The following is a 113,006-nucleotide window of genomic DNA, read 5'->3' on the forward strand; positions in this document are numbered from 1 at the left end:
GGGTCGTAGAGCGCGTCGAAGAGCACCGTCTCCGGCCGCCAGGCCACCGCGCCGGCGAGCGGGTCGGCGACCCCCTTCGGCACGGTGGAGACCACCACGTCGGCGCGGCACCGGTCCGCCGCGTCGGCCCAGGGCGCGCCGGTCAGCTCCACGCCGACCGCGCGCGCCACGGGGCGCAACTCCCCGACCGCCTCCGGTCGGCGGGCCACCACGGTCACGGCGCGGGCGGCCAGCCGCCCGGCCGCCGCCACCGCCGCGCGCGCGGTGCCGCCCGCGCCCAGCACCGACACCGTCGCGCCGGGGCGCACCCCGGCCTCGGCGAGCACCTCGACCATGCCGACGACGTCGGTGTTGTCGGCGTACCAGGAGCCGTCCGGTCGGCGTACCAGCGTGTTGGCGGCGCCGACCGCGGCGGCGACCGGCGAGACCGCGGCGGCCACCGCGAGCGCCGCCTCCTTGCCCGGCATGGTCACCGACAGCCCGGCCCACTCCGGGCCGAGGCCGGCGACCACGTCCGGCAGCTCCGCCGCCGCGCACTCGATCCGGGTGTACGACCATCCGGTCAGCCCCGCCGCCGCGTAGCCGGCGTGGTGGATCACCGGGGAGAGGGAGTGCGCGATCGGCTTGCCGAGCACCCCCGCCCGCCGTGCGGCCGTCATCAGATGACGCCGTTCTCCCGGGCCTTCGCCTCGTTCTTCTTCTGTTCGTCGTAGGTCTCGGCGAACTCCGTGGTCCCCTTCTTGTCGACCGCCACGAACCAGAGCCACTTCCCCACGGGCGGGTCCATGGCTCCCGCCATGGCGTCCCTGCCCGGGTTGTTGATCGGAGTGGGGATCATCCCCCGCAGCTTGCGGCTGTACGGGTTCTTGGTGTCGAGGAGCTCTTCCCTGGTCATCTCGGCGGAGGTCTTGGTGTCCTGGCCGGTCAACTCCAGGTAGTAGTTGACCGTGACGTCCATCTCCAGGCAGTTGCACGGGAACTCGCCGTATGCCCGGTTGTAGGCGACCCGGGCGACCTTGCCCAGGTCCTCCTTGCGGCCCGCCTCGGCCTGGGCCAGCGACGCGACGATCAGCGCCTCGTACGGAGTGATGCCGCCGCGCTCCTTCTGCACCCGGTCGGCGAACTTCATCTCGCCGGTGACGCTGAGGAAGTTCTCCACCATCAACTCGATGATCGTCTCGGCGGTCGCCTTCGGCGGAATCTCGTAGGTGTCCGGGTAGAGGAAGCCCTCGATCGACGGCTTGACCTTCTTGCCGTCGCTGCGCTTGAACCACCAGTCCGGCACGCCCCGCGCGATCGGGTCCTTCGCCGCCGCCTCGAACTCCTTGACCGGGATCTTGGTCTTTTCCGAGAGCAGCTTGTAGACGCTCTTCGCCGTCCGGCCCTCCGGGATGGTGACCCCGTTGACGATCCGGTTCTTCGGGTCGAGCATCGCGGTGACCGCGCTCTCCCCGCTCATCTGCTTGCGCAGCTTGTAGGTGCCCGGCTGGATGTTCTTGCTGCGCGAGTTGGCCTCGGCCGCCTCGACGAACGCCTTGGCGCTCTTGACCACGCCGGCGGCGACGAGGGCGTCGGCCATGTCGGCGATCAGCGCGCCCTGCTTGATCGCGACCGTCACCTCGCCGGTGCCGCTGCCGTCGTAGTCGGGCGTGACGAAGTAGTTCTGGATCCGGTCGAAGCCGTAGAAGGCCCCGCCCCCAATCCCGCCCAGCAGGACCAGGGCGAGCAGCAGGGCCAGCACGGTCCTGCCCCGGCCGCCGCCGGAGCCACCGTTGCGCTTACGCATCGCGCTGCGCCGGTGTTTCCCCTTCTCCCCTCGCTCCTGCTCGTCGAACCCGAGGTCCAGATCGTCGATCATCGCGTCCGCCTCCGCTGCGCGTCCAGCCAGCTCTGCAGAATCTCCACCGCGGCAGCCTGGTCGACCACCGCCCGTTGCCGTTTTCCTCGGACACCACGCTCGGCCAGCCTACGAGACGCCACGACGGTGGACATCCTCTCGTCGGTGAGCGCCACCGGAACGGGCGCTATCACATCGGCCAGTCGGTCAGCGTACGCCTTCACGTGCACGGCCGCCGGACCGTGCCTGCCGGCGAGATTGACCGGCAGGCCGACGACGACCTCGACCGCCTCGTGCTCGGCCACCAGCGCGGCGAGTTCGGCGATGTCGCTCGGCACCTCGTCGGGGCCGGCCGTGAGGTCGCGGGCGAGGGTGACCAGCGGGGTGGCCAGCACCCCGTGCGGGTCGGAGCGGGACACCCCGACCCGCACCTGCCCGACGTCCACCCCGAGCCGGACGCCGCGGGACAACTCGCTCACTGTCGGTGACTCCCCCCGAAACGGCGAACCAGGGCGGACCGCCCCGGTCCGCCCTGGTCGCTGCGGTCTGGCCTCACGCCTCGGCGATCGCCTTCTCGACCGTGAGCAGCAGGTTCGGCGCTTCCGCCGCCGGCAGGCCGCCGCCCTGGGCGAGGTCGGGGCTGCCGCCGCCGCGCCCGGAGAAGGCCGCCTTCACCAGGTCCGCGGCGGACAGGCCCCGGCTGCGGGCGGCCGGGTTGACCGCGACCACCAGAGAGGCCTTGCCTCCTGCCCGGGCCGCCACCGCGACCACCGCCGGCCGCGCCGGGTCGATCCTGCCCCGGATCTCCTGGGCCAGGGTCCGCACGTCGTTGCCGGCCGCGCCCTCCGGCGCCTCGGTGCCCACGTACGCGACCCCGCGCACGTCCCTGGCCTGCGCGGCGAGCGCCGCCGCGCCGCCCAGCACCAGCTGGGCCCGCAGCTTCTCCAGCTCCTTCTCCGCGTCGCGCAGCTGGGTCACGGTCTGCTCGACCCGGTCGGCGACCTGGTCGTTGGGCACCCGGTACAGCTCGGCGAGGCGGGACACCAGCAGGTGTTCCCGGGCCAGGAAGTTGAACGCGTCCATGCCGACCAGCGCCTCGACCCGGCGCACGCCGGAACCGATCGACGACTCGGAGAGGATCTTGACCAGGCCGAGCTGGCCGGAGCGGGCGACGTGCGTGCCGCCGCACAACTCCCGGGCGTAGTCGCCGACCTCGACGACCCGCACCTCCTCGCCGTACTTCTCGCCGAACAGCGCCATCGCGCCGATCCGCCGCGCCTCCTCCAGCGAGGTGACGAACGCGTGCACCTCCAGGTCGGCGAGGAGCACCTCGTTTACCTGCTGCTCCACGTCGCGCAGCACGCTCGGCGCCACCCCGGTCGGGGTGTTGAAGTCGAACCGCAGCCGGCCCGGGGCGTTCAGCGAGCCGGCCTGGGTGGCGGACTCGCCGAGGAAGTTGCGCATGGTCTGGTGCACCAGGTGCGTGGCGGTGTGCGAGCGGGAGATCGCCCGCCGACGGGTGGTGTCGATCTCGGCGAAGCCGGTCTCCCCCGCCCGCACCTCGCCCCGGACCACCCGGGCGCGGTGCACGATCAGGCCGGGCACCGGCTGCTGCACGTCGAGCACCTCGACCTGGCCGCCGCCGACGGTGATCATGCCCAGGTCGGGCTGCTGACCGCCGCCCTCGGCGTAGAACGGGGTGGCGTCGAGCACCAGCTCGACCGTGTCGCCCTCGACCGCCGCCTGGCGGGGGCCGTCGACGCCGAGCACCGCCCGCACCGTCGACTCCCGGGACACCTCGCTGTAGCCGGTGAACGTCACCGGGCCGCCCGAGTCGAGCACCGACCGGTACGCCGACAGGTCGGTGTGCCCGGTCTTGCGCGCCTGCGCGTCGGCCTTGGCGCGGGCCCGCTGGTCGGCCATCAGCCGGCGGAAGCCCTCCGCGTCGACCGCCAGCCCCTGCTCGGCCGCGATCTCCAGGGTCAGGTCGATCGGGAAGCCGTACGTGTCGTGCAGCTGGAACGCCTTCTCGCCCGACAGCGCCTGCCTGCCGGCGGTGCGGGTCTCGGCGATCGCCATGTCCAGGATCGTGGTGCCGGCGCGCAGGGTGGACAGGAAGGCGTCCTCCTCCGCGTACGCGTAGTCGGCGATCCGGTCGAAGTCGGCGGCCAGCTCCGGGTACGACGGGGACATGCAGTCGCGGGCCACGGGCAGCAGCTCGGGCAGCGCCCGCTCCTGCCAGCCGAGCAGCCGCACGGCGCGGATCGCCCGGCGCATGATGCGACGCAGCACGTAGCCGCGCCCCTCGTTGCTCGGGGTGACTCCGTCGCCGATCAGCATCAGCGCGGTGCGCACGTGGTCGGCGACCACCCGCAGCCGCACGTCGTCCGGGTGCGACTCGCTCGCGACATGACCCGAGTGGGCGCCGTAGCGCTTGCCGGTCAGCTCGGCGGCCCGGTCGAGGATCGGCCGGACCTCGTCGATCTCGTAGAGGTTGTCGACGCCCTGGAGGATGGAGGCCATCCGCTCCAGGCCCATGCCGGTGTCGATGTTCTTCGCCGGCAGGTCCCCGAGGATCGGGTAGTCCTCCTTGCCGGTGCCCGGGCCCCGCTCGAACTGCATGAAGACGAGGTTCCAGAACTCCATGTAGCGGTCCTCGTCGACCGCCGGACCGCCCTCGCGGCCGTACTCCGGGCCACGGTCGTAGAACAGCTCCGAGCACGGGCCGCACGGGCCGGGGATGCCCATCGACCAGAAGTTGTCCGCCTTGCCCCGGCGCACGATCCGCTCGGCGGGCACGCCGACCGACCGCCAGATCTCGAACGCCTCGTCGTCGTCCAGGTAGACCGTCGGCCAGATCCGCTCCGGGTCGAGGCCGAAGCCGCCCTGCTCCTGTGACTTCGTGGCCAGGTCCCAGGCGAGCGGGATCGCCCCGTCCTTGAAGTAGTCACCGAAGGAGAAGTTGCCGTTCATCTGGAAGAACGTGCCGTGCCGGCTGGTCTTGCCGACCTCGTCGATGTCGGGCGTGCGGATGCACTTCTGCACACTCACCGCCCGCCGGTACGGCGCGCTCTGCTGCCCCAGGAAGTAGGGGACGAACTGCACCATGCCGGCGTTGACGAACAGCAGGTTCGGGTCGCTGATGGCGGGCAGCGGAGCGGACGGCACCACGGCGTGGCCGTTCGCCTCGAAGTGGGCGAGGTACCGCCGCTTGATCTCCGCCGTCTTCATCGCTGGTGTTCCTCCGGAAAGATCTCTCGGTCGCCGATACGCGGGTCTTCCCGCAGCTCGGCGAACTGGTCGTCGAACGCCTCGCCCTGGGCGAACGCCTCGTGGATCTCCTGCTCGCGCTCGGCCATCGCGACCCGGACGTCCTCCACGAAGCTACGCAGCGACTCCGCCAGGCCGCCAGCGGATTCGGTCACGCTGCTGGCGATGCCGGCCGGGGTGTACGCCTGCGCGGTGCGGGTCGCCTTGCGGACCACGACCACGCCGACGGCCAGCCCGATGCCGAGCCAGAACAAGCGCCTCATACTTCCAGCTCCTCCTGGTGGTGGCCGTCAGCGGTTGCCGCGCTTGGCGGCCCGCCGCTGCTGCTTGATGGTGTCGCGCACCTCGCGCTCGGTCTCGGCGTGCCGCCGGGCGGCGGCGGCCTTGCGGACGCCGTAGCCGAAGGCCGCCACCTTGACCAACGGGTTGGCCGCGGCGGCGGAGACGACGGTCGCCAGGTTGGCGACGTTGGCGGTGACGTTCTGCGCGTGGCTGGTCATGGTGTCGACCTTGGCGAGTTGCAGATTCACCCCGTCCAGGGAGGTCTGCACCTGCTCCAGGGCGGTGTTCACGTTCTTCACCGTGGTGTTCACGTCGCCCAGCAGCGGCGCGGTCCGGTCGTTGAGGTCGTTGATCATCCGGGTGGTGGCGTCCACGGTGTGCCGCAGCCGCAGGATGGGCAGCGTCAGGATCAACACCAGCATCGCGAACGCGATCGCCGCGATCAGTGCCGCGACCTCTCCAAAGTCCACGCCTGTCCTCCTCAAGCAGGGTTCCGGGGACGGGACGTCCCCGGAACGCGCGACCGTCTTGCCCACACCGCCGCTCGGCGACCGCACGGGTCAGCGGGAGCTGGCGGATCCGCCAGCCCCAGACCCTACCGTCCGTGATGGAAACCGGCTCAGGACGGTGAGGGTGTCGGTTCGCCGAGCGGATCCTCGCTGAGCGTCGGGAACGGGTCCTCACCGGTGAGCGACGGATCGGTGCTCGGCTGCGGCCGGGTCCGGTCGTCGTCGATCGCGTTGCGGACCTTCACCGACACCAACGATCCGGTGCACTGCTGCGCAGCGGTCGAGGGGTCGGGCGACGGCACGAGGGCCGGCTCCCCGTCCACCGGCGGCGGCACGCAGGCCGGCTCGCGTACCCAGAGGTCGAGGGTCAGCTCGTCCCGGCGCCAGCAGGTGTAGCGGCCCTTCGACTGCTGCTCGGGGCAGCGGGTCACCTGCCACGGCCGCCAGCCGTCCTCGGTCAGCGCCCGCTCGTAGACCTGCGCGGTCTCCTCCGGGGACCGCTCGGAGGTGACGGTGCGTTCGCGCAGCCGGCAGTCGAGCAGGCACCAGCGGCTTCCGCTGACGTCGTCCACCGTCTTCACCGCCGCCCAGCCCGGCACGTCGAGCTCGTCGAGCGTGTCGAAGACCGGGTCCCGGCTGAGGGTGCGGATGCCGAAGAAGACCGGGATCGCGCCGAGGAGCACCACGCTGACCAGCGCCAGGACGCCCATCCGTAGCCGTCGCCGCTCGCGCATCTGTCGCCGCAGCTCCGACCGCGCGCCGCGCAGCCCGCCGGTGGCGGGCGCGTCGTCGTCGGGCGACTCCGGCTCCGCGGCCCGGCGCAGCGCCGGACCGTCCGCGGGGCCCGGTCGGGTGGCGGCCGGATCGGCCGACGGTACGACGGCGGCGGCCCGGGCCACCGCCGGCTCACCGGCGGGACCCGGCGGCGGCACCGGCGGTACCGGCGACGGTTCCGGTCGACCCGGCTCGCGGTGCGGCGGAAGGGCGCGCCCGGCGGCGCGGTCGTCCGGTCCGGGGCGGGGCGCCGGGGTCGCCGCCCTGGCCACGCCGGCCGTGCCTGGGCGGGCGCCCGCGCCGGAGGTCGGCTCCGAGCGGTCCCGCCCGGGGCCGGGCGGCCGGGCGGGACCGGCCGGGGTGCCGGGGCGGGCGCGGTCGGTCGCCGCCGGCCGGTCCGGGCCGGGTGGCGCGGCGCCGAGCCTGCGCGGACCCGCCGGCGCGTCCGGCCGGTCCGCACCTCGGGGCGTCGCGGTGGCCGGCGTTCCGCCGGCGTCCGGGGCTCCGTCCGGCGGAACGGCGGCGCCGGTCCCGGCCGGCGGCACGGCTCCGGCCGGCGGCACGGCTCCGGCTGGCGGCACGGCTCCGGCTGGCGGCACGGCTCCGCGCACGGCTCCGGCCGGCGGCACGGCTCCGCGCACGGCCCCGGCCGGCGGCACGGCTCCGTGGGCGGTCCCGGCCGGCGGCACGGCCCGGCCGGGCGGGGCGTCGGGACGGGCGGGCGGGGCGTCGGGACGGGCGGCGCCCCGAGCCGGTCGGCCCTGGGTCGCGTCCGGACGGGCCCGCCCGGCGGGACGCGGCTCGCCCCCGTCCGGCCCGGCGTGCGCAGGCGGCGGTCCGGCCGGTGCCGGTCGCGCAGCGCCCCGGGCGGGCGGCGGACCAGCGTGGGCGACGCCGGTCGGGCCTGGCACGGCGGTGGGCGTGCCGTCGGTCGGGCGGGACGGTTCGCCGCCCGCCCGGGCCCGGCCGGTCACCTGTCCGGTGTCGTCGCCCGGGTGCGGCGGCGGGGTGCCGGGCCGCGCGCGGCCCGCGGGAGGGCGGCCCGTCCCGGCGCCGCGCTGCTCCGCCCCGGGCGCCGGTGGCGGGCCCCCGGGTGCGGGCGGCGCCGCTGCCGTTCGGTTGACGGTCGGCAGCGCGGGATCGGTGTGGTGCGTCCGTCCGGCCTGCCGGAGCCAGTCGGCCGGGCGTTCCGGTCGACCGCCCCGGGACTCCGCCGGGCCCGGCTGCCGCCGGTCCGGCGCCCCGTCGCCGGGCGCCACGCGGCGCCCCGCTGCGGGGTCCTGCCCCTCGACGGGCGCCGTTCGGCGCCCCCGGGCCGGTCCGGTCTCTGCGTCGGGGCGACGGGCGGGCGCGGGAACGCCCGCCGCGGCACGCCGGCCCCGGGCGGACGGGTCGGCGTCCTCGGCCGCCGGCCGACCCCGGCCCGGCGCCTCGGTCTCGTCGGACGCGGCCCGCCGGCCGCGGGGGGCGGGGCCGGGATGCGCGGGCGCCGGCCCGGCATCCGGCGCGGAGAACGCGCCGGGCACCGCCGGGGCGTTGCCGGAGCGGGGCACGGACGGCTCGTCCGGTTCGGCGGCACGGCGGCGGCCGGCCCCCGCGCCGGGGCGTCGACCGTCGACGGCCTCTCCGGCCGACGCGCCGGCCGGGCCGGTTGTCGGGGCGGCCGACGCCGCACGTCCGCGGCCGCCGGTGGGGGCTGCCGAGGGCGCGAGCCCGGGACCACCGGCCTGGGCCGGCCCGGCCGGGTCGATCGGGCCGCGTCGCAGCCGGCCGGACCGGGGGTCACGTTCGTCGGACGGGCCGGCGGGCGGCTCGCCGACGGGCGGCTGGGCGACGCCAGCCGGCGGGACGCCGACCCGGGCGGCGCCGACGGGCCCACCCGGCCGGCCGGACGCGCCCGGGGTCGGCGCGACAGCTCGACCCGGCCGCCGACCCGGCGGTTCCATCGGTGCTGCCGCGTGCGGTGCTCCCGCGTCGCCCATCGACGGGCCGGCGGGCTGTCCGGAGCGCGGGCTCGCCGGCGGACCGGAGTGCGGGCGGACCAGCGGGCCGGCGGAGGGCCCGGACGGCGGGGCCGCCGGCGGACCCGGTTGCGGGCGGACCGGCGGGCCGGCGGGCGGCCGGCCGGCCGGCGACGCGGCAGCGGCCGGCGGACCGGCCGGCGGGCGCGGACCGGCCGACGCGCTGCCCTGAGGACCGGCCGGTGGGCCGGATACGGGTTGGGGGCGTCGGTCGGTCCCGTCCGGGCCGGGCTGCGGTCGGCCCGCCGGGGCCCGGCGTCCGGGCTGTGGCGCGGGGGCGACACCGGGCGCGGAAGCGACACCGGGCGCGGGAGCCGCCGGGCCGGCCGGTCGGGACCCGGGCCAGGGCCCGTCCGTCGGGCCGGCCGGTCGGGGCTCCGCCGCGCCGGGCCAGGGCCCGTCCGCCGGGCGAGCACGCGGAGGCTCCGCGGCACCGCGTCGCACCGGGGGCGCGGCGGCCGGACCGGAGGCGCGGTGGGGCGGCCCGGCCGGCCCCGGCGGCGTCGGGGCGCCCGGGGGCGGCGGGGGCTCCGCCCCGCCCGGCCCCAGTTCCGTCCGCTGCTGCTTGGCCGAGCGCAGGTCGTCGATCCAGCCGAACTCCTCGCCGCTGATCGGCTCCTCGGGCTCGGCCTCGGCCTTGCCCCGCCCCCAGCGGCGACCCTTGGCGCGGGAGTCGCGCCGCTCGTCCGGGCCGTCCTCCGGTCGCTCCGAACCACGCGATCTCACTGCTGCTGCTCCTCCTCGGCGGCGTCACTGCCGCCCTCTCTGGCCGCGCCGGCGCCGACCGTGTCCGCCGGCCGGCGGCCGTCGCCCGCCGGCCCACCCGTCACCGTGACCGGCGTCTCCGCCGGGGTGACCGGGGCCGGCAGCCCCCGGACGATGCGGCGCAGCAGCGGCAGCCGGGTGGCCACGGCCCGCTCCGCGCCGTGCTGGCTGGGCCGGTAGTAGTCGGTGCCGACGAGGTCGTCGGGAGCGTACTGCTGGGTGACCACGCCGCGCTGGTCCTTGTGGGGGGTGCGGTAGCCGGTGCCGTGCCCGAGGCCCTTGGCGCCCGAATAGTGCGCGTCACGCAGCCCGCGCGGCACCGGCCCGCCCCGGCCGGCCCGCACGTCGGTGATGGCCGCGCCGATCGCGGCGGTGGCCGAGTTGGACTTCGGGGCGGTGGCCAGGTGGATCACGGCCTGGGCGAGGTTGAGCTGCGCCTCGGGCAGCCCCACGAACTCCACCGCGTGGGCGGCGGCGGTGGCCACGCTCAGCGCCGTCGGGTCGGCCATGCCGACGTCCTCGCTGGCGAAGATGACCAGGCGGCGGGCGATGAAGCGGGCGTCCTCGCCGGCGACCAGCATCCGGGCCAGCCAGTGCAGCGCCGCGTCCACGTCCGAGCCGCGCATGCTCTTGATGAAGGCGCTCGTCACGTCGTAGTGGGCGTCGCCGGCGCGGTCGTAGCGCACGGCCGCCACGTCCACCGCCTGCTCGGCGGTGGCAAGGTCGATCCGTTCGGCGCCGAGGGCCGTGGCGGAGGCCGCCGCCGCCTCCAGCGCGGTGAGCGCCTTGCGTACGTCGCCGGCCGCGAGGCGGACCAGGTGGTCCTCTGCCTCGGTCTCCAGCTTCAGCGCGCCACCGAGGCCGCGCTCGTCGGTCACCGCGCGGCGCAGCAGGTCACGCACCGCCGCGTCGTCGAGCGGCTGGAGGGTGAGCAGCACGCACCGCGACAGCAGCGGTGAGATCACCGAGAAGTACGGGTTCTCGGTGGTCGCCGCGAGCAGCGTGACGGTGCGGTCCTCGACGGCGGCGAGCAGCGAATCCTGCTGGGTCTTGCTGAACCGGTGCACCTCGTCGATGAAGAGCACGGTCTGGGGGCCGCCCGAGCGGCGCTGCCGGCGGGCCGTCTCGATCACCGCGCGCACGTCCTTGACCCCGGCGGTGAGCGCCGACATCGCGACGAAGCGGCGGTCGGTGGCCCGGGCGACCAGGTGCGCGATGGTCGTCTTGCCGCTGCCCGGCGGCCCCCACAGGATGACCGACATCGGCGCGCTGGCGGAGACGAGCTGGCGCAGCGGGGCACCCGGCGCGAGCAGGTGGTCCTGCCCGACCAGCTCGTCGATGCTGCGCGGACGCATCCGGACCGGCAGGGGCGAATCCTCCCCCACCGCCGTGAAGCTGTCCACACCGACGGAACCCGCGGGCGCGGGGGGCGCTCCGGCGGGCTCACCGAGGGAGAAGAGGGCGTCGGACTCCATCACGAGAACAGTACCGGTCCCGTCCCACGGCTCCGGAAGCGCGCCGCGGGACGGGACCGACGATGATCGTTCGCGGTCAGCCCCGGCCCGGACGCCGACCCCGGTACCAGCGACCGCCGCCCCCACCGCGCGGGCCGCTGCCGACGCCGGCCAGGTAGAGCGAGAGCAGCAGCAGGCCCAGCATCAGCAGGGTGGTCGGGTTCAGCAGGTCCGGTGCACCGAGGCGGGTGTCGAAGAGGTCGAGCAGCAGGGCGAAACCGAAAACGATGGCCGCGAGAATGGCGAGCATGTCGTTCCTCCGGTGGGGGTTCCCAGTAGGTCGGCGCGGGATGTACCCGATCGGTCCGCTCGCCAATCTCCACCGTGGAGCCCTCCGCTCCGGAGGCCGCCCGCTTTGACCGGTACGCCGAAAATGGCGACCCGGACGGGCCGCGCGCGCCGCCGACGCCCGGTGACGGCCCGCCGAGGGCGCGGAGGCGGCCGGCGTGTCACCTCACGGTCGCGCCGATCTCGGCAGGGTGAGCACCTCGGCCCCGTCGTCGGTGATGGCGATCGTGTGCTCGCTGTGCGCCGTCCGGCAGCCGGTCGCGCTGCGGAGCGTCCAGCCGTCGGCATCGGTCACCAGCTTTGCGGTGTCCGCCATGACCCAGGGCTCCAGTGCCAGCAGCAGCCCGGGACGCAGCCGGTAGCCACGACCGGGCCGCCCCGTGTTCGACACGTGCGGGTCCTGGTGCATCGTCGAGCCGACGCCGTGACCGCCGAACTCGGTGTTGATCGGGTATCCCGCCTCGCTGAGGACCGAGCCGATGGCGTGGGAGACGTCGCCGACGCGGGCTCCGGGGCCGGCCGCGGCTATCCCCGCGCTCAACGCGCGCTCGGTCGCGTCGATCAGCGCGAGGCTCTCCGGGGGCCTCGCGTCGCCCACGACGAAGCTGATGGCGGAGTCGGCGACGACCCCGTCCGTGGAGACGGCGAGGTCGAGCGTCAGCAGGTCGCCGTCGGCGAGCGGGTAGTCGTGCGGCAGTCCGTGGAGCACGGCGTCGTTGACCGACGTGCAGATGTAGTGGCCGAACGGCCCGCGCCCGAAGGACGGCTCGTAGTCGACGTAGCAGGACTGCGCCCCGGCCTCGGTGATCATGGCCTGCGCCCACCGGTCGATGTCCAGCAGGTTCGTGCCGACCGTGCTGCGGCTCTTCAGCGTCTGCAGGACGTCGGCGACCAGGGCGCCGGCGTCCCTCGCGCGCAGCAGTTGGGCGGGGGTCAGGATCTCGATCATGCAGCGCCTTCCGCGGGGCCGATAATTATCCCGGCCATATTATCCCGGTACTAGAATCGGGCCATGGTCAGGTTGCCGCTCACTCCCGCGGAGGTCGAGCGCGGTCAACGCCTCGGCGCCCTCCTGCGACGCGCCAGGGGGGAGCGTTCGATGCTCGTCACCGCGCTGGCCGCAGGCGTCTCCCCGGAGACCCTTCGGAAGATCGAGTCCGGTCGGGTGGCCACCCCCGCCTTCCCGACCATCGCCGCGGTCGCCGACGTCCTCGGCCTCTCCCTCGACGCGGTGTGGTCGGAGATCAACCGGTCGGACGGCGGGGCCGAACTCGGGGCGTCGGATCGCCACCCGGCCGAGCGGCTGGCCTCGTAGGTCCCATCCCGCGACCCCTCGCCGGTCGCCGACGACGCAGGGCGGGCGTCGCACGCCGGGCCCCGACTCGCCAGGTGGGCGCGCACCGGGACTCCGCTTCCCCGCCGGCGCGAGCCGAGGACGTGCCCGCCGGAGGCCGCCGACGCCCCGCCCCCCGGGCCGGTGCATCTAGGCTGACAACATGATCGTCGCCGACCAGGTCCTGGAGGGGCGGGACGCCATCCTGACTGCCGCCGGCCACCACCCGTACGCCCGGCACTCGCTCCGGCGCGGCGAGCGACCGCGCGGCTGGCGGCGCGACGACGCGGTGGGCTGGCTGCTCCCTGCGGAGCACGGCCCGGCCGGCGGCGCGATCGGCGCTCCCGGGCCGGCGGTCGACGTCTTCGCCGGTCTCCTGGCGGAGGGCGTGCTGCTCCCCGGCCAGTGGCTGCACCTGCCGCGGCTCGACCCGGCGGCGCTGACCGGCCGGTTGGCCGTGGCGCGGCACGACGAGTGGGACTTCCTCTGGGCCACGACCGCCCCGCCGCGCCAGCCCGAGGAGGATCGGGTGGTCCGGCTCACCGAGGCCGACCATCCGGCGCTGGCCGAGCTGATCGACGAGTCCTTCCCGACCACCACCTCCCGGCCGGGCGACCCCCGGGTCGTCGACTGGTACGGCATCCGCGACGGCGACCGGATCGTCGCCTGCGGCGCGGACCGCAGCCGGGGCGACGTCGGCTTCCTCGCCGGACTGACCGTCGCTGCCGGACTGCGCGGCCGAGGGCTGGGCGCGGCGCTGACCGCCGGGATGACCCGGGCGCTGTTCGCCCGGCACGACACCGTGGCGCTCGGCGTCTACACCGTCAACGTCGGCGCGATCCGGCTCTACCGGCGGCTCGGCTTCACCAACGCGCTGGCCCGCAGCTCGGTGCACCTGGCCTGAGCGCGCCGGCGGCCCTCTCCGGGGCCGACGGCACGCCGGACGTTCAGCCGCCCTGCGCCGGCGCGTCCACCGCCGACCGTCCACCCGCCGGCTCGACGGGCCCGGTCCCCGATGTCTCCGGAGCGGGGAGCGGGCCGGCGGCCTCCGGCCCCGGGAGCGGGCCGGCGACGGGGCCCGCCTCCGACGCGGACACGAGGTCGGGGCCGTCCGGCGTGCCGCGGCCGGCGCGCCAGGCGGGCAGGTAGAGCGGGGCCGCGACGGCCAGCACGACCGCGCCGAGCAGCATGGCGGCGCTGACGCTGACGGCGTCGGCGAGCGCGGTGAGCACGACGGCGCCGACGGCGAACCCGGGCTGGCCCATCATCGAGTTGAGCGAGATCACGCTGGTCCGGTAAGGGCCGTCGACCTGCCGGTGCAGCAGCCCCGTGTGCAACGGGTTGGACGCCCCGTGCACGGCGTAGCAGGCGAGGTAGGCGACCAGCACCCCGGTCGGGCCGGCGAGCAGGCCCATCCCGACCACCGTCGCACCCTGCAGGATCCGCAGCAGGGCGGCGCTCGGCGCGGCGCCCAGCCGGCGCAGCAGCAGCGGGGTGAGCGCGGCGCCGGCCGCCCCGGCCAGCCAGGCCGCCGAACTGGCCGGTCCCAGCAGGGCCGCCGCCCGGTCCGGGTCGCCCACCACCTCGGCGAGCCGGACGGGAAGCAGCGACTCGAAGGTGACCATGCCGAAACCCCAGAACAACTCGACGCAGACCAGGGCGAGCAGCACCCGGGAGCGGCGGAGCAGCCCGACCGCCTGCCCGACCATCCGCGGCGCCTCGGCCACCGACGCCCGCAGCGCCCCGGCGCCCTTCGCGGGGCGGGCCTCCACCAGCAGCACCAGCAGTGCGACCAGGGCCGCCGCCTGCGACACGAACGCGACCAGCACCGGCAGGGTGAGGGCGCTGACCGGCCCGATCGGGCCGAGCGCGACGAGACCGCCGCCGAGCAGCGCGCCGGCGCTGATGGTGACGCCGATGACGGTGCCGGCGTAGCCGAGGCCCGGCTCGTAGTCGGCCTCCGGGTCGGCGGCGAGGGTGGCGTCGACGTACCAGGACTCCAGGGGGCCGCTGTCCAAGGCCCGGAAGACACCCTGCAACGCCCAGATCAGGAAGAACAGCGCGAACGAGTCGGCGACGGCGAACAGCGCCAGCGAGACGAGGTTGACCAGCCAGGCCGCGATCAGGACCGGGCGGCGCCCGAGGGCGTCGGCGAACCCGCCGGTGGGCAGTTCCAGCGCCAGCACGACCAGCCCTTGGGCGACGGAGACCAGGCCGATCTGGGACAGCGTCAACCCCCGCTCCTGCATGAGCAGGATCATCACGGGGACCATCAGGCCGGTGGGCAGCCAGCGCAGGCCGTGCAGCACGAGGAAGCGGCGCCGCACCTGGCGTACGGACAGCGCGCTCACCGCTTCCCCTCCGACCGGGGAAAGGCGGCGTGGAAGACGTGCACCGACCGGGCGTCAGGCTCGTCGGGCGGCGTCTCGTCCCGGTAGCGCATCAGCAGCGCCCACAGCTCGTCGTTCAGCGCCCGGAGCCGGTCCGGACCCAGCTCCAGCACCAGGTCTCCCATGCCGGCGGCGTCCCGCCACTGCGGGGACTGGTGCGGCGCGTCGGCCATCCAGCGCTCGGCCAACTCGGCCATCAGCCGCACCTGGTCGCCCTGGATCCACTCGACCGCCGCCCGGGCGTCCGGGTCGTCGTCGAAGTCGGTCGGCTCGAAGTTGCTGATGTCGTGCGCCGCCCGCCACCACCGCTGCCGGCCGGCGCCGCGGTCGAGATCCTCGGTCACCAGCCCCACCTCGGCGAGCTGCCGCAGGTGGTAGCTGGTCGCCCCGGAGTTGGTGTCCAGCTTCTCGGCCAGCATGGTCGCGGTCGCCGGGCCGTCCAGGCGAAGCGTGCCGAGCAGCCGCATCCGCAGCGGATGGGCCAGGACGCGGACCTGCCGGTGGTCGAGGTGGACGGCGCGCGGCGCGTCCGGGGACGGCGATGCGTTCTCCATGTACGCACGATATCTGTGCACACTTTCTATGCACAATAGTTGTGCATAGAAAGTGTGCGTCGATCGTCGTGAGTTGCCCGTGCTCGCGCACGTCGGGTGGGAGGCGAGCAGGCCTCAGGGGGCGAGAAGCTCGCGGATGCCGCGCAGTCGGGTCGGCAGCAGGGCGGCGGCACGGGACGAGTCCAGGCGTACCTCGGTGGGGCGGACCAGCCCCGTGGAGGCGCTGGTGGTGGTCTTCAGCCCGCCCGGATCGAGGCCGAAGCGGGCCGCGACCAGCCGCCCCATCTCGGCCCGGCTCACCGGGTCCGGACCGGCGACGTTCAGCGGTCCGGCGTACCGGCTGTCGACCAGGTCGAGGACGGCGGCGGCGAGGTCGGTGACGTCGACCGGGCAGCGGATCTCGTCGGTGAACAGGGCGGCCCGCCCGCCGAGGGCGTCGAGGCAGAGCCGGATCTGCTTGCTCCGCTCGTCGCCCACGATCAGCGAGGTACGCACCAGCACGGCGCCCGGGTCGATCGCCCGCACGGCGGTCTCGGCGGCCGCCTTCGCCGCCCCGTACGGAAAGATTGGGCTCGGCGGCTCGTCGTCGGCGTACGGCTCGGGGCGGCCTGCGTGCAGCGCGTCGCTGGACAGGTGCACCAGCCGCGACCCCGCCTCGGCGGTCGCGTACGCCACGTGGGCCGCGCCGTCGGCGGTCACTGTCCACTCCGCGTACCGGTAGGGGGTGCTGACCACGGCGTCGGGTCGCACCCGCGCAACCAGGTCGCGCACCGCGGCGCGGTCCGTCACGTCCAGGCGGTGCGCCTCGACGCCCGGCACGTCGACGCCGCCGGAGTGGTACGTCCCGACCACCCGCTCCCCCGCCGCGACCGCCTGCCGGCACACCTCGCCGCCGAGGTGGCCGCTGGCCCCCACCACGAGCAGCGTCATGCCGCCCCCTCTCCTCGCGTCGACGCCCCGGGACCCTGACCGCTCGGCGCCTCCGAGCCCCGACCTCGTCGCCTCCGGGACCCGGCACCGGGTCCCGGGAGACCCGCGTCAGGTCGCCAAGCGAATCATGACGCGGACCTCCCGGCCTGTCGGGGAACTCGGCCCGGACCGGTCAGGTCGGGTCGGCGACCGGGGCCGCCGGGCCGGCCGTGCCGGTGTGCGGGGCGGCCTGCGGCTTGGGCTTGGCGTCGATGCCGGCCTCGGTGCGCTGCTGGGCCGTGATCGGCGTCGGCGCGCCGGTCAGCGGGTCGAAGCCACCCCGGGTCTTCGGGAAGGCGATGACCTCGCGGATCGAGTCCGCGCCGGCGAGCAGCATGCAGACCCGGTCCCAGCCGAAGGCGATGCCGCCGTGCGGCGGGGCGCCGTACTTGAACGCCTCCAGCAGGAAGCCGAACTTGTCCTGCGCCTCCTCGGGCGTGATGCCGAGCAGGTCGAAGACCCGCTGCTGCACGTCGCCCCGGTGGATACGGATGGAGCCGCCGCCGATCTCGTTGCCGTTGCAGACGATGTCGTACGCGTAGGCCAGCGCGCGGTCCGGCGCCTCCTCGAACCGGTCGACCCACTCGGCGTTGGGCGAGGTGAACGGGTGGTGCACGGCCGTCCAGCCACCCTCGTCCGTGCGCTCGAACATCGGCGCGTCGACCACCCAGCAGAACGCCCAGGCGCTCTCGTCGACCAGCCCGGCCCGCTTGGCGATCTCGATCCGGGCCGCGCCGAGCAGCTCCTGCGCCTCCCGGGTGTTGGCGCTGGCGGCGAAGAAGACCGCGTCGCCCGGCTTGGCGCCGACCGCGTCGGCGAGCCCGCCCAGGTGCTCGGCGGAGAGGTTCTTCGCCACCGGCCCGCGCGCCTCGCCGGTCTCGGCGTCGAGCACCACGTACGCCAGGCCGCGCGCGCCGCGCGCCTTGGCCCAGTCCTGCCAGCCGTCCAGCTCCTTGCGGCTCTGCGATGCGCCGCCCGGCATGACGACCGCGCCGACGTAGCCACCCGCGTCGATCGCGCCGGCGAAGACCCGGAACTCGGTGCCGCGCAGGTACTCGGTCAGCTCGGTCAGCTCGACGCCGTAGCGCAGGTCGGGCTTGTCGGAGCCGTAGCGGGCCATCGCGTCGTGCCAGGTGATGCGCGGGATCGGCCGGGAGATCTCGTGGCCGGCCAGGTCCTTCCAGAGCGCCGAGACGATCGCCTCGCCGAGGTCGATCACGTCGTCCTCGGTGACGAAGGACATCTCGATGTCGAGCTGGGTGAACTCCGGCTGCCGGTCGGCGCGGAAGTCCTCGTCGCGGTAGCAGCGGGCGATCTGGTAGTACCGCTCCATGCCGCCGACCATCAGCAGCTGCTTGAACAGCTGCGGCGACTGCGGCAGCGCGTACCAGCTGCCCGGCTGGAGGCGTACCGGCACCAGGAAGTCGCGGGCGCCCTCCGGGGTGGACCGCGTCAGCGTCGGCGTCTCGATCTCCAGGAAGTCCCGCTCGTGCAGCACCGTCCGGGCGAGCTGGTTGGCCCGCGAACGCAGCCGCATCGCCTTCGCCGGGCCGCTGCGGCGCAGGTCGAGGTAGCGGTAGCGCAGCCGGATGTCGTCGCCGGCCTCGACCTGGTCGTCCACCGGCAGGGGCAGCGGCGCGGCCTCGGAGAGCACCTCCAGCTCGGCGGCGGTCACCTCGATCTCGCCGGTCGGCAGCTCCGGGTTCTCGTTGCCCTCGGGGCGGCGGGTCACCTCGCCGGTCACCCGGACGCAGAACTCGTTGCGCAGCGCGTGCGCGTCCTCCTCGCGGAACACCACCTGGACCACGCCGGAGCCGTCGCGCAGGTCGACGAAGATCACGCCGCCGTGGTCGCGCCGGCGGGCCACCCAGCCGGCGAGCGTCACCGTGGTGCCGGCGTCCGTCGCGCGCAGGCTGCCGGCGTCATGGGTACGGATCACGACTTGCGTCTCCTCATCTGCGGTACACCGTTACCCCTGGCATTCTGTCAGCCTCCCCGGGCGCGGGTCCGCGCCACCCGTCGACGCGTCCGTGCTGCGCGCCGCGTCGGCGGGCGGCTCGACGACGGCCTCGCCGTGACCGGAGCCTCAGTCCTCCGGGATGTCCCAGGCGGTCGCCTTGATGACCACCGCCCGGTCGTTGCTGATCGACACGACCTCGACCAGCACCATCCGCCACTCGTCGCGACGCTCCCGGGCCTTGCCGTAATTGGTTCGGATGCAGAGCCAGCCGCCCTTGCGCAGCGGCACCTCCGCGTTCTCCGCGATGGGCGCGGCGCGGATGGCGTCCGCGCACTCCTGCGGTCTCATGCCGGCGCGCGCCGCCTCGCTGCCGTCCACCCCGGTGCTCAACTGCACGTAGGGCGCTCCCGCCTGGCAGCCCGGGCTGAGCGTGAACTCCGCGCCGTTGGAGCCGACGTTGGCGCGCGGCTCGTCGAGATCCACGCGCATCTCGGTGAAGCACTCCGCCGGTTTGAGGGTGAGGCTCTGCCCCTCGTAGTTCGGCCGGTAGACGGTCCGCTCGTTGAGCTCGGGAGGCTCCCCGGGCGGGCGTGGCGCACCCCCCGGTGTGCCCTCGCCGTCGGGCGTGGCCGTCGGGCCGGCCGGCTCCGGCGCCGACGACGCGCCGCCGTCGGGCGTGGCGGCGGGCGCGCCGACCGGCGCCCGGGCCGACGCGATGTCCCGCGCCGTGTTGGCCTGGTCGAGCGCCCGCCAGGAGACGACGGCGGACCCGAGGGCGGCCAGCAGGGCCAGCGACGCGATACCGATCACCAGCGCGCCGAACCGGTTGGCCCCCAGGCCGCCCCGGCGCGCTCCGGGCGGCGCCGCCGGCTGCGGAATCGCGGCGCCACCCGTCGGCGGTGCGGGAGGCGTCGTTCCGTGCTGCCGCGCCGCGGCAGGGCTGGGCGGCTGGGGGGACGCACCCCGCTGATCGTCGGGCTGGTTCACGCCTATTACCTCCTGCAACGGCAGAGGTCAATTCGGGAAGGCCGGGTCCGCAGTTTCTTGACGCCCGGGCCGGCACGGTATCAGGAACTCGCCACTGCCGGACGGAGTATTCTTCGCCGACGCGGCGATGACGACGCCCGTCGAATTCCGCGTCGCACTTCATGGCCACCGTGGAAGGACGATGTGCCGGACATGACGAGTTCCAGCCAGGCACCTGCGCCGTCTCCCGACCGGGGATCGTCGGCGGGCCGCGGCACGCGGATGGCAGCGACCTTCACCGTGCTGGGGGTGCTGATCGCCGCGCTCGCGTTCGCCCGGGACGTCTTCGACTGGCGTGTCGGGCCCGAAGCCACGACGTCGTCGGCCCCGCCGACAGGCGTGGCGGTGGTGGACCCGACGGGGTCGACCGGGCCTGGGTCGGCCCGCCCGGCGGCCAGCCCGCCGCAGACGGTCCGATTGGACACGCTGCAGGTCGAGGCCGGTTCGGCCAACCTCACCAAACTGCCGCGGCAGCTGGCCGATCGTCCGGAATACGAGCGGGCGATCGTTGTCGGTTGTCCGACAAACGCTGGCGCGGACAAGCAGCGGGACGTGGCCTTCCGACTCCAGCGCCGTTTCCTCGACCTGAACGCGACCGTGCACCCGTACTTCGCATCGCCCGAGGACCGCGAGAGTGCGGTGATCGTCTATGCGCAGGTGGCAATCCACAAAACCGACGGCACCGTCTCGCGGTTGACCCGGGGTCAACAGTTCGAGGCGCGCATGTCCGACCCCCGCGAGCTTGTCGCGGACGTCGAGGGTGCCGACGAGTTGATCCTGCGGGTCCAGTGTGAGGCTCCCGGCGGGTCGGTCGTCTTCACCGGAGCGACGGTCACCCGGGGCTGACGGCGGGATCAGTCGGGCGGATCGGCGGGGAGCAGATGGTTCACCACGATCGTCCCGGCGGTGAGCGCCCGGGCCCGCTCCTCCGCGCCACGGTCGGCGCCGGTAAGCCGCCCGCCGTGCTGGCGCAGGTGCTCCTCCCAGGAGGGCACCTGGTAGACCTCGACGAAGCCGTGCTCCCGCTCCCCCGTGCGGAACAGCCCCCAGCGCATCGCCCCGGTACGCCGGCGCGACCGGCCCACCAGCCGCATCGCCGCCACGAACTCGGCCTGCCGCTCGGGCGGCACCGTGTAGGAGACGGTCACCAGCACCGGCCCGGTACGCGGGTCCGCGGGTAGCGTCAGGTGCGGCTCGGGCCACCACACCGCCGGGTCACGGTCGACGCCCCGGGTGTCGCGCAGCGGCCAGAACGGCACGGTCGCCGCGCCGGCCGTCATCAGCGCCGCCGCCACGGCGAGCGCGACGACGAGGCCGGCCACCTCGCCGAGGGCGCCCCAGGCCACCGCGCCGAGCGCCTGCCCGCCGGCGAAGACCATCTGGTAGACCGAGAGCCCGCGGGCGCGTACCCAGCCGGGCAGGAAGAGCTGCATCGCGGCGTTGACGCTGGACAGCACGGTCATCCACGCCATGCCGGCGGGCACCAGTGCCAGCGCGACCGGCACCGGCCCGGGAGACAGGGCGAGCACCCCGAGGACGGCGGCGTAGACCAGCCCGGCAAGCAGCAGGAGCCGACTGGTGGTGAGCGCCAGCCTGATCCGGGGTAGCACGAGGGCGCCGGCCACCGCGCCGACGCCGAGCGCGGCGAGCAGCATCCCGTACCCGCCGGCGCCCAGGTGCAGCCGGCGACTGGCGACCAGGGGCAGCAGGGCCCACAGGGCGCTGCCCGGCACCACGAACAGCGCCGCGCGCAGCAGGATCCGGCGGACCACCGGCGAGTGCCGCACGTACCGGCCACCGGCGCGCAACGCGGCGGTGAACCGCTCCGGCACGTCGTCGCCCTCGGGCCGTTCCGGCCGCCAGCGCAGCAGCGCCAGCGCGAAGACGGCGAACGACACCGCGTTGACGGCGAAGACGGTGGCGACGCCGGCCCGGGCCACCAGCACGCCCGCCACGGCCGGCCCGACCGAGCGGGCCAGGTTGACGCTGATCGAGCCGAGGGCCGAGGCCGAGACGAGCTGGGACCGGGGCACCAGCTCGGGGATGATCGCCTGCCACGCCGGCAGGGTCAGCGCCTGGCCGACGCCGAGGGCGAAGGTGAGGGTGAGCAGCAGCGCCGGCGGCATCCGGTCGGCGACGGTCAGCCCGGTCAGCAGTACGCCGACGGCGGCGAGAAAGCACTGCACGCCGATCAGCAGCCGGCGGCGGTCCAACGTGTCGGCCAGCGCGCCGGCGGGCAGGGCGAGCAGCAGCACGGGCAGCATGCTGGCCGTCTGTACCAGCGACACCAGCGTCGAGGCGTTGGCCTCGTCGACGAGCAGCCACTGCGCGCCGACCGTCTGCATCCAGGTACCCACGTTGCTGGCCAGCACAGCCAACCAGAGGCTACGGAAGGCAGCGAGCCGCAGTGGTGCCCAGGCGGAGGCTGGCGGGGTCGCGGGGTAGTTCACCGACCGGAACGTACCCCGGCCGGCCCGGCCTCACCCGGCGAACCGGGCAGGCACGCGGACGGGCCGCCGGGATCACCCGGCGGCCCGCTGACGCGCGTTCGGTCAGAAGATGCTGACGCCGTAGCGGCTCAGCGCCTCGGTGACCGGCTGGAAGTAGGTGGTGCCGCCCCAGCTGCAGTTGCCGCTGCCGCCGGAGGTCAGGCCCAGGGCGGTGGAGCCGCTGAACAGCGAGCCGCCGCTGTCGCCCGGCTCGGCGCAGACGTTGGTGCGGATCAGGCCGGAGACCGAGCCCTCGGCGTAGTTCACCGTGGCGTTGAGCGCGGTCACCGAGCCGCCGCGCAGGCCGGTGGTGCTGCCGGAGCGCTGCACCGACTGGCCGACGTACGCGTTGCCGGCGCCGGTGATGTCGCGGTAGCTGCCGTTGTAGAGGTAGACGTTGCCGGCCGCGTTGGCGGAGTTGCTGTGCCGCACGATGCCGTAGTCGTTGCCCGGGAAGCTGCTGCCGGCGCGGGTGCCCAGCAGGCTGGTCTGGCCGGAGTTGCTGTACCAGCTCGAGGAGATGTTGGTGCAGTGCCCGGCGGTCAGGAAGTAGTAGGTGCTGCCGCTGCGGACGTTGAAGCCGAGCGAGCAGCGACCGCCGCCACCGGCGTAGATGGCCTGGCCGCCGGAGATGCGGGTGCTCAGCACGCCGGCCTCGGCCTCGATGCGGATCGCGCCGTTCATCCGCGCGGCGGCGGCCTTCACGCGCTCCAGCTTGGCACCGGTGACGGTGCTGTCGACGGAGACGACGACCTGGTTGGTGGCCGGGTCGGTCCACCAGGCGGTGCCGGGGATCTTCGCGGAGCGGTCCAGCTCCGCGGTGGCGCGGGCCAGCTCACCGGCGCCGCGCTTGACGAACTTCGGGGTCGCGCCGGCGGCGCTGACCTGCCGAGCGGCGAGCGCGTCGGTCACGGTGACGACCATCTTGCCGCTGGCGTCGGCGTACGTGCCGGCGGAGCGGTCGCCGAGGCGCTCGGCAAGGCCGGCGGCGGCGTCCGGGGAGGCGAACGCGGGTGCTGCCTGGGCGGGCGCGCCGATCAGCGAGCCGGCAACCAGAGCTCCGGCCGCGGCGAGGGTGGCGGCACGACGGAGCGATGACCTCGTGGGTCGCATGCAACAACCTCCATGGAGGGGGCGACTGGCCCGCGTCGGGGGTGACGGGGCCGGGACCAACCCGGCCGATCTGGGGGAACCGGTCGAGCTCACTGAAGTATTCACATACTTAAGATCGTAGGCAAGACCGAGCTTTGTCCTTTTCGCCCGAGCTGCGGCCGTCACCTGCCCGAAACATTGTGGACACTGATCCGCGTCTATACGCTCTGTTCACCGCCCCGACACCGTCGGCACCCGCGATCCGGAGGCCACCATGAAGCCCTTCCGACGGCTGTTCGCCCCCCTCGCCGCAGTCACCGCCCTCGTCCTGCTGGCCGGCACCCCGGCCGCGGCCGACCCCGGGCCGCCCCCGAGTTCGATGGCCAGCCTCGGCGACTCGATCACCCGCGGCTTCAACGCCTGCGGCTGGTACACCGACTGCACCTCCCGGTCCTTCAGCACCGGCGGCGACTCCACGGTGAACAGCCACTACCTGCGCATCCGCGCGACCAACGCGGCCATCGCCGGCCGCAACCACAACGACGCCCGCAGCGGCGCCAAGTCCGCCGACATGTACGGCCAGGCCGGCACCGCCGTCAGCCAGGGCGTCGACTACGTCACCATGCTGATCGGCGCCAACGACGCCTGCACCGGCTCCGAGTCGACGATGACGTCGGTGTCCACCTTCCGGGCCAACATCGACTCCGCGCTCAACCGCCTGCGGGCGGGCCTGCCCAACGCCAAGGTCCTCGTGATCAGCATCCCGGACATCCACCGGCTCTGGTACGTCGGCAAGGACAGCGGCAGCGCCCGCAGCGCATGGTCGCTCTTCGGCATCTGCCAGTCGATGCTGGCCAACCCGACCTCCACGAACCAGGCCGACGTCGACCGCCGCAACCGGGTCCGGCAGCGCGTGATCGACTTCAACGGCCAGCTCGCCCAGGCCTGCGCGGCGTACGGGGCGAACTGCCTGTTCGACGACAACGCGGTCTTCGGCTACCCGTTCGCCCTCGGGCAGCTCTCCGGCTGGGACTACTTCCACCCGAACACCAGCGGCCAGCAGGTCCTGGCCAGCGTCTCGTACGCCGCCGGTTTCCGCTGGTGACCACGGCCGCGCGTGGGCGCGAACGGCGCCCACGCGCGGCCACCGCCCCACCGCGCCCGTAGAGAAGTGGGGGCATCACCGCCGGCGGAGAGCCGGTAGTAGCCGCCTGGTCCCGGCTGGGCGTCGACGGGTAGCCGTAGCCACGGAGACGCTCGACGTCACGTCGTAGCGTGCGTGGGCTGACGTTGAGGCGGGCGGCGGGTTCCTCGCCGGTGAACGCCCGACCCGTCTGCAGCGCTGCCAGCAGGGCGAGGACTCGTTGTGTGAGGCCGCCATCAGATCATTGTCGGAGGAATCGCGGACATATTCTGGCCACATCTGCTCGTACTGTCGGGCGCATGTCGCAGCGCACGATCGAGATCCGGGGCGCCCGGACCAACAATCTGAAGTCCCTCGACGTCGAAGTGCCACGCGGGCAGGTGGTGGTGTTCGTGGGAGTCTCCGGGTCAGGTAAGTCGACGTTGGTGTTCGACACGATCGCCGCTGAGGCCGGCTACCAGCTCAACGAGACCTTTCCACCATTTCTCCGCAACCGGCTACCGAAATGGGCGCGGCCCGAGGTCGAGCAGATCCACGGTCTCTCGCCGATGGTGGTGATCGACCAGCGACGCATCGGCGGAAATGCACGCTCCACGGTCGGCACGATCACCGATGCGTGGACCTACCTCAGGCTCCTGTTCTCCCGCGTGAGCGCGCCGCACGTTGGCGAGTCCAACCACTTCTCCTTCAACGATCCCGCCGGCATGTGCACCACGTGCTCTGGCCTCGGCGAAGTGGTCGTCAGCGCCATTGACCGCTTCCTCGACCTGGACAAGTCGCTGAAAGACGGCGCCATCCTGCTGCCCGGCTTCGGCATCGGCGGCTACTGGTACTCCCAGTACGCCGACATCGGCACATTCGACGCTGGCACCCCCTTGCGCGACTGGACCCAAGCCGAACGCGACGCGCTGCTGTTCGGCGGCGAACACGCCGCACGCCTCGGCACAAAACCCCCAAAGGGCTACGAAGGCATCGTCGAACGGTTCGAACGGATCTACCTGCAGACCTCCGACAACCTGTCCGACCGCAAGCAGGAAATCCTCGCCCAGTTCACCCGCTCAGCCGTGTGCCCGGACTGCTACGGTGATCGGCTCAACGAGGCCAGCCGCACCGCCACCGTGCTCGGCTTCACCATCGGCGAGATGGCGCGCATGGAGATCAACGAACTCGCCGAACTGGCGACGAGGGTGACCGAGGCGAACGTGGCGCCGGTCGTGGCCGCGCTTAGGGCAAGGCTGGACGCCATGGTCACCATCGGTCTGGGATACCTCCACCTCGGCCGCGCCACCACGACCCTGTCCGGCGGCGAGTCACAGCGCATCAAGACCGTCAGACACCTGGGTAGCAGTCTGGTCGAGATGCTCTACATCTTCGACGAACCCACCGTCGGCCTCCACCCGCACGATGTCGCCGCCATGACGAGGCTGCTTGAGCAGCTGCGGAACAAGGGCAACAGCGTCCTCGTCGTCGAGCACGACCCCGCCGTCATGGCCGTTGCCGACCAGATCATCGAGGTTGGGCCGGCCGCGGGCGACCAGGGCGGCAGGCTCGTCTTCCAGGGCAGCTTCGCCGAACTCCGCCGGGCCGGCACGCCAACCGCGACCGAACTCTCGCGGCGTCGGCCCATCAAGGACCAGCCACGAACACCACGCGGAAGCCTCACGGTCACCAACGCCACCCGCAACAACCTCAAGAACCTGACCGTGGACATCCCCACTGAGGTCATGACCGTGCTCACCGGCGTCGCCGGCTCGGGAAAGTCCAGCCTCGCCACGGAACTCGTCGCTCAACACGACGCCATCGTGATCGACCAGAAGCCGGTCACCACTAACCGTCGCTCAACCCCCACCACGTACACCGGCATCGCCACATCCATGCGGAAGCTGTTCGCACGCCACAACAACGTTCCGGCCAGCTTGTTCAGCGCCAACTCTGAGGGCGCCTGCCCCGACTGCGATGGCCTCGGCGTCATCCACACCGACCTCGCCTTCATGGAAGGACAGGAAACGGTCTGCGAAACCTGCCGGGGACGACGCTTCACTCCCTGCGTCCTGCGCTACACGGTCGATGGACTGTCCATCGCCGACGTCGACGAACTCACCATCACTGACGCCATCCACCGACTCCCCGATCCAGCAATCACGAAGGCACTGCGCCACCTCGATGACGTCGGCCTTGGTTACCTGAGACTCGGCCAGCCTCTGACAACCCTCTCCGGCGGCGAATGCCAACGCGTCAAGATTGCCAAGGAGCTCCGCGAAACCACGAATCCGACGCTCTACGTCCTCGACGAACCCACCACCGGGCTCCACCTCCGCGACATCGACACCCTGCTGCACGTTCTCGACAACCTCGTGGACCACGGCCACACCGTCGTGGTCATCGAGCACAATCTCCACGTCATCCGACAAGCCGACTGGCTCATCGACCTCGGACCGGGACCCGGCAAGCATGGCGGCCAGATTCTCTACCAAGGCCATGTCGCAGATATCACCAACACCGCCACCGCGCAAGCACTCAACGTCGCCACCCCGGCGTGAGTCGCATTCATCTCGGCTAGGCGACCCCGATCCGCCGCGACCGCCAGCCCTTCGTGCCCCTGAACGGCCCCGGTCCGCCGCGACCGCCGACGCTCCGCGCCACCGCGCGGCGCGCCCCGGCTGGGCGCTCAGTCGCTCCGGCGGCGGGCGCCCGGGCCGGGCCTCGGCACCACCTCGCGCGGGTCGGCCACCTCGTGCCCCCGCTCGCAGCTCAGCGCGACGCGCACCTCGGCGGCGCAGTCGCGGTGCACGACGGAAAGCGGCGAGCCCTCCGGGTCGGCGAGGTAGCGGTCGCCCCAGCCGAGGACGGCCACGAGCACCGGCCAGAGGTCGAGCCCCATGCCGGTCAGCCGGTACTCGTGGCGCACCCGGCTGCCCGGTTCCCGGTAGGGCTCGCGGCGCAGCACGCCACGCTCCACGAGCATCGCCAGCCGGTTGGTCAGCACCTGCCGGGGGATCCCGGTGCGCACCCGCATGTCGTCGAAGCGGCGGACACCGTTGAAGACCTCGCGCAGGACGACCAGGGTCCACCGCTCGCCGAGGACCTCCATCGCCCGCGCGATGGTGCAGTTCTCGACCGACCAGTCCAGTGCCGCGGGTCTCATGCGTTCCAGGCTAGGTCTGATTGACAGACTCAGCAATGCGCTGCCAGGCTGAGTCCATGACACAGACGCAGGACGCGGCGCGCAGCCGTACCTTCTCGTGGTCCGACCCGGGCATCAACGCCGCGCACCTCGGCCGGCGCGGCGGCCTGGAGCTGCTCCGCGCGATGATCGCCGGCGAGCTGGCGGCGCCGCCGATCATGCACCTGGTCGACATGTCGCGGATGGAGGCCGACGAGGGGTGGGTCGCCGTCGAGCTGGTGCCCCAGGAGTTCCACTACAACCCGCTCGGCACCGTGCACGGCGGCGTCATCTCCACCCTGCTCGACACGGCGGCGGCCTGCGCGGTGCACACCACGCTGCCGGCCGGGGTCGGCTACACGTCGCTGGACCTGAACGTGAAGTTCCTCCGCCCGGTCACCGTCTCCAGCGGCACCCTGCGCTGCGAGGGCACGGTGGTGCAGCGCGGTCGCCGCACCGCGCTGGCCGAGGCGAAGCTGCTCGACGCGCAGGCCCGCCTGGTCGCCCACGCCACGTCGACCTGCCTCCTCTTCCCCCTGGACCACCAGCCCACCTGACCCCACCCCGCCCGCCCCGCGCCCCGGCCTCACCCCCGCCCGCCCCGTCGATCTTGCACTTTCGGCCCGCGTTACGCGAAGTTCGCGGCCTTCGCCCGGGCAGAAAGTGCAAGATCGCGGAGGCGAGGGCGGGAGGGCGGGGCGGGGCGATGGGGTGGGGTGGGTGAGACGCTCCGGGCGCGGTCGTCGTCGAGAGAGCCAGCGGCGACCGCGCCCGGAGTCCCGGGGCACCCGGCCGCGCCCGGAGTCCCGGGGCACCCGACCGCGCCCGGAGTCCCGGGGCACCCGACCGCGCCCGGAGTCCCGGGGCACCCGACCGCGCCCGGAGTCCCGGGGCACCCGACCGCGCCCGGAGTCCCGGGGCACCCGACCGCGCCCGGAGTCCCGGGGCACCCGACCGCGCCCGGAGTCCCGGGGCACCCGACCGCGCCCGGAGTCCCGGGGCACCCGACCGCGCCCGGAGTCCCGGGGCACCCGACCGCGCCCGGAGTCCCGGGGCGCGGCCGGGCGGCGGTCAGCGGGCGGCGAGGCGGGCGGCGCGGGCCGCGCGCTTCTCCTCGAAGCGGGACGCGGCGCGCTCCAGGCCGTCGAGGTGGGCGGCGATCTGGTCGCGGGCGGCCTCGCCGTCGGCGTCCAGGCCGGTCACGTTGAACACGTCCCACTGGCGCAGCACCGGGACGACCACCTCGTCGCGATGCTGGCGCAGGTCGTAGATGCCGGCGAGGGCGATCGCCACCGACTTGCGGGCGAAGCCCTCGATGCCGTTGCCCGGCATCTGGAAGTCGGCCACCACGTCGGCGACCGCCCGCATCGCCTGGCTCGGCGCCAGCTCGAAGGCCGCCGCCAGCAGGTTGCGGTAGAAGACCATGTGCAGGTTCTCGTCGGCCGCGACGCGGGCGAGCAGCGCCTCGCACGCGGGGTCGCCGGTCACCCGGCCGGTGTTGCGGTGCGAGATCCGGGTGGCCAGCTCCTGGAACGAGACGTACGCCAGGGAGTGCAGCACCTCGTCGTCGTGCGCGTTGGCGTACCCGGCCGACATGTGCGTCATCCGCGCCCGTTCCAGGGCCACCGGGTCCACCGCCCGGGTGACGGTCAGGTAGTCGCGGATGGCGGTGCCGTGCCGCCCCTCCTCGGCGGTCCACCGGTGCACCCAGGTGCCCCACGCGCCGTCGCGGCCGAACAGGGTGGCGATCTCGTGGTGGTACGAGGGCAGGTTGTCCTCGGTCAGCAGGTTGACGATCAGCGCGGTGCGGGCCACCTCGGGGATCGTGGAGTCGGTCTCGGCCCACGCCTCGCCGCCCAGCGGCCCGTCGAAGGTGCGCCCCTCGCTCCACGGAACGTACTCGTGCGGGAACCACTCCTTGGCGACGGCCAGGTGCCGGTCGAGGTTCTTCTCGACGACGGGCTCGAGTTCGACGAGCAGGGCGGTCTGGCTGAGTGCGGTCACGACGATCTCCCTACGGTGGCGTAACTTACGCCACCGTAGGTCCGATCGTCCGTACGCGCCAGTAGCGTCTCAGCCGACCAGCGGCCTGAGGTCGGCCCGGGGCGGCGTCCACTCCCCCGCCGCCGCGGCCACCTGCTCGCCCGAGCGGATGTCCTTCACCTCGTCGGCGGCCCCCTCGACCCCCGGGAACCAGACGTACGGGATGCCCCGCCGCTCGGCGTAGCGGATCTGCTTGCCGAACTTCGCCGCGCTCGGCGACACCTCCGTCGGTACGCCCCGGGAGCGCAGCGCCTCGGCCACCCGGTTGCTCGCCGGCCGCTGCTCCTCGCTGGTCACCGCGACCAGGACGCACGTCGGCACGTCCCGCGACACCGACAGCGCCCCGGCGCCGAAGAGCAGCCCGAGCAGCCGGGTCACCCCGATCGAGATGCCCACCCCCGGGAAGCGGGCGGCGCCGGAGCTGGCCAGGTTGTCGTAACGGCCGCCGGAGCAGATCGAGCCGAACCGCTCGTAGCCGATCATCTGCGTCTCGTAGACCGTGCCGGTGTAGTAGTCCAGGCCCCGGGCGATGCGCAGGTCGGCCACGCACAGGCCCGGGGAGTGGGCGGCGGCGGTCTCCACCACCCGCACCAGCTCCTCGATCCCCTCGTCGAGCAGCGGGTCGGTCACGCCCAGCGCGCGCACTGCGTCGGCGAAGGACGCGTCCGGCGCGGAGATCTCCGCCAGCGCCAGGCACGCCTTGGCCTGCGCCTCGCTTGCCCCGGCGGTCTGCGCCAGCAGCTCGGCCACCCTCGCCGGGCCGATCTTGTCGAGCTTGTCCACCGCGCGCAGGGCCGCCTCGGGGTCGGTCAGGCCGATGCCCCGGTAGAAGCCCTCGCAGATCTTGCGGTTGTTGACCTGGATGCGCACCGGCGGGATCGGCAGCGAGCGCAGCGCGTCGCCGATGACCAGCGGCATCTCCGCCTCGTGGTGCGGGGCCAGGGTGTCCCGGTCGACGATGTCGATGTCGGCCTGGAGGAACTCGCGGTAGCGCCCCTCCTGCGGCCGCTCGCCCCGCCACACCTTCTGGATCTGGTAGCGGCGGAACGGGAACTGGAGCCTGCCGGCGTTCTCCAGCACGTAGCGGGCGAACGGCACGGTCAGGTCGAAGTGCAGACCGAGCGCGTCGTCGCCGGCCGGCCCGTCGGCGTCGGCCTGCAGGCGCCGGATCAGGTAGACCTCCTTGGAGGTCTCGCCCTTGCGCAGCAACTGGTCCAGCGGCTCCACCGCGCGGGTCTCCAGCGGGGCGAAGCCGTACAGCTCGAAGGTGTCGCGGATCCGGTCGAGGACGTACTGCTCGATCATCCGCTGGGCGGGCGTCCACTCCGGGAAGCCGGAGATGGGCGTGGGCTTGCTCATGATGCTCCGTTCGCAGACCCGCGCGGCACCGCGCGGGCGAAGGCTGGTGCGGCCGGCGACGGCCGCGGGGCAGGCTCGGCGCGGCCGGTCACCGGCCGCGGGGGTGCGGGCTCCGCGGCCGGCTACAGGCCGCGGGCGGGGGCGGCCGGTCGCGCGCCACCCGCCACCTCGACGAGGTACGGGTTGGTCGCGCGCTCGCGGCCGATGGTGGTCGCGGGGCCGTGGCCGGGCAGCACGACGGTGTCGTCCGCCAGCGGGAGGATCTTGTCCCGCAGGCTGCCGATCAACGTCGGCATGCTGCCGCCCGGCAGGTCGGTGCGGCCGATGGAGCCGGCGAACAGGACGTCGCCGGAGAGGCAGAGCTGATCCGCCTCCCAGGGCGAGCCGGCCGCCGGCAGTCGGAAGAGCACCGACCCGCCGGTATGGCCCGGGGCATGGTCGACGGTGATCTCCAGCCCGGCGAGGGCGAGCGTGGCGCCGTCGGCCAGCTCGGCGACGTCCTCCGGCTCGGTGTACGGCAGCCGCCCGCCGAAGAGCGAGGCGAGCTCCGCCGACAGCCCCTTCGCCGGGTCGGCCAGCATCTCGCGGTCAGCAGGGTGCACGTACGCGGTGATCCCCCGGGCGCCGCAGACGGGCGCGACCGAGAAGGTGTGGTCGAGGTGGCCGTGGGTGAGCAGCACGGCGGCGGGGTGCAGCCGATGCTCGGCCAGCAGCGCGTCGAGCCGGTCGAGCACCCCGATGCCGGGGTCGACCACCACGCACTGCTCCCCCGGCGCGGTGGCGACCACGTAGCAGTTGGTGCCGAAGGCGTCGGCGGGAAAGCCGGCCACGAGCACGTCCGCTCCCCTTTCGTCGAGCCGTCACGTCCTGCGAGCAGCCTAACCGGCGACGCGACCGGGTTCGGCGCATCCGTCCCGCCGGCCCCGTCGGTCACAGTGACGCGTCCCGATAGAACCCCGCCCGGACCTCGTACACCACTTTCCCAGCCGGTAGCCGTACACTCTGGCGGGCGTGTGGCGTGGCGCACCTGCCGCCGAGCGGGCGCGGGACGCCCGACCACCGGTGACGACCAGGGTAGAGGAAGGGGAGCACGGGTGGCTTCCAGCAGGGACCGGCAGCGCAAACTGGCGCGCGCCAAGCTCGACCGGCAGCTCGCGCGCCGGGCCGCAGCCGCCAAGCGTCGCCGGCAGATCCAGGCCGGTGTCGGTGTCGCCGTCGTCCTCGCGCTGATCGTGGTCGGCTCGGCCTGGGCGCTGGGCGCCTTCGACGACGACCCGAAGGAGAACACGGCCGCCGACGACGTCTGCCTGTGGACCCCGCAGGACGCCACGGTCAACACCAACCTCAAGGACGTCGGCACCCCGGCCACCAAGGGGCTGCCCACCTCCGGCGTACGCCCGATGACGGTCACCACCAACCAGGGCGCGCCGATCACCGTCGAGCTGGACCTCGCCGGCGCCCCGTGCGCCGCGGCGAGCATCGCCCACCTGGCGAGCCGGTCGTTCTACGACAACACCAAGTGCCACGAGATCACCGCCGAGGGCGCGGTGCGGTGCGGCGACCCGAGCGGCACCGGGCTGGGCGGTCCGACCTACTCGTTCTACGACGAGAACGTCCCCACCCCCGAGCCGTCGGCGAGCCCGGCGCCGGGTCAGCCCGCGACCTACCCGAAGGGCACGGTCGCGATGATCGCCAACCCGCCGGGGGCGAACGGCAGCCAGTTCCTGATCTTCTTCGAGGACTTCACCACCGCCACCCCGAAGTACCCGGTCATCGGCCGGGTGACCGGCGGGATCGACGTGGTGGAGAAGATCGGTGCCAAGCCGACCGTGGACAATGGGACGGGGGCCAAGGTCAAGCCCAAGGACGACGACGTGGTCGTCCAGAGCCTGACCGTCGGTGAGCCCGTGGCGCAGGTGACGTCGTCCCCGGCGCCGACGCCGTCCGCGTCGGGCGCCCCGGCGGCCAGCCCCAGCGCCGGCTGACCCCGGCCGCCTCACCAACCTCAGCGGCACCGACCGCGCCCAGAGAAGCCCAGGAGGATCCAGGCGTGACGTCCACCAGAGAGCGGCAGCGCGCGGCGGCCCGCGCCCGGCTCGAGAAGGAGATGGCCGAGCGGGCGGCCAGGGCCCGCAAGCGCCGGCAGACCCAGGCGATCGTGGGCGCCGCGTCGGTGCTGGTGCTCGTCATCGCCGGCACGGTGTGGCTCGCCACCACCCTGGGCGGCGACGACGACAAGAGCGACACCGCGGGGCCGGCTGCCGACCACGTGCAGTGCGCCTGGACCGAGCTCCCCGCCGACCAGCGCACCAAGCAGATCAAGGACGTCGGGCTGCCGCCGGCGCAGCAGGCGAACACCGGCACCCAGACGATGACGATCGACACCAACCTCGGCCCGATCACCGCCAAGATCGACCGGTCGGCCGTGCCCTGCACCGCCGGCAGCTTCACCCACCTGGCGGAGAAGAACTTCTTCGACAACAGCAAGTGCCACCGGCTGGTCACCGAGGGCATCAAGGTGCTCCAGTGCGGCGACCCGAGCGCGACCGGCAAGGGCTGGCGGGAGACCGACGGCACCGGCGGTCCCAGCTACCGGCTCGCCGAGGAGAACCTGCCCACCGACAAGCGTCCGCCGTACCCGGAGGGCGTGATCGCCATGGCCAACTCCGGCCAGCCGGGCAGCACGGGCAGCCAGTTCTTCATCGTCTACGGAGACTCGCCGCTGGACCCGAACTACACCGTCCTCGGCACCGTCACCGGTGGCATGGACATCGTCAAGCAGGTCGCGACGGCCGGCGACGACAAGGCGTTCGCGCAGCAGGCCGGTGGTGGTCACCCGAAGAAGGAGGTCACCATCAAGAAGCTCACCATGAGCGCCCCCCAGGGCTGACCCCCCACCCCGTACGACGAGCGCCCGCCGGCCCCGCCGGCGGGCGCTTCCCTTTCCCCATCCCCGTCGAGCAGGGCCGGGGGCAATGGGTCAGGCGCCGGAGGTCACCCGGTAGGCGTCGAAGACGCCGTCGACCTTGCGGACCGCCGCCAGCAGGTGGCCCAGGTGCTTCGGGTCGGCCATCTCGAAGCTGAACCGGCTCACCGCCACCCGGTCCCGGGTGGTGGTGACGGTGGCGGAGAGGATGTTGACCCGCTCGTCGGAGAGCACCCGGGTGACATCGGCGAGCAGCTTGTGCCGGTCCAGCGCCTCGACCTGGATGGCGACCAGGAACGTCGACGCGGAGGTGAGCTTCCAGCTCACCTCGACGACCCGCTCGTTCTGGGCCCGCAGGTCCTCGGCGTTGGCGCAGTCGTCCCGGTGCACGCTCACCCCGCCGGAGCGGGTGACGAAGCCGAACACCGAATCCGGCGGGACCGGGGTGCAGCAGCGCGCCAGCTTGATCCACACGTCGCTGACCCCGCGTACCACCACGCCCGGGTCGGCGCTGCTCTGCCGGCTGCGCGGCGGCCGGGTCGCGACGGCGGTCTCGGCGATGTCCTCCGCCGCGCCCTCCTCGCCGCCGTACGCGGCCATCAGCTTCTGCACCACCGACTGGGCGGAGACCTGGCTGTCGCCGACGGCGGCGTAGAGGGATGCCACGTCGGCCAGGTGCAGGTCGCGGGCGATCGCCATCAGCGCGTCGGAGGTGAGCATCCGCTGCAGCGGCATGCCCTGCTTGCGCATCGCCTTGACGATCGCGTCCTTGCCGGCCTCGATGGCCTCCTCGCGCCGCTCCTTGTTGAAGTACTGCCGGATCTTCGTGCGGGCGCGCGGGCTCTTGACGAAGCCCAGCCAGTCCTGCGTCGGGCCGGCCGTGTCGGACTTCGAGGTGAAGATCTCGATCACGTCGCCGTTGGACAGCGTCGACTCCAGCGGCACCAGCTTGCCGTTGACCCGCGCCCCGATGCACTTGTGCCCGACCTCGGTGTGCACCGCGTACGCGAAGTCCACCGGCGTGGAGCCGGTCGGCAGCGGGATGACGTCACCCTTCGGGGTGAAGACGTACACCTCCTGGCTGGACAGGTCGAAGCGCAGCGCGTCGAGGAACTCGCTCGGGTCGGCCGCCTCCCGCTGCCAGTCCAGCAGTTGGCGCAGCCAGGTCATCTCGTCGATGTGCGCCGGCGGGCCGACGATCTGGGTGCCCTTGTGTTCCTTGTACTTCCAGTGCGCGGCGATGCCGAACTCGGCGGTGCGGTGCATCGCGTACGTGCGGATCTGCATCTCCACCGGCTTGCCGGTAGGCCCGATGACCGTCGTGTGCAACGACTGGTACATGTTGAACTTGGGCATCGCGATGTAGTCCTTGAACCGGCCCGGCACCGGCTGCCAGTTGGCGTGGATGACGCCCAGCGCCGCGTAGCAGTCGCGCACCGTGTCGACCAGGATCCGCACCCCGACCAGGTCGTAGATGTCGTTGAAGTCGCGGCCCCGCACGATCATCTTCTGGTAGATCGAGTAGAGGTGCTTCGGCCGGCCGGTCGTCTCCGCCTTGATCTTGGCGGACCTGAGGTCGGTCTGCACCTTCTGGGTCACCTGACGCAGCAGCGCCTCGCGCTGCGGCTGGTGCTCCCCGATGAGGCGGTTGATCTCCTCGTAGCGCTTCGGGAAGAGCGTGCCGAACGCGAGATCCTCCAGCTCCCACTTGATCGTGTTCATACCCAGCCGGTGGGCCAGCGGGGCCAGGATCTCCAGGGTCTCCTTCGCCTTCTGCTCCTGCTTCGGGCGGGGCAGGAAGGTGAGGGTGCGCATGTTGTGCAGCCGGTCGGCCAGCTTGATCACCAGCACCCGCGGGTCCTTGGCCATCGCGACGACCATCTTGCGGATCGTCTCGGCCTTGGCCGCGTCGCCCAGCTTGACCTTGTCGAGCTTGGTCACCCCGTCGACGAGCAGCGCGACCTCGCCGCCGAAGTCGGCGCGCATCTGGTCGAGGGTGTATTCCGTGTCCTCGATGGTGTCGTGCAGCAGCGCCGCCACCAGCGTGGTGGTGTCCATCCCCAGGTTGGCCAGGATGGTGGCCACCGCGAGCGGGTGGGTGATGTAGGGGTCGCCGGACTTGCGGTACTGCCCGGAGTGCCAGCGGGCCGCGGTGTCGAAGGCGCGCTGGAGCAGCCGCGCGTCGGCCTTGGGGTGGGCGTCCCGGTGGGTCGAGATCAGCGGCTCGAGCACCTCGCTGACCTGCGAGGACTGCCACGGCGCGTTGAACCGCGCCAGCCTGGCCCGCACCCGGCGGCCGGTCGGCGCGCTGGACAGGGCGAAGCCGGCGCTGGGCGCCGGGTCGCCGGCGCCGTCGGCGGGGAACGGGAGCACGACCCCGTCGGTCGCCGCGCCCGCGCCACCGGCCGGGCCGGTCGCCGTGCCGGCGCGCGCGGCGTCGGCCGGACCGGTCACGCCGGAGCCGTTGCCGGAGCCCGCGCCCCGGGCCGGCGCGTCACCGTTGCGGGCCGTCACCGAGCCGTCCGCGTCGCCTGTCGGGTGCACCGTGCCCTCCACCGGAGGGGCGACATCGTGGGACACCGGCCTCCTCACCGCTCGCCGGAATACACCGACCGTGCGCCGGTCGGCCTGGTCTCGCGCCACCCGGACGGGTCTCCGCCCGGTCAGCAATGGGCAATGCTACCCGCACGCACGGTGCCCCGCCGCTCCGCCGGACGGACCCCGCCGGGTCCGTCCGACGGCCGGGCCGCTCAAACGGTCAACAGGGCATGGACCGGGCGCGGGGCCAACCGCTCCCGCCCGCCGAGGAAACCGAGCTCCAGCAGCACGGTGAAGCCCGCAACGGTGCCGCCGGCCCGTTCCACCAGGTCCAGCGTCGCCTCGGCGGTGCCGCCGGTGGCCAGCACGTCGTCGACCACCAGCACCCGGTGCCCGGCGGTGAAGGCGTCCTCGTGCACCTCGAGGGTGGCCTCGCCGTACTCCAGGGCGTAGGAGGCCGAGTACGCCGGCCGGGGCAATTTCCCGGCCTTGCGCACGGGCACCACGCCGACGCCTGTCGCGTACGCGATGGCCGCCGCGACCACGAACCCGCGTGCCTCGATGCCGACGACGGCGTCGAACGAGTCCCGCCCGTGGTACGCGACGATCCCGTCGATCACCTGGCGGAACGCCTCACCGTCGGCGAACAGCGGCATCAGGTCCTTGAACATGACACCGGGCTTGGGGAAGTCGGGCACGTCGAGCACCCGGCTGGCCACCAGCTTGGCGGCCTCCGGGCCGCTGTCTCCCCGTACCCCGGTGCTGTGGGTCTCCGTCACGGCAGTCCGCTCCCCTTCCACGACGACGGCGTCCTCCATGCTGCTCGCACAGCATGAAGGACGCCGTCGGTCCGATCCCTACCGGGTGTCCCCGGCCCCGGTCAGCGCCGCTTGCCGCCGCCCGGACGGTTGCCGCCGCCGCCGGCGGGGCGACCGCCCCGGGCACCGGTGGACCGCTTCGCCGCCGGCCGCGCCCCCACCTTCGGCGCGGCGCCGGCCAGCGCCGCCGCCTCCGCGTCGACCGGCTCGTCCGCCGACTCCGCGGCCCGGGACTCGCCCTTCGGGGCGACCTCGCCGCGGGCGATGGCGCCCCGGCGGGCCAGCACCCGCTTGTTGTGCGCCTGGATCCGCGGTTCGTAGTTCTTCAGCAGCACCAGCAGCGGCGTCGCCAGCAGGATGGAGGTCAGGAACGCCACCGCCATACCGACGAAGAGCACCAGGCCGAGGTCCTTCAGGGTGCCCGCGCCGAGCAGGCCGGCACCGATGAAGAGCAGACCACCCACCGGCAGCAGCGCCACCACCGAGGTGTTCAGCGACCGCATGAGGCTCTGGTTGATGGCCAGGTTGGCAGCCTCGCCGTACGTCTGGTTGTTGTTGGCGGTGATGCCGCGCGTGTTCTCCTGGACCTTGTCGAAGACCACCACCACGTCGTAGAGCGCGAAGCCCAGGATCGTGAGGAAGCCGATGACCGTCGACGGGGTGACCTCGAAGCCGACAAGCGAGTAGACGCCGGCGGTGAGGACCAGGTTCATGATCAGCGAGGAGACGGCGGCGACGGCCATCCGCCACTCGAAGCGCAGGATCAGGTAGACCATCACCACCGCGATGAAGATGACCAGACCGAGCAGCGCGCGGGAGGTCACCTGGCTGCCCCACGCCTCGCTGACCTGGTTGCCGCTGATCTGCTCCGCGCCGATGCCGAACTCGTCGGCCAGCTCGACCTTGACGGCGTTGGCCTGCTCGGCGCTCAGCTGCGTGGTGCGCACCTCGTAGAAGTCGCCGCCGGTGCCGCCGACCTTCTGCGTGGTGACCACCCTGGCGCCGTCGCCGGCCGCGCCGAGCGCCCCCTCGACCTTGTCCTCGGTCTGCTCCAGGGTGCCGACGCTGGCCGGGATCTGGAACGAGTTGCCGCCGGCGAACTCGATGCCGAGGTGGAACCCGCGCAGCCCGAAGCTCAGGAGCGCGAACAGGATCAGCGCGCCGGCGACGGCGAACCAGACCTTGCGCCGGCCGATGATGTCGAGGCCGGCCTCGCCCCGGTAGAGGCGGCTCGCGAGACCACTCTTGGCCATCTCAGGCCTCCTTGACGCGCTGGTTGCGGGGCTTGGCCGGCTCGGCCGTCCGGGGCGGGAGCACCCGGCCGAGACCGCTGACCCGCGGGGACAGGAACGCGGAGGTGCGGGCGAACATCGTCATGATCGGGTGCCGGAAGAGGAAGACCACGACCAGGTCCAGCACCGTGGCCAGGCCGAGGGCGAAGGCGAAGCCCTTCACCGCGCCGACCGAGACGACGTAGAGCACCACCGCCGACATCAGGGTGATGGCGTTGGCCGAGATGATCGTCCGACGGGCCCGGATCCAGGCGCGCGGCACCGCGCTGCGCGGGCTGCGCCCCTCCCGGATCTCGTCCTTGAGCCGCTCGAAGTAGATGACGAACGAGTCCGCCGCCACACCGAGCGAGACGATCATGCCGGCGATGCCGGCGAGGGTGAGGGTGAAGCCGATCTGCCGGCCGAGCACCACCAGCGCGCCGAAGACCAGCAGCGCCGACAGGACCAGGCTCAGGAAGATCACCGAGCCGAGCAGCCGGTAGTAGAAGAACGAGTAGATGATGACCAGCGCCATGCCGATGCCCGCCGCGAGCAGACCGGCCCGCAGGTGGCTGGCGCCCAGGGTGGCGGTGACGTTCTGCTGCTCCTGCGCCTCGAAGGTCACCGGCAGCGCGCCGTAGCGCAGGTTGCCGGCCAGCTCGCTGGCGTCCTTCTGGGTGAAGCTGCCGGTGATCTGCGAGTTGCCGGTCAGCACGCCCTGGATCTCGGGCGAAGAGACGATCTCGTTGTCCAGCACGACGGCGACGCGGCACTTGCCGTCCTGGCCCAGCGCGGTGGCGTCGCAGGCCTGGCCCTCGTTGGTGAACGCCTCGCGGGTCAGGTTGGTCCACTTGTCCTGACCGGAACCGGTGAAGTCGAGGCTGACCACCCAGGAGCTGGTCTGGTCGAGCACCGCGTCGGCGTCGTTCACGTCGGTGCCGAGCACCTTGGCCTTGTCGAGCAGGTATTTCGCGGCGCCGTCCTCGCAGGCCACCACCTGCTGCTCCGGGTCGGAGATCGACGCCGGCGGGCGCTGGTCGAGCTGGGCGCAGCTGATCTGCGGCACGTTGAACTGCATCTGCGCCGGCAGCACCGCGACCTCGCGCGGGTCGAGGGTGGCGAACGGCTTGAGCTTCTCCGCCAGCGACGGGTCGGCGGCCAGGTCGGCCGGGGCCTGCAGGCCGCTCGCTGCGGCCCAGGCGGCGGCGCCGACCTTCTTCTCGACGGCCTTGCGCTGCTCCTCGACGCTCTGCGGCACCGGCTCGCCGCTGGCGCTCGGCGACGGCGCCGCGCCGCTCGGCGAGGCCGACGCGCTGGGCGAGGCCGACGCGCTCGGGGCCGGGGCCATGCCGCCCTGGCCGCCGCTCGGCGACGCGGTGGCCTTCGGGCCGGCGCTGCCCGACGGGGTGGCGCCGGCCGAGGGCTTCGCGCTGCCCGACGGGGCCGGGCTGGCGCTGCCGGACGGGGTCGCGGTGGGCGCCGGGGCGGCGGCCGCGCCGCTGCCGTCGGCGGCCTTGAGCACCTTGCGGAAGCGCAGCTCGGCCGCGCTGCCCACCTCGGTGATGTCGCGGTTCTCGCCGGGCAGGGAGATCACGATGTTGCGGTTGCCCTCGGTGACCACCTCCGCCTCGGCGACGCCGAAGGCGTTGACCCGGCTCTCGATGATCCGGCGGGCCTCTTCGAGGTTCTCCGCCGTCGGCGCCCGGCCGTCGACGGTGTTGGTCGCCTCCAGCGTCAGCCGCGTGCCACCGACGAGGTCCAGGCCGAGCTTGGGCTCCAGCCGGTCCTTCCAGCCGCCGCTGGCGCCGCCCGCGAAGAACACCAAAAGATAGAGGACGACGAAGATGAGCCCGAGCACGGCCAGTTGCCGTCCGGGGCGCATCTGTCCCTGAGGTGGTGCCACGGCTGTCCTGTCTCCCTGTACGGTCGCGCCGCTGGTGCGGCGGGTGTCGGCCGGTGCGGCCGGCGGTTCTGACGGGCCGGCGTCGGAGGCCGGCGCGCGGGCTCCGACGTCGCGGCGCGGGGGCGCCGGAACGGAAGGCGCGGACGCGCCGATTCCGTCGGGCCCCACTATCCAGTTTTCACGTCCGCTCCGCTGCCCCGTGGGGCGCGGCGGTCACCGGGAGCCGGCGCCGCCGCGTACGGGGGCGGGGCGACGACTCACTCCTTGACGACGTCCGCGTCCTTGACGACGTCCGCGTCCTCGGCGGCCGGCTCCTCGGCGCGCTCGGCCTGGCTGACCACCCGGGCGATGGCCGGGCGGGCGTACCGGGTCTGCACGCCGGGCGCGACCTCGAGCAGGACGGTGTCGTCGTCGACGCCGGTGACCGTGCCGTAGAGCCCGCCGATGGTGACCACCTCGTCGCCGGGGGCGAGGGCGGACTGCATCGCCTCCGCCTCGCGGCGGCGCTTCTGCTGGGGGCGGATCATCATGAAGTACATGACGCCGAAGAGCAGAGCGATCATGAGGATCGGCGTCAGGCTGCCGGCACCCCCGCCGCCCTCTGCTGCGTAAAGCACGGTGAAAGACCTTCCCATTGGCCTCCGGGACCGGCACGTGCGTGCCGGAGCGGAGGCGGATTCTCACGTCCTGTACAGACCGGCGCGAGTCTAATCCCTGCACCTGGGAACGCCGAATGCGGCACAGATCACGTTCACATCACGGCTGTTCGGCGTCCACGGAGAACAGATCGGGCGCGGGAGGGGCATCCACGCCAAATGTACCATTCGGGGGCGTACGCCCCAGGTGCCGCCAGGCGGCCTCGGTCGCGACCCGGCCGCGGGGCGTACGGGCCAGCAGGCCGGCCCGCACCAGGAACGGCTCGCACACCTCCTCGACCGTGTCCGGCTGCTCCCCCACCGCCACGGCGAGGGTGGACAGGCCGACCGGCCCGCCCCGGAACGAGTCGACCAGCGCGGTCAGCACCGCCCGGTCGAGCCGGTCGAGGCCGAGCGCGTCGACGTCGTACACCTTCAGGGCCGCCCGGGCCGTCTCCAGGGTGACCACGCCGTCGGCGCGGACCTCGGCGAAGTCGCGGACCCGCCGCAGCAGGCGGTTGGCGATCCGGGGGGTGCCCCGGGAGCGACCGGCGACCTCCGCGGCGCCCTCGTCGGTGATCGGCACGCCGAGGATCCGGGCCGACCGCCGCAGCAGCACCTCCAGGTCGGCCGGGGAGTAGAAGTCGAGGTGCGCGACGAAGCCGAACCGGTCCCGCATCGGCCCGGTGAGCAGGCCCGAGCGGGTGGTCGCGCCGACCAGGGTGAACGGCTCCACGTCCAGCGGGATGGCGGTCGCGCCCGGCCCCTTGCCGACCACCACGTCGACCCGGAAGTCCTCCATCGCGCTGTAGAGCAACTCCTCGGCCGGCTTGGCGATCCGGTGGATCTCGTCGATGAAGAGCACGTCGCCCTCGGCGAGACTGGTCAGGATCGCCGCCAGGTCGCCCGAGCGCTCGATCGCCGGGCCGCTGGTCACCCGGATGCCCGAGCCCAGCTCGGCGGCGACGATGTTGGCCAGGGTGGTCTTACCCAGGCCAGGCGGCCCCGAGAGGAGGATGTGGTCGGGCGGGGAGCCGCGCCGCATCGCGCCCTGGAGCAGCAGGTCCAGCTGGTCGCGGACCCGGTGCTGGGCGATGAACTCCTCCAGCCGCTTCGGCCGGACGCTGGCCTCCGCGTCCAGTTCCGCGTCGTTGACGTACGCGGAGACCAGGTTGCCGTCGGGACCGGTCACCGGGTGCGTCCCAGCAGTCGGATGGCCTGCTTGAGCAGCACCGGCACCGGCGGCACGTCACCGTCGACGGTCTCCGCCACCGCGGCCACCGCCTGGTCGGCCTGCCCCGCCGTCCAGCCGAGCCCGACCAGCGCCTGCCGGACCTGCTCCGGCCACGCCCCGCCGGTCACCCCGGCCGCCCCGTCGGCGCCGACCGGCACCGGGCCGACGCGGTCGCGCAGTTCCAGGACCAGGCGCTCGGCGCCCTTCTTGCCGATGCCGGGCACCCGGGTCAGGGCGGCCGTGTCGGCGTTGGCGATCGCCTTGCGCACCGCGTCGGGGGTGTGCACGGCGAGCACCGCCTGGGCCAGCCGGGGGCCGACGCCGCTGGCGGTCTGGAGCAGCTCGAACAGCTGTTTGGCGTCGTCGTCGGCGAAGCCGTAGAGGGTGAGCGAATCCTCCCGGACGACCAGGCTGGTGGCCAGCCGGGCGGGCTGGCCGATCCGCAGGTCGGCGAGGGTGCCGGGCGCGCACTGCACCGCGAGGCCCACCCCGCCGACCTCCACCACCGCGTGGTCCGGACCGGTCGCGGTCACCACCCCGCGCACGCTGGCGATCATCTGGCTCCTCCTCGTCGTACCCGGTCGGCCGCGGCGGCCAGCTTGGAGCGCGTCCCGCCGCGCCACACGTGACAGATGGCCAGGGCGAGGGCGTCGGCGGCGTCGGCCGGCTTCGGCGGCTCGGCCAGCCGCAGCAGCCGGGTGACCATGGCGGTCATCTGCGCCTTGTCGGCCTGGCCGGAACCGGTCACGGCGGCCTTCACCTCGCTGGGCGTGTAGGTCTGCACGGGCAGCCCGGCGCGGGCGCCGGCGAGCACGGCGATCCCGCTGGCCTGGGCGGTGCCCATCACCGTGCGGACGTTGTGCTGGCTGAAGACCCGCTCGACGGCGACGCTGTCCGGCCGGTGCTCGGCCACCAGGTCGGTGAGCGAGCGGTCGAGGTGCAGCAGGCGCAGCGGCAGCTCGTCGGCCGGGTCGGTGTAGACGACGTAGTAGGCGACCAGCGTGCAGGGCCGCCCCGGCACGCCCTCGACCACGCCGACCCCGCACCGGGTCAGCCCCGGGTCGACGCCGAGCACGCGCACGCCGCCTCCTCCCCCAGCCGTCAGCAGTACGTGTGTTCGACACCCTACCGATCCGGGTGACGCCCCGCCGCCGGGGACACGCCGGGCGCGCCGACACGCCGCCCGGGAGCGCGGTGGCCACACACTCCGACCGTCGAGTATGTGTCGCCGCCCCATGTGCGCCCGGACACACAGCTCGTAACTTCATGCGCCATGACGGCAGAACCCGTGGCGGTCCCCCACGTCGTACACGTCGACCTCGCCGGTCGTACCGCCCTGGTCACCGGGGGCGGCAGCGGCATCGGCCGGGCCTGCGCCCTGCGGCTCGGCGCCGCCGGGGCGAAGGTCCTGGTGGTGGACCGCAACATCGAGGCGGCCAAGGCGGTGGCGGCGCAGGCCGGCGGCCGGGCCGAGGGCGTGGACCTGGCCGACGCCGACGCGGTCGACCGGCTCGACGCCGACGTGGACATCGTGGTGAACAACGCGGGCCTGCAGCACGTGGCGCCGGTCCAGGAGTTCACCGCCGAGCGCTTCGCCCACCTGCACCGGGTGATGGTGGAGGCGCCGTTTCTGATCATCCGGCGGGCGCTGCCGCACATGTACGCCAGGGGTTGGGGGCGGATCGTCAACATCTCCTCGGTGCACGGGCTGCGCGCCTCGCCGTACAAGTCGGCGTACGTCTCCGCCAAGCACGCCCTGGAGGGGCTGTCGAAGGTGGTGGCGCTGGAGGGCGCGCCGCACGGCGTCACCGCCAACTGCGTCAATCCCGCGTACGTGCGCACCCCGCTGGTGGAGAGCCAGATCGCCGACCAGGCGGCCAGCCACGGCATCCCCGAGGCCGAGGTGGTCGAGAAGATCATGCTGGCGCGGGCGGCCATCAAGCGCCTGATCGAGCCGGAGGAGGTGTCCGAGTTGGTGGCGTACCTCTGCTCCCCGCCGGCGGCGTTCATCACGGGCGCGTCCATCGCGCTCGACGGGGGCTGGACGGCGAACTAGTGGCGAGCCGCACAATGTCGGTCATGTCGTCACCGGTGGAGTTCCTGGAGCTGCTCGCCCGCGAGGCCGCCGCGGTGGAGTTCGAGGGGCCGCTCGTCGCCGCGCGCGCCGCCGGGCTGCCGCCCGAGCGGCTCGCCGAGCTGGAGCAGGCCAAGACGGTGGCGCTGCGGGTCCGCGCGTTGCTGGAGCGCCGTCGCCGCCGGGAGGTCGAGCTCTCCGGGCTGTACGACACGGTCAGCGACCTGGCCGGGCTGCGCGACCTCGACGACGTGCTGCGCGCGATCGTGCACCGGGCCCGCAACCTGCTCGGCGCGGACGTCGCCTACATGACCCTCGACGACGACGAGCGCGGCGACACCTACATGCGGGTCACCGACGGCTCGGTCTCGGCCCGCTTCCAGCGGCTGCGGCTGCCGATGGGCGCGGGCCTCGGCGGCCTGGTGGCCCAGTCCGGTGCCCCGTACGTCACCGCGAACTATCCGGAGGACGACCGCTTCCACCACACCGGCGAGATCGACGCCGGGGTGGGCGAGGAGGGGCTGGTGGCCATCCTCGGGGTGCCGCTGCGGCTGGGCTCGACCTCGATCGGCGTGCTCTACGCGGCCAACCGCTCGGCCCGACCGTTCGCCCGGGAGGAGGTGGCGCTGCTGGTGTCCCTCGCGGCGCACGCGGCGGTGGCGATCGACACCGCGCGCCTGCTCGCGGAGACCCGGGCGGCGCTGGAGGAGCTGTCGGCGGCGAACACCACCATCCGGGCGCACAGCAGCTCGGTGGAGCGGGCCGCCGCGGCGCACGACCGGATGACCGCGCTGGTGCTGCGCGGCGGCGGCGTGGAGGACGTCGCCTCGGCGGTCACCGACGTGCTCGGCGGGGCGCTGTTGGCGCTGGACGCGGAGGGCCGGCTGCTGGCCCGGGTCGGCGAGATCGAGGAGCCGGACCGGGCGGACATGGTGGAGGCGGTGGCCGCGTCGCGTACGGAGGGCCGCAGCGTGCGCCGGGGGCCGCTCTGGTACGCCGCGGTGGTGGCCGGCGCGGAGAACCTGGGCGCGCTGGTGCTGCGCCCCGACGACGAGCTGGTCGACGCCGACCAGCGCATCCTGGAGCGGGCGTCGCTGGTGACGGCGCTGCTGCTGCTGTTCCGGCGTACCGTCGCCGAGGCGGAGGGGCGGGTCCGGGGCGAGCTGCTCGACGACCTGATCGCCCGGCCGCTGCGGGACACCGACGCGCTGCGCAGCCGGGCGCGCCGCCTCGGGGTGGACCTGGACGCCCCGCACGTGCTGGTGGCGGTCGGCGACGACGCGATCGCCGCGACGGGCTCGGCCCGGCAGCGGGTGCTCTCCTGGGCCACCACGTACGCCTCGACCCGGGGCGGACTGGCGGCGGCCCGCGACGGGCGGGTGGTGCTGATGCTGCCCGGACAGGACGCGGGCGGCAGCGCGCGGGCGGTGGCCCGGGACCTGTCGCGGGTGACCGGCCGGCCGGTGACCGCCGGGGCGAGCGGCCCGTCGACGGGCCCGGCGTCGCTGGCCGCCACGTTCGCCGAGGCGGAGCGCTGCCTGACCGCCCTCGGTGCGCTGGGCCGCTCGGGGCAGGGGGCGAGCACCGCCGAGCTGGGCTTCGTCGGGCTGCTGCTGGGCGCGGTCGGCGACGGCGGCGACAAGGACGTGGACCGGTTCCTGACCGCCACCGTCGGGCCCGTGGTCGACTACGACGCCCGGCGGGGCACCGCGCTGGTGAAGACGCTGGAGGCGTACTTCGGGGTGGGCGGCAGCCTGGCCCGGGCCGCCGAGCTGCTGCACGTGCACGTCAACACGGTGACCCAGCGGCTGGAGCGGGTCGGGCAGCTGCTCGGCGCGGACTGGCAGAAGCCGGAGCGGGCGCTGGAGGTCCAGCTCGCGCTGCGCCTGCACCGCCTGCGTACGCCCGCCGCCTGACGGGCCGACGGCGGTCGGGCACGCGCCGCCCGACCCGGCCGACGGCGGTCGGCACGCGCCCGTCGGGCGCTGGTCCCCCGTCGGGCGCGGGTCAGCGGGCGCGGATGCCGTCCAGGAGGCCGTCGACGATCTGCTCGGCCAGCGTCGCCTCGTCGAGGTGGGGGTGCCAGCGCATCACCCGCTGCACCAGCATCGGGCCGGTCAGCATCGCCATGGTCACCTCGACGTCGAGGTCGGCGCGGAGCTCGCCGGTGCGCACCCCCCGTCGCAGCACCTCACGCATCAGCGTCCGCCGGGGCTCGATGATGTTCTGGTAGAGCTGGTACTGCTCGGGGCTGCGGTTCACCTCGGGCACCAGGCAGGGCATGATCCGCTCCGCCCGCGGGTCGATGTGGTGCCCGACGGCACCCACCAGCAGGATCAGGTCGTCGCGGACGGAGCGGCCGGCGGGCTCCGGCGGGTTGCCCTTGAGCGTGCGCAGGGCGTCGCGCAGCAGCGCGTCCTTGCCCGGCCAGCGGCGGTAGATGGTGGCCTTGCCGACCCCCGCCCGGGCGGCGATCGCCTCGATCGAGATCGACTCGATGGTGTTGCCCTGGGCGAGCAGGTCGAGGGTTGCCTCGATGATCGCCTCGTCCGCGCGGACGCTCCGCGGCCGGCCGGGCGACCGCGGAGCGTCGGCGGTGGAAGTCATGTCGGACATTGTTCCCGAACCTAGGCCGTCCCGGCCAACTCGGGTTCCGCCGCCGGCGCGGGCGCCCCCGCCGGGGCCGCCGACCGGCCGGGCATCCACCGCAGCACCACGAGGATGCCGAGCGCGGTGACCACCGCCGCGAGGGCCGCCGCCCAGTGCATAGCGGCCACGAATGCCTCGTCGGCCGCCGCGACGAGCTGCGGCGCCGCCGGCCCGAGCTGACCCGCCGTGGCGTACGCGCCGGAGATCGACTCACCGGCGGCCTCGCGTGCCCCGGTGGGCAGGTCCCGCAGCGCGGAGTCGACGTCGGCGCGGTAGACCGCCGAGAGCACCGACCCGAGCACCGCCACGCCGAGCGCGCTGGCCACCTGGCGCACTGTGTTGCTGACCGCGGAGCCGACGCCGGCCTTCTCCCGGGGCAGCGCCGACATGATCGACTCCGTGGCCGGGGGCATGATGTTGGCCATTCCGACGCCCTGGAGGAAGAAGACGACGAGCACCACCCAGATCGGGGTGGCCGCGTCGACGAAGGCGAACCCGGCGAGCGCGGCCACGGTCAGCGCCAGCCCGACCGTGGCGACCGCCCGGCCGCCGTACCGGCGGACCATCGCGGCGCTGCGCGGGGCGAAGACGAGCTGGGCCGCGGCGAAGGGCAGGAAGAGCAGGCCGGTCTCCAGCGGGCTGTAGCCGCGGACGAGCTGGAGATAGAACGAGCTGAAGAACATCACGCCCATCGCGGCGAAGAAGACCAGCCCGACGATCGCCACCGGAGCCGCGAAGCGGGGCACCCGGAACAGCCGCACGTCCAGCGACGGATGGTCGCTGCGTCGCTCGTACGCGACGAACCCGGCCAGCACCGCCAGGCCACCGAGGATCGCGGCCCAGACCACCGGCCGGCCGAAGCCGTGCTCGCCGCCGTCGATGATGCCGTACGTCAGGGCGACCAGACCGACCACCGACAGCAGCACGCCCGCGACGTCGACGCGCCCCGGGCTCGGGTCGCGCGACTCGGGGACCAGGAGCGCGACCAGCACCACGCCGAGCGCGACCACCGGCACGTTGATCAGGAAGACCGAGCCCCACCAGTAGTGCTCCAGCAGCGCGCCACCGAGGATCGGGCCGATCGCCACCGCCAGGCCGACCGCGCCCGCCCAGACGCCGATCGCCCGACCCCGCTCCCGGGGGTCGAACACGTTGGAGATGATCGAGAGCGTGACCGGCATGATCGCCGCGCCACCCACTCCCATCAGCGCGCGGGCCGCGACGAGCTGGGCCGGGCTCTGCGCGTACGCCGACAGCAGCGACGCCAGCCCGAAGAGCACCAGGCCGATCAGCAGGAACCGCTTGCGGCCCGCGCGGTCACCGAGCACGCCGAAGGTGAACAGCAGGCCGGCGAAGACCAGCGTGTAGGAGTTGATCGACCACTCCAGCTCGCCCTGACTCGCGCCGAGGCCGTGCACCGGGTCGGCGAGGGTACGCAGCGCGACGTTGAGGATCGTGTTGTCCAGGACGACCACGAGCAGGCTGATCACCAGCACCCCGAGGATCGCCCACCTCCTCGGGTGTCCCGTGTTCTCGTGCGGTTGCATCTCCGTGCTCCCCCCGGTCCCGTTTTCGATACGGGTCAGACTCGTATTGCGGTCAGCGTAGGGCCTGGAGTTTCGATACGGAACCGGACCGTATCTTATGTGACGGCGGTCACCCGGAGCATCGACGCCCCACCCGCCGCCGGGGTGGGATGAGCGCGCGGCGACGGTGGCAGCGGTGGCAGCGGTGGCGGTGGCGGCGGCCGCGGCGGTGGCGGTGGTGGCGGTGGTGGCGGTGGTGGCGGTGGCAGCGGTGGCGGCGGCCACGGCGGTGGCGGCGGTGGCGGTGGCAGCGGTGGCGTGCGCCCCGCCCAAGAGGGCAAGGTCGCCAACGGCTCGTATTGGTGTGCGGCCGAATCTCGGCAGCCCGCAGCTGATGTCCCGCGGCAGCTGGCGTCCCACGCATCCGGCGTCTCTCACCCGGCAGCGGCCGGCAGCCACGTTCGGCGCCAGCCCGGAGTAGGTCCGCACCTCATCGGGTCAGGCGATCGTTCGACCCGCGAGACTGCCGTAGGTGGGTGGGCGAGGTACTTGGTTGGGCCCTGTCGAGCTGAGTCGGTTACGACATCACGGCACTTCGGCGGCGACGTGCAGCTGGCGCCGCTGGTGCGGCTGGCCGGCGGGCCGGTGCGGCTGCCCGGCTGGCGGGCCAGTGCGGCTGCCCGGCTGGCGGGCCGGTGCGGCTGCCCGGCTGGCGGGCCGGTGCGGCTGCCCGGCTGGCGGGCCGGTGCGGCTGCCCGGCTGGCGGGCCGGTGCGGCTGCCCGGCTGGCGGGCCGGTGCGGCTGCCCGGCTGGCGGGCCGGTGCGGCTGCCCGGCTGGCGCGGCCAGCCTCGGTTGAATCGTTTGCGACATCAGCTCCACAGGGCGCGTGCGGTCTGGTTGCGGGTCCACGAAGCGGTGGCGTCGGGGTGCGGCAGGCGCGGCTGACTCGTTTGCGACATCAGCTCCACAGGACGCGTGCGGTCTGGTTGCGGGTCCACGAAGCGGTGGCGTCGGGGTGCGGCAGGCGCGGCTGAATCGTTTGCGACATCAGCTCCACAGGACGCGTGCGGTCTGGTTGCGGGTCCACGAAGCGGTGGCGTCGGGGTGCGGCAGGCGCGGCTGACTCGTTTGCGACATCAGCTCCACAGGACGCGTGCGGTCTGGTTGCGGGTCCACGAAGCGGTGGCGTCGGGGTGCGGCAGGCGCGGCTGAATCGTTTGCGACATCAGCTCGACAGGCCGGGCGAGGTCAGGTTGGCACCGACGGGCGGGAGGCGTCGAGCCCTCCCGACCTGCGCCAATCTCTTCCGAATTGCGTCGATCACTCCCAAGGCCGACCGACCTCTATCGAAGTGCCCTGATCCGGGGGGGGGGGATCATAGGCGTGGAATCGTGGTTGGGGCCGGGTCGTTACACGTGCGTACGGCCGAGTGAGGGCACGTGGCCACCTGCGGGCGGGGGTGCCGGGCCCGGAATGACGGCGGGCCGGTGGCGCCGCGCCGGTCGAGGCAGCCACCCCGATCACCGCCGTCGCCCTGGCGGAGAAGCCGGTCGTGGACAAGGGCAGGGCAAGCTGGTGACCGCGACGACCATGACTCGCAGGGCCTGTTCCAGCAGCGCCCGTCGAGTGGGTGGGGCACGGTGGAGCAGATCACCGACCCGGAGTACTCGACCATGGCGTTCCTGAAGGGCCTCAAGCAGGTCGACGGCTGGCAGGACATGCCGCTGACGAAGGCGGCGCAGACGGCGCAGGTGTCGGCCTGTGCCGGCCGACGGCACATCCACCACCAGGCGTCAGTGTGGGGGCGGCGCGGAGCAGCAGGCCCTCACGGCGGCGGGGAGCGTGGACAGTCGGGCCGCCGGCGCGGCGAGCGGCTCGATCCAGCCGGGCCCGGCGCCGTACACCCGGACCGCCGGGAAGTCCCGGGCGAAGCGCACCAGGCGATACGCGCGGCCGGTGACCGGCGTCTGGGCCCAGACCACGACGGTGCGGGGGCGGGCCCGGCGCACGGCGCCGGAGAGCGCCGCCCACGGCAGCGCGGGCCCGAGCAGGAGGCTGCCCCGGGTGCGCTCGCGCAGCGCGGCCGAGAGCGCGTGCAGGCCCAGGCAGTGCGTCTCCTGTTCGGCGCCGGCGAGCAGCACGCCTCCGGTGGGCAACGGGCGGCCGGGCACGCGGCGGAACACGTCCAGGCCGACGCGGACGCCCTCGGAGAGGGCGTGCTCGACGGCGACCTCGATGGCCGTGTGCCCACGCAACGCGGCGAGCGCCGGCACGCAGACCTGCTCCCACAGCGCCGGGACGCCCCAGCCGTCGGCGAGCTCGCCGACGAGCGCGGCGACCCGGTTGCCGTCGAGATCCTCGGCGGCCAGGGCGAGGCGCTTGCGCGCGATCTCGACGGCCTCGGCCGGCATGGGATCTGTCAGCACCAGACGCACCCCCGGGTAGACGTTTCGCTACCAGGGGGTTCGCTGGAAGGGCGCCGGCTGGATGCGCCCTCGTGGGACTACCGGCGGCGGGACGCCAGCCAGCGGGCGGCCAGGGCGGCGGCGCTGCCCCAGATGCCGCGCCGGAACACCAGCACGACGACCACGAAGATGCCGCCGGTGACCAGGCCGATCGCCTCGAACCCGGAGAACGACAGCCAGTCCTCCAGGCGGACCAGGATGCCCGCGCCGAGCACCCCGCCCCAGAGCGTGCCGATGCCGCCGAGCACCACCACGATGACGGCCTTGCCGGAGGTGGTCCAGTGCAGCACGTCGAGGGAGACGAAGCGGTGACCGACGGCGAACAGCCCGCCGCCGAGGCCGGCGATGAACCCCGACAGCACGAACGCGGTCAGCTTGTAGCGGTGCACCGGGTAGCCGAGCGCGCGGGCGCGGGCCGGGTTGTCGCGGATGCCGACCAGCACCCGGCCGAAGGGCGAGTGCACGATCCGCCACGCGCCGGCCAACCCGAGCAGCACGATCGGCAGGATCGCGTAGTAGAAGTAGTAGTCGTCGGTGAGGTCCAGCCCGAACAGCTCGCGGGGCACGCCCTGCAGGCCGTTCTCGCCCCGGGTGACCGAGCGCCACTCGTTGGCGACGTAGTAGACCATCTGCGCGAACGCCAGGGTGACCATGGCGAAGTAGATGCCGGTCCGCTTCACCGCCAGGTAGCCGATCGGCACCGCGAGCACGGCCGCGGCGAGCGCGCCGGCCAGCACCGCCGCCGGGAACGGCAGGCCGAGGTGGATGGCCGTCAACCCGGTGACGTACGCGGAGGCGCCCCAGAAGGCGGCGTGCCCGAAGGACATCAGCCCGGTGAAGCCGAGCAGCAGGTCCACGGCGACGGCGAACAGCGCCCAGCAGAGGATGTCCACCGCCACCGCCGGGTAGAGCCCGTTGGGCAGCCAGAACGCCACCAGCAGCCCGACGGCGAGCAGCGCGTACCGGACCCAGCCGGGCGCCCGGGTCACGGCGACCAGCCCGGACCTCGGCGCGGGGCGACCGGCGTCGGTCGCGGTGTCGACGGTGCTCGTCATGCCGGTGCCTCCTCACGGCCGAACAGCCCCGCCGGTCGCCAGAGCAGCACGGCGGCCATCACGATGAAGACGATCGTCTGCGACACGATCGGGAAGCCGGACAGGTACGCCTCGCCCCACGCCTGGACGAGGCCGATGCCGAAGCCGGCGGCGACGGAGCCGAAGATCGAGCCCAGCCCGCCGATCACCACCACCGCGAAGACCACGATGATCAGGTCGGCGCCCATCAGCGGGTTCACGGCCCGCATCGGCGCGGCCAGCACCCCGGCGAGACCGGCGAGACCGATGCCGAAGCCGAAGACCGGCGTGACCCAGCGGCCGACGTCGATGCCGAACGCCCGGGTCAGCTCGGGCCGCTCGGTCGACGCCCGGACCACCATGCCGATCCGGGTGCGGGTGAGCACCCACCAGACGCCCACGCAGACGGCCACCGCGAAGCCGAGGATGAAGACCCGGTACGTGGGAAAGTCGAAGAGTCCGAGGTCGACCGACCCGCTCAGCGCGGCCGGGGTGGCGTACGGGCTGGACTGCACTCCGTACCGGAGCTTCACCAGGTCCTGCAGGATGAGCGTCAGGCCGAAGGTGAGCAGGAAGTTGTAGAGCGGGTCGAGCCGGGTGAGCCGGTGGATGAAGGCCCGCTCCAGCGCCATGCCGAGCAGGGCCAGCCCCACCGGCATGATCACCAGCGCCGCCCAGAACGGCACGCCCGCCTCGCTGAGCAGGACGTACGCGCCGAAGGCGCCGAGCATGTAGAACGCCCCGTGGGCGAAGTTGACCACCCGCAGCATGCCGAAGATGACGGCGAGCCCGAGGGCGAGCAGGGCGTAGAACGCCCCGCTCACCAGCCCGTTGAACGTGTTCTGGAAGAAGCCGGTCATGCCCGGGTCACATCTTGCAGTCCGCCGACGGGGCGCGGAACGCCTCGGCGGCGGGGATGGTCTTGAGGACCTTGACGTAGTCCCACGGCTCACTGACCTCGGACTGCGGCTTCACCTGCGCGAGGTAGGCGTCGTGGATGACCCGGTGGTCCTCGGCGCGGAACTTGCCGTTGCGCAGGAAGACGTCGTTGACCTCCTTGCCCTCCAGCGCCTCGACGATCGCGTCGGCGTCGTCGGTGCCGGCGGCCTGCGCGGCCTCCAGGTACTGCGTCGCGGCGGAGTAGTTGGCCGCGTGGGCGAACGACGGCCGGGTCCCGGTCTGGGACTGGAACCGGTCGGCGAACTCGCGGTTCTGCTGGTCGGAGTTCCAGTACCAGGCGTCGGTGTAGGTGGTGCCGGCGAGCGCGGCCGGGGTGAGCGAGTGGATGTCGGTGATGAACATCAGGCCGACCGCCAGCCCGACGCCCTTCTCCCGCAGCTTGAACTCGTTGTACTGCTTGACCACGTTGACCAGCTCCGCGCCGGCCTGCATAGTGCCGAGCACCTGCGGCTTCGGGTCGAGCGTCGGCGCCTTGAGCAGGAAGGTGGAGAAGTCGCCGCTGGTGTTGGGGAACGGCGCGCCGTCCTTGCCGACGACCTGCCCGCCGGCGGCGGTGATGGCAGCGGTGAAGCTCTTCTCCATGTCCTGGCCGAAGGCGTAGTTCGGGTAGAGGATGTACCAGTTCTTGCCGACCTGCTCGGTGGTGACCTTGCCCGTCCCGTTGGCCAGCATGTACGTGTCGTACGCGTAGTGGAACGTGTACCTGTTGCAGCTCTTGCCGGTCAGGTCGGTGGTCGCGGCGCCGATGTTGAAGTAGAGCTTCTTCTTCTCCTTCGCCACGTCGGCCACCCGCAGCGCCGCCGACGAGGTGGGCACGTCGAGGATCAGGTCGACGCCCTGGCGGTCGTACATCTCCTGGGCCTTGGTGTTGGCGATGTCGGGCTTGTTCTGGTGGTCGGCGGTCTCCACGGTGATGTCCTTCGTCACCGCCCTGTCGCCGTGCCTGGCCTTGAAGTCGGCGATCGCCATCTCCACGGCCTTGACCGAGTTCTTGCCGGACAGTTCGGAGTACGCGCCGGACTGGTCGTTCAGCACGCCCAGCACGATCTTGCCGCCGGTCAACTTCTGGTCCCCGCCCGCCCGGGGACCACCGCCGCCGCAGCCCGCGACCAGCACCATCGCCGCCGCCGAAGCGGCGGCCACACCCACCGTCCTACGCATGCCCATCCCTCCACCCCGCGCGCCGCGCGGGTCGTCGAATCGGAATTCAGATGCCGAGGTACGACAGCAGCTCCCGTTCCCGGGAGCGCACCTCGGAGTTGTCCATCGCCTCCACGACGCGTCCCTCGGCCAGCAGGTAGTGCCGGTCGGCGACGCCGGTGGCGAAGTGCAGGTTCTGCTCGACCAGCAGCACGGTCACCCCGTGCCGTTTGGCCTCGCGCAAAAGGTCGCCGACCTGCTGCACGAGCAGCGGCGAGAGCCCCTCGGTCGGCTCGTCGCAGAGCAGCAGCCGGGCGCCCATCCGCAGCACCCGGGCCAGCGCGAGCATCTGCTGCTCGCCGCCGGAGAGCATCGTGGCGGCCGAGTCCCGCCGCTGGTGGAGGGCGGGGAACGCCTCGTACACCCGCTCCAGCGACCACGGGTCGGGGCCGACCGTCGGCGGGAGGGTGAGGTGCTCCGTGACGCTCAGCGTGGCGTAGCTGCCCCGGTCGTCGGGGACCCAGCCGAGCCCCAGCCGCGCCCGCCGGTACGCGGGCAGCCTCCCGACGTCCCGCCCGTCCAGCTCGATCCGGCCGCGCTGGCCGGCGTGCAGGCCCATCACGCAGCGCAGCAGGGTGGACTTGCCGGCGCCGTTGCGCCCGACGAGGGTGACCACCTCGCCGGCGGAGACGTCCAGGCTGACCTCCCGCAGCACCTGCGCCTCGCCGTACCAGGCGGACAGCTTCTCAACGCGCAGCATCGGCGGCTCCCAGGTAGGCGGTGATCACGCGCTCGTCGGCGCGGACCTGCTCGTACGGGCCCTCGACGAGGACCCTGCCGGCCTGCAGGACGGTGACGGTGTCGGCGAGCCGCCCGACGACGCTCATGTTGTGCTCGACCAGCACCACCGTCCGGCCCTGCCGGACCCGCGCGACCAGCTCGACGGTGCGGTCGACGTCCTCCAGCCCCATGCCGGCGGTCGGCTCGTCGAGCAGCAGCACCTTCGGGTCCAGGGCGAGGGCGATGGCCAGCTCCAACGCGCGCTTGCGCCCGTACGCCAGCGCCTCGGCGGGGGCCTCGGCCAACTCGGCCAGCCCGACCATGTCGAGCAGTTCGCCGGCCCGGTCCGTGTAGCGGCGCATCAGCTTCGCCGAACGCCAGAACCGCCAGCCCAGCCCGCTCGGGCTCTGCAACGCCAACTCGACGTGCTCGCGGGCGGAGAGCTGCGGGAAGAGGCTGGTGATCTGGAACGACCGGGCCACGCCGAGCCGGGCGACCCGCTCCGGGGGCAACCCGGTGACGTCGCGGCCGTCCAGCTCGATGCGCCCGTCGCTGGGTCGCAGGAAGCCGGTGAGCAGGTTGAACAGGGTGGTCTTCCCGGCGCCGTTCGGGCCGACGAGCGCGTGGACGCTGTCCGCCGCGACGTCGAGGTCGACGCGGTCGACCGCCCGGAAACCCCGGAAGTCACGGGTCAGCCCGCGGGCCGACAGGAGCGCTTGCCCGGCCATCGCCTACTCCTTCGTAGGTCCGGCGACGACCGGATCGGTGACCGGGGTCACATGGCCGTCGTGTGCTGGAAACCTACGGCGGCGTCGTGATGTCGAACTATGTCGATGGCAGCCATATTCCGGGACGCCCGACCGTGCGGGAACTCCACCCCGCCGCCCGGCCACCCCGCCCGCCGGCATCGACGGCGGTGACTGTCGAGCCACGGGCGTACCACGTCATGTGGGCGCGCCACGGCCGCGCCACGGCCGCGCTTCGCCTTGACCGGTGCCCCTAGGGTGATGGCCCCCTCCCGCGAAAGGTGCCGAGCGGACTGCCCGTCGGCTTCACTGTTGCGATCATCTTCGCCGTCGGCCCGGCGGTCTCCGGCCTGCTGGCGCTCGCCGCCTCGAAGACGTCGACGAAGGGGACCGCCGGCCTGGCCGCGGTCGCCTGCCTCGTCGGCGCCGTCGTGTTCACCGTCGGCTCCAGCGCCCACTACGTGCCGAGACGCCGGCCGGCAGAAGTACGACCACATCGGCGGCGACCACTGTGTGCGGGTTCGCACCGGCACCCTCGCCGACGCCTGCGTCGAGGTGCTCGTCGAGTGGCAGGTCGAGCCGGAGAACGCGCCCAAGCAGTTCATGGACTACAAGGGCGACTTCGACAGCTTCCGGGGCCAGCGGGTGGGCGTGCAGCTCGACAGCGCCGTCAACGACGCCTTCGCCACCTATACAACCCGCTGGAAAAGATCGACTCGGACACCGGCAGCCTGAACGTGGACCTGGAGCCCTTCGCCGAGAGCGCCAAGTGACGGCGGGCCGGCCTCGCCCCGGACGCGCCCGGCTCAGCCGGTGAGCGCGGCCAGGGCGAGGTCGACGTCGGCCTCGGTGGAGTAGACGTGGAAGGACGCCCGCACCCGGCCGGCACGGACCGCCGCCCGGACGCCGGCCCGCTCCAGCCGCTCCGCCGCGTCCGGCACCTCCACCGCGACGATCGCGCTCTCTCCCGGCGGCCGGCCCAGCCCGGCGAGGAAACGGTTGGCCAGGGCGACGTCGTGCGCGTGCACGGCGGGCACGCCGATCTCGGCGAGCAGTTCCAGTGCGGGGGCCGTACCGACCCAGCTGAACCACGCCGGCGAGATGTCGAACCGGCGCGCGTCGTCGGCCAGGCGCAGCGGCGGGCCGTAGTAGGAGGCGTGTGGGTCGTCCCCCGCGTACCAGCCGGCGGCGTCGGGGCGCAGCCGATCCCGCAGCGCGGGCGCCAGGTAGGCGAACGCGGAGCCGCGCGGGGCCATCAGCCACTTGTACGCGCCCACCGCGACCACGTCGGCGAGGTTCGCGTCGAACGGCAGCCAGCCGCACGCCTGGGTGGCGTCGACCGCGACGAGCGCCCCGTGCGCCCGGGCCGCCGCGACGATCCCGGCGTACGGGGCGACCGCGCCGTCGGCCGACTGCACCAGGCTGAACGCCACCAGGTCGGTGTCGGCGTCGATCGCGTCGACGAGCCCGGCCAGCGGCACGGTGCGCACCCGCACGCCCCGCTCGACCTGCACCAGCCACGGGAAGAGGTTGGAGGTGAACTCGACCTCCGGCACCACCACGGTCGCGCCGGCGGGCAGGGCGGCGGCGACCGGGGCCAGCAGTTGCGAGACCGTGCTGCCGACCGCGACGTCGGCGGCCGGCACCCCGACCAGACCGGCGAAGGCGGCCCGGGACCGCTCGGTCGCCTCGCCCCAGCCCTCCCAGGAGGTACGCCCGGAGCGCCATTCGGCAAGCGCCGCCTGCACCGCGTCCCACGCCGGGTCGGGCGGCAGCCCGTAGCTGGCGGTGTTCAGCCAACCCGGCTGCGGCTGCCACAACTTCTGCGCCTGTGCGATCTCCACGCCACTGACGCTAGTCACCCGCGCCGCGTACGGGGACGGCCAATCCCGCGCTCGCGGCCCCGGCCGGCGCGCTCAGGTCGCCGCGCGCAGCGCGTGCAGGCCTCGTCGTACCTCGTCGCGCCCCCGGTCGAGGTCCCAGGCGGCGATCTCGTGCAGCGGATCGCGCTCGCGCAGGCGCCGCACCACCTCCAGGCCGACCGGGTAGCCGCGCCGGCGCGGCATGCCGCCCCGGTAGGCGCTGTCGCGCATGAGGAACCGGGCGGCGCGAAGGGCAGCCCGGCGTACTACGAGGGCACGTTCAGCGCCGACGACACCACGGTCACCGGCGAGTGGGTCTACCCCGGCGGGGGCGGCTACCCCTCGACCATGACGCGGATCTGACCTCGGCCCACCCCGCCGGCCACGCCGGCCGGCGGGGTGGTGGCGTCAGCTGACGTTGGCGGGGCCGAGGACGCTCTTCAGGTCGCCCATCAGCGCGGTGGTGGCCGCCACCCGGAACGGGCCGAGCCGCAGCGTGGTGACCTTGCTGCCGTTGAGCAGCTTGACGTGCACCTCGGTGTCGCCCGGGTGCAGCACCAGGGTCTCCTTGAGACGCTCCACCAGCGGCGGCGTGCACCGGGTCACCGGGATGGTCAGGGTGATCGGCTTGCTCGCCGGGTTGCTGCTGACGTCCGGCATGGACATGTCCATCGCCATGATCCGGGGCGTGTCGTCGCGCCGGTCGACCCGCCCCTTGACCACCACGATGGCGTCCTCGGCGATGTACTGCCCAATCACCTCGTAGGTGTTGGGGAAGAAGAGCGTCTCCACGCCGCCGGCCAGGTCCTCCAGGGTGGCCGAGGCCCAGGCCCGGCCCTGCTTGGTGACCCGACGCTGCACGCCGGAGAGGATGCCGGCGAGGGTCACCACCGCCCCGTCCGGCACGGTGCCCTCCTCGGACAGGGCGGCGATGGTGCAGTCCGCCGCCGCGCCGAGGACGTGCTCCAGGCCGAAGAGCGGGTGGTCGGAGACGTAGAGGCCGAGCATCTCGCGTTCGAAGGCGAGCTTGTCGCGCTTGTCCCACTCCCCGTCGCCGATCACCGGCATCACCGTGGTGCTGCTGGTCTCCGCGTCGCCGAAGCCGGCGCCGAAGAGGTCGTACTGGCCGACGGCCTCCTTGCGCTTGACGTCGGCGTACGCGTCGATCGCCTCCGCGTGCACCGTGAGCAGCGCCTTGCGGGAGTGCCCGAGCGAGTCGAACGCCCCGGCCTTGATCAGCGATTCGATGGTCTTCTTGTTGCAGACCACCGCGTCGACCTTGGACAGGAAGTCGTAGAAGTCGGTGTACTCGCCCTTCTCGTCGCGGCAACGCATGATCGCGGCGACGACGTTCGCCCCGACGTTGCGTACCGCGCCGAGGCCGAAGCGGATCTCCTTGCCGACCGGGGTGAACGGCCCGGCGGAGGTGTTCACGTCCGGCGGCAGCACCTGGATGCGCATCCGACGGCACTCCGAGAGATAGAGCGCCATCTTGTCCTTGTCGTCGCCGACCGAGGTGAGCAGCGCCGCCATGTATTCCGCCGGGTAGTGCGCCTTCAGGTAGGCCGTCCAGTAGGACACCAGGCCGTACGCCGCCGAGTGCGCCTTGTTGAAGGCGTAGCCGGCGAACGGGACCAGCACGTCCCATACCTTCTGGATCGCCTCGTCGGAGTAGCCCCGCTCCCGGCAGCCGTCGCGGAACGGGATGAACTCCTTGTCGAGGATCTCCTTCTTCTTCTTGCCCATCGCGCGGCGCAGCAGGTCGGCCTGGCCGAGCGTGTAGCCGGCGAGGATCTGCGCGGCGCGCTGCACCTGCTCCTGGTAGACGATCAGGCCGTAGGTGGGCGCGAGGATCTCCCGCAGCGGCTCCTCCAGCTCCGGGTGGATCGGCGTGATCTCCTGGAGGCCGTTCTTGCGCAGCGCGTAGTTGGTGTGCGAGTCGACGCCCATCGGGCCGGGGCGGTAGAGCGCGAGGACGGCGGAGATGTCCTCGAAGTTGTCGGGCTTCATCATCCGCAGCAGGGAGCGCATCGGCCCGCCGTCGAGCTGGAAGACGCCCAGGGTGTCGCCCCGGGCCAGCAGCTCGTACGCGGGCTTGTCGTCCAGCGGCAACGCCAGCAGATCCAGCTCCTTGCCGTGGTTGAGCTGGATGTTCTTCACCGCGTCGTCGATGATCGTCAGGTTTCGCAGGCCGAGGAAGTCCATCTTCAACAGCCCGAGCGACTCGCACGTCGGGTAGTCGAACTGGGTGATGATGACCCCGTCGGAGTCCCGGCGCATCAGCGGGATGTGGTCGATGATCGGCTCGGCGGACATGATGACGCCGGCGGCGTGCACGCCGGTCTGCCGGATCAGCCCCTCGATGCCCCGGGCGGTGTCGATGACCTTCTTGACGTCCGCCTCGGCCTCGTACATGCCCCGGATCTCGCCGGCCTCGGCGTACCGGGGGTGCTTGGGGTCGAAGATGCCCTCCAGCGGGATGTCCTTGCCCATCACCGCCGGGGGCATCGCCTTGGTGATCCGGTCGCCCACCGCGTACGGGTAGCCGAGCACCCGGGCCGAGTCCTTGATCGCGGCCTTCGCCTTGATCGTGCCGAAGGTGGCGATCTGGGCGACCTTGTCCTCGCCCCACTTGTCGGTCACATACTTGATCACCTCGCCGCGCCGGCGCTCGTCGAAGTCGATGTCGACATCCGGCATCGAGACGCGCTCGGGGTTGAGGAAGCGCTCGAAGATCAGCCCGTGCGGGATCGGGTCGAGGTCGGTGATGCCCAGGGCGTACGCCACCAGCGAGCCGGCCGCCGAGCCACGCCCGGGGCCCACCGCGATGCCCTGGCTCTTGGCCCACTGGATGAAGTCGGCGACCACGAGGAAGTACGACGGGAACCCCATCTGGATGATGACGCCCAGCTCGTACTCGGCCTGCTTGACGTGCCCCTCGGGGATGCCGCCGGGGTAGCGCCGGGCCAGCCCGGCGAAGGTCTCCTTGCGGAACCAGGACTCCTCGGTCTCCCCCTCCGGGACCGGGAAGCGCGGCATCAGGTTGTGGAACTCGAACATCCCGGCGGGGTCGACCTTCTCGGCCACCAGCAGGGTGTTGCGGCAGCCCTCCAGCCACAGGTCGGAGTTGTCGACGCCGCGCATCTCGTCGGCGGACTTGATGTAGTAGCCGCTGCCGTCGAACCGGAACCGGTTCGGGTCGGCGACGTTGGCCGCCGTCTGGACGCAGAGCAGCACGTCGTGCGCCTCGGCCTGGGCCTCGTGCGTGTAGTGCGAGTCGTTGGTCACCACGGGCGGGATGTCCAGCTTGCGCGAGATGTCGTGCAGCTCCTGGCGGACCCGGCGCTCGATGCTGATGCCGTGGTCCATGATCTCCAGGAAGTAGTTCTCCTTGCCGAAGATCTCCTGGTATCGCGCCGCGGCCTTGAGCGCCTCGTCGTACTGGCCCAGGCGCAGCCGGGTCTGCACCTCCCCGGACGGGCAACCGGTGGTGGCCATCAGCCCCTCGGCGTTCTCGGCGAGCAGCTCCGCGTCCATCCGCGGCCACTTGACGAAGAACCCCTCCGTGTACGACCGGCTGGTCAGCTTGAAGAGGTTGTGCAGACCGGTCTTGTTCCTCGCCCAGATGGTCATGTGGGTGTAGCCGCCGCTGCCGGAGACGTCGTCGCTCTTCTGCTCCGGCCGGCCCCAGCGCACCCGCTGCTTGTGGAACCGCGACTCCGGCGCCACGTACGCCTCGATGCCCAGGATCGGCTTCACGCCGGCCGCCATCGCCTGCTTGTAGAAGTCGTTCGCGCCGTGCATGTTGCCGTGGTCGGTCATCGCGACCGCCGGCATGCCCTGCCGCTTGACCTCGGCGAAGAGGTCCTTCAGCCGGGCCGCCCCGTCGAGCATCGAGTACTCCGTGTGCACGTGCAGATGCGCGAACGAATCGCCCATGCGTGGCGCCCCCCGGGTCGGATCATGGGATGGTCGAGGTCGGACGGCCTACCCTATCGCCGCCTCCGGAGGGGCCTCCAGACGCCGCGCCCGGCACGGCGGGCCGGGTGTCGCGGATCTCGTCGACCGCCGCCGCGGCGGCTCGCGACAGTCGGTTCGCGGACTCGTGGCGAGCCGCCCGGCGGTGTCGGCCGTACCCTGAGCGGACGGTGTCCGGCGAGCATTGGACGACCTGATGCCCCTCGGCGACGATATCGAGGCCCTGGCCGCGTCGGCGGCACGCGGCGACCCGGCGGCGCTCGACGCCCTGCTGGCCGCGGTGCGCCCGGAGGTGCTGCGGCTGTGCGCCCGGCTGCTGCCGAACCGGCAGGATGCCGAGGAGGCGTGCCAGGACGCGCTGCTCGCGCTGGCGCGGGGCATCGCCCGGTTCGAGGGCCGGTCGTCGTTCCACACCTGGCTCTACCGGCTGACGGCCAACCGGGCCCGCTCGACCTACCGGTTGCTGCGCCGGCGCTGGCTGGTGGAGGCCGGTGGCGTGCCGCTGCCCGAGCCGGTGGACCCCCGGCGGACCAGCGTGGTCGCCGGCACCCGGCTGGACCTGCTCGACGCGCTCGACTCGGTCCGCCCCGAACTCGCCGAGGCGGTGACTCTGCGCGACGTTCTCGGGTTGGGCTACCGCGAGATCGCCGACCTGCTCGACCTGCCCGAGGGCACCGTCAAGTCGCGGCTGCACGAGGCACGCCGGCAGGTCCGGCTCCGGCTGGCCGGGGAGCCCGGACGCGACGGCGACGGGCGGCGGTGACGGTGGCGGCCCGCCAGGGACAGGCGGCGGTGACGGTGGCGGCCCGCCAGGGACAGGCGGCGGTGACGGTGGCGGCCCGGCCAACCGACCACGGGCGCGACCGGCCCGCCGACCACGGGCGCGACCGGCCCGCCGACCACGGACGCGACCGGCCCGCCGGCCGGGCGCGGTGGCGGTGCGCCACGGCCGGGCTGGTCGCGGCGGCCCTGGCCGGCGCGGTCGCGGCGTGCGGCGGCGGGGACGCGCCGGTCGCGCCGCTGCCCGTCCAGCCGCCCACCGCGACCGCGGGCGGCGCTTCCGGGCCGCCGACCGCCGCTCCCCCGGCCGCCGCCCCGCCGCCGGCCACCCGGCCGGTCCCGCCGGCCGTCGCCCCGACGTCCCGGCCGCGCCCGGCGGCACCACCCGCGACGACCACCACCGGGCGTACGCCGCCCGCTACACCGTCGCCGAGCGGGCTGCCCGGCACCTGCCACGGGGCCGTCCGGTACGACCTGGTGCTCGCGGAGACCGAGTTGGCCCTGCTCACCTCGCTCTGCTTCGCCACCGGCGGAGTGCTGCGGATCATCGGCATCGGGCCGGGCGAGGTGACCGTGGACCGCGAGGACCTGGTCTCCCACAGCTACGAGGCCGGGGTGGTGGACATCCGGTTCGTCCGCCCCGGCACGGTGGCCGTGCTGATCCCGCAGGGCGGCACGACGCACACGATCACCGTGGTGGTGCGGTAGCCGGCCGGCCTACCCCACCCGTACCCCGGCAAGCAGGGTGTCGACGAACTCGTCCCCGCCGGTGGCCGGCGGCGCGACCTGCACGTAGATCAGGCCGGCGCCGCCGGGATCGAGACCGGCGGCCTCGACGACCACGGGCCGGCCCCGGTCGCAGGCGAACCGGGCCACCACCCAGTCGACGCCCGCCTGCCGGGTACGCCGCACGGGCGCGGCGGCGCAGGCCGCGTGCGGGCGCTCGGCGACGAAGCCGGCCGGGGTGGTCCGCGCGGCGATGGTGGCCGACAGGCCGACGAAGGCGCCCGGCACGGTCGGGTCGGCCGCCCACCGCCCCGGGTCGGGCGACATCACCAGGGCCGGTTCGAGCCGGCCGTCGTCACCGTACTGGCCGGCCCAGCCCGTGCCGGCGGCCCGCCACCCGGTCGGCAGCGCGACCGTGACCGGCCCGCTCGTCCAGGTGCCGGCGGCCCGCCCGGCCGGCGCGCCGTCCCCGGCGGTGAGCCCGACGGCAGCCAGCGCCGCGATGCCCAGCCCCACGACCGTCAGCCGCCGAAGGCCCGTCGGTCCGCCCCCGGTGGGCCCACCCGGCGGCACGGCGGCGTTCGGGGCGGGCGGGCCGGCGGCGTACCGGGCGGGCCTGCCGGCGGCGTGCCGCAGGGCCGCGCCGAAGGCCGCCGCGTCCGGGTGCCGGTCGGCGGGGCGGGCGGCGGTGGCCCGGCGCAGCACCGCCGCCACCTCCGGCGGGACGCCCGCCCGGAGCCGGACCGCCCCGCCCGGCCGCTCCGCGCCCCCGCCGAGGAGGCGCAGGCCGAGCCGGCCCAGCCCGTACACGTCGGCACGGATGTCGACGATCGCGAACGGGTCGTCCTGCTCCGGGGCCATGTAGCCGGGGGTGCCGGCCCGGGCGGTGAGGCCGGAGGCTGCGGCGAGCGCCTTGGCCAGGCCGAGGTCGGCGATGAGCGGCCGCTCGCCGTCCGGCGCGGAGCGGAACAGGACGTTGCCCGGTGCCAGGTCGCGGTGCACCACGCCGTGGCGGTGCAGGACGGCGACGCCGTCGGCGATGTCGGCGAGCAGGTCCAGGGCGGCCGGTACGGGAATCGGCCCGGCCGCCAGCCGGTCCCGCAGGCTGCCGCCGTCGGCCCAGGCCAGCACCGCGTACGGCCGGCCGTCCGGCAGCTCGCCCAGCGCGTGGACCCGGACCAGCCGCTCGTCGTCGAGCCGCCGCAGCAGCCGGGCCTCGTCGAGGAAGCGTTCCCGCACGCGCAGGTCGTGGTGCCAGTTCTCGGCCAGCACCTTGATCGCCACCCGCGAGTCGAGCCGCGGGTCGTGGCCCAGCCAGACCGTGGCGAACGACCCCGCGCCGAGCAGCCGCTCGATCCGGTAGGGCCCGATCCGCACCGGACTGGTCACCCGCACCACCCCCGCCACCGGCTCCGCCGGTCGCCGCTCCGCCTCGACAGTAGTACGGCGCGACGGATCGGCGGCAGCCCGCGACGGGCCGGCCGCACCACGGGACGGGAGTCGCCACGGGGACGGGAGTCGGGAACCCGACGAACCGATCCGGCCGGCGGGGTGACCAACAGGACAGGACACCCGAACTCCCGAGGAGGGGATCACCGTGCACCGTCTCTCGTACCCCGTCGTCACCGCCCTGCTGGCCGCGATCGGGCTGGCACCGTTCACCGTGGCGGGCCCGGTCGGCGCCCGCCCGCCCACCGCCCGTGCGGAGGCCGTCGTCGCGGCGGACGTCCCGGCCGGCCGGCCCGGCCCGAGCCCGGCACGGGCCGCCGTCCACCCGGTCGCCGAGGGGCGGGACCAGGTCCGGGTCATCAGCGTCCGGGGCGCCGGGCCGTTCCGGATCGGCGCGAGCCTGGCGCGCCTGTCGGCGGCCGGCCTCGTCGACTGGACGGCCCCCGGGTGCGGCGGCGTGGTCCTGGCCGGCGCCGCCGGGGCCTGGGCCGGCGTGGTGCTGCTGACCTTCCGCGACGGACGGCTGGTGGAGGTCGGCACCGCCACCGCGCCGCCCTACACCCCCGCCGGGGCGGGAGTGAGCATGAGCTTCGCCGAGTTGGAGGAGATCTACGGCCGGCGGGGCGCGCTGATCCGCAACGACGCAGGCGACGCGTCGGCGTACCTGGTGCGGTTCGGCTCCCGGGTCGAACTGTTCACCGGCCACCCGATCCGGCCCGGCGTCGGGTACCTCCAGGTCGGTCCGGCGTCGTTCGTCGAGCGCGCCTTCCGGGAGGGCCGGTCCTGCTGACAGGCCGTCCGCGAGGCGGGGCGTCCGACGCGCCCCGCCTCCCGCCGGCGCAACCACGTGCACCGGGATGAGATCCTCACCAGGGTGAACACCGTGAAGGACGACGACTGGCGGCGGCCGGGGCCCACCCCGGAGCAGCGGCGCCTCGACGTCTACGCCGGGCTGGCGACGGTCGCCCTGGCGCTGGTCAGCCTCACCCTCGCCCGCAGCACCGGGACGTTCCTGCTGGGGCCGCCGCCGTCCGTACCGGAGCAGGTCTTCTGGAGCGTCGCCGTGACCCTGCCGATGATCTGGCGACGCCGCTTCCCCGCCGCCACCACCCTGGTCGTCTCGGTCGCGTTCGTCGCCGCGCAGGCGCGCTCGGCCCCGGAGACGCAGCTCTCCCAGTGGGCGCTGTTCGCCGCCATCTACTCGCTGGGCGCGTGGGGGCCGGACCGCCGGTTGGCCCGCCGGCTGCGGATCGGCGTGATCGTCACCATGTTCGTCTGGTTGGGCGTCGCCTACGCGCTCTCCCTCGACGACATCCCGCCGGACGCGTTCGCCGACGCGGTGGGACCGGTGCCCCCGGTGCTCGCCGCGATCGTCGGCGGGGTGCTGGTCAACGGCCTGTTCTTCGGGTTCGCCTACTTCTTCGGGGAGACCGCGTGGCTGGCCGCCCGCCGGCAGCACGAGGTGCAGGAGCGGGCCGAGGAGCTGCGCCGCTCGCAGGCCGAGGTCCGCGAGCACGCGGTGGTGGGCGAGCGGGTCCGCATCGCCCGGGAACTGCACGACGTGGTCGCCCACCACGTGTCGGTGATGGGCGTGCAGGCGTCCGCCGCCCGCCGGGTGCTCGACAAGGACCCGACGAAGGCCCGCACGGCACTGGGCGCGATCGAGGAGACGGCCCGCACGGCCGTCGACGAGCTACGCCGGATGCTCGGCGTGCTCCGCGCCCGCGACGACGAGGCCGACCGCGCGGACCAGCCGGGGCCGGCCGCGATCGACCGGGTCACGGCTGTGGTCGACCGGGCCCGCGAGGCCGGGCTGCGGGCCACCCTGGGGGTGTACGGGGACCGGGTGCCGCTGCCGGAGTCGGTCTCCCAGTCCGCGTACCGGGTCGTCCAGGAGGCCGTGACGAACACGATCAAGCATGCCGCCGGGGCGACCGCGCTCGACGTGCGGGTCCGCTACCTGGCGCACGAGGTGGAGGTCGACGTGACTGACGACGGACGGGCCACCCGCCCCGCGAACGCCGACGGGCTCGGCCTGGTCGGGATGCGGGAGCGGGTCGCCACCCACGGCGGCTCGCTGGAGGTCGGCCCGCGCGCCGGCGGCGGTTGGCGGGTGCGGGCGAGGTTCCCGCTGCCGGTGGCGGCGGGACGGCCGGCGTGAGCGCCGACCGGACGGAGCCGGGAACGGCCCGCGCCGACCACGCATCGCCCGACGCGGACGCCTGGGCACAGCCCTCGGCCGACCGGCCGGTGCGGGTGCTGCTCGCCGACGACCAGCATCTCGTCCGCACCGGGTTCCGGGTCATCCTCGAGGTGGAGGACGACATCGAGGTCGTCGGGGAGGCGGCCGACGGGGCGCGTGCCGTCAGCATGACCCGCGTGCTGCGCCCGGACGTGGTGCTGATGGACGTGGAGATGCCCGGGGTCGACGGGCTGGAGGCCACCCGGCGGATCACCGCCGAGCAGGACGAGCCGGGCGGCCCGGCCGTGCTGATCCTCACCACCTTCGACCGGGACGACTACCTGTTCGCCGCGCTACGGGCCGGGGCCAGCGGCTTCCTGCTGAAGAACGGCACCCCGGAGGCGCTGGTCGAGGCCATCCGGGTGCTCGCCCGGGGCGACGGGCTGCTCGCCCCGGAACTCACCCGGCGGGTCATCGCCACCTTCGCCCGCCCTGGTGACGCCGCCGGACCGGCCGGCGGGCGGGCCCGGCCCGAGGCGACGCTGCGGGACCTCACGCCCCGCGAGCGGGAGGTCCTGGTGCTGGTCGCCGGGGGCGCGAGCAACGCCGAGATCGCCGCCGAGCTGCACCTTGGCGAGGCGACGGTGAAGACGCACGTCAGCCGGGTGCTGGCCAAGCTCGGCCTGCGCGACCGGGTGCAGGCGGTGGTCTTCGCGTACGAACACGGGGTGGTGCGTCCCGGCCGGTGACCGGTCTCCGCCGCGCGGCGGATCCGCCGACTCAGCCTCCGGGCGGACGGCGGCGGGCGGTCGACGATCTAGCGTCGACGCCGTGACGAACGTGCTCCGCCTCGACGGCGTCGACCGCAGCTTCGGCGACCGTCGGGTGCTCCAGAACGTGTCCTTCGACGTGGCGGCGGGCCGGATGACCGGCTTCGTCGGCGGCAACGGCGCCGGCAAGACCACCTCCATGCGGATCATCCTCGGGGTGCTCGCCCCGGACGCCGGCGAGGTGAGTTGGCGGGGCGCGCCGCTGACCCGGGAGATCCGCCGGCGCTTCGGCTACATGCCGGAGGAACGCGGCCTCTATCCCAAGATGAGCGCCCGGGAGCAGGTGGCCTACCTGGGCCGGCTGCACGGCATGACGGCCGCCGCCGCGCGGCGCAGCACGGACGCTCTGCTGGAGCGGGTCGGGCTCGCCGAGCGCGGCGGCGACCTGCTGGAGACGCTGTCGCTGGGCAACCAGCAGCGCGCGCAGATCGCCGCCGCGCTGGTGCACGACCCGGAGGTGCTGGTGCTCGACGAGCCGTTCTCCGGTCTCGACCCGATGGCCGTGGACACGGTCGTCGCGGTCCTGCGGGAGCGGGCCGCCACGGGCGTGCCGGTGCTCTTCTCCAGCCACCAGTTGGACGTCGTCGAGCGGCTCTGCGACGACCTGGTGATCATCTCCGGCGGCGTCATCCGGGCCGCCGGCAGCCGCGAGGAGCTACGCGCGGCGTACACGGTGCCCCGCTTCGAACTGGTGGTGGAGACCGACGCCGGCTGGCTGCGGGACCAGCCCGGGGTGACCCTGGTCGACCTCGACGGCCCCCGCGCCGTGTTCGACCTCGCGCCCGGCGCGGACGAGCAGCCGGTGCTGCACGCGGCGCTGGCCCGCGGCCCCGTCCGCGCCTTCCGCCCGGTCAGTCCCTCCCTCACCGAGATCTTCCGAGAGGTCGCCCAGTGAACACCACGCAGGCCACCCGCCTGGTCGCCGCCCGCGAGATCCAGGTCAAGCTGCGCGACCGCACCTTCCTGTTCACCACCCTGTTCTTCCTGCTGATCGCCGCCGCCGCGACCATCCTGCCGCCGCTGCTCTCCGGCGGCCCGTCGAGCGTCGCGGTGACCGAGGCGGCGGCCGGCCCGCTGCGCGAGGCCGGCCTGGAGGTACGCACGGTGCCCGACGACCGCGCCGCCGAGCAGGCCGTACGCGACGGCGACGTCGACGCGGCGGTGGTCTCCGGGCCGGCGGTGCTGGCGATGGACGACGCCCCGGACGACGTGGTGGCGGCGCTGAGTGCGCAGCCCACCGTCCGGCTGCTGGACCCGGACGCGGTGGACCCGGTGGTGGCCTTCCTGGTGCCGTTCGCCTTCGCGTTCGTCTTCTTCCTCACCTCGCAGACCTTCGGCGTGCAGATCGCCCAGTCGGTGGTGGAGGAGAAGCAGACCCGGATCGTGGAGATCCTGGTGGCCGCCGTGCCGGTCCGGGCGCTGCTGGCCGGCAAGCTGGTCGCCGGCACGGTGCTGGCGCTCGGGCAGATCGCGCTGATCGCCCTGGTCACGGTGGCCGGCGTGCAGTTCAGCGGCAGCGGTGGGCTGCTGTCGCTGCTGGCCCCCGCGATCGGCTGGTTCGTGCCGTTCTTCCTGCTCGGCTTCGTGCTGGTCGCGGCCATGTGGGCGGCGGCCGGTGCGCTGGTCAACCGTCAGGAGGACATCGCCGGCGTGTCGACGCCGGTGCAGCTCGCGGTCATGCTGCCGTTCTTCGCGGTGGCCTTCCTGAACGACAACGCGACCGCCATGCGGGTGCTGTCCTACCTGCCGTTCTCCGCGCCGACGGCGATGCCGCTGCGGCTGTTCACCGGGGACGCGGCCGGCTGGGAGCCGCTGGTGTCGCTGGCCCTGCTGCTGGTCACCGCCGCCGCGTTCGTCGTCGCCGGCGCCCGGGTGTACGAGGGCTCGCTGCTGCGCACCAACGGTCGCACCTCGTTGCGCGCCGCGTGGCGGTCCCGCGAGACCGTGGGCTGACCGGCGATCGGCCCGGGCGCCGGTGTCCTGACCGGACGCCGGCGCCCGTTGCCGTACGGCACCCGTCCGAACGCCTGATCGGCGGCTGCGAACAGGGGCTGCCCGGCCCGACGGCGGATCCTTCCGCCTGCCGAACACGCCTACGGTGAGCCGATCCCCACGGCGACGGCCAGGTCGTCGCCGGTCCCGGACCGGCCACCAGGCCCACCTGAGAGTGCACTACCGGTTCGACGCGGAGGCCGGCCTCGCCACCGGTGTCCTGCCGCAGCACCGGCGGCCAGCCGGAGGTCGAGGGGCCGTCCGCCCCAGCCACCGGGCGGCCCGCGGCAACAGCGCCGCGGACGCCCCTACCGACAGCACGCCGAGCAGCGCGAGCGCCCCCAGCCGGAGCCGTCTGGTCGACCGGGCCGTCCGGCGCGCCTCGGTCGGTGGGCGATCCGTCGGGTCAGGTTCGGCGGCCGGGCTCGGGCCACCGGGGGTCGCCTCGTCGATCCGCGCCGCGCCGTTGCCACGCGCCTGCTCGGTCAGGCGCGCCTCGATCTCCCGCTGCGTCCCCACCCACCGCTCGATCTCCCCCGCCGACGTGCCGCAGGCGGTCAGCAGCGCCACGACGGTCCGCTCGCGGGGCAGGGTCGTCCGCCCCAGCATGGTGGCGAGGGTGCTCGGCGGCAGCCAGTGCCCGGCCGCCGAGGCCCGCCGGGCGATCTCGCGGTAGGTCAGGCCGGAACGCAGCCGTACACCCCGAAGCAGCGCGACGTACTCCCCCGCAGTCGCGGCTCGCGGCACCGGATGCCGGGCAACGTCATTCATCGGAACTCCCCGTGTCGTCGAGGTGGCCGAGCCCGGACCGGTGCCGGTCCGGGGTCCGCCGACCGCCAGCCGGTCGACGGCGCGGCCATTGAGAAATGACGCTAGACAGACCCGCCGGACGGGACAACGCCCTGACCACGGTCCTGCGGCATCCGGGCAGCTCAGCGGGGCTTGTCCGGGTTTTGTCCGACCACCTCGGACTGTCGACGCGGGCGCCGTTGCCCCACCGGCTGGGCTGTCTGGAGAATCGGGCGATGGACACGGGGGAGCTACGACCGGACGAGGCGACCGATCCGGCGGAATTCATCGAGCTGCTGCGCCGACTCAAGAAGCGGTCCCGGCGCACCTTCCGACAACTGGAACAACGCGCGACGGCAGCCGGTGACGTGCTGGCCCGCAGCACCGCCGCCGACGTCCTGGGCCGGTCCACCCTGCCGCGCCCCGAGGTCCTGGCCGCCTTCGTGCGCGCCTGCGGCGAGGCGGATCAGGTACAGGTGTGGCTGCGGGCGCGGGACCGACTCGCCGCCGGACCGCTCGTCCCGGCGTCACCGACGCCCGACCAACCGCCGGCCGGCAACACCCTCCCGGCCCCGGCCCCGGTGGCGGCGCGCCCCGACGCGGCCCGCCCGCGCCCGTCCACCCGCCCCGTACCGCTGGCGCTGGCCGTCGTCGGCGCCCTGCTGGCCGCACCCGGTGCGGGCGCATGGTTCCTGCACGCCGACGACGAGCGGCGGCCGGCGGCGGAGCGCGGGCCGACCGCCCCGGCGGGCAGCCCCTCGAACGCGCCGGACCGCAGCGCCGGCCCGAGCGGCGGCCGGAGTCGGATCCGTCCCGCCGGCGCGCCGCAGCTCTGCCTCACCGAGGGGTACGACCGCACCGGCAGGTACCGGAGCCAGGTGGCGGTCCAGCGTCCCTGCGCCGAGGCCACCCCACCGGACACCTACCTGGAGCCGGTGCCCGGCGGGCTCTACTTCATCAAGTGGGACCACCCCGTGCACGGTCCGGGTTGCCTCACCGTCCGTGACGGCAATCCCGGCCGGAACTTGCTCGAACCCTGGCAGGACTGCCGCTCGGACAGGCGGTCGCAGCTGTTCGGCTTCGAGCCCACCGGGTCGGCACCCACCGCCTACCGCATCCGGCCGGCCCACAGCGACCTCTGCGTCGGTCTCCACGACGACCACACCGAGGTGTCGGCCGAGGCGCTGGCGGAGCCGTGCACCGGCGACACGGACCAGGTCTTCCTGGTCGACCCGCTGCCCGCCGGCTGACGCACGGTCCCGGCCGATGGCCGGGACCGCGTCGCGGCCGGGTGAGGGGCCGCGCCGGTACGCCGCATCGGGGCACCGGTGACGCGCTGCCGCTCGCGTCCGGCGCCCCGGTGGGCCCGGTGGGTCCACGACGCGCGCCACCGCCCCGCCGGCCGACGGGGTCGACCGGTGCGGGGCGGTGGCGCGCCGCCGGGGATCAGTCGGCGGCGTTACGGAAGACCGGGTAGTAACCGCCGGACTGGCCGGCCGCGGTCGGGTGGTAGGAGACGCCGAGGTTGACGTAGTTGAGCGCGTGCAGCCACTTCTCGCCGTAGCTGCACAGCTGGTGCCCGACGAAGGCCGAGCGCACGTCGGCGAAGGTGAAGCCGGCCGAGGTCGCCGCGCTGCGGGTGATGTCGTCCACGAGGTTGATGCCCTCGTTGATCTTGGCGCGCGAGGTGGCGCTCAGCCCGACGCAGACGGTGCCGAGCTGGTAGAAGACGGGGTAGCCGACGACCACCACGCGGGCGTTCGGCGCCCGGGTCTTGATTCCGTTGTAGACGTTTCGCAGCAGGCCGGGGAGCTGGGCGCGGGCCTTGTCCTCGGCCGCCTGCACCGCGGCGACGCACTCGGTGGTGCCCTTGAGCACGCAGGTGGTCATGATGTTGGCGAAGCCGACGTCGTTGCCGCCGACCGTGACGCTGACCAGGGTCGTGGTGGAGCTGAGCGCCGAGAGCTGGGTGTTGATCACGCTGGTCGTGGTGGCGCCGGAGCAGGCGACCGAGCGGTACGAGGCGGGCTTGACGTTGGCGGCGTACAACGCGGGGTAGGCGTTGGTGCTGCGCTGGCAGGAGCCGCTCTCGCTGGTGTAGCTGCCGGCGCCCACGCCCGAGGCGTAGGAGTCGCCCAGGGCGACGTAGCGGTCGGCGGGGGCGGCCTGGGCGGGGCCGGCCAGGGCGAAGCTGGCGCCGAGAGCCGTGGCCAGGCTCAGGGCGAGGGTCACGAAGCGGGTTCTCCGCACGTCGCACTCCGGGGGTGAGGGGGATCGAGTGCGAAATTGATATCACTAAATATTGCCCAGCGAAAGATCCTTGCGATGATCTTAGGGGTGCCGGCAACGGTTTCCGGGTCCGGCCTCCCGCTGACGAATCCCTCCCGCCCCCGGCCTCCGGGTCGGGGCGACCCCGGTCCCGCCGCGCCGGCGGATCGGCGAAGGGGTTCCCGAGGCCGGGCCACGGTCGACGGTTCCGCACCCGGCTCGGCAGCACGTCGGGGCCCGCGATAGCGTCGGCGCGGCGCCCGGCCGGCGGGACGGGCGGAACCGGCGCGGGTCACGGCCCGGAGGGGGCGGCATGGCGGAGATCGGCGGTGCCACCCGGGTGTACGCGCTGCTCGGGGACCCGATCGCGCAGGTGCGCGCCCCCGGCCTGCTCAATCCGGTGCTGGCCCGGCGCGGCGTCGACGCGGTGCTCGTCCCCGTCCACGTCGCACCGGCCGACCTCACCCAGGTCGTACGCGGCCTCCAACGGGCCGCCAACCTGGACGGGATGCTGGTCACCGTGCCGCACAAGGCCGCCGTCCTGGCCCTCGCCGACCGGGCCAGCGACCGCGCCCGCCTCGCCGGCAGCGCCAACGCCCTGCGCCGGGAGCCCGACGGGACGTGGACCGCCGACACGTTCGACGGCGACGGGTTCGTCCGGGGGCTGGCCGGGGCCGGCCACCCGCCGAGGGGCCGCCGGGTGTGCGTCGTGGGCGCCGGCGGAGCGGGCAGCGCGATCGCCGTCGCCCTGCTCGACGCCGGCGTGGCGGAGCTGCGGCTGGCCGACACCGACCCGGGCCGGCTGGAGACGCTGCGGCGACGGCTCCGCGTCGCGTACCCCGGCCGGGTCGTCGCGGCGGCACGGCCGCGACTGGGCGACGCCGACCTCGCGGTCAACGCGACGCCCCTCGGGCTGCGTGCCGGCGACCCGCTGCCGTTCGCGGTGGCCGACCTGCCGGGCGACGCGGTGGTCGCCGACATCATCATGACCCCGGCGGAGACGGCGCTGCTGGCCGAGGCCCGCCGGCGCGGACTGCGGGCGCATCCCGGCGAGCCGATGCTGGCCCACCAGATCGAGTCCTACCTGGAGTTCTTCGGGCTCTGACCGCCCGCCGTCGCCACACCGCGGCCCCAGGCCGCCCTGCCACGGCGACCGGACGCCGCCTCCCCCGGTCCGGCTCGTCCGTCCGCGCCGGCCGACCCCCACGCCCGTGCGGCCCGCCGCACGTCCCGCCGACGTGGGCCGAAGGTCCCGCCCGTTGTGGTCCGGCGGCACTGCTGGCGGCGGCCCGCAGACGGTGGAATGAGGACGTAGACAAGAAGTGAGAGGAGAGGGTGATGACCGCCATCGCCGAGCGTCCGACCATCGACCGCACCGCCGCCACCGCTCCCCGGGAGGTCGTCGCCCCGGTCGAGACCCGCCGGGAGAAGCTCACCCGGTACGCCCTCGCCGGCCTGCGGCTCGCGCTGGGCTGGACCTTCCTCTGGGCCTTCCTGGACAAGACGTTCGGCCTGGGCCACGAGACGGAGGCCGCCAAGGCCTGGATCAACGGCGGCAGCCCCACCAGGGGCTTCCTGGGCAACGCGGTCGCCGGCCCCTTCGCGGACTTCTACCAGGGCTTCGCGGGCGCCGCCTGGGCCGACTGGCTCTTCATGATCGGCCTCGCCGCCATCGGCACCGCCCTCATGCTGGGCGTCGGCATGCGGATCGCCACCGCGACCGGCGCGCTGCTGCTGGTGCTGATGTGGACGGCCGTCCTGCCCCCGGCGAACAACCCCTTCATGGACGACCACCTCATCTACGCCGGCCTCCTCGGCGTCCTCGCCCTCACCGCCGCCGGCGACACGCTCGGCCTCGGCAGGTACTGGACGCGCCTGGCGCTGGTGCGGCGGCTGCCCTTCCTCAAGTGACGAGCAACCGCCCGGGAACGGGCACGATCCGGCGGAGGCGGCACCCGGTTCGGGTGCCGCCTCCGCCGCGTCCGGCCACCGCCGGCGCGTCGACCCACGCGTCGCCCGGGGATCGGCACGGGACCCGCCGCGCGACGGCGGGCGCTGGCAGGATGGCCGGTGTGGACCTCGACTCCGGCGCCGGGCTGCTGCACCGGCTGACGTCGTACGTGCCGAACCGCGAGTGGGACGTGCCCGTGGACGACCCGCGGGTCCGCCGCGACCTCGTCCCCAACGATCCCGCGACCCTTCCGCCGCAGCTCAAGGGCTATCCGGACGGCCCGCCCGTGCTCGACCTGCCGCGCGACCTGCCCGACCCGGGCGTGCCCGCGACGGCCGTGCTCGCGGGCGTCGCGGGCGCGGCCCGGCCCTTCGACGCGGCCCAGCTCGGCCGGGTGCTCTTCCTCGGCGCCGGCGTCGTGCGCACCGCCGAACGCCACGGTCGACCGTTCCTCTACCGGGCCGCCGGCTCGGCCGGGGCGCGGTTCCCGCTGGAGGTCTACGCGAGCACCCGCGGCGTCGCGGGCGTCCCCGACGGCGTGCACTGGTACGACCCGGCGCGGCACGCGCTCGTCCAGGTCGCCCCCGGCGCCACCGGGAAGGCAACGACGCTCGTGGTCACTGGCGTGCCGTGGCGCACGGGGTGGCGGTACGCCGAACGCGGGTGGCGGCACCTCTACTGGGACGCCGGGACGCTGCTGTCCCAACTGTCGGCGGCCGCCGCGAGCGCCGGCCTCGCGCCGCGACTGCGCACGCTGTTCCCCGACGCCACGGTCCGCGCCCTCGTCGGCGCCGACGGCGTGCACGAGTACCCGCTGGCCCTGCTGACCCTCGGCGACGGCGCGCCGGCCATCGACCCCACCGGCCCGGCGGTCCCGGGTGAGCTGCCACCGGTCGAGCTGCCGCTGTGCACCGCGGCGCAGCGCGCGGGCGAACGGGACACGCTCGGTGAGCCCTGGCCCGAGGCGCCGGCGCTGACCGACCACCCGCCCTCCGCCACGCTCGACGAGGTGGTGCGCCGACGCGGTTCGCAGCGCCGCATGGACCGGTCCCGCACGCTGCCCCGCGCCCTGCTGGAGTGGCCGCTGGCCGCCGCCCTGCGCGGCGTACGGGTGCCGCACTGGGTGGCCGTGCACGGTGTCGACGACACCACGCCCGGCCTCTACCGGTGGCCCGACCTGTCGACGCCGCTGCGGGCGGCGCCCCTGCGCGGCGAGCTGCTGCGGGTCTGCCTCGACCAGGCGCTCGCCGGCGACGCGGCGTACGTCGTCGTCGCGGCCACGCCGCTGTCGGCGCTGGACGACCGGGGTTACCGGGACGCCCAGCTCGCCGCCGGGCTGGTCGAGGGCCGGCTGCACCTGGCGGCGTACGCACTGGGGGCCGGCGCCTCCGGGATGACCTTCCTCGACTCCGAGGTCCCCGGCCTGCTCGGCGAGCCCGACGACCTCGCTGCCCTGCTGTTCACCTGCGTGGGCGTCCCCGAGTACGCGTCCCGCGCCGGCGGCCGGCCGGGCAGCCCGGTGGCGGTCCGCCCCGTCCAGCCCCGCGTCGGCGGGGCGTGACCCCCGGGGCCCCGAGGAGCGGACCAGCCCAGTCGTCGCGGTGCCCGGAGCGCAGGCTCGTGGCTGCCGGCGGACCGGCGGCACGGACTGGTCAGCGGGACGGCGGGACCGCGTCCCAGCCGGCGGGCAGGGTCGGCACCGGCCAGGCCGGGTCCGGCCGCCACGACGCCCACGCCTCGTCCCACCAGCGCTCGCCCGCGTCGAGCAGGGCGGCGATCCGGTCGCCCTCGGCGCGGATCGCGTCGGCCATCCCCGGGTAGCGCCCCTCCGCCAGTCGCTGGGCGAACATCTCCACGTCCTTCCAGACGTAACGCTCGGCGTCGGCCGGCCACCAGATGTCCAGCTCGTGGTCGAGGGTGTCCACCCCGATCGGCGTACGCCGCACCGGATCCTGCAGGTTGAAGTACCACCCGGCGAAGGCGCGTTCCGGGCCGGCCCAGAAGACGTCGACGGAGTGCGCCTCGCCCGGCCGGTGCAGCATCAGCTTGCCGTGCCCGGTCCACCCCCGGTGCCCGGCGACCTGCCACGGGTGCCGCCCGCACGGAAGGTGCCCGGTCTCGGGGAAGCCGAACTCCGCGCCCGGGGGCAGGTAGAGCACGAGCAGGTCGGGCGAATCCTCGACGCAGACGGTGGGGCAGCCGAACCACACCTCGCCGTGCAGGATCTCCCGCCGCACGACCACCTCACCGGGGCGGAAGCGGCGCCCCGCCCCGGCCTGAGCACCGTCCCGCTGCACCCGACCCGGACGACCCACCCGGCCAACCTAACGGCTGCCGGCGCGCCGCCGGCGTAACCCCGGCCCGTGTGTCCGGCGCGGCCGGATCGCACGCCCGCGCCCCGGGCGCCTGCGGTGCGGGAGCCGGCCCGTGTGTCCGACGCACGCCCGCGCCCCGGGCGCCTCCGGCGCGGGAGGCGTCACCCGGCGGATGCGGGACGCGCGGGGCCGCGTCGGCCGGCCACGGCCGGCACCGGCGCGGCGAAGGGGTCCGGCGTCGTCCCCGTCCAGCGCCGCAGGAGGGCGGTGCCGGTCTGCCGCCGCTCGCCGTCCACGGTGGTCGTGCCGCTGGTGACCACGTAGAACCGCCCGTCGCCCAGCGCCTCCAGACCAAAGCTGCCCGGCCCCTCCCAGCCGCGGATCCCGGTGCCCGGGTCGGTCAGCCCGGCGGCGGCCAGGGGCACGGTCCACCCGGTCGCGCCGTCCGGCTGACCGGTGATCACCCCGGTCCGCGGGGCGACGGTGCCGTCGATCGCGTAGAGCGTCCAGTTCGGAAACTCCGGCTTGCTCCCCCGGTAGACCGCCATCAGCCAGCGGCGGGTGTGCCTGTCGTACTCCAGGTTCTGCACCCCGTAGGTGGTGTTCCCGGTCCGGACGAAGACCTTGGCGTACGGCTTCCCGGGGCCGCTGCGGTGCGGTGCGGCCTGGCTGAGCGGGCGGGCGAGGAGGCTCCACCGCCGCACGTCGTAGGCGAGCAGCACCTGGTGGTCGTTGTCCGTGCGGGTGGTGTTGGGATAGATGCCGTAGGCCACCATCAGCACGTTGCGCCCGCCGGTGGTGCCCAGCGCCGGCCCGAACGAGACACCGTCGATGCCGCTGGCGCCGTACCGGTGGTCGGCGGTCTGCGCGGTGTCGCCGTCGAAGACGCCGTCGCCGTCCAGGTCCGCCGTGAAGTCGTCGACGACCTCCTGCAGGTGGACGGTGGTCATCACCCCGTCCGTCTCGGCGTCCATCCCGACCCGGGTGATCTGGGTGACGTCGAAGATGGCGATGTAGAAGGCCCGCTCCGCCTTGTACTCCAGCGAGCCGTAGACGCGGCCGTCCTCCGGGTTGAGATCCAGGTCGCCGAGGTGGCCGGTCAGTCCGGTCACGGTGCCGACGACCCTGCCGTCGAGGTCCGTCTTGACCAGGACGTTGGTGAAGGACCAGTAGACGTGGCCGCGGCTCCAGTCGACCGCCACCCCCTGCACGTGGCCCGAGCGCCACGCCCCGCCGTACACCGTCGCCGGCATGTCCGCCGGCGCCACCGCCGGACGCGATGTCCCGAAGGCCGGGCCCCGGTCCGGTATGACCATCGGGCCCGCCGTCGCGGCGGGTGGGGCGACCGCGCCAGCCAGGACGGGAATGGTCAGGGCGACGGCCGTGGCGGCGAGGGTCCTGCGCATGTCTCTCCGTTGCTCAAGAAGATCAAACAGCGGAGGATCCTATGTGAACTTTCCGAACGGCGGGAGCCCGGACGAACAACCGTAAACGACGCGTCAGCGAACGAACGTCCGAAAGTTGGACCCGAACGGATGAAAACCCCGACGTCACCGCGGTGGCCGCCCCGGCGGAGTGGCGGTTCGCGGAATGGCGGGCCCGGCGCTCGCCGCGTCGGCCGGCGCGGCGTGCCGCGCGCCCGCCGGACCTCGCCGGGTCGCCGCCCGGCGAGGTCGACGGCGGGCAGGGGGCGTCAGCCGACGGCCGCCATGATCTCGTCGGAGACGTCGAAGTTCGCGTAGACGTTCTGCACGTCGTCGCAGTCCTCCAGGACGTCGATGAGCTTGAAGATCTTGCGCGCGCCGTCCTCGTCGAGGGGGACGTTGACGCTCGGGATCAGCGAGGACTCGGCCGACTCGTACTCGATGCCGGCGTCCTGCAGCGCGGTGCGCACCGCGATCAGGTCACCCGGCTCGGAGACCACCTCGAACGCCTCGCCCAGGTCGTTGACCTCCTCGGCGCCGGCGTCGAGGACCGCCATCATCACGTCGTCCTCGGTCGTGCCGGCCTTGGGGACGATCACCACGCCCTTGCGGGAGAACATGTACGACACCGAGCCGGCGTCGGCGAACGAACCGCCGTTGCGGGTCAGCGCGGTGCGCACCTCGGTCGCCGCGCGGTTGCGGTTGTCGGTCAGGCACTCGATGAGCAGCGCGACGCCGTTCGGGCCGTACCCCTCATACATGATCGTCTGGTAGTCGGCGCCGCCGGCCTCCAGGCCCGACCCGCGCTTGACGGCGCGGTCGATGTTGTCGTTCGGGACCGAGTTCTTCTTGGCCTTCTGGATGGCGTCGTAGAGCGTCGGGTTTCCGGCGGGGTCACCGCCGCCCGTCCGGGCCGCGACCTCGACGTTCTTGATCAGCTTGGCGAACATCTTGCCGCGCTTGGCGTCGATGACCGCCTTCTTGTGCTTGGTCGTCGCCCACTTTGAGTGGCCGGACATCTGTTACCTCCGTTGCTACCCGCCGTCTGCATCGACCGCACCGCGCACGCCCCGCTCCCGCCGGCGCACGCGGTGGTGCCGGTCAGCCCTGGTGGAAGCCGTGACGGGCAGATGGCCCTGCCGAATCTCGGCAATCCTACCGACGTCCGGGCGGCGGCTGTCACGCACGGCGCGTCGCCGGCCCGCCCCGCCCGCCCGGACCAGGGCGGACGGGGCGGAGACGCCGTCGCGGGTCAGGCCCCGAAGCCGTACGACCCCAGCACGCCGAACCCGGTCACGGACCGCTGTTCGCACCGGTCCTCCAGGCCGGGCCGGTAGCGCCGGAACGACTCGAGCCCGGGCAGCGGCCCCGGCAACTCGGGCGCCATCGCGATGTCCACGAAGCTCCGCTCGTCGTCGAGCTGGAGCGTCACGTACCGCAGCCCGGCCGGCCGGGCCCGGGCCACCTCCTCGTGGACGGCCCGGAGCAGGCGCAGGTGCTGACGCCCTGCTGCTCGACGACGCCGACCGCGAGTACCTGCGGCAGCTCTCGGCGGCCAACCACAGCCGCGTCCTGTGCCCCGGCGAGCGGCCGGCGGTGTCCCGCGCCGTCCGCCCGACCGTCCAGGCGGTGCTCGACGCGCTGCGGGACTCCCCCGCGTACGTGCTCAACCGGCTCGGCGACGTGCTGGCCTGGAACGATCCCTTCGACCGGCTGGCCCGCCCCCTGGGCCTGCTCGACGGCCACCGCCCCAACCTGGTGTGGTACGTACTCACCGACGAGCGCGCCCGCGACCACTTCCCCGACTGGGCGCGGCTGGCCGACCAGCAGGTCGCCGAGCTGCACCGGCTGCGCCGGGGCGACCGGGCCGTCGACGACTTCGCCGAGCGGCTGGCCCGCACGGTCGGCGTGCCCTTCACGCAGCGGTGGCAGCGGCGGCCGGTGGCGGCGCCGGTCACCGGCGTGCGGGGGCTGCGGCACCCGGAGGTGGGGCTGCTGCGGCTGACGTACGAGACGCTGGAGTTCGCCGACAGCGACCACCAGCGCCTCGTCGTCCACGTGCCCGCCGACGCCGCGACGGCGGCCGGGCTGGACCGGCTGCAGGGCCGCCTGCCCGGGCACCTGCGATCGGTGGCCGGCTGAGCCGTCGCGCCCCTCCCGTCGACGGAGTCGGCAGCGCGCTTCAGCGCGCGGCCCGCACCAGCTCCACGAAGTAGCCGTGCACCCGCGGGTCGCCCGTCAGCTCGGGGTGGAACGAGGTGGCCAGCAGGTTGCCCTGCCGGACCGCGACGATCCGCCCGGCGGCCGGGCCCTCGGTGACCGTGCCGAGCACCTCGACGCCGGCGCCGACCCGCTCCACCCACGGTGCCCGGATGAACACCGCGTGGAACGGCTCCCCCGCGACGCCGTCGATCTCGACCGGGGCCTCGAACGAGTCGACCTGCCGGCCGAACGCGTTGCGCCGCACGGTCATCTCGATGCCGGCGAAGCCGCGCTGGTCGGGGCGGCCGTCCAGCACCTCCCGGGCCAGCATGATCATGCCGGCGCACGAGCCGTAGACGGGCATGCCGCCGGCGATGCGCTTGTCGATCGGCTCGCGCATCTCGAAGATGTCGGCGAGCTTGCTGATGGTGGTGGACTCCCCGCCGGGCACGACCAGCCCGTCGACCTCGTCCAGCTCGCCCGGCCGGCGCACCGGGCGGGCCTGCGCGCCCGCCGCGGCGAGGGCGTGGACGTGCTCGCGCACGTCGCCCTGCAGGGCGAGCACGCCGATGACGGGTGCGTCGCTCATGTCACCGTTCCTCTCGTGGACGTCGGAAAGGGCACCTTCCCGACGCCTCGGGGTCGGGAAGGTGCCCTTTCCGGCACGTCACCAGCCGCGCTCGGCCAGGCGGTGCGGCTGCGGGATGTCGTCGACGTTGATGCCGACCATCGCCTCGCCCAGGCCCCGGGAGACCTTCGCCAGCACGTCGGGGTCGTCGTGGAAGGTGGTGGCCTTGACGATCGCGGCGGCCCGCTGCGCCGGGTTGCCGGACTTGAAGATCCCGGAGCCGACGAACACGCCCTCGGCGCCGAGCTGCATCATCATCGCGGCGTCGGCCGGGGTGGCGATGCCACCGGCGGTGAACAGCACCACCGGCAGCTTGCCGCTCTCGGCGACCTCCTTGACCAGCTCGTACGGCGCCTGCAGCTCCTTGGCGGCCACGTAGAGCTCGTCGGCGGGTAGGGAGCCCAGCCGGCGGATCTCCTGGCGGATCCTGCGCATGTGGGTGGTGGCGTTGGAGACGTCACCGGTGCCGGCCTCGCCCTTGGAGCGGATCATGGCCGCCCCCTCGGTGATCCGGCGCAGGGCCTCGCCGAGGTTGGTCGCCCCGCAGACGAAGGGGACGGTGAAGGCCCACTTGTCGATGTGGTTGGCGTAGTCGGCCGGGGTCAGCACCTCGGACTCGTCGATGTAGTCGACGCCGAGCGACTGGAGGATCCGGGCCTCCACGAAGTGGCCGATGCGGGCCTTGGCCATCACCGGGATGGAGACCGCGTTGATGATGCCGTCGATCATGTCGGGGTCGCTCATCCGGGACACGCCGCCCTGGGCGCGGATGTCGGCGGGCACCCGCTCCAGCGCCATCACCGCGACGGCGCCGGCGTCCTCGGCGATCTTGGCCTGCTCGGCGTTGACCACGTCCATGATCACGCCGCCCTTGAGCATCTCGGCCATGCCGCGCTTGACGCGGGCGGTGCCGGTGACAGGGTTGGCGCTGGCGTTCTGAGCGGTGGTTTCGGGCACGGCTGATCGCTCCTCGAACGTGCTCGGGGGGTGGCTGCGGACGATGCTACGACCGCACCGGCGCCCGTCCGACAGCCAATCGGACCCCCGGTGGCCTGCCCTGTGGCAGCCGTCACCGGCCCGCCGCCGGCCGGCGAAGATCGCGGTCGGGCGGTGAGGTTCCCGGCGTCAGCCGGCGAGGTTCCCGGCGTCGACCGGCGACGTTCCCGGCGTCGACCGGCGACGTTCCCGGCGTCAGCCGGCGACGTTCCCGGCGTCAACCGGCGACGTTCCCGGCGTCGACCGGCGACGTTCCCGGCGTCAGCCGGCGGCGACGTCCGCCGGGACGGCGAGGGTGGGGTCGTCGACGTCGAAGTACCTCGGCCACGGCCGGCGGGCGCCCATCCGCAGCAACCGCACCAGCGGGCGCTTGCGCGCGGCGCGCGCGTCCCGGACCAGGTCGGTGTGCACCTGCCGGGCCAGGGCGAGCCGCCGGCTGGCGGCGATCACCGCCTCGCAGTCCGGGTCGGCCGGGTCCAGCTCCACGGCGCGCAGCTGGCGGGTGAGGTCGTTCTCGGCGGCCTCCCGCTCCTCCGGCTGGGCGTCCAGCGCGATCCGTGCCGCCGCGTACAGCTCGACGCCGTAGCGCCGCTCGGCCAGGACCGCCGCGGCCGCCGCGCGGCGCAGCAGGTGGGCGTCCAGGGCGCGGGCCGCCGCCTCCGCCCGGTCGTGCAGCCGGTCGACCCGGCCGGCGGTCCAGACCAGGTACGCCACGACCAGCCCGACGGCCAGCGCCCCGACCACGACCCACCACATGCCCGACATCGTCAGTCCAGCCCCACCCATTCGGTGTCCATGACCCGCCCGTCGGTGGCCTCGATCGCCGCCGCGTAGACCTCCAGGACCCGGCGGGCGACCACCGGCCAGTCGAAGGTGGCCACCACCTGGTCGCCGCAGGCGGTCAGCGCGGCCCGGCCGTCCGGATCGTCGAGCAGCTCGGCGAGGGCAGCACGCAGCCCGGCCGCGTCCCCGGTCGGGAAGAGCCGGCCGGCCCGGCCGCCGTCGAGCACCCGGCGGAACGCGTCGAGGTCGCTGGCGACGACGGTGGTGCCCGCCGCCAGCGCCTCGGTGAGGATCATGCCGAAGGACTCCCCGCCGGTGTTCGGCGCCACGTACAGGTGCACGCTGCGCAGCATCCGCGCCTTGTCCTCCTCGCTGACCAGCCCGAGGAAGGTCACCTGGTCGCGCAGCTCCGCCGGGAAACGCCCGAACAGATCGTCCGGGTCGCCCGGCCCCGCCACCAGCAGCCGCAGGCCGGGGCGCTGCCGGGCCAGTTCGACGAAGGCGTCACGCAGGATGGGGAAGCCCTTGCGGGCCTCGGTGAAGCGGCCGAGGAAGCCGATCGCGCCGCCCCGCCCGGGCGGGCACTCCCCCGGCCAGCCGGGCAGCGGCTCCGCGTGACTGAACTTCGCGACGGCCACCCCGTTGGGGATCTCCACCGCGCCGCCGTCCATGTGCTCGACCTGCACCTTGCGCGCCAGCGCGCTGACCGCGATGCGGGCGGTGATCCGCTCCAGCACGATCTGGAGCACGCCCTGCGCGGCGGCGAGCGCCCGCGACCGGGTCATCGCCGTGTGGAAGGTGGCCACCACCGGGCCGCGGGCGGAGAGCACGGCCAGCAGCGACAGGCTCAACGTCAGCGGCTCGTGGACGTGCAGCACGTCGAACTCGCCCCGGATGATCCACCGCCGCACCCGGGCCGTGGAGACCGGGCCGAACGCGATCCGCGCCACCGAGCCGTTGTACGGCAGCGGCACCGCCCGCCCCGCCGGCACCACGTACGGCGGCAGCGGGGAGTCCTCGTCGGCGGGGGCGAGCACGCTCACCTCGTGCCCGAGGCCGATGAGCGCCTCGGCGAGGTCCATGACGTGGTTCTGCACCCCGCCGGGCACGTCGAAGGAGTACGGGCACACGATGCCGATGCGCACGTGTAAACGCCTCCCTCACGCCTGTCCGGCGGTCGGGGAGGCCTGGGTCGCGCCGTCGCCCGTGCCGCGCTGGTCCAGCCACATCCGCTGCAACATGTGCCAGTCTTCCGGATGCCGGGCGATGCCCGCCGCCAGACCGTCGGCGACCCGCTGGGTCAGCGACCGGACCCGCGCGTCGAGCGGGCCCTCCTCGGGGCCGGGCAGCGGCAGCGGGCCGGCGATCGACGCGCACGCGGCATCGTCCTCGTACCACATCGAGGCGACGTAGAGGGGCGCGCCGGTGCGCAGCGCGAGCAGGGCGGGGCCCGCCGGCATCCGCGTCCGGCCGCCGAAGAAGTCGACATCCACCCCCCGCGCGGAGAGGTCCCGGTCGGCCAGCAGCGGCACGACCGTGCCGGCCCGGACCCGGTCGACCAACACGTCGAACGCGGGCCGGTCGCCGCCGTGGGTGGGCAGGATCTCCATGCCCAGGCTCCGCCGGAAGGCGAGGAAGCGCTGGTAGACGCCCTCGGGCTTGAGCCGTTCGGCGACGGTGGTGATCGGCCAGCCGGTCGCCGCGACCCAGGCGCCGGCGGCGTCCCAGTTTCCGGCGTGCGGCAGCGCCACCACGGCGCCCCGGCCGGCGGCCACGTCGGCGGCGAGCAGCTCCTCGCCGTCGAGCCGGAAGCCGGCCAGGATCTCCGCCCGGCTGAGCGACGGCAGCCGGAACGCCTCCAGCCAGTACCGGGCGTACGAGCGCAGCCCGCGACGGACCAGCTGGTCGAGCTCGGCCTCGGGCAGCTCGGGGCCGACCACCCGGCGCAGGTTCGCGCGCAGCCGGGCCGTACCCCCGCCGCCGCGACGGTGGGCGCGGTCGGCGCCCGCCCGGAACGCCGCGGCCGCGACGGGCCGGGGCAGCGCGCGGATCAGGCGCCACCCGGCGACGTAGCCGAGCTCGGTGAGGTTCACCGGCGCCGGCCCTGCCGCCGCGGCCGGCCGGCGCTGCCCGCGCTCACCCCTGCCCGCCCGGTGCGGGCGCCTGGGCCTGGCGGTGGACGTGGGCCATCCGCTGCCCGACGGTGAAGACCGAGACCGCGGCGAGCAGCCAGAGCGCGATCTCCAGCGCGGGCCCGACGCCGAGGCCGGTGAGCAGCCCGCCGACGCCGACGATGAGCAGCCGCTCGGTGCGCTCGGCGATGCCCACGTTGCAGGTCATGCCGAGCCCTTCGGCGCGGGCCTTGACGTAGGAGACCAGGCCGCCGGCGGCCAGGCAGAGCAGCGCGGCGGCGACGCCCGAGTAGTCGTGCTCGGTGGCGAGCCAGTAAGCGACGGCGCCGAAGACCGCGCTGTCGGCGATCCGGTCCATGCTCGAATCGAGGAACGCGCCGAACCGGGTCGAACCGCCGCTCATCCGGGCCATCGTCCCGTCGAGCAGGTCGGTGAGCGCGAACACGGTCACGATGAGGGCCCCGGCGACCAGATGACCGCGGGCACCGAAGCCGAGCGCACCGACGAGCACCCCGAGGGTGCCCGCCACGGTGACCGCGTTGGGGGTTACGCCCGCTCGGAGCAGGCCGCGTGCGACCGGCTCGACGACGCGGGTCATCCCCGCGCGGGCCGTCACTTGGAAGATCTTCGCCATGGCGGTCCCACGATAACGGTCGCCCGGTCACCGGTGGTACGGCCGGTCAGCCGACGCGCGCACGGCGGAGTCTTGTGCCGGCCCCGCATCGGGTGTGTGATCGAGCGGGGAAGGTGAGCCAGCTCACCCACCCGCCCGTTGATTACCCGTGACCCAGCGAAGCACCGGAGGATATCGCCGCGGAACCCGCTCGGGCCGCTTCCCCGTCGCGCGCGGCGGTCGCCACCAACCACGGCTGAGGGAGGTGCGCCCCATGGCGCAGAAGAGTCAGGAGAAGGGCCCCGCCGGCGGCGCGCCGGTGGTGACCGAGCCCGGCAGGATCCGCAACGTGGTGCTCGTCGGGCACTCCGGCGCGGGCAAGACGACGCTCGTCGAGGCGCTGCTCGCGGCGACCGGCACGATCGGCCGGGCCGGCGCCGTCGCCGACGGCACCACCGTCTGCGACCACGACCCGGCAGCCGTACGCCAGCAGCGCTCGGTGAGCCTGGCCTGCGCGCCACTGCTGCACGACGGGATCAAGGTCAACCTGCTCGACACCCCCGGCTACGCCGACTTCGTGGGTGAGCTGCGGGCGGGGCTGCGGGCCGCCGACGCGGCGCTGTTCGTGGTCTCCGCCGTCGACGGGATGGACGCCGCCACCGCCGCCCTCTGGGAGGAGTGCGCGGCGGTCGACATGCCCCGGGCGGTCGCCGTCTCCCGGCTGGACCATCCGCGCGCCGACTTCGACGAGGCGGTGGCGCTCTGCCAGCGGGTCTTCGGCGACAACGTGCTCCCGCTCTACCTGCCGATGCTCGGCGACGACGGGGTCTCCACGGTCGGCCTGCTCGGCCTGATCACCCGCCGGGTCTTCGACTACACCGCCGGCCTGCCCGCCGACGTGCGCGAGCCGGACCCGGAGCACCTGCCCGCCATCGTCGAGTCCCGCAACGAACTGATCGAGGGGATCATCGCCGAGAGCGAGGACGAGACCCTCATGGACCGCTACCTCGAAGGCGAGGAGATCGGCACCGACGTCCTCGTCGACGACCTGGAGAAGGCGGTCGCCCGCGGCCACTTCCATCCGGTGGTGCCGGTCTGCGCCGAGACCGGGGTCGGGCTGGACGCCCTGCTGGAGGTGCTGACCGCCGGCTTCCCCTCCCCGCTGGAGCACGAGCTGCCGGCGGTCGCCGGGGTGGACGGCTCCCCCCGCCCGCCGCTGACCTGCGACCCGGACGGCCCGCTGGTCGCCGAGGTGGTCAAGACCACCGTCGACCGGCACGTCGGCCGGGTCTCCCTGGTCCGGGTCTTCTCCGGCACCCTGCGCCCGGAACAGACCGTGCACGTCTCCGGGCACGGGATGGCCGAGCGCGGCCACCCCGACCACGACGCCGACGAGCGGGTCGGCCACATCTACACCCCGTTGGGCGCGAGCCTGCGCGAGGTGGGCGCCTGCGTGGCCGGCGACATCTGCGCGATCACCAAGTCGGGCAGCGCGGAGACCGGCGACACCGTCTCCGCCAAGGACGACCCGCTGCTGATCGCCCCCTGGGAGATGCCCGAGCCGCTGCTGCCGGTCGCCGTCGTGGCGCGCAGCCGCGCCGACGAGGACGCCCTCGCCCGCAACCTGGCCCGTCTCGTCGCCGGCGACCCGACCATGCGGCTGGAGCGCAATCCGGAGACCCACCAGCTGGTGCTCTGGTGCATGGGTGAGGCGCACGCCGACGTGGTGCTGGAACGCCTGCGCGCGGGCGGCGTGGAGCTGGACACCGAGCCGGTCCGGGTCGCGCTGCGCGAGACGCTGACCGCCCCGGCGCGCGGCCACGGCCGGCACGTCAAGCAGTCCGGCGGCCACGGCCAGTACGCCGTCTGCGACATCGAGGTCGAGCCGCTGCCGCGCGGCGCCGGCTTCGAGTTCGTCGACCGGGTGGTCGGCGGCGCGGTGCCGCACAACTACATCCCCTCCGTCGAGAAGGGCGTACGCGCCCAGATGGAGCGCGGCCTGGTCGCCGGCCACCCGGTGGTGGACCTGCGGGTGACCCTGGTCGACGGCAAGGCCCACAGCGTCGACTCCTCCGACGCGGCCTTCCAGACCGCCGGCGCCCTCGCCCTGCGGGACGCCGCGGAGAAGGGCCAGCCGGCGCTGCTGGAGCCGGTCGACGAGGTGGTGATCCGGGTGCCCGACTCGTCCGTCGGCGCGGTGATGGGCGACCTGTCCGGGCGGCGCGGCCGGGTGCTCGGCACCGAGCCGGACGCCGGCTCCGAGGGGCGCACCCTGGTCCGCGCCGAGGTGCCCGCCACGGAGCTGCTCCGCTACGCGGTCGAGCTGCGCTCGATGACGTCGGGCACCGGCACGTTCCGCCGCCACTTCGTCCGCCACGACCCGATGCCGGCCCACCTGGCCGACCAGGTCCGCAAGGAACACGCCGCCCGTCCCTGACCCCGCGCCACCCCGGCCGACCAGGTCCGCGAGGAACGGAACCCGCCGCCCGCCCCGGCGGGCGGCGGGTCACGGGTGGACGGCGGGGAGGATGGGGCTGGGCCAGTAGGGGCGGTCCGCCGACCGCAGCGCCGCCGCGCGGACGGCGGCGAGCTGGCGTTCCACCTCGGCGAACTGGTCCGGCGGCAGCGGGCCCCGGCGCAGGGCGGCGGCGTTCTCCTCGACCTGGGCGACGGTCCGGCAGCCGGGGATCGGAACGGTGCGGCCGCTGCGCGTCCAGATCCAGCCCAACGCGCCCTGGGCCAGGGTGCGCCCGTCGGCCGTCAGCGCGGCGCGCACGGCGGCCACCCGGCGCAGCCACTCGGGGGCCGGCCGCCCGCCGCGGAACCACTCCAGCCAGCCGGGCGCGACGCCGCGCAGGTCGTCGCGCGGCAGCGTCGAGCCGGCCGTGTACTTGCCGGTGAGCAGGCCCATCCCGAGCGGGCCCCGGACGACGCCGGCCAGGTCGTACTTGTCGCAGACGGCGAGCATCTCGGGGGCGTCCCGGAGCACCGACAGGGCGTGCTGCACGGCGGTGCCGTGCGGCGCGGCGTGGCCGAACGCGGCGGCCCGGTCGGGGCGGTCGGTGCTCCAGCCGTACGCGCGGACGAGCCCGTCGGCGACCAGTTCCTCGAGCGTGCCGATCAGCGCCTCGACCCGGGGCACCGGCAGGTCGGCCAGGTGCAGCTGGTAGAGGTCGATGCGGTCGGTGCCCAGCCGGCGCAGCGATTCCCGCACCGCCCGCCGCAGGTACGCCGGGGAGGCGTCCGCGCCGGTGGCCTGCCGGGTCGCCTCGTCGAAGGTGTATCCCCACTTGGTGGCGATGACCGCCTCGTCCCGCCGGCCGGCGAGCGCCCGGCCCAGGATCCGCTCGGAGTGCCCCGCCCCGTAGGTGTCGGCGGTGTCGAAGAGGGTGACGCCGAGGTCGAGCGCGCACCGCACGGCCCGCACGGACTCCTCGTCGTCGACGGCACCCCAGCCCAACGGCTGGCTGCCCTCGGACCACGGGCCACCGATCGCCCAGCACCCCATGCCGAGGGCGCTGACCTCGATGCCGCTGCGGCCCAACGTCCGCGTGGTGACTGCCATCGACGCATCGTGCCACCTCCGGCGGCCCCGCGGCGCGGGGTGGCCGAAGGCGGGCCGGCGACTCAGGCGGGCCAGGCGCGGGCGAGCAGTTCCCGGGTGTCGCCGAGCAGTTGCGGCAGCACCTTGGTGCGACCGATCACCGGCATGAAGTTGGCGTCCCCGCCCCAGCGGGGCACGACGTGCTGGTGCAGGTGCGCGGCGATGCCGGCGCCGGCCACGCCGCCCTGGTTCATCCCGAGGTTGAACCCGTGCGCGTTGCTGACCTTGCGGATCACCCGCATCGCGGTCTGGGTGAACGACGCCAGCTCGGCGGTCTCCGGTCCGTCGAGGTCGGTGTAGTCGGCGACGTGCCGGTAGGGGCAGACCAGCAGGTGGCCCGGGTTGTACGGGTAGAGGTTGAGCACGACGAAGACGTGCGCGCCGCGCGCGACGACCAGGCTCTCCGCCGCCGGCAGGCCCGGGGCCAGGCAGAACGGGCAGCCGCTCTCGCGGCCGTCCTTCGGGCGGTCCCCGCCCGAGATGTAGGTCATCCGGTGCGGCGTCCAGAGCCGCTCCAGGCCGTCCGCCATGCCGCTGTCCGTGTGCCGTTCCGCCCCTGTCACACGCCGATCCTACGGACCGGCCGGACGGGCGGCGAGGCCCGCCGCCGGGAACGGCGCTGGAAGTTGTTGACGAATCGATTCGTACGGATGAAACTTCCGTTCATCGATTTTCTTCCATACCGATGGAGGCCCTCGTGATCCGACGGCTCGGCAGGATCCTCGCCGCGCTCGCGCTGACCGCCGCCACCACCCTGGTCGGCGTCACCCTCACCGCCGGCGCGGCCCACGCCGACGGTTGCTACACCTGGGGCCGCACCCTGTCCCAGGGGATGTCCGGCGAGGACGTCCGGCAGCTCCAGATCCGCGTCTCCGGCTACCCCGGCTACGGCGCGGTGCTCGGCCTCGACGGGGTCTACGGCGCCGCGACCCGGTCCGCGGTGATCCGCTTCCAGCAGGCGTACGGGCTCAGCGCCGACGGCGTCGCCGGTACGCAGACCTTCAACAAGATCTACGCGCTCCAGGACGACGACTGCACCCCGGTCAACTTCACCTACGCGGAGTGGAACCGGTGCAACAGCGACTGGTCCGGCGGCGCGGTGTCGGCCAGCACCGCGCGGTTCAACGCCCGGGTGTCGATGTGGAAACTCCAGGCCATGCGGCACGCGATGGGCGACCAGTTGATCCAGATCAGCAGCGGCTTCCGCAGCTACGCGTGCAACAACGCGGTCGGCGGCGCCGCCAACAGCCGGCACCTCTACGGCGACGGGGTCGACCTGGTCGGGTCGCACTCGCTGTGCCGGCTCGCCCAGCAGGCCCGCTACCACGGCTTCAGCAACATCCTCGGCCCCGGCTACCCGGGGCACGACGACCACACCCACGTGGGCAACACGCCGAGCCGGTCCTGGTCCGCCCCGACCTGCGGGATCTGATCGCACCGGCCGACCGGGCCCCCGCCGCGCCGGGCGCGGCGGGGGCGACGGGTCACTCCTGGGCGGAGGGCCCGACGTTCGTGCGCGAGCCGACCACGTCCAGCACGTGGGCCACCGCCTCGGCGATCGGCACCCCGTTGCGCTGGGAGCCGTCCCGGTAGCGGAACGAGACGGTGCCGGCGGCCACGTCGTCGTCGCCGGCGATCACCATGAACGGGATCTTCTGCTGCTGGGCGGTACGGATCTTCTTCTGCATCCGGTCGTCACCCGTGTCCACCTGGGCGCGGACGCCCTTCGCGCGCAGCGCGGCCACGAACTCCCGCAGGTGCTCGGTGTGGTCCTCGCGGATCGGGATGCCGACCACCTGCACCGGGGCCAGCCAGGCCGGGAACGCGCCCGCGTAGTGCTCGGTGAGCACACCGACGAAGCGCTCGATCGAGCCGAACTTGGCGCAGTGGATCATGACCGGCTGCTGCCGGCTGCCGTCGGCCGCCTGGTACTCCAGCCCGAAGCCCTTGGGCTGGTTGAAGTCGTACTGGATGGTCGACATCTGCCAGGTGCGGCCGATCGCGTCCTTGGCCTGCACGGAGATCTTCGGCCCGTAGAAGGCGGCGCCACCCGGGTCGGGCACCAGGTCCAGCCCCGTCTCCCGGGCGCACTGCTCCAGCACCGCGGTCGCCGTGGCCCAGTCCTCCTCGGTGCCGACGAACTTCTCCGGCTTGGACTCGTCGCGGGTCGACAGCTCGAGGTAGAAGTCGTCGATGCCGAAGTCCCGCAGCAGGCTGAGCACGAATCCGAGCAGGTGCTTGATCTCGGCCGGCGCCTGCTCCTTCGTGCAGTAGGAGTGCGAGTCGTCCTGCGTGAAGCCGCGCACCCGGGTCAGCCCGTGGATGACGCCCGACTTCTCGTACCGGTACACCGACCCGAACTCGAACAGCCGCATCGGCAGCTCCCGGTAGGAGCGCCCGCGCGAGCGGTAGATCAGGTTGTGCATCGGGCAGTTCATGGCCTTGAGGTAGTAGTCCGCGCCCTCCATCTCCATGGGCGGGAACATCGTGTCGGCGTAGTACGGCAGGTGACCCGAGGTGTGGAAGAGACCTTCCTTCGTGATGTGCGGGGTCCCGACGTACTGGAAGCCCTCCTCGATGTGGCGGGCCCGGACGTAGTCCTCCATCTCCCGCTTGATCACGCCACCCTTGGGGTGGAAGACCGGCAGCCCGGAGCCGATCTCGTCGGGGAAGCTGAACAGGTCCAGGTCCGCGCCGAGCTTGCGGTGGTCGCGCCGGGCGGCCTCCTCCAGCAGCTTCAGGTACGCCTTCAGCTCGTCCCGGGTCGGCCAGGCCGTGCCGTAGACCCGCTGGAGCTGCGGGTTCTTCTCCGACCCGCGCCAGTACGCGGCGGCCGAGCGCATCAGCTTGAACGCCCCGATCAGCCGGGTGTTGGGCAGGTGCGGGCCCCGGCACAGGTCCGACCAGCAGACCTTGTCCTCACCGGCGGCGAGGTTGTCGTAGATGGTCAGCTCGCCACCGCCCACCTCCATCACCTCGGAGGTGTCCAGCCCCTCGCCCTTGACCTCGCCCTGCTGGTCGCCCTTGAGGTCGATCAGCTCCAGCTTGAACGGCTCGGCGGCCAGCTCGGCCTTCGCCTCGTCGAGGCTGCCGAAGCGCCGGCGGCGGAACCGCTGCCCCGACTTGACGATCTCCTGCATCCGCTTCTCGAGCTTGCCGAGGTCGTCGGGCTGGAAGGGCTTGTCGACGGCGAAGTCGTAGTAGAAGCCGTTCTCGATGGGCGGGCCGATGCCGAGCTTCGCCTCGGGGAACACGTCCTGCACGGCCTGGGCGAGCACGTGCGCGGTCGAGTGCCGCAGCACGTCGAGCCCGTCCGGGGAGTCGAGGCTGACCGGCTCGACCTCGGTGTCGACCTCGGGCGTCCAGTCCAGGTCGCGCAGCTGGCCCTGCGGGTCGCGGACCACGACGATCGCCTTCGGGCCGGCCGCGGGCAGCCCGGCCGCGGCCACCGCGTCGGCCGCCGTGGTCCCGGCGGCGACGACGACGGGGTCGGCCACGGCGGGGGTACGGGGTGCGGACACGGTCACTCCTCCAGCAGTACGGTACGGATCACGCCGAACGTTCGGCTCCTGCGATGCTATCGGTCGCCCCCGCCGGCACCGTCGGCGACGCCACCGCCCGGCGGCGGCGTGGGACGCGCGACGCTCCCCCGCCCGGCGGCGTCCCCCGCCCCGGCGGATTGAACCTTTCCGCCGCCGCATCCGAACTACCGCGTGTGGCCGCAGCAGGCCACCCCGAGGACGGATGGGGACCGACAATGGCGATGACCCGCGCGGCGGACCGCCGGCGCCGGGCCGGGGCGACGGCCGCCCTGGCCGCGGCCGGAGTGCTGGCCTGGCCCGCCCCCGCGTACGCGGCGGACGTGACGACCGATCCGACCACCGCCCGGCAGGGCGGATCGGTGAAGCTGGAGTTCGTGGTGCCCGAGGAACGGCCGGGTGGCCGCGCCGACCGGATCGAGATCCGCCTGCCGGCCGACGCCCCGGTCGCCGAGGTCTATCCGATGTCGGTGCCGGGCTGGGCGCCCCGGGTCACCACCCGCGCCCTCGACCGGCCGGTGGCCGGCCTCCACTCGGCCCACGTCGACCTGGTCACCAGCGCGGTGACCTGGACCCGGATGCCCGGGGCCGGCGCCGGCCCGGCCCGGCTCACCCTCTCCATGGGCCCGCTGCCGCCGGCCGACCGGCTCGCGTTCGAGGTGGTGCAGACGTACGCCGACGGCACGGTCGTGCGCCGGACGCCGACGCTCGCCCTCCTGCCGCCGGAGCCCGGCGCCGTGGTCGGCCACGGGGCAGCCCCCGACACGGCGTCCGGACCCGGCGGGCACGGGGCGGCCCCGGGCGACACGGCGTCCGGACCCGGCGGGCACGGGGCGGCCCCGGGCGACACGGCGTCCGGACCCGGCGGGCACGGGGCGACGAACGGACACGGCGGGCACGGGACGGCCCCGGGCACGGCGACACGGCCCCGGGCGGCCGGCGGTGGCGACCGGGCGCCCGGCGACGGCCCGGCCACCACGGCGGGCGGCGGCGGGAACGGCGACGGCATGCTGGCCGCCGGCCTGCTCGCCGGCCTCGGCGGCGGCGCGGCGCTCGGCTGGCTGGTCAGCCGCTGGCGTCGCCGCACCCCGGCGGAGCCGGTGGACCCCGCCCTGCCCGGATAGGCTCGCCCGGCCGTCGGCGGCCGTCGCTGGCCTTCGCGCCAGGCCGGAACCGCCGGGCCGGGACCGCCAGGCCAGGACCGCCAGGCCAGGACCGCCAGGCCGGGAACGACGAGCCGGGGACCGACGGGCCGGGTGGCCCGTGCGGGAGTCAGGTGGACCAGTCGGGAAGGGGCTCGCGGGCGGCCAGCCAATCGGTCGGCACCCCGCCCGGGGTGCCGACCCCCGTGTGGGCGGCCACCACCGACCCGGCGATCGCGGCGGTGGTGTCCACGTCCCCGCCCGCCTCGACGCAGGCGCGGATCGCCGCCGGGTAGTCGTCCAGGTGCACGGCGGCCACCCAGCAGGTGAAGGCGACGGTGTCCTGGGCGGTGACCCGGGAGCCGTTGCCGAGCACCTCGACCGCCTCGCGCGGCGGCCGGCCGAGCAGGTCGGCCGCCCGGCGTACGCCCCGGTGCACCTCGGAGGCCGGGTCCAGCGCGGCGGCCACGCCGGCCAGCAGCCGCTCCGGGGCGGGCCGGTGGCCGTCCAGGCGGGCGCGGGCGGCCAGCGACGCGGCCACCGCCACCGCGACCGCGCCGGCCACGCCCTCCGGGTGCGCGTGGGTCACCTCGGCCGACGCCCGGGCCTGTGCCGCCGCCCGCGCGGTCGAGTCGGCGAACCACGCCCCCAACGGGCCGACCCGCATCGCCGCGCCGTTGCCGCAGGAGCCCTGTCCGTCGAACGCCGACGCCGCCGCCACCGGCCACGGCGTGCCGGTGCGGATCAGTCGCAGGATGGTCACGGCTCCCGGCCCGTACCCCCGGTAGGGCTCGCAGCGCTCGGCGAAGGCCGCGGCGAGGGCGTCGCGGTCGATCCGGCCGGCGTCGGCGAGCGCGGCGACCACGGAGCAGGCCATCTCGGTGTCGTCGGTCCACTGCCACGGCGGCGGGGGCAACTTCCCGGCGGTCAGGTCGCCCGGATGCCGGCCCGGAACGAAGAACTGCGAGCCGAGCGCGTCGCCGACCGACAGGCCGGCCAGCGAGTCCCGGGCGAGCGCGAGGCGGGTGTCGGGAAAGAGTGTGAAGGACATCGTTGGGCCAGCTTGCCGGGTTTCCAGGTGCGCCGCAACGCGATCAACTTGCCACGCCGAGTACCGTCTTGGCGTGGCCACCGTGCTCCTGGTCGAAGACGATCACGTCGTACGCGGCGCGATGCTGCGATCCCTCGCCGACCGGGGGCACGCCGTGCACGCCGTCGGCACGGCGCTGGACGCGCTGCGCCGGGTGGCGGCCGAGACCCCCGACCTCGTGGTGCTCGACCTGGGGCTGCCCGACCTCGACGGCTCGGACGCGCTGCGCATGCTGCGCGGCATCACCGACGTGCCGATCATCATCGCCACCGCCCGCGACGACGAGCAGTCGGTGGTGCGGCTGCTGCGCGCCGGGGCCGACGACTACATGGTCAAGCCGTTCACCGGCGCCCACCTCGACGCCCGCATCACCACCGTGCTGCGCCGGGCCGGGCGCGCCAGCCGGACGGTGCAGCCGGCCGTGCACAGCGTCGGCGGGCTGCGGGTGGACGTCGGCGAGCGCAGCGCCCACCTCGACGGCGAGCCGCTGGCGCTGACCCGCAAGGAATTCGACCTGTTGGCGTATCTCGCCGCACGCCCGGGCCGGGTAGTGTCCCGCCGGGAGCTTCTGGAGGAGGTATGGCGGCAGCCATCGGTCGGCGAGGACCAGACCATCGACGTTCACCTGTACTGGCTGCGCCGCAAAATGGGCGAGTCCGCGGCGAAGCCGCGCTACCTGCGCACCGTGCGGGGGGTCGGTTTCAGGCTGGTGGCGCCCGACTGAGGGTGTCGCTGGCCCTCCTCACGGCCGGCATGTGCGCCCTGGTCGCGCTCGCCTTCCTCGTTCCGCTCGCCGCCGGTCTCGGCGACCGGGCCCGCGAGGAGGCGCTGGCGGACGCCGCCCGGCGCAGCGCCCTGGTGACCGGCGCACTCGCGGTCAGTACGGAGCCCGAGGTGGTGCAGCGCGCCGTGGCCGCCACCGGCGACGACCCGGACACCAGGCCCGTCGTGCACGGCCTGACGGCGGACGCGCCCGTGGCCCGGGCGGGCGCGGCGGACCTGGAGCGGGCGCGGGCCGAGCGCCGCTCGGTGGTCGTCGACGTCGACGGCGGGGTGCTCCGGCTCGACCCGGTGGTGCTCGGCGACCGGACGGCCGTGGTCGAGGTCTTCGTGCCCGATCCGGCGCTCGACGGGGGCGCCGGCGGCCGGTGGCTGCTGCTGCTCGGGGTGGCCGCCGCCCTGGTGGGCGCGGCGGTGCTGGTCGTCGACCGGGTCGCCACCCGCACGGTCGACGCGGCCCGAGGGCTGGTCCGGGCGGCGCTCGCGATCGGCGACGGCGACCTGGCCGTACGCGTCGAGCCCAGCGGCCCGCGCGAGCTGGCCGAGGCCGGGTACGCCTTCAACCGGATGGCCGACCGACTGGTGGCGGCCCGCACCGACGAGCGCGAACTGGTCGCCGACCTGTCGCACCGGCTGCGCACCCCGTTGACGGTCCTGCGACTCGACGCCGAGGCGCTGGAGTCCGACGACACCAGCGTGGGCTCGTTCAGCGAGGCGGAGCTGGACCGGCGGCGCGGCATCCGGCGGATCCGGCAGGCGATCGTCACCCTGGAGGGCGAGATCGACGTGCTGATCAAGACCACCCGCAAGGCGGTGGCGCACGAGGCGGGGCCGGCGATGTGCGACGTCAGCGAGGTGGTCCGCGACCGGATGGTGTTCTGGGCGGCGCTGGCCGGCGACCAGAACCGCCCGCACCGGGTGACCGGCGCCCAGCTGCGGATCCCCGCGCCGGTGCCCCGGGCCGAGCTGGCCGCCGCACTGGACGCGGTGATCGGCAACGTCTTCCGCTACACGCCGCAGGGCACCGCGTTCGAGGTGGCCGTCTCCCGACGCGACGGCTACGTGGCCATCCGGATCGACGACGCCGGGCCGGGAATCGCCAATCCCGACCGGGCGCTGCGCCGGGGCGCCAGCGACCAGGGCTCGACCGGGCTGGGGCTGGACATCGCCAAGCGAGTGGCGTTGCAGGCCAACGGCTCGGTGAGCATCGACCGGGCCCGGCTGGGCGGGGCGAGCGTCGTGATGCTGCTCGCCGACCCCGAGGCGACGCCCCGGCAGGTCAGCCGCTTCGGTCTGGTCGGCCGGGCTGTGGGCCGGCGCAAGTCTTCCTTAGATCCGGATTAACCCCGGCGACGGACGCCGCGCGGGCTGCCAGGATCGGTAGTCGAACCCATCAGTTCCACCGGTCACTGCCCTGAGCACCCACCGGCCGGTGGAGCCGTGCGCGCGGCGGGAGAAACGGTCCCCCCACACCTGCTCCCGCCGCGCGCCACTCTCTTCCCCGCCCCGGCGGCGGGCCGCCCGAGCCCACCCGGCGGAGGGCCGCCCGAGCCCACCCGGCGGAGGGCCGCCCGAGCCCACCCGGCGGAGGGCCGCCCGAGCCCACCCGGCGGAGGGCCGCCCGAACCGACGGGGCGGGATGCCGCCCGAACCGCCCGGCGGAGGGCCGCCCGAGCCCGCGCGGCGGGACGGGCGGGCCGTCCGGGTCAGCGGGGGGCGGTCGCCAGGTAGGCGTCGATCTCGGCGGTGATCCGCTGCTTGCCCGCCTGGTCCAGGAACGAGGCGGTCACCGCGTTGCGGGCCAGCGCGGCCAGCCCCTCGGGGCCGACGTCGAGCAGCCGGGCCGCGACCGCGTACTCGTCGTTGAGGGTGGTGCCGAACATCGGCGGGTCGTCGGAGTTGATGGTGACCAGCAGCCCGGCGTCGACGAGCTGCCGCAGCGGGTGCTCCTCGATCGTGGCGACCGCCCGGGTGCGCACGTTGGAGGTCGGGCAGACCTCCATGCCGATCCGGTGCTCGGCCAGGTGGGCCAGCAGCTCCGGGTCCCGCGCGGCGGAGATGCCGTGCCCGATCCGCTCCGCGCCGAGGTCGCGCAGCGCGTCCCAGACCGTCTCGGGGCCGGTGGTCTCGCCGGCGTGCGGCACCGAGCGCAGCCCCGCCGCCCGGGCCCGGTCGAAGTACGGCTTGAACTGCGGCCGGGGCACGCCGATCTCGGGGCCACCCAGGCCGAAGCTGATCAGACCGTCCGGGCGCTCCTCCAGCGAGATCCGCAGGGTCTCCTCGGCCGCCGGCAGGCCGGCCTCCCCGGGGATGTCGAAGCACCAGCGCAGCTCGATGCCGAAGTCCGCCTCGGCCCGCTTGCGGGCGTCCTCGATGGCCTCGCAGAAGGCCGGGGCCGGGATCCCGCGGTGCACGTGCGAATAGGGCGTCACGGTCAGCTCCGCGTAGCGGACCTGCTGGCGGGCCAGCTCGCGGGCCACCTCGTGGGTGAGGATCCAGACGTCCTCCTGGTCGCGGATCAGGTCCACGACGCTCAGGTAGACCTCGATGAAGTGCGCGAAGTCGCGGAAGGCGAAGTAGTCGGCGAGCGCCGCCGGGTCGGCCGGCACGGGGCTGCGGCCCTCGTGGCGGGCGGCCAGCTCGGCGACGATCCGGGGCGAGGCGGAGCCGACGTGGTGCACGTGCAGCTCCACCTTGGGCAGCCCCGCGATGAAGGTTTGCAGGTCGGTCACAGGTTCTCCTCTGCGCGGGCGCCGGTGCGGGCGACGAAGAAGACGCGGCGGAACGGGAACTGCACCTGACCGTGCCGCACCGGGTACGCCTGCGCGAGGCGTACGCCCAGCTCGGCCCGGAAGTCCGCCCAGCCGGCGGCGTCCAGGGCCGCGCGGACCGGCCGGAGGGCGGTGCCCTCCATCCAGGTCAGCACGGGGTGGTCCGCGTCGGCGCGGGCCGGCAGCAGGTGCACGTACGTAGTCTCCCAGGCGTCCACCGCGCACCCGGCACCGGTCAGCAGCTCGGCGTAGCCGGCCGCGTCGTCGACCGGGGCCTCGCGCAGCAGCGGGGCCACCCCGGCGCGCCACGCCGGCCGGGCGGCGACCTCGCGCAGGGCCCGGTGCGAGGGCGCGTCGAAGTTGCCGGGCACCTGCACGGCCAGCCACGCCCCGGCGGGCAGCTCCCGCGCCCACCGGGTGAGCAGTTCCCGGTGCCCGGGCACCCACTGGAGCACCGCGTTGCTGACCGCCACGTCCACGTCCGGCCCGGGCCGCCAGTCGCGCACGTCGCCGACGGCGAAGTCGACCGGGGACGCGGCGGCCCCGGCCCGCGCGATCATCTCGGCCGACGAGTCCAGGCCGGCCACCGTGCTGTCCGGCCAGCGCTCGGCGAGGGCGCCGGTCAGGTTGCCCGGCCCGCAGCCGAGGTCGACCACGGCGCGCGGCCGGTCGGCCGGCACCCGGGCGAGCAGGTCGAAGAAGGGCCGGGAGCGCTCGTCGCCGTAGCGCAGGTAGGTCGTCGGATCCCACATCGCAGCCTCCCAAACCGTACGTCCGTCTTGTTTTACCGTACGGCCCGTCGCGCGGTCCCACAAGCCGATCACTAGGCTCGGTGGCATGGAGCAGCGCACCTTCCCGCGACTGGGGCGGCACGTCGGGGTGATCGGGCTGGGCGCCTGGCAGCTCGGCGCGGACTGGGGCACGGTAAGCGAGGCCGACGCCACCGCCGTGCTGACCGCCGCCGTCGAGGCGGGCGTCTCCTTCCTCGACACCGCCGACGTCTACGGCGACGGGCGCAGCGAACAGCTCATCGGGCGGTTCCTGCGCGGCCGGCCCGACGCCGGGCTGACCGTGGCCACCAAGATGGGCCGGCGCGTCGCGCAGACGCCCGAGGCGTACACCCTGGCGCACTTCCGCGAGTGGACCGACCGGTCCCGGGCCAACCTCGGGGTGGACGTGCTCGACCTGGTGCAGCTGCACTGCCCGCCGAGCGCGGTGTTCGCCGACGACGCCGTCTTCGACGCACTCGACACGCTGGTCGCCGAGGAGCGCGTCGCCGGCTACGGGGTCAGCGTGGAGACCTGCGACCAGGCGCTCACCGCGATCGCCCGGCCCGGCGTGGCGAGCGTGCAGATCATCCTCAACGCGCTGCGGCACAAGCCGCTCGAACGGGTACTGCCGGCCGCCTCGGCCGCCGGTGTCGGCGTCGTCGCCCGGGTCCCGCTGGCCAGTGGCCTGCTCTCCGGCCGGTACGACGAGCACACCACCTTCGCCGCCGACGACCACCGCAGCTACAACCGGCACGGCGAGGCGTTCGACGTGGGCGAGACCTTCTCCGGCGTCGACTTCGACCTGGGCCTCGCGGCCGTACGCCGGCTGGCGCCGCTGGTCGGCGACGGGCGGACCATGGCCCAGTTCGCGCTGCGGTGGGTCGTCGACCAGCCCGGCGTCACCGTGGTCATCCCCGGCGCCCGGAACGCCGCCCAGGCGCGGGGCAACGCCGCCGTGGCCGACCAGGCGCCGCTGTCCGAGCGGGAGCGGGCCACGGTGGCGGCGGTCTACGACGAACTGGTCCGGCCTCGGGTGCACGACCGGTGGTGAGCCGGGCCGCCGGCGCGGGTGCCGGGCGGCCGGTGGCGGGCCGCGCCGCCGGCGCGGGTGCCGGGCGTACAGCTGGACGCGCGCCGGGGACGGCTGCCGCCGGCGCGGGAGGCGTCGGCGGGCACCGCATTCCGGCGCGGGGCGCGGGTGAGGCGGCGGGCAGGGGCCGGGCGGCGCACGACGGAGGGAAGTCGCGATGAAGGGGTGGCTGCCGCTCACGCTCGGGCTGCTCGCCGTGGTCGGCGGGGCGGTCTGGACGGTGCAGGGCCTCGGCTACGTCGAGGGCAGCGTGATGACCGACCAGCGGGTCTGGGCGGTCGTCGGGCCGGTCGTCGTCCTGATCGGACTGGTCACGCTCTGGTTCGGGCTGCGCGCCCGCCGCCGCCGCTGAGGGGCAGGGGCGGCACGCCCGCCGCCGCTGGGACGGCAGGCGGTTAGGGCGGCACGCCCGCCGCCGCGTGGCCGGCGCGCGTACGCGGAAAGCCCCGCATCCCGGGCGGGATACGGGGCTTCACTGGTGATCCGGGCGCCGGATCAACCACCGGCCGACGGCTGCCGGCCATGAGTGCTCAGATGGGGCGGACCTGCTCGGCCTGCGGACCCTTCTGACCCTGGGCGATCTCGAACTCCACCCGCTGGTTCTCCTCCAGCGTGCGGTAGCCGCTGGTCTGGATGGCCGAGAAGTGGACGAACACGTCAGCACCCCCGCCGTCGACGGTGATGAAGCCGAAGCCCTTGTCAGCGTTGAACCACTTCACGGTTCCCTGCGCCATGTGTATCTCCTTCTAAAACTGGCGGCCGAGCACGCCGTGCGGCCGATTGGCCGTTTTCGAGCAGCGGCGCCTGAGGCGGCCCCCAATGAAGGAGACTTCTCTCAACCCACGCTGTCTCTCAACAGCGTGGAACAGCAAACCACGTAGCGAAAACTCTGCACAGCCTACCCGACGAATTTCTCCGACATGTGACCTGACGGATGCCGAAGATCCGCTGGGCGGGCCCTTACCGGCATGCGAAAGGCCCCTTACCGCCGTGGCGGTGCGGGGCCTGCCGCGCGCGTCCGCTCAGTCGGGCCAACGCCCGGTCATCCGGCGTACGCCCACCGCGCCGCCCCGGTCCACGGCCGCCCGGACGACCGCGAAGATGGCGCCCTGCAACGCCGCCGCCGCCAGGACCTCGCCCCAGCCGCGGTCCTCGTCGGTGGCGCTGGGCGCCTCGCCGTCGCCCGCCGTCATCTTCCACACCTGCCGGAAGATCGCGCCCGCGACCGTACCGGCGGCGATGCCCATCAGCACGCCGACCGGCTTGTACGCGGCCCTCCCGATGTTCCTGCTCACCTGCGCCTCCCCCGAACGATCATCAGCACGACGGCGGCGACGACCGCGCCGGCCGCGAGGGCGACGAACGGCGTCGGGTTACGCCGGACGACCGCCCCCTTCTCCTGCGCCTGCCCGCGCGCGAGCTGGGCCTTCTGCGCCGCCTGCCCGCGTACCCGGGCCACGGTGTGCGCGGCCTGCTCCCGCATCCGCTCCTTCGCCTGGTCGGCCGACGACCTCAGGCGCGCCTTGACGTCGGCCTTGGCGGCCAACGCCTCCATGGTCTCGCCCAGCTCGACCCGGGTCCGCCGGATCTCCTCCCGGAGCGCCTCGGTGTCCCCGCTGCCCCGGCCGTTGCCCGTCGTCATGCCCGTCCCCTGTCCTTCACGGCGGCGGCGACCGTGTCCACGTCCGCCCGGACGCTGCGCACCGTGGCCGCCGGCACCGGCGGGACCGCCTGGCTGACCTGCTTCTTGCCCACCAGGGCGAGGATGCCGGCCATCGCGAAGAGCACCACCGCGACGATCAGGGCCGCGGCCCAGGCCGGCAGCACCAGATCGAGCAGCAGGATCGCGGTGGCGACCAGGGCGCCCAGGCCGTAGAGCGCCAGCGCCCCGCCGCCGCCGAAGAGCCCGATGCCGATGCCGGCATGCTTGCCCTTCTGGGTCAGCTCCGCGCGGGCCAGGGCCAGCTCATCGCGGACCAGGCGGGAGACCTGCTCCGTGGCCCGCTGCACCAGCTCGGCGGTGGACGGCTCGCTCCCGGTGCGGGATGTGCGGGCGTTCGCCACGTCAGCCATGCTGTCCTCCTTTCGTCATCACCGCGCTGTATGCCCGGAGTCGCCGCCCGCCAATCCTGCGCGGCCGCCGGTGAGCCGGGCCGCCGCGTCCCTCGTGCCGTGGACGGCGCGCGGGAGGAGGTGCAGAAGCGTCGTCGCAGCAGGTCCCCACGAAACGCCCGGTCAAACTTCCCGAGCCACCGCAACACGCCCGAGCACCCCGCCGGCACACCAACCCACCCACACCACCAACCGCCCCCACCCCCCACGGGTCACGGCGGAGACGACGGAGCCCTCGCACGCGTGAGGCGGCGAGGGCTCCGGTGGGCGGCGGCGACGGGTCAGCGACGGGTCAGCGGCGGGCCTCGGCGGGCTCGTCGGGGCCGACGAACGCCTCGCTGCGGGCGTCGCCGTCGTCGCTGCCCCCGAAGACGCGGGCGTCGTCCGGCACCTCGCCGTCGGCGAGGCGGCGCACCGGCCGCCGGGGCCGCACCCACTGCCAGGGCAGGTTGCTCTCCGCGTCGCCGAGTTCCGTGCGCAGCCGGGGCATCGCGGTCGGCCGGTGGTCGCGGATCCAGGCGACCATGTGCTCGCGGACCAGGCAACGCAGGTCCCAGAGGCTGCCGGCGTCGGCGGCGCTGACCAGCGCGCGTACCTTGATCATGCCGCCGGTCGCGTCGGTCACCTGGAGTACGCAGACCCGGCCGTCCCACAGCTCGGTGCTCTCCACGAGCCGGCGCAGCTCCTCCCGCATCGCCTGCACCGGGATCGCCCAGTCGACGTCGAACTCGGCGGTGCCCAGCACGGCCGCCTCCGTCCGCGTCCAGTTCTGGAAGGGCTTGCTGGTGAAGTACGAGGTGGGCAGGATCAGCCGCCGGTCGTCCCAGATCTGCACCACGACGTAGCTGAGCGTCAGTTCCTCGATCCGGCCCCACTCCCCCTCGACCACCACCACGTCGTCGAGGCGGACCGCGTCGCTGAAGGCGAGCTGGAGGCCGGCGAAGACGTTGCTCAGCAGGCTCTGCGCGGCCAGCGCGGCGACCACACCGACCACACCGGCACTGGTCAGCACGCCGGCGCCGATGCCGCGTACGGCGGGGAAGGTCATCAGCATCACGCCGACGGCGAGCACGACGATCACCGCGATGGTCAACCGGCGCAGCATCACCACCTGGGTCCGCACCCGCCGCGCGTGCCGGTTGTCGGGCACGTCCACCCGGAACCGGGCCAGCGCGGTGTCCTCCGCGACGACGAGCAGCGAGGCGACCAGCCAGGCGGCGCTGGCGATCACGGCGAGCACCAGCGCGTGCAGCAGCACCCGCCGCCACTGCTCGCCGACCGCGTAGCCGGTGCTGAGGCGGACGGCGAACTGCACGGCGAGGACGGTGGCGGCGACCTGGATCGACCGGTGCGCGTGCTCGGTGAGCTCGGTCAGCAGCAGCGAGCGCCGGCCGAGCCGCCGGACCACCCGGTGTCCGACCTCGACCACGAAGAGAGCGATCGCCGCCGCGGCGAGCGCGGCGACGATCGTTCCGAGGTAGCTCTGCACAGGTTCTCTCCTCCTGTCGGACCGGGCGGTGGCGCTTCGGGCACAAAGGCCCAATGGTGCCCGGCCTCGCCGGAATCGACCAGGATCAGACCTTGCGGTACCGGGACTGGAGGAAGCAGAACAGGCCGAAGGCGGCGATGCCGAGCGCCACGAGGGTGAGCAGCAGCTGCCCGTACGACTGGTCGCGCAGCGTGCGCAGCGCCGCGTCCAGGCCCCGAGCCTTCTCCGGGTCGTAGTTCACGGCGGCCACGATGATCAGCAGGCCGGCGATGCCGTACGCGATGCCCTTGGCGACGTAGCCGGCGATGCCGAGCCGGCGGGCGAGCTGGCGCGTCTTCGGGCTCATCTCGCCGGTCTTCAGGTGCTTCTCGAAGCGCTTGACGATCCCGTAGACGACCAGGCCGACGCCGATCGCGGCGAGCACGAGCCCGGCCAGCCCGACCAGCCAGCGGCCGCCCGAGGACTCCATCGCCTTGCCGGTGAGCGCCTCCTGCTGGTCGGCGCTGTTCGACCTGGCGTCGGAGAAGACCTTGAAGGCCGTCCAGGCGAAGTAGAGGTAGACGATGGTCCGCCCGAGCGAGGCCAGCCGCTCCCAGATCCGTTCCTTGCCGCGTTCGGCGCGGTGCCCGACGGCGGCCTCAAGCGCCTGCCAGATCGCCATGGCGAGCAGGCCGACCGAGATCGTGACGACGAGGAACTTGCCCAGCGGCTGGGCGGCGAGGGTGCGCAGGGCGCCGGACTGGTCGCCGTCGTCGGCGGGCTTCCCGAACGCGATCTGCAGCGCCAACCAGGCGAACAAGAGGTGCACGATGCCGTAACCGATGAAACCGGCACGGGCCAACAGTTCGAGCCACCTGCTGTTCGCGGTGCGGGAGGCGGTGGCTTCGGCGTTCCGGGTGAGTGACATGGCGCCACAATCACCGAATAGGAAGATTTCCAAACGTCGGCCACCGCCACCCTCGGGGCGGGTCAGTTACCGGCGTTGCGCGCCACCCGGATCTTGACCTCCTGGTCGGTGACGCTGTCCAGGGTCACCGAGAACCCGCCGACCTCGGTGGCCTGCTGGCCCGTGGTGAGCGACAGCTGCTCGCCGGCGACCTCGACGGTCACCTGGTCGCCCTGCGCGCCGACCAGCTTGGCCTCGACGCCGAGGATGGTGGCGCTGGCCTCGACGCCCCGGTCGAAGGTCACCGTGCAGGCGTCCAGGCCGCAGTCGGTGCGGGCGCCCTCGGAGCTGCAGCCGGCCAGCAGGGCGACGCCGAGCGCCAGGCCGGCCAGCAGACCGGCGGCCCGGCGGGTGGGGGTCAGCGGGGAGTCAACGCGTCGGTTCGTCACCCCGCCAAGGGTACGAGACGCCCGCGACACCGGCAGCGCGGTGATCATCCGCCGAGGTGGGCGGGCACCGCACGGCGGTCCGGAGGCCGCCTCGACATGGGAACGGCGTGGGGTGCGGGCACCTCGGCGCGGGATACGGGCCGTCCCCGTCGTCAAGGACGGCGCGGGGTACGGACGGCCCGGCGTGGGGGACGGCACGGTGGCGGTGGCCGACGGGGCTAGGGTCCCGGCATGCCCTTCGACATCGCCCGCACCCGCGCCGCCTACCCCGCCCTGGCCGAGGGCTTCGTCCACCTCGACGGGGCCGGGGGCACCCAGACCGCCGCGCCCGTGGTCGACGCGGTCACCGACGCGATGCGGGCCGCGGTGGGCAACCGCAGCTCCGCGTTCACGCCCGGCCGGCGGTCCCTGGAGATGGTGGCCGCGGCCCGGGCGGCGGTGGCGGACCTGCTCGGCGCGGATCCCGACGGGGTGGTGCTGGGCCCGAGCGCGACGGCGCTGACCTACACGCTGGCCCGTACCCTCGGCGCGAGCTGGCGGCCCGGCGACGCGGTGGTGCTCTCCCGGCTCGACCACGACGCGAACGTCCGCCCGTGGGCGCAGGCCGCCGAGGCGGCGGGCGCGACGGTGCGCTGGGCCGAGTTCGACCGGGACACCGGGGAGCTGCCGGCCGGCCAGTACGCGGACCTGGTCGGCGAGCGCACCCGCCTCGTCGCGGTGACCGCCGGCAGCAACGCGATCGGCACCGTCCCCGACGTGGCCGCCATCGCCAAGACCGCGCACGCCGCCGGCGCCCTGGTCTGCGTCGACGGAGTGCACTCGGTGCCGCACGGCCCCACCGACCTCGCCACGCTGGGCGCCGACTTCCTGGTCACCAGCGCCTACAAGTGGTCGGGGCCGCACCTGGCCGCGATGGTGGCCGACCCGACCACGTGGGAGCGGCTGCGTCCGGCGAAGCTGCTGCCCTCCTCCGACGCGGTCCCCGAGCGCTTCGAGTACGGCACGCCCAGCTTCCCGCTGCTGGCCGGCGTCACCGCCGCGGTGGACCACCTGGCGGGGCTGGACCCGGCGGCCACCGGCGGCCGCCGCGACCGGCTGCGCGCCGGGCTGGCCGCCGCGCGGGCGCACGAGGAGTCGCTGCTGGACCGGCTGCTCGCCGGGCTCGCCGCGCTGCCCGCCGTCCGGGTGCTCGGCTCCCCCGCGCGGCGCTGCCCGACCGTGTCGTTCCGGCTGGCCGGGCTCTGCCCGCAGCGGACCCAGGAGGAGCTGGGGGCGGCCGGGTTCTGCCTCTCCGCGGGCGACTACTACGCCTACGAGTACTTCCAGACGATGGGGCTGCGGGACAGCGGCGGCGCGGTGCGCGCCAGCATCTACCACTACAACACCGCCGACGAGGTGGACCGGTTGCTCGCCGAACTCGACCGGCTCGCCGGCGCCGGGGGCAGAATGGCGGGGTGAGCACCCTGGTCGAGGACAATCCCGCCGAGCACCGCTTCGAGATCCTGGTCGACGACGCGCTGGCCGGGTTCGCCGCGTACGAGCCGCGCGGGGAGGTGCTGGTCTTCACCCGCACGGAGGTGGACCCGAAGTTCCAGAACATGGGCGTCGGGGCGGCGCTGGTCCGGGGCACCCTCGACCAGCTCCGCGAGCGCGGCGCGACGCTGGTGCCGCGCTGCTCGTTCGTCTCCGCCTTCATCGACCGCCACCCGGAGTACGCCGACCTGGTCGAGGTCGAGGCCTAGCGGGACGGCCGGGCGGATCGGCGCGGGTCGGCGTTCGCCCGCCGGCCCGCCAGGCAGCCGGCGGGCCGGCGGACGGTCAGCAAGCCGGCGGACGGTCAGCAAGCCGGCGGACGGCCCGGCGGCCCGGCGGACGGGTCAGCCAGCGGCCCGACGGCCCGGCGGGCGGTCAGCGGGCCGGCGGGCGGTCAGCGGCCGGTCAGCAGCTCGGCGGCGGCCCGGGCGGCGGCCCGGGTGGCGCCGTGGGTGGCGACGTGGACCGCGCCGGTGACCTCCTCGGGCACGCCCAGCTCGACCACGACCGCGTCCGGTCGGGCGGCCAGCGCGCGGCCCACCGCCGCCCGCATCCAGCCGTGCCGGTGCAGGTCCCGCACCACCAGCACCACGCACCGGCCGGCCGCCCCGACGGTCGGGTCGACGGGCACGTCGGCCTCCGCGTAGCGGACGGTGGTGGTGCCGGCGAGCAGGGCGGTCAGCGGGGCGGCCAGGCCCCAGGGCGTCTCGGGGCCGATGGCGATGTTGCGCGGCGGCTCGAACTCGACCACGTGCACCGGGCCGGTCAGCGGCAGCGCGCCGACGCCGGCGGGCGCGGTGGTGACCCGCAGCGCCCGCCGGGCGGCGGCCAGCCCGACCGCCGAGCCCTCGGCCCCGGGGCGGGGCCGCGGCGGCAGGTCGGCGCGGACACCCACCGTCCAGGCGGCGAGCTGGCCGACCCGCTTGGCCGCCTCCGCGAGGCGCTCCTCGGGCAGGTCGCCGGCGACGACGGCGGCCACGACGGCGTCGCGCAGCAGCCGCGCCGACTCCTCGTCGGCGCGTTCCCCGCCGATGCAGACCGCGTCGGCCCCGGCAGCGAGGGCGCGCACCGCGGCGCCGGCGAAGCCGTACCGGTCGGCGACCGCCCGCATCTCCACCGCGTCGGTGACCACGACGCCGGAGAAGCCCAGCTCGTCGCGGAGCAGCCCGCCGAGGATCCGGCCGCTGAGGGTGGCCGGCAGCTCCGGGTCGAGCGCCGGGACCAGCAGGTGGCCGGTCATCACCGCCTGCGCCCCGGCGGCCACGGCGGCCCGGAACGGGGCCAGCTCGACGGCGTCGAGGCGGGCCCGGTCGGCGGTGATCCAGGGCAGGTCGTGGTGCGAGTCGACGCGGGTGTCGCCGTGCCCGGGGAAGTGCTTGGCGCAGGCGGCGACCCCGCCGGCCTGCAGGCCCCGCACCCAGGCGGCGGTGTGCCGGGCGACCAGTGCCGGCTCGGCGCCGAAGGAACGGACGCCGATCACGGGGTTGGCCGGGTTGGAGTTGACGTCGGCGTCCGGCGCGTAGTTCAGGGTGATCCCGAGCTCGGCGAGGTCGGCGCCGAGGTCCCGGGCGACCTGCTCGGTCAGCGCCGGGTCGTCCACCGCCCCGAGGGCGAAGTTGCCCGGCCGGGAGCTGCCCCGGGCGGACTCGATCCGGGTCACGTCGCCGGCCTCCTCGTCGATGGCGACGACGACGTCGGGACGCTCGGCGCGCAGGGTGGCGGTGAGCGCGGCCACCTGCTCCGGGTCGACCACGTTGCGGGCGAAGAGCACCACCGAGCCGAGGCCCTCGCCGAGCCAGCGGCAGATCCAGGGCGGCGGGGTGGTGCCGACGAATCCGGGCTGCAGGACGGCGGCGGCCAGGGCCGCCAGGCTCCCCGTGCTCACGCCGCGGCCCCTGCCCGGCAGGGGGCGACCGGCCGGCCGTCCTCGGCCACGTCGCGGCGAGCCGTCCCGCCGTGCCCTCCGGGTCGGGCGGGGTCGGCCGCCGCGCCGCCGCCGGGGCGGGCGCGCCCGCTCACGCCGACCCGCCCGCGTGCTGGCTGATGTCTCGCTGGCTCATGCGGTCGTCGTACCCCCGTCTTCTCCCGCGCCCGGCGGGCCCGCCACCGGCGGGCGGTGCTGCCATGGTCACATCGCGCGATGAAATAGTCAATAAACCTTACAGTTGCCGTCCGGCGCGGAGCTGGGGACAGTTCGGGGATGGATGCCCTGCTGCTGGCCGACGCGACGAGCCCGGCCGACATTCCCGGCGTACGCCTGCTCGGCCTGGTGGTCGGCGGCCTGCTGCTGATCGCCGCGATCCGCGCGATGTTCCGGCGCTGAATCCCGCCCGCGTCGGCCGGCCGGTTCCTTGCGCGGCCACCGGGGTACCGCCTGCCTCGTTGGACCCGGTACGACACGGCGAGGGGGAACGATGAGGATCGGCTACTTTCTGTCCACCGAGGAGTACGCGCCCGCGGAGCTGCTGGAGCAGGCGCGCGGCGCCGAGCGGGCCGGCTTCGAGGCGCTCTGGATCTCCGACCACTACCACCCCTGGACGGACGCGCAGGGGCAGAGCCCCTTCGTCTGGTCGGTGATCGGCGCGCTCAGCCAGGTCTGCCGGCTCCCGGTCACCACCGCCGTGACCTGCCCGACCGTGCGCCTCCACCCGGCCGTCGTGGCGCAGGCGGCGGCCACCAGCGCCGTCATGCACTCCGGCCGCTTCGTGCTCGGGGTGGGCAGCGGCGAGGCGCTCAACGAGCACATCCTCGGCGACGCCTGGCCGCAGACCGACGTGCGGCTGGAGATGCTGGAGGAGGCCGTCGAGGTGATGCGCGAGCTGTGGCGGGGCGGCTTCGTCAACCACCACGGCAGGCACTACACCGTCGAGCACGCCCGGATCTACACGCTGCCGGACACTCCCCCGCCGGTCTACGTCTCCGGTTTCGGCCCGAAGGCCGTCGACCTGGCGGCCCGGATCGGCGACGGCTTCGTCAACACGTCCCCCGACGCCGAACTGGTGCGCCGGTTCCGCGAGGGCGGCGGCGGCGACAAGCCCTGCCAGGCCGGCTTCAAGGCGGCGTACGCGCAGACCGAGGAGGAGGGGATGCGGATCGCGTACGAGCGGTGGCCGAACGCCGGGGTGCCCGGCGAGCTGTCCCAGGTGCTGCCCTCGCCCCGGCACTTCGAGCAGGCCGCCGAGCTGGTCCGGCCGGAGATGATGAAGGACGCGTTCGTCTGCGGGCGGGACGCCGACGCGCACCTGGCGAAGATCGAGGAGTACGCCAAGGCCGGCTTCGACGAGGTCTACGTGGCCAACACGGGCCCGAACTGGCAGGGCCTGCTCGACCTCTACCAGCGCGAGGTGCTGCCACGCCTGCGCTGAGCCCCGGCCACGGGCACCCGCGCCGCGAGGCGCGGGTGCCCGCGACCACACCCGGGGCATGCCCGTGCCAGGCGCCACGGGCTGCCCCGGAGGCCCTGCACGCCGGACTCGCCCACGCCACACCGAACCGCGGTTTCGCCGCTGATCACGGCGGGTACCTCCGGCCCTCGATGAAACTGTCCACGCACTCGACGACGCTGCGCCGCGCGGCGAAGAGCCTCTTCGGCTGGACCACGCTGCGGCCCCACCAGCTTGCCGCCATGCGGGCGGTCATGAAGCGCCGCGACGCCCTGGTGGTGCTGCCCACCGGCGCCGGCAAGTCGGCGATCTACCAGATCCCGGCCAGCCTGATCCCCGGCCCGACCGTGGTGATCTCCCCGCTGCTCGCCCTCCAGCAGGACCAGATCGCGGCGCTCAACGAGCGGCAGCGGCCGGAGCTGCGCGCGGTGCGGATCAGCTCGAACGAGTCGCCCGCGCAGCAGGCGGAGGCGATCGCCGAGATCCGCGACGGGCGGGCGGAGTTCCTCTTCATCACCCCGGAGCAGCTCGCCAACCCCGACCGGATGGCCGAGGTGAGGTCGCTGGGGCCGGCGCTGGTGGCGATCGACGAGGCCCACTGCATCTCCGCGTGGGGGCACGACTTCCGCCCGGACTACCTGGCGCTGGGCCACCTCATCGACGGCATCGGCCGGCCGCCGGTGGTGGCGCTGACGGCCACGGCCTCGCCGCCCGTACGCGACGACATCGTCGCGCGGCTGCGGCTGCGCGAGCCCGAGGTCGTGGTCTCCGGGCTGGACCGGCCGAACCTGTTCGTCGAGGTCGCCCACTGCCCGACGGAGGACTACCGGTGGCGGCGGCTGATCGCCCTGCTGCGCGACGACACGCGGCCCGGCATCATCTACGTGCCCACCCGGCGCTCCGCCGAGGAGCTGTCGGCCCGGCTCACCGACGCCGGGTTCCCGGCGCAGCACTACCACGGCGGCATGGCGGCCGGCGCCCGCGCCGAGCTGCACGAGGCGTTCCTCGCCGACCGGGTGCCCATCATGGTGGCCACGTCGGCGTTCGGGATGGGCATCGACAAGCCCAACATCGCCTGGGTGGTCCACATGGCGCTGCCCGACTCGCCGGACAGCTACTTCCAGGAGATCGGCCGGGCCGGCCGGGACGGTGCCCCGGCCCGGGTGCTGCTGCTCTGGCAGGCCGAGGACGTGGGGCTGCAACGCTTCTTCAGTGGCGGGCTGCCGGACGAGACGGAGCTGCGCGACCTGTCCGCGCTGCTGCGCCGGAAGCCGCGCACCAAGAAGGAGCTGCGGGAGGTCACCGGCCTGGGCCCGCGCAAGCTCGGCCAGTACCTGGCCCTGCTGGAGCAGGTCGGCGCGGCCGAACCCCGGGCGAGGCAGCGCATCGGTGCCCCCCGCTACTCTCCCACCCCGGTGGACGCCGCCGCAGCGGCCCTGGCCGAGGCGGAGCGGCAGCAGAGCGTGACCCGGTCGCGTACCGACATGATGCGGGCCTTCGCCGAGACCACCGCGTGCCGGGGGCAGACCCTGCTGGCCTACTTCGGCGAGCAGATGACGCAGGTCTGCGGGCACTGCGACAACTGCCACGCCGGCACCAGCGCCCCCGACGACGGCGCGGTCGGGCCCTTCCCGGTGCACAGCCAGGTCCGGCACCCGGAGTGGGGGTCCGGGCTGGTGCTCAGCTACGAGGAGGACCGGATGACGGTTCTCTTCGACGAGGTGGGGTACAAGACACTGTCCGTCAGCGTGGTGTCCGAACAGGGCCTGCTGACCCTCGACTAGCCTGAGCCGGGCTCCGCTGGCGGGGCCGTGGACGACGAGCGTTTCAGTGCGGGAAGGGGCGTTGCCGTGATCGAGCAGCCGGCGTACACCGGATTCGGTTTCTCCGACGAGGAGTGGGGGCTGCTGGTCGGCCTGCCGCAGTCGGTGCTGACCGCGGCGAGCGCCGCCGAGTCCGACGGCACCCGGCGCACCATGGCGGAGAACGCGGCCGGGTTGGAGACCATCGCCGCGGGCCGGGAGTCGGCCAGTCCGCTGGTCGCCGCCGTGGCCGGGGAGATCGTCTCGCGGGTGGGCGACCCCGAGGCCGGCGAGGAGCTGCCGGTCATCGCACCGTCGGAGCCGCGGGCCTACCTGGAGGACGTGCTCGGCCGGGCCAAGGAGGCGGCGGCGCTGCTGGCCGCCAGGGTGGACGAGGGCGAGGCCGGCGCCTACAAGCACTGGCTGGTGGACATCGCCGAGCAGGTGGTGGGCGCGGCGTCCAGCGGTGGCATCCTCGGCCTCGGCGGGGACGTGGTCAGCGACTCGGAGCGGCGCTTCCGCGACCGGCTCTCCCAGGTGCTCAACGACTGACACGACGACGGCGGCGCCGGGCGTGGTCCGGTGCCGCCGTCGCGTGTCCGGGCGGGGGCGGGGATGGGTGCGGCCTGGCACCGCCGGGCCGATGGTGGCCGGCGGCGCCGGCGGCGCCGCGACCGTGGCAGGCGACGCACCCTCTGCGCTGGTGGCCCGGCCCGTGGCCGGAACCGTGCGGTCGGGCCGCGCGGCGGCGGAACAGCACGGCGGTCGGGCCGCGCGGCGGCGGGATAGCACGGCCGTCAGGCCACGCGGCGGCGGAACAGCACGGCCGTCAGCGGCACCGAGACGGCCAGGATGCCCAGGCACCAGGCCACGGCGAGGGTCGGCGCCGCGCCCGTCGGGGTGTCCAGCAGCAGGGCGCGCAGCGTCTCGATGACGGGCGTGACGGGCTGGTGGTCGGCGAAGCCGTGGAGCCAGCTCGGCATCGTCTCCACCGGCACGAACGCGCTGCTCGGATAGGGCAGGAACATCGCCAGGAAGGTGAATCCGCTGGCGGCCTCCGGGGTGCGGGCCAGCAGGCCGAACGCCGCCGACAGCCAGGACGCGGCGAGCAGGAAGAGCAGCAGCACCCCGAACGCGCCCAGCCA

105 protein-coding genes and 2 pseudogenes (2 of these 107 only partly in view) are annotated in these 113,006 nt (G+C 74.2%); 38 read left to right on the plus strand and 69 right to left on the minus strand.

Going from position 1 to position 113,006, the window contains the following annotated elements; translation table 11 throughout:
* The 10 genes from GA0070606_RS05405 to map form a co-directional block, all read right to left on the minus strand.
* On the minus strand, positions 1-659 hold the 5' portion of the coding sequence (locus tag GA0070606_RS05405; protein ID WP_091095610.1) for a shikimate dehydrogenase. 166 nt of this gene lie to the left of the window's left edge; the window shows 659 of its 825 coding nt (coding positions 1-659); the start codon lies at positions 657-659; its stop codon lies off the left edge, out of view.
* The gene (mltG, locus tag GA0070606_RS05410) at positions 659-1,858 is read right to left on the minus strand and encodes an endolytic transglycosylase MltG (RefSeq protein ID WP_091095612.1); all 1,200 of its coding nucleotides are present in this window, start codon (positions 1,856-1,858) and stop codon (positions 659-661) included. Before mltG ends, GA0070606_RS05405 begins: the two co-directional genes overlap by 1 nt.
* A complete protein-coding gene (gene ruvX, locus GA0070606_RS05415; protein ID WP_091095613.1) occupies positions 1,855-2,316 on the minus strand; it encodes a Holliday junction resolvase RuvX in 462 nt (153 codons plus the stop codon). Before ruvX ends, mltG begins: the two co-directional genes overlap by 4 nt.
* A 73-nt stretch (positions 2,317-2,389) precedes the next feature.
* Positions 2,390-5,068 (minus strand): alanine--tRNA ligase, encoded by a 2,679-nt coding sequence (gene alaS, locus GA0070606_RS05420; protein ID WP_091095615.1) that lies wholly within the window; start codon positions 5,066-5,068, stop codon positions 2,390-2,392.
* The gene (locus GA0070606_RS05425; protein WP_091095617.1) at positions 5,065-5,370 is read right to left on the minus strand and encodes a hypothetical protein; all 306 of its coding nucleotides are present in this window, start codon (positions 5,368-5,370) and stop codon (positions 5,065-5,067) included. Before GA0070606_RS05425 ends, alaS begins: the two co-directional genes overlap by 4 nt.
* A 27-nt stretch (positions 5,371-5,397) precedes the next feature.
* A complete protein-coding gene (locus GA0070606_RS05430) occupies positions 5,398-5,859 on the minus strand; it encodes a DUF948 domain-containing protein (RefSeq protein ID WP_091095618.1) in 462 nt (153 codons plus the stop codon).
* A gap of 149 nt (positions 5,860-6,008) precedes the next feature.
* Positions 6,009-6,632, minus strand: a complete 624-nt coding sequence (locus GA0070606_RS05435) for a hypothetical protein (RefSeq protein ID WP_091107333.1) — start codon at positions 6,630-6,632, stop codon at positions 6,009-6,011.
* 2,783 nt (positions 6,633-9,415) lie between these two features.
* On the minus strand, positions 9,416-10,933 hold the full coding sequence (locus tag GA0070606_RS05440; protein ID WP_091095620.1) for a replication-associated recombination protein A: 1,518 nt from the start codon (positions 10,931-10,933) through the stop codon (positions 9,416-9,418).
* Positions 10,934-11,009: 76 nt separating this feature from the next.
* Positions 11,010-11,222: a hypothetical protein gene (locus GA0070606_RS05445; RefSeq protein ID WP_091095623.1), complete on the minus strand. Its 213-nt coding sequence runs from the start codon at positions 11,220-11,222 to the stop codon at positions 11,010-11,012.
* A 204-nt stretch (positions 11,223-11,426) separates the two neighbouring features.
* Entirely contained in the window at positions 11,427-12,209 is a 783-nt protein-coding gene (gene map, locus GA0070606_RS05450; protein ID WP_091095624.1) for a type I methionyl aminopeptidase, read from the minus strand.
* A gap of 63 nt (positions 12,210-12,272) precedes the next feature.
* Here map and GA0070606_RS05455 point away from each other — a divergent pair, with 63 nt between their 5' ends.
* Both GA0070606_RS05455 and GA0070606_RS05460 read left to right on the plus strand, forming a co-directional pair.
* Positions 12,273-12,575, plus strand: coding sequence for a helix-turn-helix transcriptional regulator (locus tag GA0070606_RS05455; protein WP_091095626.1), 303 nt, complete (start codon positions 12,273-12,275; stop codon positions 12,573-12,575).
* Between the two features lie 181 nt (positions 12,576-12,756).
* Positions 12,757-13,497, plus strand: a complete 741-nt coding sequence (locus GA0070606_RS05460; RefSeq protein WP_091095628.1) for a GNAT family N-acetyltransferase — start codon at positions 12,757-12,759, stop codon at positions 13,495-13,497.
* A gap of 43 nt (positions 13,498-13,540) precedes the next feature.
* On the opposite strand, the gene GA0070606_RS05465 is transcribed toward GA0070606_RS05460, so the two are convergent.
* The 5 genes from GA0070606_RS05465 to GA0070606_RS05485 all read right to left on the minus strand — a co-directional run bounded on the left by GA0070606_RS05465 (position 13,541) and on the right by GA0070606_RS05485 (position 19,276).
* Positions 13,541-14,944 (minus strand): MFS transporter, encoded by a 1,404-nt coding sequence (locus GA0070606_RS05465; RefSeq protein WP_091095630.1) that lies wholly within the window; start codon positions 14,942-14,944, stop codon positions 13,541-13,543.
* Positions 14,941-15,537, minus strand: a complete 597-nt coding sequence (locus tag GA0070606_RS05470; RefSeq protein ID WP_091095632.1) for an ArsR/SmtB family transcription factor — start codon at positions 15,535-15,537, stop codon at positions 14,941-14,943. Before GA0070606_RS05470 ends, GA0070606_RS05465 begins: the two co-directional genes overlap by 4 nt.
* A 114-nt stretch (positions 15,538-15,651) precedes the next feature.
* Positions 15,652-16,467, minus strand: a complete 816-nt coding sequence (locus tag GA0070606_RS05475; protein WP_091095634.1) for an SDR family oxidoreductase — start codon at positions 16,465-16,467, stop codon at positions 15,652-15,654.
* 172 nt (positions 16,468-16,639) lie between these two features.
* A complete protein-coding gene (aspS, locus tag GA0070606_RS05480; protein WP_091095636.1) occupies positions 16,640-18,445 on the minus strand; it encodes an aspartate--tRNA ligase in 1,806 nt (601 codons plus the stop codon).
* Positions 18,446-18,592: 147 nt separating this feature from the next.
* Positions 18,593-19,276 (minus strand): hypothetical protein, encoded by a 684-nt coding sequence (locus tag GA0070606_RS05485; RefSeq protein ID WP_091095638.1) that lies wholly within the window; start codon positions 19,274-19,276, stop codon positions 18,593-18,595.
* A gap of 369 nt (positions 19,277-19,645) precedes the next feature.
* Between GA0070606_RS05485 and GA0070606_RS05490 the strand changes: the two genes are divergently transcribed.
* Positions 19,646-20,338, plus strand: coding sequence for a hypothetical protein (locus GA0070606_RS05490; RefSeq protein WP_141721592.1), 693 nt, complete (start codon positions 19,646-19,648; stop codon positions 20,336-20,338).
* 8 nt (positions 20,339-20,346) lie between these two features.
* Here GA0070606_RS05490 and GA0070606_RS05495 read toward each other — a convergent pair whose 3' ends face one another.
* Positions 20,347-21,942, minus strand: coding sequence for an MFS transporter (locus GA0070606_RS05495; protein ID WP_091095641.1), 1,596 nt, complete (start codon positions 21,940-21,942; stop codon positions 20,347-20,349).
* A 102-nt stretch (positions 21,943-22,044) separates the two neighbouring features.
* The gene (locus GA0070606_RS05500; RefSeq protein WP_091095643.1) at positions 22,045-23,094 is read right to left on the minus strand and encodes a S1 family peptidase; all 1,050 of its coding nucleotides are present in this window, start codon (positions 23,092-23,094) and stop codon (positions 22,045-22,047) included.
* Between the two features lie 253 nt (positions 23,095-23,347).
* On the opposite strand from GA0070606_RS05500, the gene GA0070606_RS05505 reads away from it, so the two are divergent.
* Positions 23,348-24,178: a GDSL-type esterase/lipase family protein gene (locus tag GA0070606_RS05505; RefSeq protein ID WP_091095645.1), complete on the plus strand. Its 831-nt coding sequence runs from the start codon at positions 23,348-23,350 to the stop codon at positions 24,176-24,178.
* 139 nt (positions 24,179-24,317) lie between these two features.
* Here GA0070606_RS05505 and GA0070606_RS33660 read toward each other — a convergent pair.
* Positions 24,318-24,425: pseudogene (locus tag GA0070606_RS33660) on the minus strand (HTH domain-containing protein); the annotation flags it as partial.
* A 91-nt stretch (positions 24,426-24,516) separates the two neighbouring features.
* On the opposite strand from GA0070606_RS33660, the gene GA0070606_RS05515 reads away from it, so the two are divergent.
* Positions 24,517-26,757 (plus strand): ATP-binding cassette domain-containing protein, encoded by a 2,241-nt coding sequence (locus GA0070606_RS05515; protein WP_091095647.1) that lies wholly within the window; start codon positions 24,517-24,519, stop codon positions 26,755-26,757.
* Positions 26,758-26,885: 128 nt separating this feature from the next.
* Here the strand turns inward: GA0070606_RS05515 and GA0070606_RS05520 are convergent, their stop codons facing one another.
* Positions 26,886-27,362, minus strand: coding sequence for a winged helix-turn-helix transcriptional regulator (locus GA0070606_RS05520; protein WP_091095649.1), 477 nt, complete (start codon positions 27,360-27,362; stop codon positions 26,886-26,888).
* A 56-nt stretch (positions 27,363-27,418) separates the two neighbouring features.
* Here GA0070606_RS05520 and GA0070606_RS05525 point away from each other — a divergent pair, with 56 nt between their 5' ends.
* Positions 27,419-27,937 (plus strand): PaaI family thioesterase, encoded by a 519-nt coding sequence (locus GA0070606_RS05525; protein WP_091095651.1) that lies wholly within the window; start codon positions 27,419-27,421, stop codon positions 27,935-27,937.
* A gap of 514 nt (positions 27,938-28,451) precedes the next feature.
* Here the strand turns inward: GA0070606_RS05525 and GA0070606_RS05535 are convergent.
* The 3 genes from GA0070606_RS05535 to GA0070606_RS05545 form a co-directional block, all read right to left on the minus strand.
* Positions 28,452-29,384 (minus strand): acyl-ACP desaturase, encoded by a 933-nt coding sequence (locus GA0070606_RS05535; protein ID WP_091095652.1) that lies wholly within the window; start codon positions 29,382-29,384, stop codon positions 28,452-28,454.
* A 69-nt stretch (positions 29,385-29,453) separates the two neighbouring features.
* Positions 29,454-30,782, minus strand: coding sequence for a histidine--tRNA ligase (gene hisS, locus GA0070606_RS05540; protein WP_091095654.1), 1,329 nt, complete (start codon positions 30,780-30,782; stop codon positions 29,454-29,456).
* Positions 30,783-30,904: 122 nt separating this feature from the next.
* The gene (locus GA0070606_RS05545; protein WP_091095656.1) at positions 30,905-31,618 is read right to left on the minus strand and encodes an MBL fold metallo-hydrolase; all 714 of its coding nucleotides are present in this window, start codon (positions 31,616-31,618) and stop codon (positions 30,905-30,907) included.
* A gap of 258 nt (positions 31,619-31,876) precedes the next feature.
* On the opposite strand from GA0070606_RS05545, the gene GA0070606_RS05550 reads away from it, so the two are divergent.
* Together GA0070606_RS05550 and GA0070606_RS05555 are read left to right on the plus strand one after the other, a co-directional pair.
* Entirely contained in the window at positions 31,877-32,767 is an 891-nt protein-coding gene (locus tag GA0070606_RS05550; RefSeq protein WP_091095658.1) for a peptidylprolyl isomerase, read from the plus strand.
* Between the two features lie 65 nt (positions 32,768-32,832).
* On the plus strand, positions 32,833-33,672 hold the full coding sequence (locus GA0070606_RS05555) for a peptidylprolyl isomerase (protein ID WP_091095660.1): 840 nt from the start codon (positions 32,833-32,835) through the stop codon (positions 33,670-33,672).
* Positions 33,673-33,762: 90 nt separating this feature from the next.
* Here the strand turns inward: GA0070606_RS05555 and GA0070606_RS05560 are convergent, their stop codons facing one another.
* The 8 genes from GA0070606_RS05560 to ruvC all read right to left on the minus strand — a co-directional run bounded on the left by GA0070606_RS05560 (position 33,763) and on the right by ruvC (position 43,188).
* Complete coding sequence (locus GA0070606_RS05560) at positions 33,763-36,288, minus strand: RelA/SpoT family protein (protein ID WP_091095661.1); 2,526 nt, start codon at positions 36,286-36,288, stop codon at positions 33,763-33,765.
* A gap of 170 nt (positions 36,289-36,458) precedes the next feature.
* The gene (locus GA0070606_RS05565) at positions 36,459-37,025 is read right to left on the minus strand and encodes an adenine phosphoribosyltransferase (RefSeq protein WP_091107337.1); all 567 of its coding nucleotides are present in this window, start codon (positions 37,023-37,025) and stop codon (positions 36,459-36,461) included.
* A gap of 101 nt (positions 37,026-37,126) precedes the next feature.
* Positions 37,127-38,317 (minus strand): protein translocase subunit SecF, encoded by a 1,191-nt coding sequence (gene secF, locus GA0070606_RS05570; protein WP_091095663.1) that lies wholly within the window; start codon positions 38,315-38,317, stop codon positions 37,127-37,129.
* A gap of 1 nt (position 38,318) precedes the next feature.
* On the minus strand, positions 38,319-40,238 hold the full coding sequence (secD, locus tag GA0070606_RS05575) for a protein translocase subunit SecD (protein ID WP_176737240.1): 1,920 nt from the start codon (positions 40,236-40,238) through the stop codon (positions 38,319-38,321).
* A gap of 257 nt (positions 40,239-40,495) precedes the next feature.
* Positions 40,496-40,855 carry a preprotein translocase subunit YajC gene (gene yajC, locus GA0070606_RS05580; RefSeq protein ID WP_176737241.1) on the minus strand — a complete coding sequence of 120 codons (360 nt, stop codon included), beginning with the start codon at positions 40,853-40,855 and terminating at the stop codon, positions 40,496-40,498.
* Positions 40,856-40,994: 139 nt separating this feature from the next.
* Positions 40,995-42,065: a Holliday junction branch migration DNA helicase RuvB gene (gene ruvB, locus GA0070606_RS05585; protein ID WP_091095670.1), complete on the minus strand. Its 1,071-nt coding sequence runs from the start codon at positions 42,063-42,065 to the stop codon at positions 40,995-40,997.
* Positions 42,062-42,664: a Holliday junction branch migration protein RuvA gene (ruvA, locus tag GA0070606_RS05590; protein ID WP_089001017.1), complete on the minus strand. Its 603-nt coding sequence runs from the start codon at positions 42,662-42,664 to the stop codon at positions 42,062-42,064. The genes ruvB and ruvA overlap by 4 nt, the downstream gene beginning before the upstream one ends.
* Positions 42,661-43,188, minus strand: a complete 528-nt coding sequence (gene ruvC, locus GA0070606_RS05595; protein WP_089001018.1) for a crossover junction endodeoxyribonuclease RuvC — start codon at positions 43,186-43,188, stop codon at positions 42,661-42,663. Before ruvC ends, ruvA begins: the two co-directional genes overlap by 4 nt.
* 192 nt (positions 43,189-43,380) lie before the next feature.
* On the opposite strand from ruvC, the gene GA0070606_RS05600 reads away from it, so the two are divergent.
* Complete coding sequence (locus GA0070606_RS05600; RefSeq protein ID WP_091095672.1) at positions 43,381-44,163, plus strand: 3-hydroxybutyrate dehydrogenase; 783 nt, start codon at positions 43,381-43,383, stop codon at positions 44,161-44,163.
* Between the two features lie 14 nt (positions 44,164-44,177).
* Entirely contained in the window at positions 44,178-46,097 is a 1,920-nt protein-coding gene (locus GA0070606_RS05605; protein ID WP_091095674.1) for a helix-turn-helix domain-containing protein, read from the plus strand.
* A gap of 91 nt (positions 46,098-46,188) precedes the next feature.
* Here GA0070606_RS05605 and GA0070606_RS05610 read toward each other — a convergent pair whose 3' ends face one another.
* Positions 46,189-46,797 (minus strand): TetR/AcrR family transcriptional regulator, encoded by a 609-nt coding sequence (locus tag GA0070606_RS05610; RefSeq protein ID WP_091095676.1) that lies wholly within the window; start codon positions 46,795-46,797, stop codon positions 46,189-46,191.
* Between the two features lie 11 nt (positions 46,798-46,808).
* The gene (locus GA0070606_RS05615; protein WP_091095678.1) at positions 46,809-48,377 is read right to left on the minus strand and encodes an MFS transporter; all 1,569 of its coding nucleotides are present in this window, start codon (positions 48,375-48,377) and stop codon (positions 46,809-46,811) included.
* A 175-nt stretch (positions 48,378-48,552) separates the two neighbouring features.
* On the opposite strand from GA0070606_RS05615, the gene GA0070606_RS32375 reads away from it, so the two are divergent.
* Positions 48,553-48,837, plus strand: a complete 285-nt coding sequence (locus GA0070606_RS32375) for a hypothetical protein (protein ID WP_176737242.1) — start codon at positions 48,553-48,555, stop codon at positions 48,835-48,837.
* A 1,085-nt stretch (positions 48,838-49,922) separates the two neighbouring features.
* A pseudogene (locus GA0070606_RS05625) lies at positions 49,923-50,117 on the plus strand (hypothetical protein); the annotation flags it as partial.
* A 33-nt stretch (positions 50,118-50,150) separates the two neighbouring features.
* Here GA0070606_RS05625 and GA0070606_RS05630 read toward each other — a convergent pair.
* From GA0070606_RS05630 to GA0070606_RS05655, 6 genes are all read right to left on the minus strand, one after another.
* Entirely contained in the window at positions 50,151-50,783 is a 633-nt protein-coding gene (locus GA0070606_RS05630; RefSeq protein WP_245724572.1) for a transcriptional regulator, read from the minus strand.
* A gap of 77 nt (positions 50,784-50,860) precedes the next feature.
* A complete protein-coding gene (locus GA0070606_RS05635; protein WP_091095681.1) occupies positions 50,861-51,877 on the minus strand; it encodes a branched-chain amino acid ABC transporter permease in 1,017 nt (338 codons plus the stop codon).
* The gene (locus GA0070606_RS05640; protein ID WP_091095683.1) at positions 51,874-52,755 is read right to left on the minus strand and encodes a branched-chain amino acid ABC transporter permease; all 882 of its coding nucleotides are present in this window, start codon (positions 52,753-52,755) and stop codon (positions 51,874-51,876) included. The genes GA0070606_RS05635 and GA0070606_RS05640 overlap by 4 nt, the downstream gene beginning before the upstream one ends.
* 7 nt (positions 52,756-52,762) lie before the next feature.
* A complete protein-coding gene (locus GA0070606_RS05645) occupies positions 52,763-54,022 on the minus strand; it encodes an ABC transporter substrate-binding protein (RefSeq protein WP_091095686.1) in 1,260 nt (419 codons plus the stop codon).
* Positions 54,023-54,062: 40 nt separating this feature from the next.
* Positions 54,063-54,755: an ABC transporter ATP-binding protein gene (locus GA0070606_RS05650; protein ID WP_091095688.1), complete on the minus strand. Its 693-nt coding sequence runs from the start codon at positions 54,753-54,755 to the stop codon at positions 54,063-54,065.
* Entirely contained in the window at positions 54,742-55,503 is a 762-nt protein-coding gene (locus GA0070606_RS05655) for an ABC transporter ATP-binding protein (protein ID WP_091095690.1), read from the minus strand. Before GA0070606_RS05655 ends, GA0070606_RS05650 begins: the two co-directional genes overlap by 14 nt.
* Positions 55,504-56,034: 531 nt before the next feature.
* On the opposite strand from GA0070606_RS05655, the gene GA0070606_RS33150 reads away from it, so the two are divergent.
* Entirely contained in the window at positions 56,035-56,256 is a 222-nt protein-coding gene (locus GA0070606_RS33150; protein ID WP_245724573.1) for a hypothetical protein, read from the plus strand.
* 71 nt (positions 56,257-56,327) lie between these two features.
* Here the strand turns inward: GA0070606_RS33150 and GA0070606_RS05665 are convergent, their stop codons facing one another.
* The 3 genes from GA0070606_RS05665 to dnaE all read right to left on the minus strand — a co-directional run bounded on the left by GA0070606_RS05665 (position 56,328) and on the right by dnaE (position 61,322).
* Positions 56,328-57,365 carry an aminotransferase class V-fold PLP-dependent enzyme gene (locus GA0070606_RS05665; protein WP_091095692.1) on the minus strand — a complete coding sequence of 346 codons (1,038 nt, stop codon included), beginning with the start codon at positions 57,363-57,365 and terminating at the stop codon, positions 56,328-56,330.
* Positions 57,366-57,437: 72 nt separating this feature from the next.
* Positions 57,438-57,614: a hypothetical protein gene (locus tag GA0070606_RS32380; protein ID WP_176737243.1), complete on the minus strand. Its 177-nt coding sequence runs from the start codon at positions 57,612-57,614 to the stop codon at positions 57,438-57,440.
* Between the two features lie 177 nt (positions 57,615-57,791).
* Positions 57,792-61,322, minus strand: a complete 3,531-nt coding sequence (gene dnaE, locus GA0070606_RS05675) for a DNA polymerase III subunit alpha (RefSeq protein ID WP_091095697.1) — start codon at positions 61,320-61,322, stop codon at positions 57,792-57,794.
* Between the two features lie 235 nt (positions 61,323-61,557).
* Between dnaE and GA0070606_RS05680 the strand changes: the two genes are divergently transcribed.
* Together GA0070606_RS05680 and GA0070606_RS05685 are read left to right on the plus strand one after the other, a co-directional pair.
* Positions 61,558-62,124 carry an RNA polymerase sigma factor gene (locus tag GA0070606_RS05680; RefSeq protein ID WP_091107339.1) on the plus strand — a complete coding sequence of 189 codons (567 nt, stop codon included), beginning with the start codon at positions 61,558-61,560 and terminating at the stop codon, positions 62,122-62,124.
* Positions 62,121-62,849 (plus strand): hypothetical protein, encoded by a 729-nt coding sequence (locus GA0070606_RS05685; protein ID WP_245724574.1) that lies wholly within the window; start codon positions 62,121-62,123, stop codon positions 62,847-62,849. Before GA0070606_RS05680 ends, GA0070606_RS05685 begins: the two co-directional genes overlap by 4 nt.
* 9 nt (positions 62,850-62,858) lie before the next feature.
* Here GA0070606_RS05685 and GA0070606_RS05690 read toward each other — a convergent pair whose 3' ends face one another.
* Positions 62,859-64,256, minus strand: coding sequence for a serine/threonine-protein kinase (locus GA0070606_RS05690; protein WP_091107343.1), 1,398 nt, complete (start codon positions 64,254-64,256; stop codon positions 62,859-62,861).
* A 208-nt stretch (positions 64,257-64,464) separates the two neighbouring features.
* On the opposite strand from GA0070606_RS05690, the gene GA0070606_RS05695 reads away from it, so the two are divergent.
* From GA0070606_RS05695 to GA0070606_RS05715, 5 genes are all read left to right on the plus strand, one after another.
* Positions 64,465-65,106, plus strand: a complete 642-nt coding sequence (locus GA0070606_RS05695; RefSeq protein ID WP_091095699.1) for a hypothetical protein — start codon at positions 64,465-64,467, stop codon at positions 65,104-65,106.
* Positions 65,107-65,190: 84 nt separating this feature from the next.
* Positions 65,191-66,477 carry a sensor histidine kinase gene (locus GA0070606_RS05700; RefSeq protein WP_091095701.1) on the plus strand — a complete coding sequence of 429 codons (1,287 nt, stop codon included), beginning with the start codon at positions 65,191-65,193 and terminating at the stop codon, positions 66,475-66,477.
* An 89-nt stretch (positions 66,478-66,566) separates the two neighbouring features.
* A complete protein-coding gene (locus GA0070606_RS05705; protein ID WP_091107345.1) occupies positions 66,567-67,247 on the plus strand; it encodes a response regulator in 681 nt (226 codons plus the stop codon).
* An 82-nt stretch (positions 67,248-67,329) separates the two neighbouring features.
* On the plus strand, positions 67,330-68,223 hold the full coding sequence (locus GA0070606_RS05710) for an ABC transporter ATP-binding protein (RefSeq protein ID WP_091095703.1): 894 nt from the start codon (positions 67,330-67,332) through the stop codon (positions 68,221-68,223).
* Positions 68,220-69,281 carry an ABC transporter permease gene (locus GA0070606_RS05715; RefSeq protein ID WP_091095705.1) on the plus strand — a complete coding sequence of 354 codons (1,062 nt, stop codon included), beginning with the start codon at positions 68,220-68,222 and terminating at the stop codon, positions 69,279-69,281. Before GA0070606_RS05710 ends, GA0070606_RS05715 begins: the two co-directional genes overlap by 4 nt.
* A 219-nt stretch (positions 69,282-69,500) precedes the next feature.
* Here GA0070606_RS05715 and GA0070606_RS05720 read toward each other — a convergent pair whose 3' ends face one another.
* On the minus strand, positions 69,501-70,091 hold the full coding sequence (locus GA0070606_RS05720) for a helix-turn-helix domain-containing protein (RefSeq protein ID WP_141721596.1): 591 nt from the start codon (positions 70,089-70,091) through the stop codon (positions 69,501-69,503).
* A 254-nt stretch (positions 70,092-70,345) separates the two neighbouring features.
* On the opposite strand from GA0070606_RS05720, the gene GA0070606_RS05725 reads away from it, so the two are divergent.
* The gene (locus tag GA0070606_RS05725) at positions 70,346-71,359 is read left to right on the plus strand and encodes an RICIN domain-containing protein (RefSeq protein ID WP_218105986.1); all 1,014 of its coding nucleotides are present in this window, start codon (positions 70,346-70,348) and stop codon (positions 71,357-71,359) included.
* A gap of 196 nt (positions 71,360-71,555) precedes the next feature.
* On the opposite strand, the gene GA0070606_RS05730 is transcribed toward GA0070606_RS05725, so the two are convergent.
* Positions 71,556-72,359 carry an SGNH/GDSL hydrolase family protein gene (locus GA0070606_RS05730; RefSeq protein ID WP_091095709.1) on the minus strand — a complete coding sequence of 268 codons (804 nt, stop codon included), beginning with the start codon at positions 72,357-72,359 and terminating at the stop codon, positions 71,556-71,558.
* A gap of 331 nt (positions 72,360-72,690) precedes the next feature.
* Between GA0070606_RS05730 and GA0070606_RS05735 the strand changes: the two genes are divergently transcribed.
* From GA0070606_RS05735 to GA0070606_RS05745, 3 genes are all read left to right on the plus strand, one after another.
* Positions 72,691-73,482: a shikimate dehydrogenase family protein gene (locus GA0070606_RS05735; protein ID WP_091095711.1), complete on the plus strand. Its 792-nt coding sequence runs from the start codon at positions 72,691-72,693 to the stop codon at positions 73,480-73,482.
* 233 nt (positions 73,483-73,715) lie between these two features.
* Positions 73,716-74,288: a hypothetical protein gene (locus tag GA0070606_RS05740; protein ID WP_091095713.1), complete on the plus strand. Its 573-nt coding sequence runs from the start codon at positions 73,716-73,718 to the stop codon at positions 74,286-74,288.
* 161 nt (positions 74,289-74,449) lie between these two features.
* The gene (locus tag GA0070606_RS05745; RefSeq protein WP_245724575.1) at positions 74,450-75,889 is read left to right on the plus strand and encodes a nitroreductase family protein; all 1,440 of its coding nucleotides are present in this window, start codon (positions 74,450-74,452) and stop codon (positions 75,887-75,889) included.
* 91 nt (positions 75,890-75,980) lie between these two features.
* On the opposite strand, the gene GA0070606_RS05750 is transcribed toward GA0070606_RS05745, so the two are convergent.
* The 4 genes from GA0070606_RS05750 to GA0070606_RS05765 all read right to left on the minus strand — a co-directional run bounded on the left by GA0070606_RS05750 (position 75,981) and on the right by GA0070606_RS05765 (position 79,532).
* The gene (locus tag GA0070606_RS05750) at positions 75,981-76,643 is read right to left on the minus strand and encodes a ribonuclease FAU-1 family protein (protein WP_245724576.1); all 663 of its coding nucleotides are present in this window, start codon (positions 76,641-76,643) and stop codon (positions 75,981-75,983) included.
* A gap of 161 nt (positions 76,644-76,804) precedes the next feature.
* Positions 76,805-78,049, minus strand: coding sequence for a hypothetical protein (locus tag GA0070606_RS05755; protein ID WP_091095717.1), 1,245 nt, complete (start codon positions 78,047-78,049; stop codon positions 76,805-76,807).
* A 287-nt stretch (positions 78,050-78,336) separates the two neighbouring features.
* Entirely contained in the window at positions 78,337-79,086 is a 750-nt protein-coding gene (locus GA0070606_RS05760) for a YebC/PmpR family DNA-binding transcriptional regulator (RefSeq protein ID WP_091095719.1), read from the minus strand.
* Positions 79,087-79,319: 233 nt separating this feature from the next.
* Positions 79,320-79,532 (minus strand): hypothetical protein, encoded by a 213-nt coding sequence (locus GA0070606_RS05765; RefSeq protein ID WP_091095721.1) that lies wholly within the window; start codon positions 79,530-79,532, stop codon positions 79,320-79,322.
* Between the two features lie 131 nt (positions 79,533-79,663).
* Between GA0070606_RS05765 and GA0070606_RS05770 the strand changes: the two genes are divergently transcribed.
* Entirely contained in the window at positions 79,664-80,209 is a 546-nt protein-coding gene (locus GA0070606_RS05770; RefSeq protein WP_091095723.1) for an MmyB family transcriptional regulator, read from the plus strand.
* A gap of 40 nt (positions 80,210-80,249) precedes the next feature.
* Here GA0070606_RS05770 and pdxT read toward each other — a convergent pair whose 3' ends face one another.
* The 6 genes from pdxT to pgsA all read right to left on the minus strand — a co-directional run bounded on the left by pdxT (position 80,250) and on the right by pgsA (position 85,442).
* Positions 80,250-80,858 (minus strand): pyridoxal 5'-phosphate synthase glutaminase subunit PdxT, encoded by a 609-nt coding sequence (gene pdxT / locus GA0070606_RS05775; protein ID WP_091095724.1) that lies wholly within the window; start codon positions 80,856-80,858, stop codon positions 80,250-80,252.
* Positions 80,859-80,936: 78 nt separating this feature from the next.
* A complete protein-coding gene (gene pdxS, locus GA0070606_RS05780; protein WP_091095726.1) occupies positions 80,937-81,854 on the minus strand; it encodes a pyridoxal 5'-phosphate synthase lyase subunit PdxS in 918 nt (305 codons plus the stop codon).
* A 300-nt stretch (positions 81,855-82,154) separates the two neighbouring features.
* Positions 82,155-82,649 (minus strand): hypothetical protein, encoded by a 495-nt coding sequence (locus tag GA0070606_RS05785; RefSeq protein WP_091095728.1) that lies wholly within the window; start codon positions 82,647-82,649, stop codon positions 82,155-82,157.
* Positions 82,650-82,660: 11 nt separating this feature from the next.
* Positions 82,661-83,821, minus strand: coding sequence for a glycosyltransferase family 4 protein (locus GA0070606_RS05790; RefSeq protein ID WP_091095730.1), 1,161 nt, complete (start codon positions 83,819-83,821; stop codon positions 82,661-82,663).
* Positions 83,822-83,836: 15 nt separating this feature from the next.
* Positions 83,837-84,769 (minus strand): phosphatidylinositol mannoside acyltransferase, encoded by a 933-nt coding sequence (locus GA0070606_RS05795; RefSeq protein WP_091095732.1) that lies wholly within the window; start codon positions 84,767-84,769, stop codon positions 83,837-83,839.
* A 43-nt stretch (positions 84,770-84,812) separates the two neighbouring features.
* The gene (gene pgsA, locus GA0070606_RS05800) at positions 84,813-85,442 is read right to left on the minus strand and encodes a phosphatidylinositol phosphate synthase (RefSeq protein WP_091095734.1); all 630 of its coding nucleotides are present in this window, start codon (positions 85,440-85,442) and stop codon (positions 84,813-84,815) included.
* Between the two features lie 253 nt (positions 85,443-85,695).
* Between pgsA and GA0070606_RS05805 the strand changes: the two genes are divergently transcribed.
* A complete protein-coding gene (locus GA0070606_RS05805; RefSeq protein WP_091095737.1) occupies positions 85,696-87,858 on the plus strand; it encodes an elongation factor G-like protein EF-G2 in 2,163 nt (720 codons plus the stop codon).
* Between the two features lie 69 nt (positions 87,859-87,927).
* Here GA0070606_RS05805 and GA0070606_RS05810 read toward each other — a convergent pair whose 3' ends face one another.
* Entirely contained in the window at positions 87,928-88,986 is a 1,059-nt protein-coding gene (locus GA0070606_RS05810; protein WP_091095739.1) for an aldo/keto reductase, read from the minus strand.
* 62 nt (positions 88,987-89,048) lie between these two features.
* On the minus strand, positions 89,049-89,555 hold the full coding sequence (locus tag GA0070606_RS05815; protein ID WP_176737514.1) for an HIT family protein: 507 nt from the start codon (positions 89,553-89,555) through the stop codon (positions 89,049-89,051).
* Between the two features lie 167 nt (positions 89,556-89,722).
* Here GA0070606_RS05815 and GA0070606_RS05820 point away from each other — a divergent pair, with 167 nt between their 5' ends.
* Positions 89,723-90,457, plus strand: coding sequence for a D-Ala-D-Ala carboxypeptidase family metallohydrolase (locus GA0070606_RS05820; RefSeq protein ID WP_245724577.1), 735 nt, complete (start codon positions 89,723-89,725; stop codon positions 90,455-90,457).
* A gap of 52 nt (positions 90,458-90,509) precedes the next feature.
* Here the strand turns inward: GA0070606_RS05820 and thrS are convergent, their stop codons facing one another.
* Positions 90,510-92,546, minus strand: a complete 2,037-nt coding sequence (thrS, locus tag GA0070606_RS05825) for a threonine--tRNA ligase (RefSeq protein ID WP_091107351.1) — start codon at positions 92,544-92,546, stop codon at positions 90,510-90,512.
* Between the two features lie 236 nt (positions 92,547-92,782).
* On the opposite strand from thrS, the gene GA0070606_RS05830 reads away from it, so the two are divergent.
* The gene (locus GA0070606_RS05830) at positions 92,783-93,688 is read left to right on the plus strand and encodes a DUF1775 domain-containing protein (RefSeq protein ID WP_176737245.1); all 906 of its coding nucleotides are present in this window, start codon (positions 92,783-92,785) and stop codon (positions 93,686-93,688) included.
* A 148-nt stretch (positions 93,689-93,836) separates the two neighbouring features.
* Here GA0070606_RS05830 and GA0070606_RS05835 read toward each other — a convergent pair whose 3' ends face one another.
* Positions 93,837-94,757 (minus strand): ADP-ribosylglycohydrolase family protein, encoded by a 921-nt coding sequence (locus tag GA0070606_RS05835; RefSeq protein ID WP_091095747.1) that lies wholly within the window; start codon positions 94,755-94,757, stop codon positions 93,837-93,839.
* Between the two features lie 73 nt (positions 94,758-94,830).
* Between GA0070606_RS05835 and GA0070606_RS05840 the strand changes: the two genes are divergently transcribed.
* Positions 94,831-95,520 carry a response regulator transcription factor gene (locus GA0070606_RS05840; protein WP_089001050.1) on the plus strand — a complete coding sequence of 230 codons (690 nt, stop codon included), beginning with the start codon at positions 94,831-94,833 and terminating at the stop codon, positions 95,518-95,520.
* A 29-nt stretch (positions 95,521-95,549) separates the two neighbouring features.
* Positions 95,550-96,920, plus strand: a complete 1,371-nt coding sequence (locus GA0070606_RS05845) for a HAMP domain-containing sensor histidine kinase (protein ID WP_176737515.1) — start codon at positions 95,550-95,552, stop codon at positions 96,918-96,920.
* 362 nt (positions 96,921-97,282) lie between these two features.
* Here GA0070606_RS05845 and GA0070606_RS05850 read toward each other — a convergent pair whose 3' ends face one another.
* On the minus strand, positions 97,283-98,308 hold the full coding sequence (locus tag GA0070606_RS05850; protein ID WP_091095749.1) for an adenosine deaminase: 1,026 nt from the start codon (positions 98,306-98,308) through the stop codon (positions 97,283-97,285).
* Positions 98,305-99,099 carry a trans-aconitate 2-methyltransferase gene (locus GA0070606_RS05855; protein WP_091095752.1) on the minus strand — a complete coding sequence of 265 codons (795 nt, stop codon included), beginning with the start codon at positions 99,097-99,099 and terminating at the stop codon, positions 98,305-98,307. Before GA0070606_RS05855 ends, GA0070606_RS05850 begins: the two co-directional genes overlap by 4 nt.
* An 85-nt stretch (positions 99,100-99,184) precedes the next feature.
* On the opposite strand from GA0070606_RS05855, the gene GA0070606_RS05860 reads away from it, so the two are divergent.
* Entirely contained in the window at positions 99,185-100,168 is a 984-nt protein-coding gene (locus GA0070606_RS05860) for an aldo/keto reductase (RefSeq protein ID WP_091095754.1), read from the plus strand.
* Between the two features lie 196 nt (positions 100,169-100,364).
* Positions 100,365-100,559 carry a hypothetical protein gene (locus tag GA0070606_RS05865; protein WP_091095756.1) on the plus strand — a complete coding sequence of 65 codons (195 nt, stop codon included), beginning with the start codon at positions 100,365-100,367 and terminating at the stop codon, positions 100,557-100,559.
* 178 nt (positions 100,560-100,737) lie between these two features.
* Here the strand turns inward: GA0070606_RS05865 and GA0070606_RS05870 are convergent, their stop codons facing one another.
* From GA0070606_RS05870 to GA0070606_RS05900, 7 genes are all read right to left on the minus strand, one after another.
* On the minus strand, positions 100,738-100,941 hold the full coding sequence (locus GA0070606_RS05870) for a cold-shock protein (protein ID WP_007075740.1): 204 nt from the start codon (positions 100,939-100,941) through the stop codon (positions 100,738-100,740).
* Positions 100,942-101,229: 288 nt separating this feature from the next.
* Positions 101,230-101,490: a DUF4235 domain-containing protein gene (locus GA0070606_RS05875; RefSeq protein ID WP_425413084.1), complete on the minus strand. Its 261-nt coding sequence runs from the start codon at positions 101,488-101,490 to the stop codon at positions 101,230-101,232.
* Between the two features lie 8 nt (positions 101,491-101,498).
* Positions 101,499-101,849: a DUF3618 domain-containing protein gene (locus GA0070606_RS05880; protein ID WP_091095760.1), complete on the minus strand. Its 351-nt coding sequence runs from the start codon at positions 101,847-101,849 to the stop codon at positions 101,499-101,501.
* Positions 101,846-102,280, minus strand: coding sequence for a phage holin family protein (locus GA0070606_RS05885; protein ID WP_091095762.1), 435 nt, complete (start codon positions 102,278-102,280; stop codon positions 101,846-101,848). The genes GA0070606_RS05880 and GA0070606_RS05885 overlap by 4 nt, the downstream gene beginning before the upstream one ends.
* 331 nt (positions 102,281-102,611) lie before the next feature.
* Positions 102,612-103,808: a mechanosensitive ion channel family protein gene (locus tag GA0070606_RS05890; RefSeq protein WP_091095764.1), complete on the minus strand. Its 1,197-nt coding sequence runs from the start codon at positions 103,806-103,808 to the stop codon at positions 102,612-102,614.
* Between the two features lie 85 nt (positions 103,809-103,893).
* On the minus strand, positions 103,894-104,715 hold the full coding sequence (locus tag GA0070606_RS05895; protein ID WP_091095766.1) for a DUF1206 domain-containing protein: 822 nt from the start codon (positions 104,713-104,715) through the stop codon (positions 103,894-103,896).
* Positions 104,716-104,777: 62 nt separating this feature from the next.
* Positions 104,778-105,143 (minus strand): hypothetical protein, encoded by a 366-nt coding sequence (locus GA0070606_RS05900; protein ID WP_091107355.1) that lies wholly within the window; start codon positions 105,141-105,143, stop codon positions 104,778-104,780.
* Positions 105,144-105,374: 231 nt separating this feature from the next.
* On the opposite strand from GA0070606_RS05900, the gene GA0070606_RS05905 reads away from it, so the two are divergent.
* Positions 105,375-106,601, plus strand: coding sequence for a cysteine desulfurase-like protein (locus GA0070606_RS05905; protein WP_091095768.1), 1,227 nt, complete (start codon positions 105,375-105,377; stop codon positions 106,599-106,601).
* Complete coding sequence (locus GA0070606_RS05910) at positions 106,598-106,885, plus strand: GNAT family N-acetyltransferase (protein ID WP_091095770.1); 288 nt, start codon at positions 106,598-106,600, stop codon at positions 106,883-106,885. The genes GA0070606_RS05905 and GA0070606_RS05910 overlap by 4 nt, the downstream gene beginning before the upstream one ends.
* Positions 106,886-107,070: 185 nt before the next feature.
* On the opposite strand, the gene GA0070606_RS05915 is transcribed toward GA0070606_RS05910, so the two are convergent.
* Positions 107,071-108,561: a glycoside hydrolase family 3 protein gene (locus GA0070606_RS05915; RefSeq protein WP_091095771.1), complete on the minus strand. Its 1,491-nt coding sequence runs from the start codon at positions 108,559-108,561 to the stop codon at positions 107,071-107,073.
* 315 nt (positions 108,562-108,876) lie between these two features.
* Between GA0070606_RS05915 and GA0070606_RS33665 the strand changes: the two genes are divergently transcribed.
* From GA0070606_RS33665 to GA0070606_RS05930, 4 genes are all read left to right on the plus strand, one after another.
* The gene (locus tag GA0070606_RS33665) at positions 108,877-108,999 is read left to right on the plus strand and encodes a hypothetical protein (RefSeq protein ID WP_281190591.1); all 123 of its coding nucleotides are present in this window, start codon (positions 108,877-108,879) and stop codon (positions 108,997-108,999) included.
* 91 nt (positions 109,000-109,090) lie between these two features.
* Positions 109,091-110,041, plus strand: a complete 951-nt coding sequence (locus GA0070606_RS05920; RefSeq protein ID WP_091095773.1) for a TIGR03557 family F420-dependent LLM class oxidoreductase — start codon at positions 109,091-109,093, stop codon at positions 110,039-110,041.
* Positions 110,042-110,211: 170 nt separating this feature from the next.
* A complete protein-coding gene (locus GA0070606_RS05925) occupies positions 110,212-111,843 on the plus strand; it encodes a RecQ family ATP-dependent DNA helicase (protein WP_091095775.1) in 1,632 nt (543 codons plus the stop codon).
* 66 nt (positions 111,844-111,909) lie between these two features.
* Complete coding sequence (locus GA0070606_RS05930; protein ID WP_091095778.1) at positions 111,910-112,413, plus strand: hypothetical protein; 504 nt, start codon at positions 111,910-111,912, stop codon at positions 112,411-112,413.
* Positions 112,414-112,658: 245 nt separating this feature from the next.
* On the opposite strand, the gene GA0070606_RS05935 is transcribed toward GA0070606_RS05930, so the two are convergent.
* Positions 112,659-113,006, minus strand: the final stretch of a protein-coding gene (locus GA0070606_RS05935; protein ID WP_218105988.1) for an ABC transporter permease. It continues 426 nt past the right edge of the window; only the last 348 of its 774 coding nucleotides appear in the window; the start codon falls outside the window, past its right edge — the gene reads right to left on this strand; it ends in the stop codon at positions 112,659-112,661.

Source organism: Micromonospora citrea (assembly GCF_900090315.1).
In the GTDB taxonomy this organism is placed as follows: domain Bacteria; phylum Actinomycetota; class Actinomycetes; order Mycobacteriales; family Micromonosporaceae; genus Micromonospora; species Micromonospora citrea.

Excerpts from the sequence above, each read along its gene's own strand:
- GA0070606_RS05735 (WP_091095711.1), top strand. The coding sequence starts at position 72,691 with ATGGCGGAGATCGGCGGTGCCACCCGGGTGTACGCGCTGCTCGGGGAC.
- pgsA (WP_091095734.1), bottom strand. The coding sequence starts at position 85,442 with ATGGCGAAGATCTTCCAAGTGACGGCCCGCGCGGGGATGACCCGCGTC.
- GA0070606_RS05645 (WP_091095686.1), bottom strand. The coding sequence starts at position 54,022 with ATGGGCATGCGTAGGACGGTGGGTGTGGCCGCCGCTTCGGCGGCGGCG.
- GA0070606_RS05830 (WP_176737245.1), top strand. The coding sequence starts at position 92,783 with ATGGCGATGACCCGCGCGGCGGACCGCCGGCGCCGGGCCGGGGCGACG.
- GA0070606_RS05520 (WP_091095649.1), bottom strand. The coding sequence starts at position 27,362 with ATGAGACCCGCGGCACTGGACTGGTCGGTCGAGAACTGCACCATCGCG.
- GA0070606_RS05760 (WP_091095719.1), bottom strand. The coding sequence starts at position 79,086 with ATGTCCGGCCACTCAAAGTGGGCGACGACCAAGCACAAGAAGGCGGTC.
- dnaE (WP_091095697.1), bottom strand. The coding sequence starts at position 61,322 with ATGGGCGATTCGTTCGCGCATCTGCACGTGCACACGGAGTACTCGATG.
- GA0070606_RS05815 (WP_176737514.1), bottom strand. The coding sequence starts at position 89,555 with ATGGCGGACGGCCTGGAGCGGCTCTGGACGCCGCACCGGATGACCTAC.
- GA0070606_RS05680 (WP_091107339.1), top strand. The coding sequence starts at position 61,558 with ATGCCCCTCGGCGACGATATCGAGGCCCTGGCCGCGTCGGCGGCACGC.
- GA0070606_RS05720 (WP_141721596.1), bottom strand. The coding sequence starts at position 70,091 with ATGAATGACGTTGCCCGGCATCCGGTGCCGCGAGCCGCGACTGCGGGG.
- GA0070606_RS05855 (WP_091095752.1), bottom strand. The coding sequence starts at position 99,099 with ATGTGGGATCCGACGACCTACCTGCGCTACGGCGACGAGCGCTCCCGG.
- GA0070606_RS32380 (WP_176737243.1), bottom strand. The coding sequence starts at position 57,614 with ATGCGCGACAGCGCCTACCGGGGCGGCATGCCGCGCCGGCGCGGCTAC.
- GA0070606_RS05440 (WP_091095620.1), bottom strand. The coding sequence starts at position 10,933 with ATGGAGTCCGACGCCCTCTTCTCCCTCGGTGAGCCCGCCGGAGCGCCC.
- GA0070606_RS05885 (WP_091095762.1), bottom strand. The coding sequence starts at position 102,280 with ATGGCTGACGTGGCGAACGCCCGCACATCCCGCACCGGGAGCGAGCCG.
- GA0070606_RS05650 (WP_091095688.1), bottom strand. The coding sequence starts at position 54,755 with ATGCTGCGCGTTGAGAAGCTGTCCGCCTGGTACGGCGAGGCGCAGGTG.
- GA0070606_RS05755 (WP_091095717.1), bottom strand. The coding sequence starts at position 78,049 with ATGCGCAGGACCCTCGCCGCCACGGCCGTCGCCCTGACCATTCCCGTC.
- GA0070606_RS05835 (WP_091095747.1), bottom strand. The coding sequence starts at position 94,757 with ATGTCCTTCACACTCTTTCCCGACACCCGCCTCGCGCTCGCCCGGGAC.
- GA0070606_RS05610 (WP_091095676.1), bottom strand. The coding sequence starts at position 46,797 with ATGTCCGACATGACTTCCACCGCCGACGCTCCGCGGTCGCCCGGCCGG.
- GA0070606_RS05515 (WP_091095647.1), top strand. The coding sequence starts at position 24,517 with ATGTCGCAGCGCACGATCGAGATCCGGGGCGCCCGGACCAACAATCTG.
- secF (WP_091095663.1), bottom strand. The coding sequence starts at position 38,317 with ATGGCCAAGAGTGGTCTCGCGAGCCGCCTCTACCGGGGCGAGGCCGGC.
- GA0070606_RS05490 (WP_141721592.1), top strand. The coding sequence starts at position 19,646 with ATGACGAGTTCCAGCCAGGCACCTGCGCCGTCTCCCGACCGGGGATCG.
- GA0070606_RS05445 (WP_091095623.1), bottom strand. The coding sequence starts at position 11,222 with ATGCTCGCCATTCTCGCGGCCATCGTTTTCGGTTTCGCCCTGCTGCTC.
- GA0070606_RS05740 (WP_091095713.1), top strand. The coding sequence starts at position 73,716 with ATGACCGCCATCGCCGAGCGTCCGACCATCGACCGCACCGCCGCCACC.
- GA0070606_RS05865 (WP_091095756.1), top strand. The coding sequence starts at position 100,365 with ATGAAGGGGTGGCTGCCGCTCACGCTCGGGCTGCTCGCCGTGGTCGGC.
- alaS (WP_091095615.1), bottom strand. The coding sequence starts at position 5,068 with ATGAAGACGGCGGAGATCAAGCGGCGGTACCTCGCCCACTTCGAGGCG.
- GA0070606_RS05525 (WP_091095651.1), top strand. The coding sequence starts at position 27,419 with ATGACACAGACGCAGGACGCGGCGCGCAGCCGTACCTTCTCGTGGTCC.
- GA0070606_RS05905 (WP_091095768.1), top strand. The coding sequence starts at position 105,375 with ATGCCCTTCGACATCGCCCGCACCCGCGCCGCCTACCCCGCCCTGGCC.
- GA0070606_RS05860 (WP_091095754.1), top strand. The coding sequence starts at position 99,185 with ATGGAGCAGCGCACCTTCCCGCGACTGGGGCGGCACGTCGGGGTGATC.
- GA0070606_RS05785 (WP_091095728.1), bottom strand. The coding sequence starts at position 82,649 with ATGTGGTGGGTCGTGGTCGGGGCGCTGGCCGTCGGGCTGGTCGTGGCG.
- GA0070606_RS05435 (WP_091107333.1), bottom strand. The coding sequence starts at position 6,632 with ATGCGCGAGCGGCGACGGCTACGGATGGGCGTCCTGGCGCTGGTCAGC.
- ruvA (WP_089001017.1), bottom strand. The coding sequence starts at position 42,664 with ATGATCGCCAGCGTGCGCGGGGTGGTGACCGCGACCGGTCCGGACCAC.
- GA0070606_RS05920 (WP_091095773.1), top strand. The coding sequence starts at position 109,091 with ATGAGGATCGGCTACTTTCTGTCCACCGAGGAGTACGCGCCCGCGGAG.
- GA0070606_RS05635 (WP_091095681.1), bottom strand. The coding sequence starts at position 51,877 with ATGACGAGCACCGTCGACACCGCGACCGACGCCGGTCGCCCCGCGCCG.
- GA0070606_RS05460 (WP_091095628.1), top strand. The coding sequence starts at position 12,757 with ATGATCGTCGCCGACCAGGTCCTGGAGGGGCGGGACGCCATCCTGACT.
- GA0070606_RS05845 (WP_176737515.1), top strand. The coding sequence starts at position 95,550 with ATGTGCGCCCTGGTCGCGCTCGCCTTCCTCGTTCCGCTCGCCGCCGGT.
- GA0070606_RS05470 (WP_091095632.1), bottom strand. The coding sequence starts at position 15,537 with ATGGAGAACGCATCGCCGTCCCCGGACGCGCCGCGCGCCGTCCACCTC.
- hisS (WP_091095654.1), bottom strand. The coding sequence starts at position 30,782 with ATGAGCAAGCCCACGCCCATCTCCGGCTTCCCGGAGTGGACGCCCGCC.
- GA0070606_RS05880 (WP_091095760.1), bottom strand. The coding sequence starts at position 101,849 with ATGACGACGGGCAACGGCCGGGGCAGCGGGGACACCGAGGCGCTCCGG.
- mltG (WP_091095612.1), bottom strand. The coding sequence starts at position 1,858 with ATGATCGACGATCTGGACCTCGGGTTCGACGAGCAGGAGCGAGGGGAG.
- GA0070606_RS05725 (WP_218105986.1), top strand. The coding sequence starts at position 70,346 with ATGGACACGGGGGAGCTACGACCGGACGAGGCGACCGATCCGGCGGAA.
- GA0070606_RS05475 (WP_091095634.1), bottom strand. The coding sequence starts at position 16,467 with ATGACGCTGCTCGTGGTGGGGGCCAGCGGCCACCTCGGCGGCGAGGTG.
- GA0070606_RS05925 (WP_091095775.1), top strand. The coding sequence starts at position 110,212 with ATGAAACTGTCCACGCACTCGACGACGCTGCGCCGCGCGGCGAAGAGC.
- GA0070606_RS33665 (WP_281190591.1), top strand. The coding sequence starts at position 108,877 with ATGGATGCCCTGCTGCTGGCCGACGCGACGAGCCCGGCCGACATTCCC.
- GA0070606_RS05605 (WP_091095674.1), top strand. The coding sequence starts at position 44,178 with ATGTCGGTCATGTCGTCACCGGTGGAGTTCCTGGAGCTGCTCGCCCGC.
- GA0070606_RS05655 (WP_091095690.1), bottom strand. The coding sequence starts at position 55,503 with ATGGCCGGGCAAGCGCTCCTGTCGGCCCGCGGGCTGACCCGTGACTTC.
- map (WP_091095624.1), bottom strand. The coding sequence starts at position 12,209 with ATGATCGAGATCCTGACCCCCGCCCAACTGCTGCGCGCGAGGGACGCC.
- GA0070606_RS05640 (WP_091095683.1), bottom strand. The coding sequence starts at position 52,755 with ATGACCGGCTTCTTCCAGAACACGTTCAACGGGCTGGTGAGCGGGGCG.
- GA0070606_RS05615 (WP_091095678.1), bottom strand. The coding sequence starts at position 48,377 with ATGCAACCGCACGAGAACACGGGACACCCGAGGAGGTGGGCGATCCTC.
- GA0070606_RS05505 (WP_091095645.1), top strand. The coding sequence starts at position 23,348 with ATGAAGCCCTTCCGACGGCTGTTCGCCCCCCTCGCCGCAGTCACCGCC.
- GA0070606_RS05805 (WP_091095737.1), top strand. The coding sequence starts at position 85,696 with ATGGCGCAGAAGAGTCAGGAGAAGGGCCCCGCCGGCGGCGCGCCGGTG.
- GA0070606_RS05810 (WP_091095739.1), bottom strand. The coding sequence starts at position 88,986 with ATGGCAGTCACCACGCGGACGTTGGGCCGCAGCGGCATCGAGGTCAGC.
- GA0070606_RS05500 (WP_091095643.1), bottom strand. The coding sequence starts at position 23,094 with ATGCGACCCACGAGGTCATCGCTCCGTCGTGCCGCCACCCTCGCCGCG.
- GA0070606_RS05870 (WP_007075740.1), bottom strand. The coding sequence starts at position 100,941 with ATGGCGCAGGGAACCGTGAAGTGGTTCAACGCTGACAAGGGCTTCGGC.
- GA0070606_RS05895 (WP_091095766.1), bottom strand. The coding sequence starts at position 104,715 with ATGTCACTCACCCGGAACGCCGAAGCCACCGCCTCCCGCACCGCGAAC.
- pdxT (WP_091095724.1), bottom strand. The coding sequence starts at position 80,858 with ATGAGCGACGCACCCGTCATCGGCGTGCTCGCCCTGCAGGGCGACGTG.
- GA0070606_RS05455 (WP_091095626.1), top strand. The coding sequence starts at position 12,273 with ATGGTCAGGTTGCCGCTCACTCCCGCGGAGGTCGAGCGCGGTCAACGC.
- GA0070606_RS05600 (WP_091095672.1), top strand. The coding sequence starts at position 43,381 with ATGACGGCAGAACCCGTGGCGGTCCCCCACGTCGTACACGTCGACCTC.
- GA0070606_RS05425 (WP_091095617.1), bottom strand. The coding sequence starts at position 5,370 with ATGAGGCGCTTGTTCTGGCTCGGCATCGGGCTGGCCGTCGGCGTGGTC.